75 protein-coding genes, 2 tRNA genes and 1 pseudogene (1 of these 78 cut by a window edge) are annotated in these 85,604 nt (G+C 43.3%); 50 read left to right on the forward strand and 28 right to left on the reverse strand.

All coding sequences use genetic code 11. The features are described 5' to 3' along the window. From RTP55_RS05270 to tpiA, 11 genes are all read right to left on the reverse strand, one after another. Positions 1–135, reverse strand: the 5' end (the start) of a protein-coding gene (locus tag RTP55_RS05270; RefSeq protein WP_007115088.1) for a type 1 glutamine amidotransferase domain-containing protein. It extends 396 nt beyond the left edge of the window; 135 of the gene's 531 nt are visible here — the first part of the coding sequence; it begins with the start codon at positions 133–135; its stop codon lies off the left edge, out of view. 404 nt (positions 136–539) lie between these two features. Continuing rightward, the gene (truB, locus tag RTP55_RS05275; RefSeq protein ID WP_007115086.1) at positions 540–1,490 is read right to left on the reverse strand and encodes a tRNA pseudouridine(55) synthase TruB; all 951 of its coding nucleotides are present in this window, start codon (positions 1,488–1,490) and stop codon (positions 540–542) included. 20 nt (positions 1,491–1,510) lie between these two features. Continuing rightward, positions 1,511–2,527, reverse strand: a complete 1,017-nt coding sequence (locus tag RTP55_RS05280) for an Lnb N-terminal periplasmic domain-containing protein (RefSeq protein WP_312384743.1) — start codon at positions 2,525–2,527, stop codon at positions 1,511–1,513. Between the two features lie 58 nt (positions 2,528–2,585). Then, positions 2,586–2,975, reverse strand: coding sequence for a ribosome-binding factor A (locus RTP55_RS05285; RefSeq protein WP_007115084.1), 390 nt, complete (start codon positions 2,973–2,975; stop codon positions 2,586–2,588). Positions 2,976–3,080: 105 nt separating this feature from the next. Beyond that, positions 3,081–5,810 (reverse strand): translation initiation factor IF-2, encoded by a 2,730-nt coding sequence (gene infB / locus RTP55_RS05290; protein WP_065253805.1) that lies wholly within the window; start codon positions 5,808–5,810, stop codon positions 3,081–3,083. A 13-nt stretch (positions 5,811–5,823) separates the two neighbouring features. Further along, positions 5,824–7,305, reverse strand: coding sequence for a transcription termination factor NusA (gene nusA, locus RTP55_RS05295; protein WP_007115082.1), 1,482 nt, complete (start codon positions 7,303–7,305; stop codon positions 5,824–5,826). Between the two features lie 117 nt (positions 7,306–7,422). Next, positions 7,423–7,932 carry a ribosome maturation factor RimP gene (gene rimP / locus RTP55_RS05300; protein WP_007115081.1) on the reverse strand — a complete coding sequence of 170 codons (510 nt, stop codon included), beginning with the start codon at positions 7,930–7,932 and terminating at the stop codon, positions 7,423–7,425. A gap of 225 nt (positions 7,933–8,157) precedes the next feature. Continuing rightward, positions 8,158–8,234: transfer RNA gene (locus RTP55_RS05305), tRNA-Met, on the reverse strand. 68 nt (positions 8,235–8,302) lie between these two features. After that, positions 8,303–8,387 (reverse strand) — tRNA-Leu (locus tag RTP55_RS05310). 108 nt (positions 8,388–8,495) lie between these two features. Beyond that, positions 8,496–8,801: a preprotein translocase subunit SecG gene (secG, locus tag RTP55_RS05315; protein ID WP_050324874.1), complete on the reverse strand. Its 306-nt coding sequence runs from the start codon at positions 8,799–8,801 to the stop codon at positions 8,496–8,498. A gap of 90 nt (positions 8,802–8,891) precedes the next feature. Further along, positions 8,892–9,716, reverse strand: a complete 825-nt coding sequence (gene tpiA / locus RTP55_RS05320; RefSeq protein ID WP_312384744.1) for a triose-phosphate isomerase — start codon at positions 9,714–9,716, stop codon at positions 8,892–8,894. Positions 9,717–10,134: 418 nt separating this feature from the next. Here tpiA and pilB point away from each other — a divergent pair, with 418 nt between their 5' ends. Genes pilB through coaE form a run of 4 tightly spaced genes read left to right on the forward strand, consistent with a single transcriptional unit; the run spans position 10,135 to position 14,655 of the window. Next, the gene (gene pilB / locus RTP55_RS05325; protein ID WP_312384746.1) at positions 10,135–11,841 is read left to right on the forward strand and encodes a type IV-A pilus assembly ATPase PilB; all 1,707 of its coding nucleotides are present in this window, start codon (positions 10,135–10,137) and stop codon (positions 11,839–11,841) included. Between the two features lie 56 nt (positions 11,842–11,897). Next, the gene (locus tag RTP55_RS05330; protein ID WP_312384747.1) at positions 11,898–13,121 is read left to right on the forward strand and encodes a type II secretion system F family protein; all 1,224 of its coding nucleotides are present in this window, start codon (positions 11,898–11,900) and stop codon (positions 13,119–13,121) included. Positions 13,122–13,147: 26 nt separating this feature from the next. Further along, positions 13,148–14,002, forward strand: a complete 855-nt coding sequence (locus RTP55_RS05335) for a prepilin peptidase (protein WP_312384749.1) — start codon at positions 13,148–13,150, stop codon at positions 14,000–14,002. Positions 14,003–14,010: 8 nt separating this feature from the next. Next, on the forward strand, positions 14,011–14,655 hold the full coding sequence (gene coaE, locus RTP55_RS05340) for a dephospho-CoA kinase (protein ID WP_312384833.1): 645 nt from the start codon (positions 14,011–14,013) through the stop codon (positions 14,653–14,655). Positions 14,656–14,712: 57 nt separating this feature from the next. On the opposite strand, the gene RTP55_RS05345 is transcribed toward coaE, so the two are convergent. Both RTP55_RS05345 and RTP55_RS05350 read right to left on the reverse strand, forming a co-directional pair. Beyond that, on the reverse strand, positions 14,713–16,119 hold the full coding sequence (locus RTP55_RS05345; protein ID WP_312384750.1) for a nicotinate phosphoribosyltransferase: 1,407 nt from the start codon (positions 16,117–16,119) through the stop codon (positions 14,713–14,715). 69 nt (positions 16,120–16,188) lie between these two features. Further along, the gene (locus RTP55_RS05350; RefSeq protein ID WP_312384752.1) at positions 16,189–17,292 is read right to left on the reverse strand and encodes a bifunctional nicotinamide-nucleotide adenylyltransferase/Nudix hydroxylase; all 1,104 of its coding nucleotides are present in this window, start codon (positions 17,290–17,292) and stop codon (positions 16,189–16,191) included. A gap of 298 nt (positions 17,293–17,590) precedes the next feature. Between RTP55_RS05350 and nfuA the strand changes: the two genes are divergently transcribed. Continuing rightward, positions 17,591–18,208 (forward strand): Fe-S biogenesis protein NfuA, encoded by a 618-nt coding sequence (gene nfuA / locus RTP55_RS05355; protein WP_095356557.1) that lies wholly within the window; start codon positions 17,591–17,593, stop codon positions 18,206–18,208. A 133-nt stretch (positions 18,209–18,341) separates the two neighbouring features. On the opposite strand, the gene gltA is transcribed toward nfuA, so the two are convergent. Then, positions 18,342–19,628, reverse strand: coding sequence for a citrate synthase (gene gltA / locus RTP55_RS05360; RefSeq protein WP_050324880.1), 1,287 nt, complete (start codon positions 19,626–19,628; stop codon positions 18,342–18,344). 778 nt (positions 19,629–20,406) lie between these two features. Between gltA and sdhC the strand changes: the two genes are divergently transcribed. The 21 genes from sdhC to RTP55_RS05465 all read left to right on the forward strand — a co-directional run bounded on the left by sdhC (position 20,407) and on the right by RTP55_RS05465 (position 47,692). After that, positions 20,407–20,796, forward strand: a complete 390-nt coding sequence (gene sdhC / locus RTP55_RS05365; protein WP_071586266.1) for a succinate dehydrogenase, cytochrome b556 subunit — start codon at positions 20,407–20,409, stop codon at positions 20,794–20,796. After that, positions 20,796–21,131 (forward strand): succinate dehydrogenase, hydrophobic membrane anchor protein, encoded by a 336-nt coding sequence (gene sdhD, locus RTP55_RS05370; protein ID WP_036594948.1) that lies wholly within the window; start codon positions 20,796–20,798, stop codon positions 21,129–21,131. The genes sdhC and sdhD overlap by 1 nt, the downstream gene beginning before the upstream one ends. A gap of 96 nt (positions 21,132–21,227) precedes the next feature. Then, a complete protein-coding gene (gene sdhA / locus RTP55_RS05375; RefSeq protein WP_179286586.1) occupies positions 21,228–23,090 on the forward strand; it encodes a succinate dehydrogenase flavoprotein subunit in 1,863 nt (620 codons plus the stop codon). A gap of 76 nt (positions 23,091–23,166) precedes the next feature. Then, complete coding sequence (locus tag RTP55_RS05380) at positions 23,167–23,877, forward strand: succinate dehydrogenase iron-sulfur subunit (protein ID WP_007115066.1); 711 nt, start codon at positions 23,167–23,169, stop codon at positions 23,875–23,877. A 427-nt stretch (positions 23,878–24,304) separates the two neighbouring features. Continuing rightward, a complete protein-coding gene (locus RTP55_RS05385) occupies positions 24,305–27,247 on the forward strand; it encodes a 2-oxoglutarate dehydrogenase E1 component (protein WP_312384755.1) in 2,943 nt (980 codons plus the stop codon). A 140-nt stretch (positions 27,248–27,387) separates the two neighbouring features. After that, positions 27,388–28,623, forward strand: a complete 1,236-nt coding sequence (odhB, locus tag RTP55_RS05390) for a 2-oxoglutarate dehydrogenase complex dihydrolipoyllysine-residue succinyltransferase (protein WP_007115064.1) — start codon at positions 27,388–27,390, stop codon at positions 28,621–28,623. Between the two features lie 87 nt (positions 28,624–28,710). Then, the gene (gene lpdA, locus RTP55_RS05395; RefSeq protein ID WP_239743391.1) at positions 28,711–30,159 is read left to right on the forward strand and encodes a dihydrolipoyl dehydrogenase; all 1,449 of its coding nucleotides are present in this window, start codon (positions 28,711–28,713) and stop codon (positions 30,157–30,159) included. Positions 30,160–30,348: 189 nt separating this feature from the next. Continuing rightward, complete coding sequence (gene sucC / locus RTP55_RS05400; RefSeq protein ID WP_007115062.1) at positions 30,349–31,524, forward strand: ADP-forming succinate--CoA ligase subunit beta; 1,176 nt, start codon at positions 30,349–30,351, stop codon at positions 31,522–31,524. Positions 31,525–31,611: 87 nt separating this feature from the next. Beyond that, positions 31,612–32,514 (forward strand): succinate--CoA ligase subunit alpha, encoded by a 903-nt coding sequence (gene sucD / locus RTP55_RS05405; protein WP_007115061.1) that lies wholly within the window; start codon positions 31,612–31,614, stop codon positions 32,512–32,514. 213 nt (positions 32,515–32,727) lie between these two features. Beyond that, the gene (locus RTP55_RS05410) at positions 32,728–33,615 is read left to right on the forward strand and encodes a UTP--glucose-1-phosphate uridylyltransferase (protein ID WP_312384757.1); all 888 of its coding nucleotides are present in this window, start codon (positions 32,728–32,730) and stop codon (positions 33,613–33,615) included. A gap of 17 nt (positions 33,616–33,632) precedes the next feature. Beyond that, positions 33,633–35,279, forward strand: coding sequence for a glucose-6-phosphate isomerase (pgi, locus tag RTP55_RS05415; protein WP_312384758.1), 1,647 nt, complete (start codon positions 33,633–33,635; stop codon positions 35,277–35,279). Between the two features lie 28 nt (positions 35,280–35,307). Further along, positions 35,308–36,570, forward strand: a complete 1,263-nt coding sequence (locus RTP55_RS05420) for a UDP-glucose 6-dehydrogenase (RefSeq protein ID WP_095356562.1) — start codon at positions 35,308–35,310, stop codon at positions 36,568–36,570. Positions 36,571–36,578: 8 nt separating this feature from the next. After that, positions 36,579–37,613: a UDP-glucose 4-epimerase GalE gene (galE, locus tag RTP55_RS05425; RefSeq protein WP_312384759.1), complete on the forward strand. Its 1,035-nt coding sequence runs from the start codon at positions 36,579–36,581 to the stop codon at positions 37,611–37,613. A 256-nt stretch (positions 37,614–37,869) separates the two neighbouring features. After that, a complete protein-coding gene (gene rsmH, locus RTP55_RS05430; protein WP_312384760.1) occupies positions 37,870–38,829 on the forward strand; it encodes a 16S rRNA (cytosine(1402)-N(4))-methyltransferase RsmH in 960 nt (319 codons plus the stop codon). Positions 38,830–39,012: 183 nt separating this feature from the next. Continuing rightward, positions 39,013–39,519: a cell division protein FtsL gene (ftsL, locus tag RTP55_RS05435; RefSeq protein ID WP_312384761.1), complete on the forward strand. Its 507-nt coding sequence runs from the start codon at positions 39,013–39,015 to the stop codon at positions 39,517–39,519. Positions 39,520–39,531: 12 nt separating this feature from the next. After that, positions 39,532–41,601: a peptidoglycan D,D-transpeptidase FtsI family protein gene (locus RTP55_RS05440; protein ID WP_312384763.1), complete on the forward strand. Its 2,070-nt coding sequence runs from the start codon at positions 39,532–39,534 to the stop codon at positions 41,599–41,601. A 19-nt stretch (positions 41,602–41,620) separates the two neighbouring features. Then, positions 41,621–43,183 (forward strand): UDP-N-acetylmuramoyl-L-alanyl-D-glutamate--2,6-diaminopimelate ligase, encoded by a 1,563-nt coding sequence (locus RTP55_RS05445; protein ID WP_312384766.1) that lies wholly within the window; start codon positions 41,621–41,623, stop codon positions 43,181–43,183. 14 nt (positions 43,184–43,197) lie between these two features. After that, on the forward strand, positions 43,198–43,842 hold the full coding sequence (locus RTP55_RS05450; RefSeq protein ID WP_312384767.1) for a histidine phosphatase family protein: 645 nt from the start codon (positions 43,198–43,200) through the stop codon (positions 43,840–43,842). Between the two features lie 65 nt (positions 43,843–43,907). Continuing rightward, positions 43,908–45,389 carry a UDP-N-acetylmuramoyl-tripeptide--D-alanyl-D-alanine ligase gene (locus tag RTP55_RS05455; protein WP_312384769.1) on the forward strand — a complete coding sequence of 494 codons (1,482 nt, stop codon included), beginning with the start codon at positions 43,908–43,910 and terminating at the stop codon, positions 45,387–45,389. A 220-nt stretch (positions 45,390–45,609) separates the two neighbouring features. Next, positions 45,610–46,728, forward strand: a complete 1,119-nt coding sequence (gene mraY / locus RTP55_RS05460) for a phospho-N-acetylmuramoyl-pentapeptide-transferase (RefSeq protein WP_050324892.1) — start codon at positions 45,610–45,612, stop codon at positions 46,726–46,728. 67 nt (positions 46,729–46,795) lie between these two features. After that, positions 46,796–47,692 carry a putative RNA methyltransferase gene (locus tag RTP55_RS05465; RefSeq protein ID WP_312384771.1) on the forward strand — a complete coding sequence of 299 codons (897 nt, stop codon included), beginning with the start codon at positions 46,796–46,798 and terminating at the stop codon, positions 47,690–47,692. 44 nt (positions 47,693–47,736) lie between these two features. Here the strand turns inward: RTP55_RS05465 and xerD are convergent, their stop codons facing one another. From xerD to recN, 6 genes are all read right to left on the reverse strand, one after another. Further along, positions 47,737–48,681 (reverse strand): site-specific tyrosine recombinase XerD, encoded by a 945-nt coding sequence (xerD, locus tag RTP55_RS05470; protein WP_312384773.1) that lies wholly within the window; start codon positions 48,679–48,681, stop codon positions 47,737–47,739. Between the two features lie 36 nt (positions 48,682–48,717). After that, on the reverse strand, positions 48,718–48,990 hold the full coding sequence (gene tusA / locus RTP55_RS05475; protein WP_144918506.1) for a sulfurtransferase TusA: 273 nt from the start codon (positions 48,988–48,990) through the stop codon (positions 48,718–48,720). After that, positions 48,983–49,435 (reverse strand): hypothetical protein, encoded by a 453-nt coding sequence (locus tag RTP55_RS05480; RefSeq protein WP_144918507.1) that lies wholly within the window; start codon positions 49,433–49,435, stop codon positions 48,983–48,985. The genes tusA and RTP55_RS05480 overlap by 8 nt, the downstream gene beginning before the upstream one ends. Further along, complete coding sequence (gene ruvX / locus RTP55_RS05485) at positions 49,432–49,917, reverse strand: Holliday junction resolvase RuvX (protein WP_063619555.1); 486 nt, start codon at positions 49,915–49,917, stop codon at positions 49,432–49,434. The genes RTP55_RS05480 and ruvX overlap by 4 nt, the downstream gene beginning before the upstream one ends. Next, positions 49,910–50,476, reverse strand: coding sequence for a YqgE/AlgH family protein (locus tag RTP55_RS05490; protein ID WP_312384778.1), 567 nt, complete (start codon positions 50,474–50,476; stop codon positions 49,910–49,912). The genes ruvX and RTP55_RS05490 overlap by 8 nt, the downstream gene beginning before the upstream one ends. 88 nt (positions 50,477–50,564) lie before the next feature. After that, positions 50,565–52,271, reverse strand: a complete 1,707-nt coding sequence (gene recN, locus RTP55_RS05495) for a DNA repair protein RecN (RefSeq protein ID WP_312384779.1) — start codon at positions 52,269–52,271, stop codon at positions 50,565–50,567. Between the two features lie 574 nt (positions 52,272–52,845). Here recN and ppnP point away from each other — a divergent pair. The 5 genes from ppnP to RTP55_RS05520 all read left to right on the forward strand — a co-directional run bounded on the left by ppnP (position 52,846) and on the right by RTP55_RS05520 (position 57,130). Next, complete coding sequence (ppnP, locus tag RTP55_RS05500; protein ID WP_007115041.1) at positions 52,846–53,184, forward strand: pyrimidine/purine nucleoside phosphorylase; 339 nt, start codon at positions 52,846–52,848, stop codon at positions 53,182–53,184. Positions 53,185–53,245: 61 nt separating this feature from the next. Then, positions 53,246–54,022: a 23S rRNA (guanosine(2251)-2'-O)-methyltransferase RlmB gene (rlmB, locus tag RTP55_RS05505; RefSeq protein WP_062332305.1), complete on the forward strand. Its 777-nt coding sequence runs from the start codon at positions 53,246–53,248 to the stop codon at positions 54,020–54,022. Positions 54,023–54,097: 75 nt separating this feature from the next. Continuing rightward, on the forward strand, positions 54,098–54,757 hold the full coding sequence (locus RTP55_RS05510; protein WP_312384782.1) for a potassium channel family protein: 660 nt from the start codon (positions 54,098–54,100) through the stop codon (positions 54,755–54,757). 33 nt (positions 54,758–54,790) lie between these two features. Beyond that, on the forward strand, positions 54,791–56,188 hold the full coding sequence (locus tag RTP55_RS05515; protein WP_312384784.1) for a TrkH family potassium uptake protein: 1,398 nt from the start codon (positions 54,791–54,793) through the stop codon (positions 56,186–56,188). 231 nt (positions 56,189–56,419) lie between these two features. Next, positions 56,420–57,130 (forward strand): 3'-5' exonuclease, encoded by a 711-nt coding sequence (locus tag RTP55_RS05520; protein WP_312384785.1) that lies wholly within the window; start codon positions 56,420–56,422, stop codon positions 57,128–57,130. Between the two features lie 50 nt (positions 57,131–57,180). Here the strand turns inward: RTP55_RS05520 and hemJ are convergent, their stop codons facing one another. The 3 genes from hemJ to bioB all read right to left on the reverse strand — a co-directional run bounded on the left by hemJ (position 57,181) and on the right by bioB (position 60,010). Continuing rightward, the gene (gene hemJ, locus RTP55_RS05525) at positions 57,181–57,624 is read right to left on the reverse strand and encodes a protoporphyrinogen oxidase HemJ (RefSeq protein ID WP_007115035.1); all 444 of its coding nucleotides are present in this window, start codon (positions 57,622–57,624) and stop codon (positions 57,181–57,183) included. 91 nt (positions 57,625–57,715) lie between these two features. After that, a complete protein-coding gene (locus RTP55_RS05530) occupies positions 57,716–58,867 on the reverse strand; it encodes an aminotransferase class I/II-fold pyridoxal phosphate-dependent enzyme (protein WP_312384788.1) in 1,152 nt (383 codons plus the stop codon). 72 nt (positions 58,868–58,939) lie between these two features. Further along, positions 58,940–60,010, reverse strand: a complete 1,071-nt coding sequence (gene bioB, locus RTP55_RS05535) for a biotin synthase BioB (protein WP_312384790.1) — start codon at positions 60,008–60,010, stop codon at positions 58,940–58,942. Between the two features lie 251 nt (positions 60,011–60,261). Here bioB and RTP55_RS05540 point away from each other — a divergent pair, with 251 nt between their 5' ends. The 14 genes from RTP55_RS05540 to RTP55_RS05605 all read left to right on the forward strand — a co-directional run bounded on the left by RTP55_RS05540 (position 60,262) and on the right by RTP55_RS05605 (position 72,329). Further along, positions 60,262–61,602, forward strand: a complete 1,341-nt coding sequence (locus RTP55_RS05540; RefSeq protein ID WP_007115032.1) for a tyrosine-type recombinase/integrase — start codon at positions 60,262–60,264, stop codon at positions 61,600–61,602. A gap of 6 nt (positions 61,603–61,608) precedes the next feature. Further along, a complete protein-coding gene (locus tag RTP55_RS05545; RefSeq protein WP_007115031.1) occupies positions 61,609–61,776 on the forward strand; it encodes a hypothetical protein in 168 nt (55 codons plus the stop codon). Positions 61,777–62,077: 301 nt separating this feature from the next. Then, the gene (locus RTP55_RS05550) at positions 62,078–62,341 is read left to right on the forward strand and encodes a helix-turn-helix domain-containing protein (protein WP_007115030.1); all 264 of its coding nucleotides are present in this window, start codon (positions 62,078–62,080) and stop codon (positions 62,339–62,341) included. 10 nt (positions 62,342–62,351) lie between these two features. Next, a complete protein-coding gene (locus RTP55_RS05555; RefSeq protein ID WP_312384793.1) occupies positions 62,352–62,612 on the forward strand; it encodes a helix-turn-helix domain-containing protein in 261 nt (86 codons plus the stop codon). Position 62,613: 1 nt separating this feature from the next. Continuing rightward, positions 62,614–62,826 (forward strand): hypothetical protein, encoded by a 213-nt coding sequence (locus RTP55_RS05560; protein ID WP_007115028.1) that lies wholly within the window; start codon positions 62,614–62,616, stop codon positions 62,824–62,826. After that, positions 62,823–63,050 (forward strand): hypothetical protein, encoded by a 228-nt coding sequence (locus tag RTP55_RS05565; RefSeq protein ID WP_007115027.1) that lies wholly within the window; start codon positions 62,823–62,825, stop codon positions 63,048–63,050. The genes RTP55_RS05560 and RTP55_RS05565 overlap by 4 nt, the downstream gene beginning before the upstream one ends. After that, the gene (locus RTP55_RS05570; protein WP_312384795.1) at positions 63,047–63,553 is read left to right on the forward strand and encodes a hypothetical protein; all 507 of its coding nucleotides are present in this window, start codon (positions 63,047–63,049) and stop codon (positions 63,551–63,553) included. The genes RTP55_RS05565 and RTP55_RS05570 overlap by 4 nt, the downstream gene beginning before the upstream one ends. A gap of 234 nt (positions 63,554–63,787) precedes the next feature. Then, positions 63,788–65,878, forward strand: coding sequence for a DUF3987 domain-containing protein (locus tag RTP55_RS05575; RefSeq protein WP_312384798.1), 2,091 nt, complete (start codon positions 63,788–63,790; stop codon positions 65,876–65,878). A 271-nt stretch (positions 65,879–66,149) separates the two neighbouring features. After that, the gene (locus RTP55_RS05580; RefSeq protein WP_312384800.1) at positions 66,150–66,416 is read left to right on the forward strand and encodes a hypothetical protein; all 267 of its coding nucleotides are present in this window, start codon (positions 66,150–66,152) and stop codon (positions 66,414–66,416) included. A gap of 427 nt (positions 66,417–66,843) precedes the next feature. Next, on the forward strand, positions 66,844–67,083 hold the full coding sequence (locus tag RTP55_RS05585; RefSeq protein WP_007115023.1) for a hypothetical protein: 240 nt from the start codon (positions 66,844–66,846) through the stop codon (positions 67,081–67,083). Next, the gene (locus RTP55_RS05590) at positions 67,080–67,625 is read left to right on the forward strand and encodes a DUF2335 domain-containing protein (protein WP_040403103.1); all 546 of its coding nucleotides are present in this window, start codon (positions 67,080–67,082) and stop codon (positions 67,623–67,625) included. Before RTP55_RS05585 ends, RTP55_RS05590 begins: the two co-directional genes overlap by 4 nt. A gap of 597 nt (positions 67,626–68,222) precedes the next feature. Beyond that, positions 68,223–71,450, forward strand: a complete 3,228-nt coding sequence (locus RTP55_RS05595) for a type ISP restriction/modification enzyme (RefSeq protein ID WP_312384804.1) — start codon at positions 68,223–68,225, stop codon at positions 71,448–71,450. A gap of 22 nt (positions 71,451–71,472) precedes the next feature. Continuing rightward, the gene (locus RTP55_RS05600) at positions 71,473–71,853 is read left to right on the forward strand and encodes a hypothetical protein (RefSeq protein WP_312384805.1); all 381 of its coding nucleotides are present in this window, start codon (positions 71,473–71,475) and stop codon (positions 71,851–71,853) included. A 56-nt stretch (positions 71,854–71,909) separates the two neighbouring features. Continuing rightward, positions 71,910–72,329, forward strand: coding sequence for a hypothetical protein (locus tag RTP55_RS05605; RefSeq protein WP_312384806.1), 420 nt, complete (start codon positions 71,910–71,912; stop codon positions 72,327–72,329). A gap of 268 nt (positions 72,330–72,597) precedes the next feature. Here the strand turns inward: RTP55_RS05605 and RTP55_RS05610 are convergent, their stop codons facing one another. Beyond that, positions 72,598–74,001, reverse strand: coding sequence for a hypothetical protein (locus tag RTP55_RS05610; protein WP_312384808.1), 1,404 nt, complete (start codon positions 73,999–74,001; stop codon positions 72,598–72,600). 338 nt (positions 74,002–74,339) lie between these two features. Next, positions 74,340–74,774, reverse strand: coding sequence for an AciT family ciprofloxacin tolerance protein (gene aciT / locus RTP55_RS05615; protein ID WP_312384810.1), 435 nt, complete (start codon positions 74,772–74,774; stop codon positions 74,340–74,342). Between the two features lie 584 nt (positions 74,775–75,358). Here aciT and glyQ point away from each other — a divergent pair. The 4 genes and pseudogenes from glyQ to RTP55_RS05635 all read left to right on the forward strand — a co-directional run bounded on the left by glyQ (position 75,359) and on the right by RTP55_RS05635 (position 81,562). Then, entirely contained in the window at positions 75,359–76,324 is a 966-nt protein-coding gene (glyQ, locus tag RTP55_RS05620) for a glycine--tRNA ligase subunit alpha (RefSeq protein WP_040403119.1), read from the forward strand. A 228-nt stretch (positions 76,325–76,552) separates the two neighbouring features. Then, a pseudogene (locus RTP55_RS05625) lies at positions 76,553–77,433 on the forward strand (sulfite exporter TauE/SafE family protein). Between the two features lie 122 nt (positions 77,434–77,555). After that, the gene (glyS, locus tag RTP55_RS05630) at positions 77,556–79,658 is read left to right on the forward strand and encodes a glycine--tRNA ligase subunit beta (protein ID WP_312384811.1); all 2,103 of its coding nucleotides are present in this window, start codon (positions 77,556–77,558) and stop codon (positions 79,656–79,658) included. Between the two features lie 617 nt (positions 79,659–80,275). Further along, complete coding sequence (locus RTP55_RS05635) at positions 80,276–81,562, forward strand: O-acetylhomoserine aminocarboxypropyltransferase/cysteine synthase family protein (RefSeq protein ID WP_312115456.1); 1,287 nt, start codon at positions 80,276–80,278, stop codon at positions 81,560–81,562. Positions 81,563–81,675: 113 nt separating this feature from the next. On the opposite strand, the gene tsf is transcribed toward RTP55_RS05635, so the two are convergent. The 3 genes from tsf to msrB all read right to left on the reverse strand — a co-directional run bounded on the left by tsf (position 81,676) and on the right by msrB (position 84,298). Next, complete coding sequence (gene tsf / locus RTP55_RS05640; RefSeq protein ID WP_312384814.1) at positions 81,676–82,554, reverse strand: translation elongation factor Ts; 879 nt, start codon at positions 82,552–82,554, stop codon at positions 81,676–81,678. 228 nt (positions 82,555–82,782) lie between these two features. Further along, a complete protein-coding gene (gene rpsB / locus RTP55_RS05645; RefSeq protein ID WP_050324911.1) occupies positions 82,783–83,556 on the reverse strand; it encodes a 30S ribosomal protein S2 in 774 nt (257 codons plus the stop codon). A 271-nt stretch (positions 83,557–83,827) separates the two neighbouring features. Then, entirely contained in the window at positions 83,828–84,298 is a 471-nt protein-coding gene (msrB, locus tag RTP55_RS05650) for a peptide-methionine (R)-S-oxide reductase MsrB (RefSeq protein ID WP_065253765.1), read from the reverse strand. A gap of 160 nt (positions 84,299–84,458) precedes the next feature. Between msrB and map the strand changes: the two genes are divergently transcribed. Beyond that, entirely contained in the window at positions 84,459–85,244 is a 786-nt protein-coding gene (gene map / locus RTP55_RS05655; RefSeq protein ID WP_062332270.1) for a type I methionyl aminopeptidase, read from the forward strand. Positions 85,245–85,604: the final 360 nt, after the last annotated feature.

Raw genomic sequence — 85,604 nt, forward strand, 5'->3', positions numbered from 1 at the left:
GAGCCCGCGTACTTGTTTTTGTGGTTGTGTGGTAATTAAAGTGGTTTGGTGACCTTTAGCTTTAAGGAGGTCATTGGTTTGGGTATATTCGACTTGTTCAAAGTCGGTATCAAGTAAAATAGCAATCTTAGCCATGGTAAATATCCTATTATTTCATTATTTAAGTTAAAGATAGTTAAAGAAAAAAATTGTTGTTCTTATTGATTCGTCTTTTGTAAGTTGGGCGCTTTATTTTGAGATTATTATTTGATTTTTCTATTTGATTTTTATTTTATTAATAACATTTCAATTAATTGTATAAAGTTATCTCAATAAACCGCTGTTTGCTCTTTATTAGCAAAGCTTGCTAAGAAATAAGCAAGTGAATCAACACCACTAAGAATAAATCACTGGACGGGTGAAAACTGCTAGCAAAGCGTCACGTTTTGTATCAATGCATAAAAAACGTACTCGCTTTGTGACATCGCATCGCTCATTGAGTAAATTATGTGAATACAGCAAAAAATTAGCAAGATGGTAGGTTTACTGACTTATCGTGACTAATTTAAATTGACCAGCTTCATCGGTTGTAAACGACCATTGGGTTCAAGTAGTCCCGTGCCCAAAAATTGCTGATGGTCGTCAAACAAGCGAAACGTTTGATTGGCAGTTAAGATGAGATGCTGATTTAACATGGTCGCCTTGACGTTTAAGCGTTGACCCTGTCGGATGCGCTTTGACTGGCTATCGTCTAATACTAAGCTTGGTAGTGAGTGAACGCAGGCATCCACCGCTAATAGCTTATCAAACCGCGCTGCAACATCGAGCGCTGCAAAATCGGCTAAGGTGATGGCATTAGCAATCTCAAAATCACCCGTCTGTATACGTCTAAGCGCTGTCAGATGTCCTAGCGTACCCAGCGCTTTGGCAATATCTTCAGCCAGCACGCGCACATAAGTGCCTTTGGAGCAAGTGACGGATAATTGCAATTGTTGAGCGGATAGGGGAGTAAGTGACAGCTCATAAATGATGAGAGGACGTGCTGCTCGCTCCACCTCAATACCTTCACGCGCCAGTTCATACAGTTTTTTGCCGTCTTTTTTGAGCGCGGAGTACATGGGCGGAACCTGCATTATCTCACCCAAAAATTGCTCAGTGACGCTTTGTAACATCGCTTGTGTCACATGCGGTACAGGGCTCGTGGCAATTATCTCACCCTCAGCATCCCCGGTATCGGTTTGCTCGCCAAGTTTGATAATGGCGTGGTAAGATTTGATGGCATCGAGTTGATAATGGCTAAATTTGGTCGCTTCTCCCAGACAAATCGGCAGCAACCCTGTTGCCATAGGGTCAAGGGTACCGGTATGACCCGCTTTTTTACTGTCGTGCACATCAGATTTGAGCAAGTATTTGACTTTCGATACCACTTGCTGGGAAGTCATCCCTTGCGGTTTATCAATCAGTAAGACGCCAGAGACGATGGATTTGGCTGTTTTTGGTTGGGTCATCATGTTGTGGATTTATCAATTTATTAAAAGTCGGTTCGAATTAGCTGCGAGTAATCTGCTGCGCTAATAGGGTGGTTGACAGAATAAGGCTTTGACTTTGGGTTAATGTGTGCCCGTTGTTGCCACTGTTGCAAGCTATAGCGGTTATCAATCAATTGCTGGTCATACAGATAACTGGGAATATAGCCTGATAACAAGATACGATAATCAAATGGCAAAGGTTGGATATCGTCAATCAGCTCATAAATTGCCGTGGTACAGTTATTTACCAATGAATTATACCATGCCGGCTGCGTTTTTAAGGACTTGGCTTTCGCTAGATACGCAAGCAGCAACGCTTGAATATGGTGTTTTGGCATATTGATGGGATAAATATAAACATCTTCATGACGGATATTACTACGGGTGTAAATAATATCTTTTTCATCCGCAGCGATAATCACCAATTCAAACTTGCGAAAAAATCCACCCAGCGTACTAAACTGTTCATTGACTTCTTTGCGAATCTCGATAGATAACGCAAGCTGCTTTCCATCACTAAACCCAAAACTCACTAGCGTATGGGCAATGGCATCGCCCATCCAATAAGAGGCGATAAAATCGACAGTTTGCAGTTTTGCCAAGTCGTATTGCCTAGTTTCCCAGCGCGGCTGAAAATGGGTTTTATCTTGCCAATCAAAATTTCTAACATTGCTAATGGTGAGTGTGTTGCCATCACGGTCAAGCCGATAGTCTAACATTTGGGCAACTTCAGGGTTCCAATCCCGCTCATTGCTAGCTGACATCGAAAAAAAGCATGCAATGGCAATCGCCACCACCGCAAAAAAAATCAATAATAAAGAATGATGAGAAAGTAGGGATGAAAACAGGGTCGGTTTGATGATACTGACCAAAACAGCGAGGGTAAAAAATACCCATACGCTAATCAGTGCCAGACTGACATATCTGCCTAAGGGCTGATGCGTCCACACGAACACCCCAAGCCACAGACTTGAGAGAATAATGACGATAAACTTAATGATACCCCAAAGTAACTGCATTCAACATCCCTGTTAATGGCTCAAAGTGACAAATAAGCTTATTATAGCCTGCAACGCATCAGTCGTCTGATGGCTGACCTTCGCTACTTTGTACCGCTTTAGAAATCAGATTCATCATATAGTTAGCGTTAGCGGTCACTTCATCATAGTGAAAGCGTAGACGTGGCGTAGTGCGGGTTTTTAGCAAATGACTGAGCTCAGTACGCAAAAAACCTGATGCTTTGTTCAGCACTTCTAAGCTCTCGGTATGATAATCTTTTGCCATGGCATCATCCATCGACTTTTCCATGATGGTGACATAAATATCAGCATAACCCAAATCTGGGCTGATTTTGACACTAGAAATGGTCACAAACCCCGTCAAGCGGGGGTCGTTAATCTCGTCACGAATCAAAACCGCTAGGTCGCGCTGAATTTGATCGGCAAGACGTTGTAAACGTTGATTCATTGGTAATCCTTTTTATAGTAAAAAAAGGTCTAATTAACCTAGATTAATTAGACCTCTGGGAAGGTTGCTAATAGCAAGCTGGCAATATTAGGTTGTCAGATTAGCTTATAAGGTACGTTTGACTTCATGAATCTCGAAGACTTCAATCTTATCGCCTTCTTTTACTTCATAACCTTTCACCGCTAGACCACACTCCATACCAGCACGCACCTCATTAACATCCTCTTTAAAGCGACGTAATGATTGTAATTGACCGGTGAAAATAACTTGGTCATCACGCAATACCCGAATTGGCTTGTTACGGATAATATTACCTTCCGTCACCATACAACCCGCTGCATAACCAAAGCGACTAGAATGGAAGACTTCACGTACTTCTGCGATACCCAAGATTTGCTCACGGTGTTCTGGCGCAAGTAAACCGCTCATCGCCGCTTTCACATCATCAATCAACCCATAGATAACACTATAGTAGCGAATATCTAAGCCTGCTTCATCCGCTTTGCGTTTGGCAGCGGTATCGGCACGAACGTTGAAGCCTAATAATACCGCTTCGCTTGATTCAGCGAGTACCACATCCGATTCGGTGATTGGACCGACACCCGATGAGATGACTTTGACTTTAACTTCATCCGTAGATAATTCATCAAGCGCGGTTAACAAGGCTTCTAGTGAACCTCGAACATCAGTTTTAAGAATCAAATTAACGGAAGGTAGTTTGGCATCGCTCATTTGGTCAAACAAGTTTTCTAAGCGTGATTTGGCTTGACGTTCAAGCACTTTTTCACGCTCACGCACCGTGCGATATTCTGCAACTTCGCGCGCACGTTTCTCATCTGAAACCACCATAAACTCGCTACCAGCCGCTGGTGTATCAGGCAGACCTAAGATTTCAACAGGAATCGAAGGACCCGCTGAGGTGATTTTTTGACCGTTTTCATCGGTCATAGCACGGACGCGTCCATAATATTCGCCAGCAAGTACCAAGTCACCTTGATTTAAAGTACCTTGTTTAACCAGCAAACTGACCACTGCTCCGCGACCTTTTTCAAGACGTGATTCAATTACCACACCTTGTGCTGCACCGTCAGTAGCGACTTCAAGTTCCATCACTTCTGCTTGTAGGTTAATCACTTCGAGCAATTCATCGATGCCTTGACCTGTTAACGCAGAGACTTTGACCACCGGTGTGTCACCGCCCCATTCTTCAGGAACGACTTCTTTGGTGGTTAGTTCGTTGAGGACGCGGTCTGGATCGGCGCTGTCTTTATCCATCTTGTTGATAGCCACGATAATCGGGGTACCTGCGGCACGCGCATGGTCAATCGCTTCAGCCGTCTGCGGCATCATACCGTCATCGGCTGCAACCACTAACACCACGATATCTGTCGCTTTGGCACCACGAGAACGCATCGCGGTAAATGCGGCGTGACCTGGGGTGTCTAAGAAAGTAATAACGCCTTGGTCAGTCTGCACATGATAAGCACCGATATGCTGAGTAATACCACCTGCCTCGCCCGATGCCACTTTACTTGAACGGATCTTATCGAGCAGGGACGTTTTACCGTGGTCAACGTGACCCATGATGGTAACCACAGGCGGACGCGCTTGGACATTGCTACTTTTCTCGCCCACCGCCTCACGTAGTGAGTCTTCAACTTGCGTCGAACTCACAAGCACGGGGTTATGACCCATTTCTTCAACAAGTAGGGCAGCGGTTTCTTGGTCGATGGATTCGTTTTCACGGACCAACTCGCCCATTTTCATTAACATTTTGACGACTTCGCGTACTTTGATTGCCATTTTTTGGGCAAGTTCAGACACCACGATGGTCTCACCGATTTCAACGTTATGCACGATTTTCTCAACCGGTTTTTCAAATTTGTGTCTATTGGCTTGCGATGATTTTAAGCCGCGACTACGGTTCTTAATCTCTTGCTCACCTTCATCGTCACGGCGACGACGACGGTTTTTGTTGGCAGTGCTTGCGGTGCCGCGTTTAATTTCACGGCGTTCTTGTTCAAATGAGTCTTCAAGCGCTGCGCCCACCAAACCTTCTGCTAATGGTTCATCTTTTTTGACAACCATCGTAGTTTCAGTATCGGTTTCGCTATATTTACTCGCCATTTGGCGCATTTGCTCAAGGGTACGCTGCTGAGCTTCTTCAGCGGCTTTACGGCGATTTTCTGATTCGATTTGACGTAAGCGTTCTTCTTCTGCTTCACGCGCTTTGCGTTCACTATCCGATTCTTTTTTCGGCGCAGGTTTTTTGTCAGCTTTTTTGACTTCAATTGCAGCAGTTTTGTTGCCTTTTTTCACTACCACACTGGTGGTTGTGTGCTCTTTGGCAGCTTGACTACCACCACCTAAGTTAGCGCGCATGGCAGCTAAAGTGGCTTGTTGACGCGCTTCAGCGGCTTGTTTGGCTTTGTCTTTTTCAGCTTGTTCTTGGGCGGCTTTTTCTTTCGCCAAACGCGCTTTTTCTTCAGCTTCTTTGGCCGCTGCTTCACGCAACGCTAGTTCTTCAGCAATTTTATTGGGATTTGGTTTATCAAATACCATTTTTTTGCGTACTTCAACATTGACACTTTTGGCTTTACCAGAAGTGCCTGTCACCCGCGCAGTAGAAGTGGTTTTGCTTTTTAAGCTAATGCGAGGTTTGTCATTTTGACCATGACTTTGTTGTAAAAAGCTGACCAGTTTTTGTTGTTCGCTATCGGTGACGATGTCATTGTCACCGCGCGCAGACAGCCCTGCCTTGACCAGTTGATTATTAATTGCTTCAACGGTCTTTTTGGTCATTGCTGCAAGTTCTTTTACGGTTTTATCTGCCATTCATACACCTTTTTTAATTAAACCATGATTCACGGGCTTTCATAATGAGCTCACCTGCGGTCTTTTCATCAAGACCTTCGATATCTTGGATATCAAAGATGGCTTGTTCGGCAAGGTCGTCGACGGTGATGACGTCACGTTCGGCAAGCTTGTAGGCCCATGCTTGAGTCATGCCTTCAAGGTTTAGAAGCTCTTGGCTTGGCTCTTTAATATTTTGTTGTTTGACCAATTCATCGGCGATCACCGCCTCTTTGGCACGTTCTTGGATTGCGTCGATGGCGTCATCATCTAGCCCATCGATGTCGTAGAAAGTCTCAGCAGGGACATACGCAACTTCTTCAAGTGAGGTAAATCCAATATCCACCAAGGCTTGTGCCAAATCTTCATCGACTTCAAGACGTGTGTAGAATAGGTCGCGATACACTTTGGTTTCTGATTCTTGTTGTGCATTGTACTCGTCTTCGAGCATCATGTTAAGACGATAGCCTGTTAATTCTGATGCAAGGCGCACGTTTTGACCTTGTGAGCCAATCGCACGGGCCAACTGATCGTTAGTGGCAAAGATGATATCTGCAGTTTTGGTATCTTCATCAAGAATAATACGATCAACATCCGCAGGTTCCAAAGCGCTGATAATGTACTGCACCGCATCATCCGACCATACCACGACGTCGATACGCTCGCCCTCAAGCTCTTGTTGTACTGCTTGGATACGGGTGCCACGCATACCAATACAAGCACCGACAGGGTCGATACGATGGTCATTGGTTTTGACTGAAATCTTAGCACGTAAGCCAGGTTGACGCGCAACATCACGAATTTCAATGATTTGCTCAGCAATTTCTGGTACTTCTTTTTGCATCAGTGCCGTTAGCATCTGTGGTGAGGTACGAGACAATACGAGCTGAGCACCACGGTTATCGCGATTGACTTGCTCTAAAATCGCATTGATACGACCTTTGATGCGCAGCTGCTCACGGGGCAACATTTTATCGCGTGGTAGATAGCCTTCGACATTATCGCCCAAATCAATGATATAACCATCGCGCGCCGGTTTTTTGACTTCACCCGTAATCATCTCGCCGATACGATGTTCAAACGCATCTGCCACCAGTGAACGTTCAGCTTCACGGATTTTTTGAATGATGACTTGTTTGGCTTGGGTAGCAGCAATACGACCAAATTCAATGGATTCGATTTGTTCTTCTTTGACGTCGCCGATTTTCCACTCGTTTTCATCCAAATCGCTAATCGCTAGTTGACAGGCAGGCATTTCATGATCTTCATCTGCCACTACTGTCCAATAACGGTAAGTGTCATAGTCACCTGTTTTGCGATTGATATGCACGCGAACGGCAACTTCAGGCTGCTCACTATAAACTTTCTTTTTGGTCGATACCACTAAGGCTTGCTCAATCGCTTCAAAAATATCTTCAGGATTTAAGCCTTTTTCATTACTGACGGTTTCAACGACCGTTAAAATTTCTCGATTCATGTAATCACCTATAATTTAAGTCATTCTAGACTTTATTCTTTAAAATCTTGCTTTTAGCTAGAAAAGAGTTAGCTAGAAGACATAGCGTAAAAAAGGCGTTAACCCCAAATTTAAAAGCTAAAATTGGTAGACCAAATTGGCTTTATCAATATTATCAAGCTCGATGGCTAAAAGTTGGTCATTGACTTGATCATTTTCAGTTTTGACCGTCAACTGGCGCTCGTCAATATTGACCAATTCGCCTGTTACTTTACGGCGCTTATCACTACCTTGTCCAATCGCATGAATCAATCGTAAACTGATTGTTTGCCCCACATAGTCATGCAGCTGCTCAGCAGAAAAAAACGCGCGGTCTAAACCAGGTGAAGACACCTCAAGTAGATACTCGCCTGCAATCGGGTCGTGTAAGTCTAACACACCACCGACTTGGTGGGTGACCGCAGCACAGTCTTCAATGGTGACTTGTTTGCCTTCGGCACGGTCTTCAGGTAGGGCTTCAATATAAATACGAAGAAGAGAGCGTCGACCTTGTGGTACAAACTCAATACCCCACAAGCTCACATCACAGGCAGTTACTGCTGGCTCAATGATTTGGGTCAGTTCAGCAACTTTCGTTGATAGTTTCATGATATCCTTTAGAGTTGATTATTAACATCTTTGTTGATTTTAAAAGCTAATTTTAAAAATTGGCACATTACTAAAACGCAACCGCTAATTTAGCAAAACTTAAGTTTTTTCGAAACCAACAGATACAAAAAAACCCACAAACTAATTGGTGGGCTTTTAAATCAATAAAAGTGTGTCTAAATTGATTTTTCTAGTAATGATACCAAAGCAATGCTACTAGAAAAGTGGTAGCGGGGGCTGGATTTGAACCAACGACCTTCGGGTTATGAGCCCGACGAGCTACCAGACTGCTCCACCCCGCAACAATTTAGAGAGCGTATTATAGAGTGAGATATTAACCTTGTCAATAGTTATTTAAAATTAATTTAGTTGGTGCGAATGGAGGGACTCGAACCCTCACACCTTGCGGCACTACCACCTCAAGGTAGCGTGTCTACCAATTCCACCACAATCGCAAAAAACCAAACTACTTTAACCAAGCTGTTTTTTAAATAACAACACTCTAAAATAGACGCTGTATTCTAGGTCAAAACTACCAATAACGCAACATTTTTTTTAATAACTTATTTGGCAGGTGTAGGGCTTGCAGGCGCAGTATTAGTCGCTAGGCTGGTATCAAGGGTACGACTAGATACCGATTGCTGTTTAGCAAATACTGCCAGTGTCATACTGGTGATAAAGAAAATTGCTGTTAAAACCGCCGTCAAGCGCGTTAAAAAATTGGCAGAGCCAGACGCACCAAATACGGTTGCCGAACCACCTGCACCAAATGAAGCCCCGGCATCGGCACCTTTACCATGTTGGACCAAAATCAGACCAATCATCGAAATCGCGACAATGATATGAACCACTAAAATTGCATTATACATACTTATCTCTACAAAACTTGATAGCACTGATGCCCAACAAGAACGCTGTCAGCGGCAAAAGTAAAAATTTTAAATGGGTGATATTTTACCTTAAATTTGGGCAAATGCTTGAATAATTTGTGTAAAGCCAGTCGCGTCAAGTGACGCCCCGCCTACCAACACCCCATTTACATTTGGGCATTGGGCGATTTCTGCAGCATTATCCGCTTTCACGCTGCCGCCATACAATATCGGTGTGGTCGCTAAAGAGGCATCGATGTCCGTTAAGGTGGTGTTGATAAAGGCATGAATGTTTTGTACTTCTTCTATCGTTGGGATTTTACCTGTACCAATTGCCCAAACGGGTTCATAAGCAATAATTAATCGCGATGCTAAGTTACCCAATTGGGTATTAGCAAATTCGGCGGCTAGTTGTTTAACCACCGTTAGTTGCGCTGATAGCACATCTTGGGTCTGATTTTGCTCATACTGGGCTTGTGTTTCACCGATACAAAAAACAACGGTTAAATCATGTGCAAAGGCATTGCGAATTTTTTGGATTAAACAAGTGTCATCTTCATTAAAATATTGACGGCGTTCTGAATGTCCGACTAAAACATAATTTACTTGAGCGTCCTTGAGCTGAGCACCCGAAACCTCCCCAGTAAACGCGCCTGTATCGGCGTGTTGTGCGCATAAGTTTTGCGCAGCTAGCCCGATGTTGCATGACCCATGTTGGATGGCTTGTTTTGTGGTCGATAAATGTATAAAACTTGGGGCGACAACCACGTTACAGCGTTGCAGTGCATCTGCGGGTAGCTGCTGCTGTAAATCGGTCATGAGGGCTGTGACAGTCAGCTGTGTGCTAGGATTCATTTTCCAATTAGCAATCACCCAAGAATTCTGCCAATTTGCTACATAATCAGATGCTTTCATAATGTCCCTGTCAATTGAGGTAAGTGGTTATCTATGAATTTGCAAAGTATAAATGTCAAGATAACATTAAAATATAAGTAACGCTATTTAACATATCATGATGTAAAACATCACCATTTAAAGATATCAAGATATGAAAATAGGAGTATTTAAAATATCAAGCGTAAAATGGTACGTATTATATAAGCAATTGCCGCGATTTGCCGAATAAATTATTGGGTCACGCAAGTGAGGGGTTTAAAGAAGGTATAAAGTATAAAACAGTTTTATGAAGGTTGATGGAGATAAAATGCGTTAAAAAAATATTTATCGTTGAATTCACGGATTTGTCGAGAATGATTTGTTAATATATAAATGAATAGTTTACACTAACAAACATTAGCCCATTTGAATCAATATTGAGGGAACGAGAAAAACAATGGCAGCATCACTTCCTGGTTTTGGTGGCATTGCGTCACGATTAGTGCATGAAGGACTAATTAGCGAAGCGTCAATGCAAAAAGTATTGGCAGAATCGCAGCAGCAAAAAATAAATTTAATCGCCTATGTGGTTGATAATAAGCTTGCGCAACCAGACGCGGTAGCGTGGGTGATTTCGCGAGAATTTGGCGATCCCCTCATTGATTTGGATGCCATCAATGTCAACTATATTCCAAAAGAAGCGGTTGATGAGAAAATTATTCGCGAATTTAATATTCTGCCGATTTTTCAACGAGGTAGTCGCTTATTTGTTGCCATGAGTGACCCGACGCGGGTAGATGCTTTAGACGCGCTGCGATTTGGTACAAGATTTACTGTAGAAACAGTGGTTGCCGAACACCATAAAATAAAATCACTCATCGAAAAAATCTTTACTACCACCAATTTAGCTGATTTTGATGATATGGAAGCGGTGGAGTTTGATGAAACCCGCGCCGATGACGACAATAGTGCCACCAGTCATTTAGATGTCAATGATGAAGCGCCTGTCGTCAAGTTCGTTAATGGGATGCTCATCAAAGCCATTACCATGGGCGCTTCAGACTTACACTTTGAACCCTATGAAAAATCTTATCGCGTGCGTTTTCGTATTGATGGGGTGTTACAAAAAATGGCAAATCCACCGACGCAGCTAGCGGGTAAAATTGCTGCCCGCCTGAAAGTCATGTCACAAATGGACATCTCTGAACGCCGCGTGCCGCAAGATGGTCGTATCAAATTAAAAATTTCCAAGGATAAGGCGATTGATTTTCGTGTCAACTCATTGCCAACCTTATTTGGTGAAAAAATCGTACTGCGTATTTTAGACCCATCATCAGCAATGCTAGGCATTGATGCACTCGGCTATGAGCCGGACCAAAAGCAGCTATTTATGGATGCGCTGGCAAAACCGCAAGGGATGTTATTGATTACCGGCCCTACTGGTTCGGGTAAAACCGTCTCCTTGTACACGGGTCTTAATATCTTAAACACAGTTGAGACCAATATTTCTACCGCAGAAGATCCCGTTGAAATTAACCTTGAAGGCATTAATCAGGTCAACGTGAACAATAAAGTTGGCTTGACCTTTGCCAGTGCGCTCAAATCATTCTTGCGTCAAGACCCTGATATTGTGATGGTCGGTGAGATTCGTGACTTGGAAACGGCGGAAATTGCAGTCAAAGCTGCCCAAACAGGGCATATGGTGCTGTCAACCTTGCATACCAACTCAGCGCCAGAAACCTTAACGCGTCTGCGGAATATGGGTGTGGCATCTTTTAACATTGCCACCTCAGTCAATTTGGTAATCGCACAGCGCTTAGCACGTCGCCTATGTAAATCCTGCAAAAAACCGACAGATGTACCAAAACATAGCTTGCTTGAAATGGGCTTTACTGAAGAAGATTTGGCAGATCCCAGCAATGTCATTTATGAGCCCGTTGGCTGCTCTGAATGCCGCGATGGCTATAAAGGACGTGTTGGTATTTATGAAGTGATGAAAGTAACACCAGAGATTGCGCGAATTATTATGGAAGACGGCAACGCTATTGAAATTAAAGACGCTGCCTTAAAGCAAGGGTTTAGGGATTTAAGGCGCTCTGGCATTTTAAAGGTCCTACAAGGCACGACCAGCATCCAAGAGATGTATCGTGTTACTAGCGAATAGGGCGTTTTTTATCCGTCTTTATTTAAGATTAGTTCAGATAGTAAGGGGTTAAGGGTATGGCAAAAGTCCAAACAGAAATGTTATTAGACTTTGTCTATGATGGGGTGAATCGCCGTGGCGAGAAAGTTAAAGGCGAAACCACCAGCCGCAATATTGAGCTGGCAAAGGCGCAACTACGTAAGCAGGGCATCCAAGTCAAGACGATTAAGAAAAAACCTAAGCCTATTTTTCAAATGAAAAAAAGCATCAAGGCAATCGATATTGCTATCTTTGTGCGGCAGTTGGCTACGATGATGAAAGCGGGCGTCCCCCTTACTCAGTCGTTTGAGATCGTTGCAGATGCGCTCGATAACCCCTCGATGAAAGAGTTGGTGCTTAGTGTCAAGTCAGAAGTGGAATCAGGAAGCACCTTTGCTGCAGCGCTGCGCAAACATCCCAGATATTTTGATGACCTATTTTGTTCATTGGTAGAGGCAGGTGAGCAGTCGGGCGCGCTTGAAACTATGCTTGAGCGTGTCGCGACGTACAAAGAAAAAAGCGAGCTACTAAAAGCAAAAATTAAAAAAGCCTTGAAATACCCGATTGCGGTTATCGTGGTTGCGATTATCGTTACCATTATTTTGCTGGTCAAAGTGGTACCGGTGTTTGCTGATTTATTCAATTCATTTGGCGCAGAGTTACCCGCGTTTACCCGAATGGTAGTCAGTATGTCGGAGTGGATGCAAAAATGGTGGTGGTTATTGCTATTTAGCATTGCAGGCGCTGTGGTTGGTTTTTCTGAAGCTAAAAAACGTAGTAAGCCCTTTAATGACTTTTTAGACCGAATTACCTTAAAATTACCAATCTTTGGCAATATTGCTTATCAAGCGGTGGTTGCCCGTTTTTCCCGTACCTTGTCTACCACTTTTGCCGCAGGTGTGCCGCTGATTGATGCGTTAGATTCAACCGCTGGGGCAACCAACAATGTGGTATTTTATAATGCCACGCAAAAAATTAAAGGCGATGTTGCGACGGGTCAACAGCTGCAGTTTGCGATGCGTTCTACCAATCTTTTCCCCAGTATGGCTATCCAAATGGTCGGTATTGGTGAGGAGTCAGGTAGTCTAGAGGAGATGCTTGATAAAGTGGCGACTTATTATGAAAATGAAGTAGACAACGCCGTAGATGGGTTAACAAGTCTGATGGAACCGATGATTATGGCTATTTTGGGGGTGCTGGTAGGGGGTCTGGTGATTGCCATGTATCTACCAATTTTCCAAATGGGCTCGGTGGTGGGCTAAATACGATGGGGATTTTTTCAGATTTTATGTTGTTGTTACAACAGTCACAATGGCTGACGTTGATTATCGTAGCTTTATTGGGATTATGCGTGGGCAGTTTTCTCAATGTGGTGATTTATCGCACGCCTTTGATGATGGAGCAGCAGTGGAAGAACGAATGCCAGCTATTGCTCCATCCAGAAACCATTGTTGACCATCATGAATCCATTACCTTAAGCCGTCCTGCTTCTCGTTGCCCGCATTGTGGGCATTCAATACGTTGGTTTGAAAATATGCCTGTTATTAGCTGGCTACTGCTAAAAGGAAAATGTAGTCAGTGTCATCACGCCATTAGTTATCGTTATCCGCTTGTAGAAATCATCACCGCTATTTTGTCTGTACTGGTGGTGATGAAATTTGGTGTTACTTGGCAAGCGCTGGCAGGATTAGCACTCACATGGACATTAGTGGCTTTGACAGGCATTGATTTTGATACCCAATTGTTGCCTGACCGATTTACATTGCCGTTAGCGGGATTAGGATTATTCGTCAATGCCTTTGGCTTGTTTGTCAGTCCCACAGCGGCTATTTTTGGCTATGTGTTTGGGTTTTTATGCTTGTGGATTGTCTATCAACTGTTTTTGCTGATTACGGGCAAGCACGGGATGGGGCATGGCGATTTTAAATTATTAGCGGCTTTGGGGGCTTGGCTAGGGCCTTTGATGCTACCCTTAATTGTGCTTTTATCTGCGTTTGTCGGCTCGGTTGTGGGTGTAATATTGATGAAGCGCTCAGGTGAAAGCAAACCTTTTGCTTTTGGACCCTATATCGCCATTGCTGGCATGATAGCCCTGTTGTATGGGCAATCAATAATGTCGTGGTATCTAGGCAAAATGTCGTGAAGTCATTTATGGGTCAATTATCCGTGAATCAAGGAGGGATTGCGATGTTGGTAGTGGGGCTTACAGGTGGCATCGGTAGCGGCAAATCACAAGTGAGCCGTTGGTTTGCTGAGCATGGAATTGTTATTATTGATGCCGATGTATTGGCACGTGAAGTCGTTGCCAAAGGTTCGCCAACGCTAAAAAAAATTGTCGCCAAATTTGGTGACTGGGTGATTGATGAGGCAGGTGAGCTTAATCGCCGTGCTATGCGAGAGCATGTATTTGGCAGTGCGCAAGCGTTAATGGATTTGGAACAAATCACCCATCCTGCCATTCGCAGCCGTGCCAAAGAATTACTAAGAGCTGCCCAGTCGCCCTATGTAATTTTGGTAGCACCCTTACTGCTAGAAGCCTCCGAAGCAGGATTAGCCAATCTGTGTGAGCGAGTATTGGTGGTCGATAGTCATGAGTCCTTGCAGATTGAGCGCGCCAGTCAGCGTGATGGTCAAACACCTGAACGTATTCAAAATATTATGGCAAATCAACTGTCGCGTCATGATAGGCTCAGACAAGCCGATGACATTGTCGACAACAATGGTAGCTTAGACGATTTGTATTTAAAACTTGAACAGTTGCACCAAAAATATTTGGCAATGGCAGGGGTTAATTAGCTTTAACGATAACAAGCCGTCTGATAAAGACGGCTGTTGAGATTGCGACAAGTTAAATTATGATTTTACCGACGAGCGTTGACGAATCGCAGTCAGTGTATCATCAACTAATAAATCACCGTTCAAAAATACATCTTGCAACAAATTATTTTGCTCAGCAAGCTCATCTTCACGCAGCGTCATATAACTACCCTGATGTTTGACCAAGGCTAAACGCCCGCGTTTGCTGCGTTTACTCACACTGGTAATTGGGTCTTTATACACATCTCGCCAAAAACCGTCCACCCGTGCGCTGCTGGTCTTCATCGCAAAATTCAAAGTATCGCGGTTGACTTGTTGCAGTAGCCCGCCACCCATACCAAAGGTAATATTGTCACTACTAAAGCCTGCTTTAATCACCGCATCAATAATCTTACCCATGCTGGTGGGATTAATACCATCCCCTTGGATGAGTCGCACATAGCTCGGCAGTAATTTATAGCCTTTTGAGTTGGTGGTGGTACCAAATTTTGCTGCAAGGCGCTGCAGGGCTTCACGCACCACTTTAATCGGATCGCCACTATCAGGACGAATGACCAACGTGCCGCCTGTTTGCGCTACTTTTTCTTTTAGCTCACCGCCCCAAATATTATCAATGGCATTCCATAAATCGTAACTATCACTCACCACCGCAAAGGTTTTACCTTCACCGCCAAATTTGGCAATCATATTGCCATAGGCATCCGCCTCATGCTCACGACCCCAAGTGGTCATGGTGCTATGTTCTGCTGCGGGAATGGAAAAAGCCGTCATGTCATTTTGCATACCATACCAACGATTGGCAGCCACAATCGCGCTTAAGGTATCCGTACCGGAAAAATTTACCAAGTGGGCAAGAGCGCCAATCGCAGCCGATTCAAGGCTAGACACCCCACGGGCGCCAAAATCATGCAATTTAAACGGTAGATTATTCAAGTTATCGGCCGATTTTTCCAAGCCTGCTTTGATGATTTGTTTACAATAATAAGAAAGGCTTGCCACAGTGCTAGGATACCAAATAGCGCGCAATAGCGTGGTTTCGATATAGCTCGTCAACCAGTAAAACTCAGGGTCGGTATTCACCACCTGACACAATACTTGACCCGTTGGTACCACCATGCCTTCTGGTATCGCTTGAATGCGCAGCGGTAATAGACCGCCATGTTTGGCGACTAATTGTCGCCAGCCTGCTTCATTAAACGGTACGCCATGAGCCGCAAGTAGCACTTTGGCTTCGTCTATATCAGCGTGAGTAATGGGTTTGGTAAGATACTGTTTTAAAAAAGCTTGTAGACCAAAAAATAGCACATTTTCAAAGTTACTATTGCCGCCACGCGCTTCAATATAGCTAGATACATACTCGGTGTTTGGCGGATATTGCAGCCAATGCGACGTCTTATAGCTATCGGTATTTAAAATAAAATTGTCAAAATTTTGACTAAACATCACAGAACTCCTCTGGTGATTGCTTGCGCAGGTTAAAACCAAACCGTCTATCAGTTTGGCGGGAAAAAATCAGAGACCGACCATTTTGCAAATAATGGCATAATGGTCTTCAAACAGTTTATCGGCTCTTAATTCAGCCAAGGGTAGCCAAAACGCTTTTTTGGCATCATCGCCACCTTTCACCGACGGTAAGCCTTTGGGGTCATTTTTGAGCATAAAGTAAAACGCTTGGGTGATGGTACGACCACGAGCCGAGCGATACGGGTCATCAAAGGTATGTTGACTATGGCGCGAACCGCGCAGAACCGCTTCAGGCACTTTTAACCGTGTCTCCTCACGTAGCTCACGAATACAGGCGTCAAATAGCGTCTCTTTAGGGTCAATAAAGCCACCAGGCAATGCCCATAGCCCTTGACCTGGCATACCACGACGCTCCACCAATAAAATGTGTCCTGATTGAATGACCACGGCATCAACCGTCATAAAGGTGGGTGGATAGGGGCTTGATTCCCATTGTTTTTTGTATTTATCGATGAAGCCAGCCTCATCGTGTAGGCGTTTAAATGCTTCGGTCTTTTTAAATGCCTTCATGACATCGGTTGTCGATTGCGGTACCGCGTCGGTTAGCGGATCGGCACCCAGCAAAAAGCCTTCGCGAATTGGCGTGGCAGACAACTCATGAAAATTGGGCACAGCCACTGACTGCCAATTTGGAAAAAGTGACAAGTAATATGATGAGCTGTCTTTTGAATGTCCAATTAGACCAATATTGGCGTTTAAATCGCCGGTAACCGACTTCACGCACTGCTGCACGTATTGAAGCCATTTTGTGTCATTGTATAAGGCATCATCCAAACCGACACAATGGATGCGTTTGGTATCTTTTTTGTCAAAGGCGCCCAAAATCATTTGGCTACGTGCTTCGACACTAAAGCTATTGCGGATACTACTTGGCAAATTGGCAGAGCCAATGAGCATAATCACATTTTCAGCAAGCTTTAATGCTTCATCGACAACCGATTTATGACCTAAATGAAACGGCTGAAAACGCCCGATAAATACCAAATAATCATATTGATAACCTTTTTTATTTTTGGGTGTGCTAAAACGCCCTTTATCCTCGTTAAAGTCGTTTTTAGTAACCGTGATAGTGTCAGTCGTGTTATTTGGCATGACGCAAACTCCTTGCGAATGATAACGCCCTCGGTCTATCCAATAGCGTTTTGGTGATAAAGTTCGGTGATAAAGCATGTTTTTTTAACTATCTTGCCTAAACTTTCAACCAATGCCAAGTTATTTTTGGTTAAAGATTTTTGGTTAAAGATAATGGCTAGATTCAATTTTTAGCTTGACTAAAAAATATTGTGACGACCCTTGATAAGCCAAACAACGACCCCCAATAAAATCCGAGTAAATTACTCAAGTTTATGCTAAAATATGGGTAAAAATTGATGACAAGTTAGGGTGACATATGAGCGATACAGAAAAAAGCACAAATATCAAAATTACCGATTCAGCGCAAGGGTATCTGACTGAGTTGTTGGCAAAACAAAATACTGACGGCATCGGCGTACGTATTTTTGTTGAACATCCAGGCACGCCGCGAGCAGAATGCTGTATGTCATACAGCCAGCCAGATGAACACAATCCTGATGATTTAAAATTGGATTATGAGACATTCACTGCTTATATAGACACCCCATCTATTCCTTATCTTGAAGATGCGGTGATTGATTACAATAAAGACCGTTTTGGCGGTCAATTGACATTTCGTGCGCCCAACTCAAAAGTGCCAAAACTGGGTGAAAATGCGAGCCTAGAGGAGCGTATCAATTACGTGTTGTCTTCGGAAATCAATCCAAATCTAGCGGCGCATGGGGGTAACGTGCAATTGGTGGATTTGGTACATGAAGAAGGGGTTGGTATCACCGCAGTGCTTAAATTTGGCGGCGGCTGTCAGGGCTGCTCTGCAGTTGATATGACGCTAAAACAAGGGGTTGAAGTCTCGCTAAAACAGCAAATACCAGAATTAACCCAAGTGATTGATGAGACCGACCATACGTATACTGCCAATGCGTTTTATAAGTAAGGTGAAGTGATTAGCAAGTTATAGTTAAATGAAAAGGGCGTTGCAAAACGTCCTTTTTTATTGATTAACATCTAATAATAAAAAACCCAGTGTAACACTGGGTTTTGGTTCGAAGCATTTTTGAAGCATTGGCTTAGTCGCGGTCTTCAACAGCCACAAAATCACGCTGGGTATAGCCAGTATATAACTGACGTGGACGACCGATTTTGTAAGGTGCAGAGTGCATTTCTAACCAGTGGCTGATCCAACCAGAAGTACGTGCTAAAGCAAAGATTACGGTAAACATAGAGGTTGGAATACCGATGGCTTTTAGGATGATACCTGAGTAGAAGTCAACATTTGGATATAGGTTACGCTCTTTAAAGTACGGGTCATTCAAGGCGATTTGTTCAAGCTTCATTGCAAGTTCAAGTTGTGGATCTTTGATGCCAAGCTCGCCTAATACTTCGTCACAAGTTTCTTTCATCACTTTGGCGCGTGGGTCAAAGTTTTTATAAACACGGTGACCAAAGCCCATTAATTTCACTTCTTTACGTTTGACTTTTTCCATGAATTCGTCAACGTTGTCTACGCTGCCGATTTCATCAAGCATTTTAAGTACAGCTTCGTTGGCGCCACCGTGTGCAGGTCCCCAAAGAGCCGCAATACCTGCCGCAATACAAGCGTATGGGTTAGCGCCCGTAGAGCCTGCTAGACGTACAGTTGAGGTCGAGGCATTTTGTTCGTGGTCAGCATGTAAGGTAAAGATTTTATCCATCGCTTTTGCCAGGATTGGATTGACTTGATAGTTGACATCCGCTGGGGTTGCAAACATCATGTGTAAGAAGTTTTCAGCGTAGTTTAAATCATTACGCGGATACATAAATGGTTGACCATTGCTATATTTGTAGCACATGGCGGCGATGGTAGGGACTTTTGCAATCAAGCGAATCGCGGTGATTTCACGATGGTCTTGTTTGCTGACATCAAGATTGTTGTGGTAGAACGCAGATAATGCACCCATCACACCAACCATAATCGCCATCGGATGAGCGTCACGGCGGAAACCTTCAAAGAAACGACGTAATTGGTCATTCACCATTGAATGTTTACGAACTTTTTCGTAGAAGTCAGCTTTTTGCTCAGCATTGGGTAGTTCACCATGAATGAGTGCATACGCAACTTCTAAGTATTCTGCTTTATCAGCTAATTGGTCAATTGGGTAACCACGGTGTAATAAGATACCTTTGTCACCATCAATGAAGGTGATTTTTGATTCAGTGGAAGCGGTTGACATGAAACCTGGATCGTATGTCCAAAAACCAGCTTGGGGTACGGCCTTAATATCGAGTACAGGATCGCCTAATGTTCCTTCAATGATAGGAAGCTCATAGTCCTGGCCATTGACGTGCAAGGTTGCAATATTGTCTTTCTCTGACATAAAATCCTCTCAGACGTGTAAAAAAAAGAAGACCTATACTTGCTCAAATGCATTGGCGCAATGACAAGGATAGGTGACTGCCCCGCCACACAGAGACGTGCAGGGCGACTTTAATAGCGAAAAAATAGCGAAAACCCAAAACTAAAACATATCTATATTAACAGCATTTTTGCCAAAAATGAAAGTAAATTTACGCCTTACGCGTACAAACAGTTAGTTATAATTAACAGGAGTTAGCTAAAACTATGCTCTCTGCTACTGACATTCTATCAACCCTTGATACGGTTAACTATCTAGAAGAGTGGGTGGCAAAACGCTGAATCTTATCAAATTATTTCTGAATTTTAATAGTGCGCTACAGTGGTTTGATAAAAGATGGTTTTTTTTCTGTTTTTGTTTGTATTTGTAATCAAAGACTCTTATAATTATAAAAATTTTACTGGTGGCTAGCTTTGTATTATTAATATTTGCTAAACATAATTTACTTTTTAGCTTTGTGATTTAACAAAATTAAAAAGTAAATTGTGGGTGGCTTTTTGTCGATTATTAGTTTGTAATTTATTAGTTTTTAATTGTGAGATACGATTAGGTTTGCGGCTAATAACTATTTATTATGTGAATAATCCAAAGTACGCTAGCTATTCCTTATCTTCGATTTACCTGTTTTTTTGACAGGCTATGTGATTCATCAAACCCTGCAAGTGATTTGAAGTTCGTGCTTGATATTTTGGATATTGGCATAGCGATAACACAGGTAAGTTATAACTGCGAATAAAGGATGCCCGCTGTGAAAAGCAACCGACCGATTGACCTTCCTTTAAGCCAAGTAATTAATGTTAATTCAAAAAACCCAATTGCTTTGGCTTCAATTACCCACCGTGTTTCTGGTGTGGTGCTATTTCTCCTAATTCCTGTGATGTTATGGATTTTTCAAACGTCGCTTGCCAGTGCTGAAGGCTTTGCAGATATTTTCACCAACCCATTGGTGAAGTTTTTGGCTTGGATCTTTGTGGCTGCATTAGGCTACCATTTTGTGATGGGTTTCAAACATTTATTTGCCGACATGGGCATGAATGAAGAATTAAACAGTGGTCGCACTGCGACATTCATTGGCTTTGTACTTGCAGCGCTTTGGGTTGTGGGTTCATTTGTATGGGTGATGTTCTAATGAAAAGTGCAACAGGTTTAACAGGCTCAGGCTCTCGCGATTGGGTGGTACAACGTATTAGTGCGGTTGTATTGGCAGTTTATTCATTGGTGATGTTGGGCTGGTTCTTAACCCACCAACCAACGTTTGAATTATGGCAAGGCTTTATGCTAAGCCTACCGATGCGCTTATTTACGCTATTGATGATACTAGCATTAGTGGGTCATGCGTGGGTAGGGATGTGGACTGTATTAACAGACTACGTTAAGTCAAATGGTTTACGTTTTGTGCTGCAATCTGCCATGATTCTTGCAGTCTTGGTTTATTTATTTTGGGGCGTGATGATTTTCTTCTAAACATCCTGTTAGATAAATTTTGTTAACGTATTTATCGATTTCTACCTCAGGGCTTTTAAGCATTTATGGGGATAAAATCGAACCATCATTTAGGAAATTAAAGCAATGGCAACAAAACAAGACAACACCATTAGCAATATTCAAACCTTAACCTTCGATGCGGTTATCGTTGGCGGCGGTGGCTCTGGTATGCGTGCGTCGTTACAATTGGCGCGTGGCGGTATGAATGTTGCGGTATTAACCAAAGTGTTCCCAACGCGTTCTCACACGGTTGCTGCGCAAGGTGGTATTGGCGCAAGTTTGGGTAACATGAGTGATGATAACTGGCACTTTCACTTTTATGACACCATCAAAGGTTCTGACTGGTTAGGTGACCAAGACGCCATCGAATACATGTGCCGTGAAGCACCAAAAGTAGTCTATGAACTTGAGCATATGGGTATGCCATTTGACCGTAACGCGGATGGTACGATTTATCAGCGTCCCTTTGGTGGTCATACTGCCAACTATGGTGAAAAAGCGGTACAACGTGCGTGTGCGGCAGCTGACCGTACAGGTCATGCATTATTGCATACCTTATATCAAAAAAATCTTGAGCAAGGTACAGAGTTTTTTATCGAGTGGATTGCGCTAGATTTGGTCAAAGATAGCAAAGGCGACATTAACGGCGTTATCGCGCTGGAGCAAGAAACAGGTCGTGTTGCGGTATTTCAAGCAAAAACAACTGTCCTAGCAACGGGGGGTGCAGGTCGTATTTTCGCTGCATCTACTAATGCCTTTATTAACACCGGTGACGGTCTAGGTATGGCAGTGCGTGCCGGTATTCCACTACAAGATATGGAATTTTGGCAATTTCACCCAACAGGCGTCGCAGGTGCGGGCGTATTATTGACCGAAGGTTGTCGTGGTGAAGGTGCGTTACTTCGTAATAAAGATGGCGAAGCCTTTATGGAGCGTTATGCACCAACCCTAAAAGATTTGGCACCGCGTGACTTTGTATCACGTTCAATGGACCAAGAGATCAAAGAAGGTCGTGGTTGTGGTCCACAGGGTGATTACGTAGTACTTGATATGACGCACTTAGGTGTGGATACCATCATGAAGCGTTTACCATCGGTTTATGAAATTGGTAAAAACTTCGCGAACGTTGATATTACCAAAGAGCCAATCCCAGTTGTACCGACTATCCATTACCAAATGGGCGGCATCCCGACCAATATTCATGGTCAGGTTGTCATGCCAGATCTTGAGGCAGGTACGGATGCGGAAGGTTTATACGCCCAGCAAAAAATCGTGAAAGGCTTATATGCAATCGGCGAATGTTCATGTGTATCCGTTCACGGCGCCAACCGTCTAGGTACAAACTCACTACTCGACTTGGTAGTATTTGGTCGTGCAGCGGGTCAGCATATCATTGATGAGTTCCACGCCGCTGACCGTCATGACTATGAGCCACTATCACCGCGTGTTCTTGACAAAACCTTGGCGCGTTTGAATGTGTTACAGCAATCTACGCAAGGTCTCAATGCGCAAGATGTGGCTGACGAAATCCGTCGTACCATGCAGCAACATGCAGGTGTATTCCGTACCCAAGCGTCAATGAATGAAGGCGTACAAAAAATCTTGGCACTTGAAAGTAAGGTCAATAGTCTTCACCTAGCTGATAAATCGCAAGTGTTTAATACCGCACGTATTGAAGCGCTTGAAGTGGCGAACCTCTATGAAGTTGCCAAAGCGACAATGATTTCAGCTTCCCTGCGTCAAGAATGTCGTGGCGCGCACACTGTTGTTGACTACGAACGTGCGGCAGATGATGCGTATGCCCCACTTGGTCGTAATGACCACGAATGGATGAAACATACCCTTTGGTTCTCTGAAGGTAACCGTGTTATCTACAAACCGGTTCGCAAAAGCCCACTGACTGTAGACTATGTTGAGCCAAAAGTGCGTACATTCTAAGTAATATTTTTTGGTCTTTGCAAACTGTTGTAAAGACCCTATAAACCAATACCATAAACGTGTGGAGTTTAGCATTATGAGCAGAGGTACTCGCACCATCGAGATTTTCCGCTACGATCCAGATAAAGACGCAGCACCCCGTATGCAGACATACCAAATTGAGCTTTTAGACTCTGACCGTATGTTATTAGACGTACTTGTCCGTTTGAAAAAAATGGACGAAACCATCAGTTTCCGCCGTTCGTGCCGTGAAGGTATTTGTGGCTCTGACGGTATGAACATCAATGGTAAAAACGGTCTATCATGTCTTATCAACATGAACACGCTGCCACAAAAAATTACTTTACGTCCGCTACCTGGTTTACCTGTCGTGCGCGACTTAGTGGTAGATATGAACCAATTCTATGAGCAATATGAAAAAGTTCATCCGTACTTGATTAATGACCAGCCAGCGCCACCGACTGAACGTCTACAATCACCTGAAGACCGCGAAAAGTTAAACGGTCTATATGAATGTATTCTATGTGCCTGTTGTTCAACCAGCTGTCCATCATTCTGGTGGAACCCAGACAAGTTCTTAGGTCCATCTGCCTTATTGAATGGCTACCGCTTTGTGGCAGATAGCCGTGATACTAGCACACAGGAGCGTTTAGCACGTTTAGACGACCCATTTAGCTTGTTCCGTTGCCGTGGCATCATGAACTGTGTGTCGGTTTGTCCAAAAGGTTTGAATCCTACCAAAGCGATTGGTCACTTACGTAACATGCTGTTAGACCAAGCAGGTTAGTACCACAGTTTGGTGACAAAAAAGCTCTGTATCGACAGGGCTTTTTTTATTGGGATGTGATAAATTAATAGTAATTGGCTATCTATTAATGAAAGTAATAAATGATATCCAAATATCATAATATTTTTTATATCTTTTCAGCCTAATGAATGAGATAAATTATCATGAATTTTGTATAATATACGATAGGTATCTATAGGGAATATTCATTTAGGTTTTCTAAGGAAGGAGAAAACTAACTTTCACATTACTCTTCTTTTACTGCCATTTGATAGCCATTTATCCACACGCCAAGCCGCGTGAATCGCTATATTTAGTAAATGAATGGTAACTATTACCTTAACAAAATTTTTTGTTAATTATAAAAATGCTAGGCTATTCCCTAAAATTTTTATTTCCACCTTTAAATACTACAGTAGAAAGAATCATGGCTAACCAAAACCAAACTTCTGTCTCATCTGCTCAGTTTACCGAATTGTCAGCAGATAACGCAGTCTATCTTGAATCACTCTATGAACAGTATCTTCAAGATCCACAAAGCGTTGATGAAAAATACATTCCTTACTTTGCGCAGTTTGCCAAAGATGATGATAAGAACGCCCTTCACCATACTATTCAAGACCAATTTTTGCTATTAGCTCGCAATACCACTGCCCACAAAGTTACCGGTCAATCAGGTGCAGGTGCCGTCAGCCCTTCTGAAATTCGCGAATTTGCGGACAACCAAATGGGCGTGCAAAAACTGATTACCAGTTATCGCCGTCGTGGTCATCGTATTGCTAATTTAGATCCTTTAGGACTCATGCCACGTCCAGAAGTTGAAGAATTGACTTTGGCGTATTATGGTCTTTCTGAAGCGGATTTAGACACTGTATACCCTGTCAGTGACCTAAATATCGGTAAAGACAAAGCCACACTGCGTGAAATTATCCAAGTGTTAGAGCGAGTTTATTGTAGCAGCATTGGTGCAGAATATTTCCATGTGACCACTGCCAAAGAAAAACGCTGGATTGAAAAATACCTAGAGCAAAATCTTGGCTATGTCAAATTTGACAATGAAAAACGTAAATCTATCCTTGAGCGTTTGACAGCAGCGGAAGGATTAGAAAAATACTTAGCGCGTAAATATACTGGTGTGAAACGTTTTGGTCTTGAGGGTGGCGAGAGCTTTATCCCGATGGTCAATGAGATAATTCAGCGTGCGGGTGAAAACGGTACCAAAGAAATGGTTATCGGTATGGCACACCGTGGGCGTTTAAATTTATTAGTGAATATCTTAGGTAAAAACCCTAAAGATTTGTTTGATGAGTTTGATGGTAAAAAACAACCGACCGTGGGTTCAGGTGACGTAAAATACCACAATGGTTATTCATCTAACGTAATGACACCGGGCGGCGAAGCACACTTAGCCTTGGCATTTAACCCCTCGCATCTTGAGATTGTATCGCCTGTATTGATTGGTTCAGTGCGTGCCCGCCAAGTACGCCGTCAAGATAAGACGGGTGATGCCGTTTTGCCAATCGTGGTACACGGTGACGCCGCGTTCGCCGGTCAAGGTGTCAACCAAGAAACTTTCCAAATGTCACAAACCCGTGCCTACTCAACAGGTGGTACGCTGCATATTATTATCAATAACCAAGTGGGTTTTACCACCAGCCGCTTAGAAGATGCGCGTTCAACTGAATACTGTACCGACATCGCCAAGATGGTACACGCACCGATTTTTCATGTAAACGGTGACGATCCAGAAGCCGTGGTATTTATGGCACAGCTTGCCCACGACTATCGCCAAACTTTCCATAAAGATATCGTGATTGATATGTACTGTTACCGTCGTAACGGTCACAATGAAGCGGATGAGCCTTCCGCCACTCAGCCACTTATGTATTCGGTCATCAAAAAACTGCCAAGTACTCGTGAGCTATTTGCCAATAAATTGGTTGCTGAAGGCGTTATTAGCAAAGCTGAAAGTGTGGCATTTGAAGATGACTACCGTGAGTCACTCGATAAAGGCGAATATGTTGCTAGCGCACTCGTGCGTGAGCCAAATAAAACGCTGTATGTAGATTGGACACCCTATATTGGTCATAAGCTTGAAGACAATTGGGATACGAGCGTTGATATCAATCAATTAAAAGCTTATGGTGAAAAAATGGCGCAAATGCCGGAAGGCTATGAGCTACAACGCCAAGTGCAAAAAGTGGTTGAACAGCGCAAAGCCATGCAAACCGGTCAAGAGCCATTGAACTGGGGTGCAGCAGAAACCTTGGCTTATGCGTCACTGGTCGAAGAAGGCTATCCTGTCCGTATTACGGGTGAAGACGTGGGTCGTGGTACTTTCTCACATCGCCATTCAGAAATTTTCAACATGAAAGACGGCAGTATGTATGTCCCACTTGCCAACATGAGCCCTAACCAAGCACGCTTTGACACCTTTAACTCATTGTTGTCAGAAGAAGCAGTGTTGGCGTTTGAATATGGTTACGCAACGACGGTACCTAATGCGCTAGTGATCTGGGAGGCGCAGTTTGGTGACTTTGTCAATGGGGCACAAGTGGTCATTGACCAATTTATTTCTTCAGGTGAAACCAAATGGCAACGTCTATGTGGTCTGACCATGCTGTTACCACACGGCTATGAAGGTCAAGGTCCTGAGCACTCATCAGCGCGCCTAGAGCGTTTTTTGCAGCTATGTGCCGAAGACAACATGCAAGTGATGACCCCAACTACACCTGCACAGATTTTCCATGCCCTGCGTCGACAAGTGGTTCGCCCAGCGCGTAAACCGCTGATTGTGATGTCACCAAAATCACTGCTACGTCATAAATTGGCAGTGTCAACGCTTGAAGAGCTTGCGCAAGGTCAGTTCCAAACCGTGATTCCAGAGATTGACCAACTTGATAATAACCAAGTGACGCGTTTAGTGTTGTGTGGCGGTAAAGTATATTATGACTTGCTTGAAAAACGTCGTGAATTGGGTCTCAACCATGTGGCGATTGTACGTATCGAGCAGCTTTATCCATTACCTGAAGCGCGTATTTTGGAAGAAGTGGCAAAATATCCAAACCTTGAAGGCATTGTCTGGACACAAGAAGAGCCACGTAACCAAGGTGCTTGGTACTATCTAGCACCGCACTTATTCCGTTTGATTGCACCGCCAAAACCCGCGACTCGTCCGACTAAAGCCTACTTGCTTGAGCCAGTAGCTCGCCCTTCATCAGCAGCACCTGCCGCAGGTTCGATGCAAATGCACGTTGCCCAACAACAAAAAGTTATCAACGAAGCATTGGGTTTGCCAAAGAATGAAGATTCAACCGAAGATAAGCTAGAAGCTAAAGCGGAAATCGCAGAAAAACAAGCGACTGACTAAGCGTTTTAAAGGATTAGTACTTAATAGATGCGTACTAATCCTTCTTGGTTTTTGGTATAGGCAATTGCGCCGAGTGCTAAGACAACAATGAATTTAACCCATTAAAAATGAAAGAATGTGAAATTAACTAGGAGTTTTCCATGAGTGAGATTAAAGTCCCCGTTTTCCCAGAATCCGTTGCTGACGGTACAATTGTTGCTTGGAATTTTAATGAAGGCGATCAAGTAAGCCGTGACGCTGTATTGTGTGAAATCGAAACCGATAAAGTTGTGATGGAAGTGGTGGCACAAGCTGACGGCGTGCTTAGCAAAATTCTCAAACAAGTTGATGACACAGTGCTTTCTGCTGAAGTCATCGGTGAGCTGACTGAAGGCGCAACCGCGGCTGCACCAGCAAGCCAACCTGCTGAAACCCAAGCACCGGCTGCCCAAGCTGAAGCCGCGCCTGCAGCTGCACAACAAGCGCCTACCGCTCAAGCGACTGCTGAAGCAGATTATAAAGACCAAAGTCCAGCGGTTCGTAAAGCAGCGAATACCACAGGCGTCAATCCTGCAGATGTTGAAGGTTCAGGTCGTGGCGGTCGTGTGACTAAAGAAGACATGGCAAACCCAACCTTGAAAGCCAACAATGCAATTAAAGCAGACAACGGTCAAGTGGTTGCCAATGCCGTCGGTCAACGGGCAGACAAACGTGTGCCAATGACACGTTTACGCGCCCGTGTTGCTGAGCGTCTGTTAGCCGCTACCCAAGAAACTGCGATGTTGACCACGTTTAACGAAGTGAACATGAAACCTATCATGGACTTACGTAGTGAGTTCAAAGAGCGTTTTGAAAAACGTCACGGTGTAAAACTAGGTTTTATGTCATTGTTTGTAAAAGCTGCTACTGAAGCGTTAAAACGTTTTCCAGCGGTAAATGCCTCTATTGATGGCAGCGATATCGTTTATCATGGTTATTATGATGTGGGTGTTGCGGTATCTAGCGACCGTGGTCTTGTGGTGCCGGTATTACGTGACACTGATCAAATGGGTATGGCAGATATCGAACGTGCGATTGGTAACTATGCATCAAAAGCGCGTGAAGGTAAATTAGGCATTGAAGACATGACGGGTGGTACATTCACCATTACCAATGGTGGGGTATTTGGTTCATTGATGTCAACCCCAATCATCAATCCACCACAAACAGCGATTTTGGGTATGCATGCGACAAAAGAACGCCCAATGGCTGTTAATGGTGAAGTAGTAATTCTACCTATGATGTACTTGGCATTGTCGTATGACCATCGTTTAATTGATGGTAAAGAAGCCGTACAATTCTTGGTCACTATCAAAGAATTGGTTGAAAACCCAGCGATGCTACTTCTCGATTTATAATGAAAAAAGCCTGTATTGGCAAAGGTTGATACAGGCTTTTTTGTTTAACAACTTTAACAATAACAACTCAAATTTTTGGTGAAGATTATGAAAGAAAGCTATGATTTGGTAATTATCGGTGGTGGCCCTGGTGGCTACGAAGCCGCAATCCGTGCAGGCCAATTGGGTATGAGCGTGGCTTGTATCGAAAAACGTATTAATAAAGGCGAGCCAGCGTTAGGCGGTACTTGTTTGAACGTCGGTTGTATTCCTTCAAAAGCATTGCTAGACAGTTCACATCGTTATGAAGCAACCAAACATGATTTAGCCGACCACGGTATCACCACAGGTGAAGTGGCGATTGACATCAGCAAAATGTTAAGTCGTAAAGACGCTATCGTTAAACAATTAACCGGTGGTGTGGCTGCATTGTTAAAAGGTAATGGTGCTGACTGGCTGCAAGGTACAGGTAAATTACTTGATGGTAAAGGTGCGGATAAACAAGTTGAATTTACCCCATTAGATGGTTCTGCGCCTACCACTATTACCGCTAAAAATGTGATTTTAGCGTCTGGTTCTGTGCCCATTGATATCCCTGTTGCCCCGATTGATAACGAATATATCGTTGATTCAACCGGTGCGTTAGACTTTACCGAAGTGCCTGCGCGTCTAGGCGTCATTGGTGGGGGTGTAATCGGTCTTGAACTGGGTTCGGTATGGCGTCGTTTGGGTAGTGAAGTGGTGGTATTTGAAGCCATGCCAGAATTCTTGGCAGCGGCAGACAAAGCCGTGAGCAAAGAAGCGGCAAAACTACTAAAAGCCCAAGGTATGGACATCCGTATTGATACCAAAGTCACTCAGGCTCAAGTAGAAAACGGTCAGGTACTTGTATCGTTTGACGCAAAAGGTCAAGCAGGACAAGAAACCTTCGATAAACTCATCGTTTGTGTGGGTCGCCGTGCTTATAAAGAAAACCTACTTGGCGAAAATTCAGGGGTAGAGCTTACTGAACGTGGTTTGGTAGCGGTGAATGACTTCTGTCAAACCAACCTTGATGGCGTCTATGCAATCGGTGACTTGGTGCGTGGTCCAATGCTGGCACATAAAGCGATGGAAGAAGGCATGATGGCAGTGGAACGTATTCATGGTGAAAAAGTTCAAGTCAATTATGACACCATTATTAGCGTGATTTACACACACCCAGAAATTGCATGGGTGGGCTTAACTGAAGAACAAGCCAAAGAGAAAGGTCATGAAGTCAAAACCGGTCAATTCAGCCTAGCGGCCAATGGCCGTGCGTTAGCCGCTGGTGAAGGCCAAGGCTTCATCAAAGTGGTTGCCGATGCCAAAACTGACCGTTTACTGGGTATGCATGTTGTCTCAGCGGGTGCAGGCGATATCGTTCATCAAGGCATGATCGCGATGGAATTCGTATCAAGTATTGAAGATTTGCAGTTGATGACGTTTGCTCATCCAACCATTTCTGAAGCGGTACACGAGGCGGTGCTATCAGCGGATGGTCGTGCGATTCATGCGATTCAACGTAAGCGCAAATAAGCTAGTTCACAAGGAATTTGGCTCATAAGTAACTTAGTTCATAAGTAACTTGGCTAATTAGCTTATGCATCAATAGTTTGAATAAGGTAAGTGAGCTAACCTCATTATCAACTAGGTTAGCTCACTGTTGACCAAAATATTCAAAAATAATTTTAAAACAATGTAAACCAAAACCGAGAGGACAAATTCATGAATTTACATGAGTATCAAGCCAAAGAATTATTAAAAAGCTATGGATTGCCAGTACAAGAAGGTATCATCGCTAAAAATGGCGACGAAGCCGCAGCAGCGTTTGATAAAATGGCAGGCAACGCCGGTGCCGTGGTTGTTAAAGCCCAAGTACATGCCGGTGGCCGTGGTAAAGCGGGCGGCGTAAAAATCGCTAAAACGCGTGAAGAAGCCAAACAAATTGCTGAAGAATTAATTGGTAAAAACTTGGTAACTTACCAAACTGACGCCAATGGTCAACCTGTTAACAGCGTACTTATCGCCGAAGACATGTACCCAATCGCAACTGAATTGTACTTAGGTGCAGTCGTAGACCGTTCAGCCCGTCGTGTGGTATTTATGGCGTCAACTGAAGGCGGTGTTGAAATTGAAAAAGTTGCCGAAGAAACCCCAGAAAAAATCTTGAAAGTAGAAGTTGACCCACTGGTGGGCTTACAACCTAGCCAAGCTCGTGAAGTGGCTTTCAAACTGGGTTTAAAAGACAAACAAATCAACGAATTTGCTAAATTGATGACAGGGGCTTATAAAGCCTTTACGGAAAATGACTTTGCGTTGTTTGAAATCAATCCATTAGCCGTTCGTAAATCTGGTGAATTAGCCTGTGTTGACGCCAAAATCGGTATCGACTCAAATGCCCTTTATCGCCTACCAAAAGTCGCTGAACAACGTGACAAATCACAAGAAAATGAGCGTGAATTAAAAGCCTCAGAATTTGACCTAAACTATGTTGCGCTTGAAGGTAATATCGGCTGTATGGTAAATGGCGCCGGTCTTGCGATGGCAACTATGGACATCATTAAACTATACGGTGGTCAACCCGCTAACTTCCTAGACGTAGGCGGTGGTGCGACCAAAGAACGTGTGGTTGAAGCGTTCAAATTAATTCTTGAAGACAAATCAGTCCAAGGCGTACTCATCAATATTTTCGGTGGTATCGTACGTTGTGACATGATTGCTGAAGCGATTATCGAAGCGGTGAAAGAAGTCAACGTCACCGTACCTGTGGTTGTGCGTCTTGAAGGTAACAACGCTGAAAAAGGTGCGCAAATCTTACGTGATTCAGGTCTTAAATTAATTCCTGCTGAAGGTCTTTCTGAAGCCGGTCAAAAAATTGTTGATGCGGTTAATAATGCCTAATGAAGAAAGTACAGGTATGAGCGAGTAGGGCTATGTGCCCTACTGGTTAATCGTTTAAATCAAACAGAAAAAGTAAAAGGAAAAACAATGAGCGTATTAGTTGGAAAAGACACTAAAGTATTAGTGCAAGGTTTCACAGGTAAAAACGGTACTCTACACTCAGAGCAATCAATTGCTTATGGTACCAACATCGTTGGTGGTGTTACCCCAGGTAAAGGCGGTACAACCCACCTTGATCGTCCAGTATTCGATACCATGGATGAAGCAGTAACAGCAACAGGTGCTAATGCTTCTGTTATCTTTGTACCCGCACCATTTGTATTAGACTCAATCGTTGAAGCGATTAACTCTGGCGTAAAATTGATTGTGGTCATCACCGAAGGCGTACCTACCTTAGATATGCTAAAAGCCAAACGTTACTTAGAAAACGTCAACGCTGACCTACAAGCCAAGGGCGAAGAAATCATCCGTATGGTGGGTCCAAACTGTCCAGGCGTGATCAGCCCAGGTAAATGCAAAATCGGTATCATGCCAGGTCACATTCACCAAGAAGGTAAAGTCGGTATCATCTCACGTTCTGGTACATTGACTTATGAAGCGGTTGCCCAAACCACTAAACTTGGCTTTGGTCAATCAACCTGTATCGGTATCGGTGGTGACCCAATCCCAGGTATGAACCAAATCGACGCATTAAAATTGCTTCAAGATGACCCACAAACCGAAGCGATTGTATTAATCGGTGAAATCGGTGGTACGGCTGAAGAAGAAGCGGCTGCATATGTCAAAGACCACGTGACTAAACCCGTCATTGGTTATATCGCAGGTGTCACAGCACCAAAAGGTAAACGTATGGGACATGCCGGTGCGATTATCTCAGGTGGTAAAGGTACAGCGGAAGAAAAATTCAAAGCCTTTGAAGAGGCTGGTATTGCTTATACCCGTGACCCTTCAAAAATCGGTGAAAAAGTAAAAGAAGTCACTGGTTGGTAATCATCCGCTATTTTGACTAATCAAAAGCAGATAATCATTGGGTTATCTGCTTTTTTATTATCCGCTGGTGTTAGCAAACGCTGGTGTTAGCAAAATACCCTCAATCAGTTTTAATAATGCGTTTAAAATATTCGGGCAGATAAAATATTTGCCATAAAAATATGTTAAGCTTGATATAAACTATTTGAACAACTTGTTTTATTAAGAGTCACTATGTCGAAAAAAATCACTCACGCTGTTATCCCTGTGGCAGGGTTTGGCACGCGTATGCTACCACTATCAAAAGCAGTGCCAAAAGAGTTACTACCGCTTGGCAATAAGCCAGCCATTCAATATGTCGTTGAAGAAGCCATTGCTGCAGGTTTAACCAATATTGTTTTGGTCAATCATGCGCAAAAAACTGCCATTGAAAACTATTTTGACATCAATAGCGAGCTTGATACCCAATTACGCGGTAAAGGCAAAGTGGCGCTAGCCGATAGTTTAAACTGGCTACCTGCAGGCGTCACGGTTACCAGTGTGCGCCAAGGCAAACCGTTAGGATTAGGGCATGCGGTCTTGCAAGCCCGTGCCATTGTAGGTGATGAACCGTTTGCTGTGCTGTTACCGGATGTAATTTTAAACCCCTATAACATTGACTATACTCAGCAGAATTTAGCCTACATGCTACAGCAGTTTTCTAAGCAGCAGCATTCACAGATATTGGTTGATCCAGTGAAAGAAAGTGATATTTCTAAATATGGCATTGCCAAGTTAGCCAGCACACAAATGGTAGCAAAGTCTGAACAAAACCAGTCGTTTGCTGTGACGGGGTTTGTGGAAAAACCCAAAGCTGAAGATGCGCCTTCTAACTTGGCCGTCGTTGGGCGCTATGTATTTAATAATGCTATTTTTGATTATCTAGCGAATACGCAGCCAAGTGTGGGTGGGGAAATTCAGCTGACCGATGCCATTGATGCGCTTATTAGCACGCAAGGGGTAGATGTGGTTAGCATGGTGGGTAACAGCTTTGATGCAGGTGACATGAATAGCTACTTACAAGCTGTGGGTTATTTTGCCACTCAATTGGGCATTGAAGCGTTTCAACATACAGCAAATTAATATAAGGTCATAGACGAATGTCAATCGATACAAGTGCGAATCGTACATGGCAAACACTGTCTACCCAGGCAGATAGTATGGCCACGCTTAATCAATTGTTTAGCCAACAGTCCAATCGCGGCTTACAGTACCGCGTTGCTGCTTGCAACATGATCATGGATTTTAGTAAACAAAAAATTGATGAGGCTGTGCTCAGTAATTTAATCACACTGGCAAATGAGCGTGAGTTAGCGCAAGAAATCCATCGGCTGATGACAGGCGAAATCGTGAATGATACTGAGCATCGCCCTGCATTGCATACCGCACTAAGACAGCCGCAAGGTGAGCAAGTTTGGGTCGAAGGTGTCAATGTCATTGAGCAGGTGCATACCAGCTTACAAAAAGCGGAAAAGTTGGTTGAGCGGATTCGTAATGGGGTCTGGCGTGGTTATTCTGGTCAGGCAATCACCGATGTCGTAAATATCGGGGTCGGCGGCTCAGATCTAGGGCCTGTGATGGCAACAACGGCACTAAAAGAATGGACAGATACCCCTATCAGTGTGCATTTTGTCTCCAATATGGATGGCACCCAGCTTGATAGTTTGCTTAAGGTATTAAATCCGCAAACCACGCTGTTTATTATCTCGTCGAAATCATTCTCCACCATTGATACGCTGTCCAATGCCAAGACGGCGATGTCATGGTTGTTAGCCAGTCATGATAACAAAGCCACTATTTTGCGTCGTCATTTTATTGGGATTTCTACCAAAGCCGATAAGATGTCAGAATGGGGTATTCATGTCGATAACCAACTAATGCTCTGGGATTGGGTTGGGGGTCGATTCTCCATGTGGTCAGTGATTGGACTGGCGATTGCCATAAAAATTGGCATGCACAATTTCTATGAGCTGCTAGCAGGAGCCTATGAGATGGATCGGCATTTTGCCACCGCCGATTTTTCTCAAAATATGCCTGTGTTGTTAGGGCTACTCGGTGTTTGGAACAGTACGTTTTTGCACATTAATGCCCATACGGTTTTACCTTATGATGGTCGGTTATCTTTTTTCCCCAACTACTTAACCCAGCTTGAGATGGAGAGTAACGGTAAATCTGTCAATCGCCAAGGTGAGGCAGTGACTTACAGTACTTGTCCGATTTTGTGGGGTGATATTGGCTCCAATGCTCAGCATGCGTTTTATCAGTTGTTGCATCAAGGCACACAGGTAGTCAGTTGTGATTTTATTGCGCCCATCAAACGCTACGCCGATGCCCAAACAATCAATAAAAACTTGCTTGAGCAGCACGGACTTTCGCTTGCCAACTGCTTAGCGCAAAGCCAAGTGCTGGCGTTTGGCAATGCCGCCATCAAAGACAGCAATAATGGTATGGATAAATTCAAACATTATCGCGGCAATCAGCCGTCAACGACCATTTTACTCAAACAGCTGACCCCAAGAACGTTAGGGTCATTGATTGCGCTGTATGAACACAAAGTATTTGTTATGTCAGTCATTTGGCAGATTAACCCATTTGACCAATGGGGAGTCGAAGTGGGTAAAGTGATGGCTAATGCCGTCTTTGATGCCTTGGTATCAACGCAAGAATTATCGCCGCAACAAGCGCAGCCATTTGATAGCTCAACCAATCAGTTGCTAAATACCATTAAAACAACCTTTGCAAGCTGATGAAGGATAAGGATAAAAGAAGAAAACAATGACAAAAACTGTATATGTAATTGGCAGTACCAATGAATCAATCAATGCCTGTATTTTGCTTGCCACCCTTCAATACCAAGTCAGGCTATTGACCGATGATGATAGCCTTCAGCAGGTCATGAATGATTACCAGTTTGATCGGCAGATGGTGCTACTGTGGCAGTTGTACCAATCTCAAGGCAACATCGTTACCCAGCCTTTGCCAACCCATGATTTTTCAGCCTATGTCAGCGCAGATGATATTTGGTTGTTTGTCGATGGTGTATCAGCGCAGGCGCTTGCGCAATTTGGCTCATTTCACTTTAACCCCACCACCCAGATTATCATCAGCGGTGTCAAAGCCATTGGTGAGATTGAACAATTCGCGCGCAAATTGACGACTACTTGGGTGTATTATCTTCCCTTTATTTTTATGAAAGACGGGGCGAATTTTAGTTCTTTTTTCCAAGCCGATTTGGCACTGATTGGTGAAAAATCGCAAGGCAGTAGCGCGTACAACAACATTTTGCTGTTTTTTATTGAAAAAAGTGACAAGCACTTTATTACTGATATCAAAACGGCAGAATTTGCGCGCAGTAGTATCATGGGAATGCTGGCAACACGCTTGTCTTTCATGAATGAAATGGCGCGTCTTGCCGCCAGTGAACAGGTCAATATCAAACAAGTTGAGCAAATCCTTGGGCTTGATAAACGCATTGGTAAAGATTATCTCAAAGCAGGTTGGGGCTTTGGTGGCAAGTCATTGCCCCTAGAATTGGATTTTTTGATTGATGGGTTTAAGCACAATCAAGTAGAGACATCATTGCTAGAGGCGGTAAAATCCATTAATGAAGACCAAAAAGAGCTGATTTTCCGTGAATTTTGGCAATATTTTGATGGCTTTATCGAAAATAAAACGGTGATGATTTGGGGCTCAGGCTATCGTAATGGTACAGGACGCACCACCCATTCAGCGTTTCACCCACTGATCAAATTGTTATGGTCATATAATATCAAGACGATTGTGTATGCCAACAATACCAAAGAAGAATTGTTAGAGTTATACGGTAATCATCCGCTGTTTTCATTAACCGACGATGCCTATGCGCCGCTTACGCAAGTGCAAGCGTTGTTTATTGTCAATTGGTCGCTACCAATCAAGCCGGATATCAATCGTTTAAATAACATTGCATTACCCATTTTTGATGCAAAAAATACGTTAACCGAACCACAAATTCAGCAGCTCGTTGGTTTTTATACCGGTATAGGCTGTAAAAAATAGGCAAAACAATGACCAATCAAAGCAAAAAAATCTTAGTGACTGGCGGTGCAGGCTATATCGGCTCACATACATTAATTGAGCTAATTGCCGCAGGATTCACCCCTGTGGTATATGATAATTTATCCAATAGTAGTCCCACATCGCTGGCGCGCGTCCAGCAAATTGTGGGGCAGTCTATTGAATTTATCGAAGGCGATATTTTGGACACACAGCTGCTTGCCAAAACCTTTGCCGCGCATGACTTCACTGCGGTGATTCATTTTGCAGGGTTAAAGGCGGTCGGTGAATCGGTTGCCAAGCCACTTTGGTATTATCAAAACAATGTCGCAGGCACGCTCAATCTACTCGATGCGATGACCAACGCCCAAGTAAAAAACTTGATTTTCTCGTCATCAGCAACCGTGTATGGCGACCCAGAAGCCTTGCCGATTGTCGAATCCTCACCGCGTTCTGCGACCAATCCGTATGGGCAAAGCAAGCTGATGATTGAACATATGCTTGAAGATTTGGCAAAATCAGATAACCACTGGCAATTAATTTCACTGCGCTATTTTAATCCCATTGGTGCCTACCATACCGGAACCATAGGTGAAAATCCAAATGGCATTCCAAACAATTTGATGCCCTATGTTAGCCAAGTGGCAGTGGGTAAGCTGCCGCAGTTAAGCGTGTTTGGCAATGATTATGATACTGTGGATGGGACAGGCGTGCGAGATTACATCCATGTGGTTGATTTGGCAAAAGGGCATGTCGCCGCTTTACAGTATTTGCAACAGCAAACCCAGCTTGGATTTGAGCCGATTAACTTAGGTACAGGTAAAGGGACATCTGTCTTAGAATTGGTCAATGCCTTTATCAAAACTACCGGTCAACCCGTGCCTTATAGCGTAGCACCAAGACGACCTGGCGACATTGCCAGTTGTTATGCCAGTAGTGATAAAGCCAAGAAGCTGTTGGGCTGGCAAGCTGAGTTTGATATCGAGCGTATGTGTACCGACACTTGGCGTTGGCAAAGCCAAAACCCTAATGGCTATGACGATTAAGCGCCCCTTTAATATTATTGAATATTAACGAATATTAACGAATATTAACGACGGTTTTATAACCGTCTTTTTTATCGGTAGGTTTTATCAAAGATGAGCATTTTTATCATAAAAACCTAGTCAAGGTTATGATTTTACTTGACCCTAGGCTTGCTTCAGCGATAATAGAGGATTAGATAAATTATGATTTTTATTTATTTTACCCTAGCGATTGTTTAGCGAATTTCTTTTTTCTTATTGCCCCATTGAGCCTGTTATGACTGTTAGCGCACCTGAATTTATCCATGAAACCGTTTTGTTAAAGGAAACGGTGGCAAGTGTGCTCAATGTAACTTTAGCGGAGCTAGAAACAGGAGCCATTAAAAAAACGGGCACCTTTGTCGATGCGACATTTGGGCGCGGTGGGCACAGCCGATTGCTGTTAACTTATTTGGATGAAGACAGTCGTCTGCTCGTATTTGATAAAGACCCCCAAGCCATACAAACGGCGCAAGCATTGGCAGCCAGCGATGCGCGCGTGATAGTGATTCATGATAGTTTTGCCAAGCTACAGGACAATCTGCAGCGATTAGGCATTGAACAGGTCGATGGGATTATGGCAGATTTGGGCGTGTCCTCACCGCAGCTTGATGACGGTAGCCGCGGCTTTAGCTTTATGCGCGATGGCGCGGTTGATATGCGCATGGATACCACCCGTGGCGAATCGGTCGCCCAATGGTTAAAACGCGTGGATGAAACCGTGCTTGCCGATGTGCTGTATAACTATGGCGAAGAACGACACAGCCGCCGTATTGCAAGGGCAATCAAACAAATGGAACATTACGATTCTACCCTAGCGCTGGCAGAAACCATCAAACAGGCGCATCCCAATTGGCAAAAAGGCAAGCACCCTGCCACCCAAAGTTTTCAAGCCATGCGTATTTTTATCAATAATGAACTCGGTGATATCGATAACTTCTTGGATCAATCGCTCATGGCGCTTAAGGTAGGGGGACGCTTGGCGGTGATTAGTTTTCATTCGCTAGAAGACCGCATCATCAAGCAGTTTTTGCAAAAACACAGTAAAGGTCAATACCCTGAAGATGCCAATTTGCCGATGCCACCCAAACGCCCCAAACTGCTATCTAAACCTGAGCGTGTCGCCCCGTTGGATACGGAAATAAAAACCAACCCGCGCGCCAGAAGTGCTTGGCTTCGGTCAGCAACCCGACTGTAGAAATAGCCGTTTTTGTAACATGATATTTATAACAAACAATAAAAAGCGATTGCATTAACCAAACTTAGATGGGTTGCGTTATAATGACTTGTTTTATCTTGATACCCTGCTCTTTGATATAAAAAGCTCTTTGATATAAAAATGCCAAAATCTCAGCCCCTGCCTCCCATGACGAGTAACCCCATGTCAAATGGCCGCGATAACCAAAATTCGCCGAAAAAAACGCGTCTTTTCTCCGCCAAAAATAACGACGCAATGGTAAAAAATAACACGACGATGAAAAAAAGCAGTGAAGGCTTGGGTGCCAGTATTAGCGAGATGCTCGATACTGAATATCGTGGCGTTAGTATCTATACGGTTGCGATGATGCTATTAGTGATTGCGATTTTGTGGACAGGGGTGAGCGTCGTCGAGCAAATCCAAACTTATCACCAACAATATGGCGAGCTGCAAAAACTCAAAAAACAATTTCGCCATCTGCAAATGGAACACCAACGTATGCTGATTGAGCAGCAAACTTTTAGCGCTACCCCGCAAGTGACCAATCGCGCGGTGACCGAGCTCAATATGTTTTACCCTAACTTGTCCGATCGTATGATTATTCACGACAACAAAGTCACGGTATTTACTAGTGACGCCAGCAGCAACGAGTCAAACACTCCAGCTATCAATCTAGAAACGCAGCATTGATGAGGCAACCGCGTGAATACTCGCAATAAAAAATCGATAACCACCAAAGTTGCCAATGCCATGTCAGGGCGACCCACCAAAGTGCCTGTGCTCAAAGTCACTGCCCCTAAAATCAATGCGTCGAAGCGTCGTAGTGGTGCCTCACGCCAAGGCAGTATTGAAGAAGATGCCATTCGCTTTAAGTCCATTTGGATAGCGATGGGGCTGGTGTTTGTGGCGATTTTTGGACGCTTGGCATACATCCAAGTCATTAATAAATCTTACTATCAAGACAAAGGTAATTCGCTCATTACCACCATCAAAAAAGAGCCTTCTTACCGGGGTATGATCACCGATCGCAATAACATGCCGCTTGCGATTTCAGCCCCGTTAACCTCGGCGTATTTTAGTCCGCATGATTATGCGGTGGAATACTATGAGCTCAAAGCGCGCCAACAAGAATTGCAAAAGTCTAAACCGAGTAAATCAGTCAGTCGCGAGCTTGAGCGCGTTGCAAAACGCTTGCAGAACATGGATTTAGCCAAACTTTCGGCATTGACAGGCATTAGCGTCAGCGAATTTAAAAATGCGGTGCGTATCAATGACAACATCAATCTTGCAGATAAAGAGGCAATCAAAGCCGTATTGCCCACGGGCGCAGGGTCGCATTATTTTCCATTGATGAAAAATGTGCAACCTGAAGCGGCACAGCCGCTCATTGATGCCAATTTTGCTGGGGTCAGTACCGACACGTTTTATCAGCGCTACTATCCACAGCCACAGCCCAATGCCCAATTATTAGGCTTTATGGCGCGTACCAACATGACAGATGGCACGCATTACCAAGGGCAAGCTGGGGTAGAGCGCGTATTTAATGACATGCTATCGGGCAAAGATGGCGAAGTCATGGTCATGCGTGATGCCAAAAACAACAGCATTAAAGAAATCGAACAAGTCAAACCTGAAGTCGCTGGCAAGGACTTACAACTAACCGTTGACTCACGGCTACAATATATCTTGTACCAAGAGCTTGAAAAAGTCGGAAGAGTACAGCAGGCGCGCTGGGCAGCGGGCATGATTGTCGATGTCAACTCGGGCGAAGTGATGGCGATGTCCAACTGGCCGTCGTTTAACGCCAATGACTTAAATAGTTTATCCAATGAAAACCAGCGTAACCATGCCTTGATGGATGTATTTGAACCAGGTTCGGTGATGAAACCCATCACCGTTGCCACGGGCTTAAAGTCAGGACAATACAATGCCAACTCACTGGTTAATACCAGTCCAGGGAGCATGGTGGTGCAAGGGCATACTATTCGTGACCATGGCAATTTAGGTACCATTAGTCTGCGTACCCTACTGCAAAAATCGAGTAATATTGGCTCAGCAAAAATTGCCCTTTCTTTGCCTGCCACCACGATGAGTGATACGCAAAAAGCCTTTGGCTTTGGCGCAAAAACCAACCTAAAATTACCCGGTGAATCTGCTGGACTAGTGCCAACGCCTGAGCAAAATGAAATCGCACGCCGCGCAACTGTATCGTACGGTTACGGTCTACAAGTCACGCTGGCGCAGCTTGCGCAAGCTTACAGTGTGCTAGGGGCAGGGGGCGTGATGCATCCGTTGACGCTGCTCAAAAGTACCCGTGATAACGCACTCAATAGCAGTAGTACCAATAATGTCTCTGTCCCTTTTGCCAAACCTGCCGCCAAGCAAGTCATCAAAAACAGCGATGCACTTACCATTGTCGATATGATGACGTCAGTCACTGAGCCGGGTGGTACGGCAACTTTAGCCGCCATCGATGGCTATCGGGTGGCGGGTAAAACAGGTACGGCAAGACGCACCAATCCTAAAGGCGGTTATTACAACGACCAATACCGCACCGCGTTTGTCGGTATTGCCCCTGCTTCCAACCCACGTTTTGTGGTGGCTATCATGGTTGAAGACCCGCGTATTAACAAATTTGGTGGTTTGGTTGCAGCACCCGTGTTCCGCAGTGTGATGAAAGAAGCCTTGCGTTTGTATAATGTGCCGTTTGACAAACCGCTATCGGGTAAAGAAACCACTGCCGCCAGCATCGAAAGCGTCAATGACTTATAACAACCCTATGGAAAAAGCTATGATTACGTTGCAACCGATGATGTCTGCGCTATCACTACCAGAAAGCGTGCGACAACTGTTAAACCCTGTCATGAATCAACCATTTGGGCAGTTTGTGGTCGATAGCCGTCAAGTGGGTCAGGGCGATGTATTTGTATTGCTAAAGAGTCAAAACGCGACCGACAGCCTTGATTTGGAAAAAGTTACAGGTTATCTTGCCCAAGTCACAGACAAAGCGGCGTTTGTGTTGTCAGAAATTGATGTATCTGCGCTCCAGTCGCAGTTTATGTTGCCGATTATTTATTTGCCTACCATTCGTGATTTTTTAGGTTCTCTGATTCAAACCAGTTTGCAACAGCAACATCGCACCAAGTTGCCTGCGGTCATCGCGGTGACAGGCACCAATGGCAAGACCACCGTAAGCCAACTGGTCGCCCAACTCATCAGTCAATCGGGCATCAAAACTGCGGTGATGGGCACGGCAGGTAATGGGGTTTTGCCAAATTTAACCCCAAGTACCCACACCACCTTAGAAGTCTTTAATCTGCAACATGCGATTGATGATTTTGCCAAGCAAGGCGTACAAGCCTTAGCCATTGAAGCCAGCTCTCACGGGTTACACCAACAGCGGCTGCAAGGCGTACCCATCAACGTGGCGATATTTACCAATTTAAGTCGTGATCATCTCGACTATCATACTGACATGGACGATTATGCGCAGGCGAAAGCGCGACTGTTTGATAAAGCACATTTTCCCACCCTCACTCACGCGATTATTAATTTAGAGGATGAATTTAGTGAATTGATGATTGAGGCGGCTAACGCATCCCATTTAACCGTGTGGACGTATAGCTTGACCAATGACCAAGCCGATTTTTTTGCCAAAACCATCCTGCCTAGTTTGCAAGGGGGTGATTTGACCATTGCTCTTTCAAAAGCTGTCACGCCACAAGGTGAATTAACGGTGAACAGTCCACTGTTAGGGCGATTTAATGTGGCCAATTTGCTCGCGAGTATCGCAGGCGCCTTCGCGTTATCACAAAGTGCCGCGATGGGATTGAGTGTGGCGCAAATCCAAGCGGCAGTGCCAACGCTTCGCGGCGCCACAGGTCGTATGGATCGGGTGCCATCGACCAGTAGCTGTTTTATCGTGGATTATGCGCATACGCCAGATGCGCTAGAGCAGGTGTTGACCAGTTTAAAATCGCACTGTACAGGTGAGCTATGGGCAGTATTTGGCTGTGGTGGTGACCGTGATAAGGGTAAACGTCCACTGATGGCGCAAGCAGGACTTCGCCTAGCTGACAAAGTGATTTTGACTGCCGATAACCCACGCAGTGAAGACCCCAACGCGATTTTGAACGATATGCAAGCGGGCATGACTTGTGAGCAGCACTACCAAGCCATTATCGAACCAGACCGTCAAAAGGCGATTGAATATGCGGTGCAACATGCCAAGCCTAACGATATCGTGGTAATTGCAGGCAAAGGGCATGAAACCTATCAAGAAATCAAAGGGGTACGCCACGATTTTGATGATAAAGTGGTGGTAAAAAATGCTATTGACAAATTTGGCAAATAACTTAGCCTAACATCATGAAAAAAATCTACCTAATCCGTCATGCCCAAAGCGAGTCCAATGCAGGGCAAGCAGTGCGCCCCAATCATGCCATCAATCTTACTGACGTTGGCAAGACGCAAGCGCAAGCATTGGCGGATTGGCTCACTGACCATATCAGCGAGCCAGTCACCGAGATTTTTGTATCCCAGTATCTTCGCACCCAGCAAACGGCTCAGCCTTATCTACAAAGCACTAAACGCTCAGCCATTGTCATCGAAGAATTGCACGAATTTAACTTTTTGGATTTTGACACCATCAAGGATTTGTCATTTGATGACATCCGTGTGATTGCCGATGATTTTTGGCAACAGCATTCTGCGCACCGAGCCAGTGAAGTGACGGACAGTTTTGAGTATTTCGTAGCGCGGGTACAAAAGGTGCGTGCTTATTTTGATGGCTTGCCCGATGGCACCTATCTAGTATTTACCCACGGCATGTGGATTGGCATGCTTATCTGGCAACTGCTACTTGGCGATAGCCCGCGTCTATATAATATGAAAAAATTCCGTGAGTTTGAACTGGCAATGCGCCCCAAAAATTGCGAAGTGTTGTTGCTCGCTCCTGCAGGAATCAAGAAAGTATGGGTGCGCAATGATGGGCAAGATGACGAGATTCGCTAGTAATAAACTATAAAGAGACCCGAATAAAGATACCCCAATAAAGAGACCCTAATAAAGAGACGACAATGACTGCATATATTTGGCAATCTGCCAACTTAACCGAAGCGGTGAAAGACCTAAACCCAATCTTTCACAGTGATTTTACCCAGACATCCACAAGAATTATCACCGACACCCGCAAAATCGAACAAGGCGATATCTTTTTAGCCATCCAAGGCGATAACTTTGACGGACATGATTATGTACAAACTGCCAAAGACAAAGGCGCGGTCTTAGCGATTGTCAGCCGTGCAGTCGACAGTGACTTGCCGCAACTCGTAGTGACTGACACAAAATTGGCACTCGGCAAATTAGGTGCTTACCGCCGTGGCCAACATCCCAATCTAAAAGTCGTCGCGATTACAGGCTCGAGCGGCAAAACCACCGCCAAAGAAATGCTTGGCAGTATTTTAAACCGTATTGCGCCGACACTTATCACCCGCGGCAATCTCAACAATGATTTGGGCGTGCCGATGATGCTACTAGAGCTGACCGATGACCATCGCTATGCCGTGATGGAGCTTGGCGCCAACCATGTCGGAGAGATTGCTTATACCACACAGCTTGTCAAACCCGATGTCGCTTGTGTGCTCAATATCGGCACGGCACATTTGGGGGAATTTGGCGGGCGTGATAATATCGCCAAGACCAAATCTGAGATTTATCAAGGATTAAGTGACGCAGGTACAGCGATTGTGCCATTTGGTGACGATTATTTTGATACGCTACTCAATAATGCCCAACAATTTACCCAAAATATTCTCACCTTTGGTGAGCGTGACGTGTCCTTGGCAGATGCTGGTGTGGATATGCAACAAGCCAAAGAAATTGGCTTAACAGATGAAGATACGGTGCTACTGATGGGCGATGTGTTTGCCGATGATGTGGAAGTCGGTAATACCAGCACCTTTAGCCTAAATTTCAATTTTGAAATTGATGAAATCGAAAGCCAAAACGTCACTTTAAACTTTGCAGGTGAACACAACATCAGCAATGCCTTAGCCGCCGCGGCCTGTGCGCAAGCTTTGGGGCTGTCGATTGATGATATCGCCAAAGGACTCGATGCCGCCAAACCTGCCAAAGGTCGGCTCAATTTTATTGAGTTTGGTAAACATACTTTAATTGATGATACTTATAATGCCAATCCCAGTGCCGTCCTTGCTGCCACGCAAGTGTTGGTGAGTCAAGGTGCACCAACCCTGTTGGTATTAGGCGATATTGGTGAGTTGGGTGACGCCGCGCAAGAGGAGCATCGCAAGCTCGGTGAGGCTATCGCCGCCTCTGGCGTGACTGCACTGTATACGGTGGGGGAGTTGACGCCTGTTACCGTCGCGCAAGCGCAAGCATCCGGCATGCAAGCACAGGCATACCCAGATAAAGCCACCCTACTTGCAGCGATCAAAGATAAGCTGACGAGTAGTGATGACGCTTGGCATATCTTGTTTAAAGGCTCGCGCTATATGATGATGGAGCAAGTAATGGACGAGTTAATTCGTCAGCCATCCTAGCTAAAAACAGAACTTTCATCAGCCATTTAATAAAAATTGGCTGATTTTTTGTGAATTTTTACTTAAAATAGTCAACTTTTCATGATGGGTTTTTGCTGATAAGACCAAGTGATACGGTTTTCACAGATAGTTTTCATAGCGAGTTTTCATTTATTTCATCATGATCATAATAGGGGCATTGCATCCCTGTTTTACCCAGAACCCTCTAAGGAGTCCACTCGTGCTATTGTGGTTATTTGAATGGCTAAGCCAATTTTATTCCCCATTTTCGGCTGTGTCATCGCTGACCTTACGTGTTTTATTAGCGGTGCTGACTGCGCTGGGTATCAGTATGGTGTTTGGTGGACGCGTTATTGAACGGCTGCGTGCGCTCAAATATGGACAAGCCATTCGTAACGATGGCCCACAGAGCCACCTTGCCAAAACAGGCACACCCACCATGGGCGGGATTTTGATTTTGGGCAGTATTTTGGTGACCACGCTATTGTGGGCGAATCTAACCAACCCCTACGTATGGATTTTGATGGTGGTCTTGGTGATTTTTGGCGCGGTGGGCTGGGCAGATGACTGGCTGAAAATCAAATATAAAGACCCAAAAGGCTTGATTGCGCGCAAAAAATATTTTTGGTTGTCGGTTGGCGCTTTATTTGTTGGTGTATCCTTATACTGGATTGCCAGTCAGCAGCCGCATGTGGCGACAGCTCACGCCATGCAAGATTTACTGATTCCGTTATTTAAAAACGTGTCGATTCCTTTCTCCGCTGTACCATTGGGTTTGGCGTTTATTATCTTTACTTATTTTGTGATTAATGGCACCTCAAATGCGGTCAACTTAACCGATGGTTTGGATGGTCTTGCCATTTTTCCTGTGGTGTTGGTCGCCGCAGGCTTAGGGGTGTTTGCTTATGTGTCAGGGGATTTTCGCTTTGCTGAATATCTCCACGTGCCTTATATTGCTTATAATAGCGATGTGACAGTTGTGTGTGGTGCCATGGTTGGGGCAGGCTTAGGGTTTTTATGGTTTAATGCCCATCCCGCCCAAGTGTTTATGGGCGATGTTGGTGCATTAGCCTTGGGCGCGATGCTTGGCACCATTGCTGTGATGACGCGCCAAGAGATTGTGCTGTTCATCATGGGTGGTTTATTTGTGGCAGAAGCCGTATCGGTCATGCTACAAGTAGGCTCTTACAAACTTCGTAAAAAACGCATCTTTCGCATGGCGCCGCTGCATCACCATTTTGAAGAAGGTGGCTGGAAAGAAACCCAAGTGGTTACCCGTTTTTGGATTATTACCATTGTCTTGGTGATCTTAGGGCTGATGACGTTGAAACTTCGCTAATTTTGCTACGTTCGCTAACGGCGCTTTGCATCAATTGGGTTTTTAACAGCTTTTTTGAGATATTTTTATGGTGGCATTGCCTTCAACATTTTCTGCAAATTTTCGCTGCCCGATTTGCCAAAGTCCGCTAAAGGTGGGTGAAAAAGTTTGGCAATGCACGGGTGAAAATCCGCAGCAGCGGCAACATGATTTTGATGTCGCCAAACAAGGGTATGTGAATCTACTGCCGGTGCAAAATAAGCATAGCAAAAACCCTGGCGATAGTGATGAGTCGATTATGGCGCGTCGTCGTTTTCTACAAGCGGGGTTTTATCAGTCGCTGCAAGATGGGCTGTATGACTTTTGCAAAGGGCTATTATCCTCCCAACCATCGGTAAATTGGCTAGACATTGGCTGTGGCGAGGGGTATTACACTGAGCGATTTTTACAGCTTAACCCAAGTAAATTAGTCGCGCTTGATATCAGCAAACCTGCCGTACTCGCCACTGCCAAACGACTTAAACCAATTAGCACGGCCACACAAAAATATTGCTTAGTGGCATCTGCTTCGCAAGTACCATTGGCCAATCAGGCGGTGAGTATATTGACCAGTATTTTTAGCCCGATTTTGGCGGATGAATTTCATCGGTTGGTCAGCGATCAGGGCTTTTTAGTGATTGCCAAGCCTGCCGTCAATCACTTGATTGAGATGCGTGACGGGTTATTTGAACAAATCGTGGCGCACGACTCAGACAAATTTATCGATGAATTAGCACCGTATTTTGCGTTGGTTAAGCAAACGCGGGTGGAAACCACGATTTCACTTACCGCTGCGCAGTTACAAGATTTATTGACTATGACGCCCTATGCGTTTCGGGCGCAGCCAGCCAGACGTGAAGCATTAATCGACCGCTGCGAGCAGGCAGGGTCAATGCGCTTTACTACGGATTTTATGATTTATGGGTTTCAAAAAATTTGTCTGTAAAAAAGCGCCCGTCAGTGGGCTATTTTTTTACCTTACAAACAGCCCTAAGCGCGCGGATGATGCTGCTGATGCAGCTGTTGCAGTCTTGCCGTAGCTACATGGGTATAGATTTGGGTAGTTGATAAATCACTGTGACCCAATAACATCTGTACACTGCGCAAGTCAGCGCCGTGATTGAGCAAATGAGTAGCAAAGGCATGACGTAAGGTATGCGGAGAAATTTCGCTGTCGATGCCGGCTTGCTTGGCGTAGCGTTTAATGACATACCAAAAGTTTTGGCGGGTCATATAGCCGCCTTGTTGGGTCAAAAATACCGCTTGGCAGCGACTTTCTCGGCCATTTTTCATGATACATAATTGCGGTCGCGCCAGGGTCAAATAATCGGTCAATACATCAATCGCCACTTCGCCAAGGGGTACCAGCCGAGTCTTATCGCCTTTACCGGTAACCTGTAACCAGCCAGCATTGAGATTGACTTCACTGAGCGACAAATGAATAAGCTCAGAGACACGCAGCCCGCAGGCATAGAGCACTTCAAACATGGCTTGGTCACGCATGCCCAAAGGGGTCGATGTATCTGGGCTGGCAAGTAGGGCATCGACATCACTTTCGGATAAATCTTTGGGCAGCGCGCGCCCAAGTTTTGGGGTCTTGATATGCTCACACGGGTTGTCATCACGCTGATTGGCGTTGATTTGCCATAAAAAAAACTGTTTGAGCGATGATAAGGCACGCGCTTGGCTGCGCGCTGTTTTGCCTTGTTTATAGAGCGCCGCTAGGCAAGCCAACACGTCACTGGCGTCCCAACGGGTGATGGCTTTGCTACAGGTGGTTTCACACAGCATCAAGTCACGAATATAAGCATTGCGCGTATTGGTGGCAAGTCCCCGCGTAAGCAATTCTTGGCGAAACTGCTGAATATAACTGGGCTCATCATGAAGGTGTAAGGCTTTGACTTGGCGAGGTTGGCGCGCGGGGACTTGGGACATAAATGACTTGAAATCTCGGGATAAGGGGGTGTTTTTTTAACCAGCTTTTTTCTTAATCCAGTAATGATACACATTGGCATACGGATCAGGATTTTGATGTTGTTGCGGGTTGATGATGTCTTGCCGTTCGATAAGTTCATGCCCCAGATGGCGACAAAAATTGGGGATATCGCGCGTGGTCGCAGGGTCAGTGGCGATGACGTGAATCACCTCTCCCGACTGCGCTTTACGAACAGTTTTATGCAGCAGCATAATCGGCTCTGGACAAATCAGCCCTTGGGTATCGAGTTGGTAATTGGCATCAGGCATGTTGAGTCTCTGTTTGTTGACTTTCTTGGATAAAATTAAAAAAACGGGTTAAATTGGCTTTAAACATAAACGCCACCCCAATCCAGGCGGCTAGGGCGACATAGCTACTGATAACAAACAAGCCAAATCCCATACCGATACACAGCGCAAGCATGCTCGGCTGGCTTAAACGGTAACGGTATAAAATAAACGCCACATAGCAGGATAGCGGTATGGTCAGTCCAACAAGTCCGTAAGGCACCCAATGAAACAAAGTATAAATCGTTTGACTGTCCTTAAACTGTGACAAGCTCTTTAGGGTACCAAATAATAAAAATAGCGCAATTGCCAAATAAACCAGATAAATTGACCATTTGTTGAGTCGCTGTGCGTGTTCAATCAAACCAAGAATAGGGGCAGAAAAGCCTTTGGTCGTTGGCGTAGCAGGCACATTTAATTGAGTCATGATAACAGCGCTCCTTCGCCACTTCTAAGCCAACTGCCAAGCATAATTGCCGAGGCGATACTATCAATCGGCTCTTTGTCACTTTTGATTAACCCATATTCCCAAGCCAAATTTTTGGCTTCACGGCTAGTTAAGCGCTCATCCGCCAAAATAATCGGGCGTGGTCGATGCGCTTCCTCGAGCTGGTGCTTGAGCCTACGAGCAAATTTTTTGGCACGATTGCCAAGCTCAGATGCAGTGCCATCCATATTTAGCGGCAAACCGATGATGATGGTACTCACTTGCCATGACTCGATAATTTTTAGCAATTCATCCCAATTGGGTTTGCCATTATCCATTTTAAACTGCATCAACGGGCTTGCGGTTTGGGTTAAGGTATTGCCCAAGGCGATACCCATTTTTGCGATGCCAAAATCAAGCCCCATCACCGTTTCGATAGTATGGGTGTGATGGGTATCTTGCGCCATAGTCAGGTTAAGCATGGCCGATATCCGTACTCAGTTTGTTAAAATCAACGCCCAACTGCTGAGCGGCGACTTGCCAGCGAGTCTGATGGTCGATATCAAACAATAGCCCCATTGATGCCGGCAAAACAAACCAATCGCCTTGGTTGATTTCTTCTTCTAGCTGCCTTTTTCCCCAGCTGGCATGACCCAGACAAAGCTCAAAATGCTCAACGCCTTGACCATTGGCGATACTTTGTAAAATATCCTTGCTAGTGGTGATACAGACGTTTTCGGTGATGGCAAACGAAGATACCCAATCAGGCTGTCCCGTATGCAGCACAAACCCAACTTCCGGGTTCATGGGACCGCCATCTAAGGGCAATTTTCGGTGCAAGTCGGTAATTGTTACATCAATATTTAATTCTTCAAACAATTTGGCGACGTTGCTGGTGTCGATGGGTTTGTTAACTACCAGCCCTAACGTGCCTTGTTGGTCTTGACGGCAAATATACACCAAAGATTGATAGAAAATCCCGCCGTCAATATTGGGCGAGGCTATCAAAAAATGGTTGGTAAGATTTTGGTTTTTTGACATTCAGTGGCATACCTAATTAAAAGCGACATACATTAAAAACGATAAGCATTAAAAACGATAAACATTAAAAGCGACAGGCAATATTAAATTAACTGACACGGCGACTTGCTAGCAAGCTACGCGCGTGTTTGAGCGTGTCTTCGGTGATATTGACCCCGCCCGACATGCGCGCTAATTCCTGCACTTGCTCATCGCCCGACAGAATTTTTAAGTGAGACTGGGCTTTCTCTTGCTGGGTTTTGTACACCAAAATATGCTGATGGGCTTGTGCCGCGACTTGCGATTGGTGAGTGATCGCAATGATTTGTTGTTCTTCACCCAGTTCACGCAGTAATTCGCCCACCACTTGCGCCGTGCCACCACTGATACCCACATCCACTTCATCAAATACCAATAACTGACGGGTGGTCGTTGCCATATCGGTGGTCGTATTACGGCAAACCCCTTGCGCATCAATGACTTGCATGATAAGCGCTAGCCGTGATAATTCACCGCCTGAGGCGATTTTGTGAATCGGTTGCATCGGCATGCCGACATTGGCACTAAATAGCAGTTCAATTTGCGATAACCCGATACTTTGCGGTTTATCAAGGGGGGTAAATTCAAATGCTGCCTGCACATTGGGCAATGCCAATGCTTTTAACCGTGCGACTAGGGCTTCAGCTAATGTCTTGGCATTGGCTTGGCGACTGTCATCCAACGCTTGGGCTTTTTGCAAGTAGGCTTGATAAGCTTCTTCAATTTGCTCTGCCATCGCTTCAGGCGACATCACCGATTGCAAATCATCTAATTGCTGCTGCCAGGCTTGGCTGTCTTCAACAAGGCTTTCAGGGGTGGTGTGATATTTCCGCGCCAGTCGGTGGAACGTCGATAACTGCTCATCAAGTAACGCTAACCGCTTGGGGTCAAGGCTTTGCCCTTCGGCATAATTGCTCAAGGTGCTAGCGACTTCAGCGATTTGGGTATGTGCTGAGTACAACTGTTCAACGCAATCCGCATAGGTTTGGCTAAGCCCGGTCTGCGCTTCACACAGTTTAATCGCCCGATTAAGCAAGCCTATCACATCGGGCTCATCGCTGTCATTATCGAGTAGTTGCACCGACAAGGCGGCTTGCTGCATGAGGTTTTCAAGGTTAGATAATTCATCGTATTCAGCTTCAAGTTCACTATATAAGACAGTGGCAATTGGCTCAATATCGGCTAATTGATTGCTCAATAGCTGAATTTGCTGCTGGCGCAATTGCTCATCTTTAGCGTGCTGCGCGGCTTGTGATTTAAGGCGTTCGTACTGCAAAAAAGCCTGTTTCACGTCGTTTGCTTGGCTGTTTAATCCCGTAGCGCTATCCAGCCATTCCATCACAAATTGCGGACGCAGCAAACTTTGCTGGGCATGTTGGCTGTGAATATTGACCAGTAACCCACCTAAAGTTTTAAGCTCATTCATACTAATGGGCATGCCATTGAGCCAAGCTTTACTACGAAGCGTACCGTTTTGGTTAGCAAGTTGCCGGCGAATCAGCAGCGTATCATCTTCAAATGGGTAATTTTGCTCACTAAGCCATGCCATGACTTCGGGTAATTGACCGATATTAAATTCTGCAAAAGCGTCTGCCGTGGTCTGTCCATGCCGAATCAAACCTGCGTCACTACGGCCACCCACGCACAAGGTCAAGGCGTCAAGCAATAGTGATTTACCAGCACCTGTCTCGCCAGTGATAATGTTAAATCCAGCATTCATCTCAACCTCAGCATTGGTGACGAGGGCTAAATTTTGTAAGGTTAACTGTGTCAGCATATCAATCCTATCATTGACGTTAAGAGTGGCACATTGGCGGTCAAATTTGCAAAAACTTTATTGTAACCTTGTCATGAAAAGCTCACAATAATCCTAGACAAGTCTTCAAAAATCAGTAAAAATTCCATCTAGCTGTTTCACACTAAACAATAGCATAATTGGGACAATTACAAAATAAGCAACGCAAAAATCCAACTTTCAGTCAGCTGGGTATCTTTGATGGGTATCTGTGTCTAGCAATCTTCGCCTAGTCAAGTTGAGGGCGGTTTCATCGATTGTCATAAAACATAGATTGTCATAAAAGTTGACTAAATTTGATGATATTCTATTGGTCTAAACAACGTCTGCACAAGGATAACGGAACATAATTTTTTATCAACCGTTAACAATCTATCGGCAATACCATTGGCTGATTGCGACAAGTCACGGACTGCGTTTGATTATAAAACCCATTTGTCGATTAAAAAAAGCGGGTTGCCGCAAAACGACTTGCCCATCTTTATAATTCTTTATAATTTTTTATAACAAGGCAGCGTTATCAAGTCAACTGACTGTGTATTTTAAGGAGAATCTCATGACGTCACCTAATCGTTTCGACCATGTATCGGTAGAAAAAATAGCGAATGTTTACTATGAAGGTCGTACTTTTAGTCGGACCGTTTGGTTTGAAGATGGACGCAAAAAAATGCTAGGAATCGTGCTACCTTGTGATGCCGATGTGCCCGCCTATGAATTTAAAACCGACTCATCTGAACGTATCGAAATTTTGGCAGGCGAGTGTGAAGTCAAACTGGCAGGCGAGGAAGAATTTACTTATTACCGTGCCGGTCAAGCGTTCTTGGTCGAAGGGCATAGCAGTTATGAGCTACGTAATGAAGCAGTCGTGCAGTACATTTGCCACCTAGAAGGCTAGCGAATAATATACAAAGCTAGCGGCAAGGCAAATATAAAATCGAAAAAAAGGGTCATCAATCATGGCAAAACCGAGTTATTTTTATGGCATTCATGCCGTGCAATCCATCTTGCAACACCGCGGTATCGATGGGTTGACACTCTTTATTCAAGACGGTAAAAAACAAGATGATGCCACGGTAGCCAACATCACTGAGCTTGCCCAAACCTACGGGATTGCGATACAAATCAGCGCCAAAGACAAACTCACCAAGCTTGCAGAAAGTCCGCAGCATCAAGGCGTGGTATTGCAAGCCCGCCCTGCTGAACTCCAAGATGAGGCAGATCTCAAATACTTAGTTGACAAACATCAAGCCGAGCGAAAACCGCTATTACTACTGGTACTTGATCAAATCACCGACCCGAACAACCTTGGCGCGTGTTTGCGTACCGCCGTGGCAATGGGTGTCTCAGCCGTCATTATTCCCAAAAATCATAGCTCAAGCATTACCCCAGCCGTGGCAAAAGTCGCCGTCGGTGCGGTGGAATTAATTCCTTTTATCCAAGTCACTAATCTTGCGCGTACGCTCACTGACATCAAAAAACAAGGGGTGTTTGTGTTTGGTACGGCACTTGATGATACGGCAAAGCCCGTGCAAGACTGTGATTTGACAGGTGATGTGGCGATTGTGATGGGCTCAGAAGGTGACGGTATTCGCCGTTTGACCGCAGATACCTGCGACCAGCTGGTTTATATCCCGATGCCCGGCAATGAACATGGGCAAATCCAAAGTTTAAATGTCAGTGTCGCCACTGGCATGGTGCTGTACGAAGCCAGTCGCCAGCGCGCTAAAAAATAATGAGAAAATATGTTATCTGTATTGATGATTTAAAAAAAATTGCTCAGGAAGTGGGCTAAGAAAGGAAAAATCAAAATGCAATTTGCCATTATCGGACTGGGTGTTTTTGGTATTACCTGCGCTAAAGAGCTTGAAAAATTGGGCAACCAAGTCCTAGCGATTGATATTGATGAAAAACTGGTCGATGACATCAGTGAACATGTCACCCGTGCCGTGATTGCTGATGCCACCGACAAAGACACCATAGAAGAGCTTGACCTTGCAAGTTTCGACGGCGTGCTCGTGAGCATTGGTGATAACCTTGAAGCCAGCTTGCTATGTACACTCAACCTACTAAGCCTAAACGTACAAAACCTATGGGTGAAAGCCAAAACCGACTCCCATCACCAAATCCTAAAAAGCTTAGGCGTGAATAATATTATTCACCCCGAACAAGACATGGGGATTCGTATTGCCCAAAAAATGAACTATCCGATGGTCAAACAATACATGGCATTGGGTGACGAGCAGTTTTTGGTTCGTCTAGACCCGCCTGAGCAGTGGCGAGGGCACCCGTGGTCGGATGTACAGCACAACCATCCTGATATTACTTTTATCATGCTAAAACGCAACCAGCAAATCTTTAACCAATTACCCGATGGCTTTTTCTTTCAAGGTGGGGATAAATTGGTGGTGGGTGGTGATACCCAAGCGCTGCGTCGCCTTGCCAAAGTCATTCGCCAAACGGCTATTTAGCCCACCACTCACGTAAAAAAGGTAATTGTAGATATGCCGTTTCGTGAAGTCAAAAAAGGCGACAAAGCAAAGATTGTTGATAAATCAAAACCCAGTGCTCACGACCTAGAGCCGCCTACCAAACAGGGACTGCAGTTGTCCTCGCCTGCGATTTTGTCCTTGGGGTTTTTAGCGTTAATTGTGATGGGGACGGTTTTGCTGTCATTGCCAATCGCAACAATTCAACCGATTAGTCTGTTAGCAGCAGCCTTTACCGCGACGTCTGCGGTGACGGTCACGGGACTAAATGTCGTAGATACCGCTAACTATACCACGTTTGGACAACTGGTGATTGCCGCGCTGATTCAATTTGGCGGGCTAGGTTTTATGACCTTTGCGATTTTGGTATTGACCAGTTTGCAAGGTAAAATGGGATTATCCGGCTCAATCACGGCGCAGGAAGCGTTGGGTACCCATAGCAACCAAATTGGTAGTACAGCCAAAGCGGTAATCAAAATTGCCTTTATCACCGAGAGCTTGGGTTTTTTAGGATTAACGCTATTTTTAGCACCGCTAAAAGGGCTAAAAGATGCGATGTATGAAGCATTTTTTCTGTGTATCTCAGCGTTTAACAATGCAGGTTTTGCGCTAAATGGCAACAATATGACTGCCTATGTGCACCAGCCGATGATTAGTTTTATCATAAGCTTGCTTATTATCACGGGCGGCATCGGGTTTTTGGTGATTTTAGATATCATCAAACACAAGCGCTGGCAAAAATTTACCCTGCACACCAAAGTCATGGTTTTGGGCACACTAGCGCTCAATATCATTGGTTGTATGGGGTATTGGTTACTTGAGCGTCATAACGCCAAAACGATTGGCGGATTGAGCGAAGCTGGGCAGTGGTTTGCATCTTGGTTTATGGCGGTGACGTCACGTACCGCAGGTTTTAATAATATTGATTATAGCCAAGTGACAGATGCCAGTACGTTATTGACCTTTATATTGATGTTTATTGGCGCAGGCTCAATGTCCACAGGTGGCGGTATCAAAATCGGCACGTTTGTGGTTATCCTAGCATCGACTAGGGCATATTTGCGTCAGCACCCGCAAGTGACGATTTTTCATCGTGCTATCTCTGATCACTTGGTAAAAAAATCGTTTGCGGTGATGAGCACCTCGATTTTGATGATTGCTTTAGCGGCGTTTATTTTAACCATATGTGAGCCAGAAGGGCACTTGGTTGATATTTTATTTGAAGTGATATCAGCATCGTCAACGGTCGGGTTATCGCGAAATTTCACCCCGACCTTGAGTGAGCCTGGGCAATGTGTGATTATGTTTATGATGTATATGGGGCGTCTTGGACCGTTAACCTTGGCGTATTTTATCGCAACCCCTAAGCCGACCCGTATTCGTTACCCTGAGACCCATACCCTTGTTGGTTGAGTTGGCGCCCTTATTGGCTAAGTTGGCTAATTTAACAGGGTTAGTGAAGCAGCAAAGACCAAGCAGAACCTTTAGACAGCGATTGATGTAGATAGCGATTGGTGCACCCAAGATACTAAAAATAAGATACCGAAAACCCAAGATACTGAAAACCTAACGAAGCTATCGCCAAATCGTGTATGATGATTGTCTACAACGGGTGAATTGAGCGATTTAGTAAGTTTTAAGGTTATGAGTAGTTATATTTTAGATACAGAAGCGCATGGATTGGTTGAGCCACATGCAACCGAAATTGCCTACATTGGCGTGGTGTTTAGTCCAGCAGGCGAGCTGATATTACAGACCCACAACGCCTTTGAGCAGCGCTTTAACCCACACAAAAAAATTACTTTGGGCAGCCAAGCCATCACAGGGATTTTTGACGACGATGTGGCAGACAAGCCGCCGCATACTGATTTTCAGTTACCAGAAGACTGCGAGTATCTTATTGGGCACAATATCGACTTTGATGCTGACGTGCTGACCAATGCTGACTGTGATTTATCAAACATTAAGCGTATTTGCACTTTGGCACTGGCGCGGCATTTTTTCCCGCAGCTAGATAGCCATAGTTTGGGTGCGCTACTGTGTTTTTTTGAGCCGCAGGTTGCCAAAAAAAATATCAAATTCGCGCATGGTGCCAAATACGATATTTGGTTTACTTTTTTGGTATTAAAAGCTATCTGCTCTCAGCATCGCATCACCGATATGGCACAGCTGTATCAAGCCAGTGAACATGCCCGAAAACCCACGGTAATACGCTTTGGCAAACATAAAGGGGTTGCTATTAAAGACTTGCCGCCTGATTATGTCGATTGGCTGCTCAAACAAGCTGACCTTGACCCGTATTTACACCTTGCGCTCACCGAAAATAGCGCAGGCAATCATGGCAACCTTCTATGATTGAACCCTTGCGCTATGATTTAACCCTAACCCATGAAGTGCCAAAATGATTACGCGCCAAATTGCGGTTTAACAATCACCAAAATCACCACGGCGACTAAAATAAACACAGGCACCTCATTAAACCACCGCCAAAAAACATGGGTTTTATAGTTAGGGTTGTCAATCAGTTTTAAGCGAAATCGACCACAAGCTACATGATATACCGTCAACGCAATGACGCAGGCTAGCTTAATATGTAGCCAAACTTGGGTTTTATAACTGTCCCAATTGGGTAGCAGCATACACAAACCAAAAATCCAAGTGGCAATCATCGCAGGTGTCATGATGCCGCGATACAGTTTACGCTCCATCAATGCAAATCGCTCTTGACTGATTTTATCGGCACTCATGGCATGATACACAAACAAGCGTGGTAGATAAAAAATCGCGGCAAACCAACACACCAATGAAATCACATGCCAGGCTTTAAACCATAAAAAATATTCTGTCATTGCTTACCCCGATGATGATGCAACTAAATAAGCTTAACCTAAATCAGCTTACTCTAAATAACCTTGTCCTAAAAAAGTCTGCAAATAGCCGTTATTTTAAAGTCTGCATGACAGCAAGTAAATCCGAGATTTGTTGTTCACTATGACGAGCACTCACGCAAAAGCGTAGCCGTGCTGTGCCTACCGGCACCGTAGGTGGACGGATTGCCGAGACCCAAAAACCGCGAGATTTTAACGCGTTGGCAAGCTGCAGGGTTCTATCATTATTGCCAATGACCACAGGAATAATGGCGGTGGTCGGTATTTGATTATCAATACCTACTTGCCAATTTTGCTGCAATAGCCCTTGACTGAGCTGCTTGATGTTAGCAAGTAATTGGTCACTGCGCAACGTATCAGTTTGTGAGATGGCAATGCTAGTTTTTGTCACGCTGGCAAGCACAGGGGGCATCGCCGTGGTATAAATAAATGAACGGGCAAAATTGACCACATAGTCAATCAACTCACTCGAACCTGCGACAAATGCGCCACTAGTACCTATCGCTTTACCAAAGGTACCGATATAGATATCCGCTTGCGGTTGGGCTTTTTTATAAGCCTGATAGGGCAGACCAAAACCGTGGGCATCATCTACCATCAAGGCGCATTCATAGCGAACCGCTAACGCATGCAGCGCATCCAAATCGGCAATGGTACCATCCATACTAAAAATATGATCGGTGACAATCAGTTTTTGCTTAGCGCTACTTTGCGACAGCAGCTGTTCTAATTGGCTATAATTGCGATGCCCAAAACGCATGACTTTGGCACGGCTAAGGATTGCCCCATCGACAATGGAGGCATGGTTGAGCTTATCGCTAAAAATCACGCTGTCTTTACCACACAACGCTTGAATCACACCGACATTTGCCATATACCCTGTGCTAAAAGCTAATGCCCGTTCATAACCTGTCACTTGGGCAAGGATGGTATCCAATTGTTCATGCCAAAGCGTATGCCCCGTAATCAGGTGCGATGCGCCACTACCCACTTGCTGGATGGTTTTTGCAGCTTGGCTAAACGCTTGTATGAGCTGCGGGTCGGTGGCAAGTCCCAAATAATCGTTGCTGGCAAAGTTGACGTAGGTTTTGCCATCTACGTCAATGGTGGGCGTCACGCCTTGACTAATGGGCGTCAGTTGACGATACAGGTCTTTTTGGCGCTGTTCATCAAGGGCTGATTGAAGGGCAAAATTGGCTAACATACTGTTGGACTCTGTTAAAGCATCGTTAAAGCATCTAAGAAAAAACCGCCACTTCGGCGGTTTGTTGGGCTATTAAACGACAGCCAAACTCCCGATGCGACCATTCATCGCATTGGTCACCGGGATTTGTCTAGGCTCGGCTTGTTCAACCGTCAACCCTAAATCGGCAATCAACTGATCATCATGGTTGGTGGTAGCATTATCGGTGGTCAATAAACGATTCCCATAAAAGAAAGAATTGGCACCTGCCATAAACAACATGGCTTGCTCGGCATCGGTTAAGCCTTCACGACCTGCGGCAATACGCACATAGCTAGTTGGGCAAGCAAGGCGCGTGACAGCAATGGTGCGAATCCACTCAAGCACAGGCAAGCGCGTGCCTTGCAGCTGATCGGCAATCGGTGTGCCTTCGATGGGTACCAGCATATTGATTGGTACCGATTCAGGGGGTTTTGGCAGATTAGCCAGTTCTGTGAGTAGATTGATGCGGTCATCACGACTTTCACCCATACCGATGATACCACCTGAGCAAATATTAATGCCTGCTTGACGCACATGGTCAAGGGTAGTTAGGCGGTCATCATAACTACGGGTGGAGACGATATGGTCATAGTATTCGCGTGAGGTATCAAGGTTATGGTTGTAGTAATCCAGTCCCGCCTCAGCAAGTACTTGCGCTTGGTTACCCGATAACATCCCAAGCGTCATACAAGTTTCTAACCCTAATGCTTTGACTTCTTTAATCAGCTCAACCACATAGGGCATATCTTTATCGTTTGGGTGCTTCCACGCCGCACCCATACAAAAACGGCTAGAGCCTGCTGCTTTGGCTTTTTTGGCCTCGATAATCGCTTTTTCTATTTCGATTTTCTTTTCAGGTTGTAAGTCGGTGCTATGGTGTCCTGACTGTGAGCAATAGCCGCAATCTTCAGGACAGTTGCCTGTTTTTATTGATAGCAGGGTACTGATTTGTACCGCATTGGGTGGAAAGTGTTCGCGAAGTTTATTTTGCGCGAGCAACAGTAAATCCATCAAAGGTAATTCAAACCAAGCTTGGATTTGCTCGCGAGTTGGGCGGCTTTGGGTGGTCAGTGTGGTGCCAATCGGTTGCTCTGATTGTTGAATTGCTAATAAGTCTGCCATGACAGCTATAATCCTAATTAAAACAAAGCTAAAAATGATAAAAGGTGTCTCATCATACCAAAAAAAAACAACCACCTAAAGCGAAATTTGTACGATAACAACCGAATACAAACCCTAACAAACGACAACACCACCCATTGCTATTACTAGCATTGCCCATTATTATTAGAAATAATCGAAAACAATCGAAAACATTATTAAGCAGTATAAACGGCTACCAAAGTGGCTACCAAAATTTAGCAGGTTTTTTAATGGCTAATCCATCAATCAGTAATGTAACCCAAATTGATAAATTCATTAAAGCGGGCGTATCTAAAGATACCAGTTACCCTATTGCAGGCTTTAAGGGTTTAGAGTTACGCATACGCCCAAATGGTAAAGCCGAATTTAGACACCGCTACACCCACCCATACACAGGTAAACGCCCTTACATGACATTGGGCAGTTACCCCGCCTTTAGCCTAGCCCAAGCAAAACAGGCTTACAATGATAACATGGCATTACTTGCCCAAACTATTGACCCATTGACCCATAAAGAGCAGGAAAACGCAAAACAAGCCTATGCCCTAGATAATACGTTTGAGGCAGTGGCTAAAGATTGGCTAAATGAACAAACCAACAACCCCGATTATGTACGAGCCAAGCAAACGATTGTGAATTGGGAATATCAGCTAAAGCCATTAATTGCCACTTTTGGCAAGATGCCTATTGGTAGCATAACCACGCCCCAAGTTTTACGATTGCTTAGAGAAATCCAAAAGACCCATATCCAAAAGGGTAACCGAGTAAAAGCCATTGCAGGGCGTATCTTTGCCCATGCGGTTATCAATGGCTTGATTGAGCATAACCCAGTATTGCAACTCGCAGGGGCAAGGGCATTAAAGCCCACACGAAGCGATCACCGCCCAGCACTTATCACGCCCGCAGAATTTGCAGAACTGTTAAAAGAGATTGACAACATAACCAACGCTAAACTATTTCAAAAAGAGATATTGCAATTACTGGCTTTAACTTTTGTCCGTATTGGTGACGTTTGCGCTATGAAGTGGGCGGATATTCATTTAGAGGCAAAAATGTGGGTTTTTGAGCCACAAAAAGGGAAAAATCGTCATGATATGGTGGACTGCCTAGTAGTACCACTAGCACCCCAAACCATAGCTATTTTAGAGCGTATGCACGAAATAACAGGCGGTATGGAATACGTTTTTTACACAGGCAAGCGCAAAAAAGGGCAACACGCAGACCCCCAGCAAATTAACCGAATATTAAATGACCCAAGCATGAACAAGGCGGGCATGGGTAAAAATTATTGTGGCAAGGGTTATTTAAACGTACATAGCCCGCATGGGTTTAGAGCCAGTGCGAAAACTTTGCTTATGGAAAGGCTAGGTTATAACCACTTAATAACCGAAATTCAAAGCGGTAGAAGTATGCCAGACGTTTACGGCAATACCTATAACCGCATGGAGGCTATAAATGAGCGCATTAAGATGATGAACGATTGGGCGAACTACTTAGACCAGCTTAAGTCGGGCAAGATGGATAATATTCTATTTGTGGACTTCAAAAACGCCAAAGCCATAAACGAGTAATTAGCCATGAATAACAGCCAAGCCAATAGCAAAACCTTGCCAGCATTGGACACCAAGCCCACCCCAAACGCGCATATTTTGGTGATGACCCATGAGCAGATAGACCAGCTAGGCGATATTTTAGACAATCCTTTTTTACCACTGAATGACCTACAAAAGGCGTTATTTATGTGAGGTTATCGCTTGAGTGGAGTTTAAGACCAGTTTTGCAAGGCTAGAAATACATGAAATAAGGTTTAGAAAAAGGTAAGCTATCAAAGCTTGCCTTTTTTACATAAAATTACAAAATAATTCGTATCGTTGAATATCGTTGAATATTGATGAGTATCGTTGAATATTGATGAGTATCGTTGAATATCGTTGAATATTGATAAGAATCAAACACTTATATTTTTTACTAAGTGTTATTTATCTGGTTAAAAACTTAATATTGCCTTAACAACTTTCGATAACAAACCGATTAGGAGTTAATGCAATGACCAACAAAACCCTGCAACAAGTGAACACCACGCCAACCGAAAAGGTGGCAAGTGAACCACTACCCACCTTTACCGACCTTGCCAACAACCCTAAAGGCATAACCAGCCGCAGCACCGTAGCAAAGCTATTGGAAATCCACGTTTTGACGCTCACACGTTGGATTAAGGCGGGCAAGTTTGTAAAGCCTATCACTATAGGTAACGCCCATTATTTTAGAAATAGTGAGTTAATCGACTATTTAGACAATAAGACAGCATAAGGGGCAAACCATGACAAACAACACCCCAAGCCCAAACGATACTAAAACGCACAAACGCTTATTACTTGCTGATTTAATGGCGGGCAACCGTAGGACACCTTTAGAAGTATTAGACTTATTCGGTTGCATGAGTGCCTCGCAACGCTATGGCGATTTAAGGCGAGATGATGGCATACCCATTCAAAGCCAATTTATCAAACTACCAAATGGCAAGCGAGTAAAAGAGTATTGGTTAGAGCCTGGTTATATTCAATCAGTAATAGGGGCATGACATGAAATACCAGTTGAATCCATTATCCGAAAGTTTAGATGACTTACTGCACCAAGCCGAATTTATGGCGAATTGGGCAATGAATAGCCGCCTTAGCCCTGAACAGATAGAAAATGAGTTTGATATCTTGACTGCTGAAATATGGGATATACAAGAACAGGTCAAGGCATTGAATGAGTCATCACAGGATAACCAAAAGGCGGGCGAGATATGAGCCTATATCCTGATATCGAGCCCATAAACCCGAATGATGATTATTTTGTAGTAATGAATGATGAGCCGATACAACCAGCGAATACCGATATATTCATGGATTACTGGACCGCCGAAACCGTTGTAGAGTTTTTACAAGCCGTGAACCCTAATCAAGTATTCAGTATTAAAAGGGCAGTATTTATAGAGCCACCACAACAGGCAATTTTAAGGGTTTCAACATGAGACGATATAAACATACCACCCAACACCCAAACAAGCTACCACGTTCTATCAATGGGCAGAATATTGGCAAAATTATGGCAAAGTTGGGCGAGATTATCCAAACAATCAATATCGCTATTTTGTTATTGACGATTTTGGTAGTGATTACCCAGTGTCAGCCAGTGGAAGCAAGCAACAAAATAGAAAATAAACCACGATTTCACGCAACAAAACAGGCAATTTTGGGTAATTATCAAAAAGCTTGTATCCCTTACCAGTCAAGGGATAGAGCGTGCAACAAACATCAACTCATGCAACAGAATTTGTGCAAAATGCACCAAAAAATGCACCAAAGAAGAAATAAACCACGATTTCACGCACCAAAACGGGCAGTTTTGGGTAATTATCAAAAAGCTTGTATCCCTTGCCAGTCAAGGGATAGAGCGTGCAACAAACATCAATTCACGCACCAAAATTTGTGCAAAATGCACCAAAAAACTTTAGAAAGCAATCATCAAAAATGAAAGCAAAAAATACTATTTTTAAAAATGGTTTAAACATGAAAAAGGGCATTATCCTTTTACAGATAACGCCCCAAGTCACACCACATGACCTTATGGAAATAATAGCATGAGTAAAATTTTAATACTATTAAATAAGGTGCGTTATGCGCTTTGTTTACCTACGTTTTGTAGAGGTTCAAGCCACGACACAGAACGCAACCAGCGCAAAATTAAAGCCATTGGCAAGGGGTTAAGATGAGTAATCTTACTACAAATGAAAAAGCCCACACCGCAGGCAACGGCATGGACTTCTTAAAACTACTAGCAAGTTATCCGACAGCAACAACGGATAATCTAGAAAACAGCAAACACAAACAAACGCTGAATAATTTATCTGTTTTGCTTAGTGATGACAAGCTAAAATTTATAAATAGCAATATTGATGTAGATGGACAGCCAAAGCAAACCGTCAACAGCATAGCACTGGCTCTATGCAACCAGTATTACCAACCCTCAAACCTTGCCATATTTCCATTGGACAATACAGAGCCGTTTTTATTGCATGACTTTAAAAATGATGGGTTTATTTTTGGTAATGGTGAGCAAGTTTTAATCATCAATGATTTAGATATTGCCATGATTATAGCAATCTACACCAAAACACGGGGCGAGGACTACACCGTTATAGCCCCGCTTGATAAAGGGCAGTTTTATAACCTAGTCAAAGCCCACGCCAAACAAAGCCAAGTAATGATTATTACTGATTATGAGCAAGGCTTAGAATATGAACGCACTTTCAAGGGCGATAACGTCAAACTTGCTAAGGTAGTGGACATATTAGAGGACTTAATCGTTACCTATTCAATCAATGATATTTTGGCTTTAAGTGATACCAAAGTTATAGAATTAAACGGCATTGAATGGAGCGAACCCGAACCACTGGAGGACACCAACACGCCCGCCACCCGTTACCCTATTGAAGCATGGCAAGGGGTTTTAAGGCAGGCAATGGAGGCAGTCGCCTATCATGCACAAGTACCCTTAGCAATGGCGGGGCAATGTATTTTAGGGGCATTATCCACCATTGGGCAACGCTACATTAATGCACCCATTGGACACACCCATAAGCCAGTCAGCCTATTTCTAATCACGGAGGGCGGAAGTGGTAGCGGTAAAACTTTTGCCAGTGAGTTATCACACTACAGCATAAACAAATGGGACGAGCGCATTTATAAAACCTATATCGAGCTTTTAAACGAATGGAAAAGCGAAGTAGACAGCCTTAAGGGTAAAGAGCGCAAAGAATACTTGCAAAGCAATGCCAAGCCCAGCAATGATAGTATGCTTATTCAAGAGGGAACGATTGAGGCAATCTTAGACCAATTTATTTTAGATGATAAGGCTAACCTATCATGGACAACAGATGACGCAGGGCAATTTTTTAATGGGCATACCATGAAAGGCGATACCGCAGGCAATGCCATAGCCAGCCTTGCTAAATTGTGGGACGGTTCACCCGTTAGCCGTGTACGCTCACAACGAGGCGCAAACCCGCAGTTTAAAACAAATGCCTATAACGTAAGGTTAACGCTAGACCTACAAGGACAGCGCATTATCTTAGAGCCAGCCTTAACCGACCCTATGCTAGTACAACAAGGATTTCTTGCCCGTGCGTTATTGGCTTGCCCCGATAGCCTACAAGGGCAACGGGTATGGAATACGCCTGAAAGATTGGACAATAACCCGCATGATGACCCACGATTGCAAGCGTATTGGACAAGGTGCGATATTTTATTAGACCCTTTACCCACTGAAATAACCAAAGACCCTACAGGAAAAGAAATAAGGCTAAATATGCCTTTTGAGAACCGCCAAGCAAGGCAAGCCCTAGCGGACTTTCAGCAACGAGTAGAGAACCGCCAAGCCAAAGGCAACGCATACGAATTTTTAAAGGCGTTTGCCTCACGCATGGCGCAAAATGCCAGCCGTATAGCCTCATTAATGGCTTTCTTTGACTGCCAAAAATCGGTATCAGTGGACTACCTAGAACGGGCGTTTATGTTGGTGGAATACTCAACAGCCGAAAGATTGCGTTACCTTGATATTAAAACCAGCGAGAAAAGCGACACCCAAAAGCTAATTGATTGGTTAGTGGACAGAGCCAGCAAAGATAGGCTATTTAAACTTAACCGCACCTATGTAGCCAATTCCTGCCCTATGCCTATGCAACGCAGTAACAAACTACTGCAACAAGAATTGGATAAATTAGAGCAGGCGGGATATATACGCCAAGAGCAAGAGGGCAAAAAAAGGGTGATTTTAATTAACCCTTGTTTATTCAAATAACTATAAAAATGCCACAACGCTACTTAATTACTTAAAAACCTAGCAAGACCAGTCATAGCAAGGGTTTATCTTAAGTAAAGTAGTTAAGTAGCCATTACTTAAGTTACTTAAACTAGCTTATAAAATCACCAACTTAAGTAATTTAAGTAGGCGTTACTTAAGGTAATTACTTAAGTTAAAGCCAGTCATAGCAAGGGTTACAGCCAGTTTAAGTAATTAAGTAGCATTTTCTTATTTTTATATGAATTTAGCTAAGATAGGATTGTCAAATATGACCCATGACACAAAGATATATTTAACTATTGCTGATAAGAAAATATTTATCAGTCAAAGAAAACTTGAGATAGCCCAGCGAAATAAAAACCCAGTGCGAATAAATATTCATAACGGGAAAATTGTAAAAAGAAGTGGTAAAAATAAATGGCAGGTTCTGCTACTAGCAGGAGGCAACCGCTACAAGTGGTTTAAATCAGATTGGGGCGATATTGAGTATCTAGACACTAGCCAGTATTTACCATTGCCACCAGCCACCAATTAGGCGGGCATGATAAAGGGTTACATTTAAAATGCGACCCTTTAAGCTGGCATGATGGGGTATCGTAGATTTTACGACACCCCTTTTTTATTGGGTGCAAACTATTTCACGCCCACCTATTGCCCCATATCGCCACGTTACGCCATTGGATAAAACATACTACCAACACCACAGATGAGCGCATAGCGCAAATGGTGAGCATATAGCGGACTTTTGCGAGTCCATAAAAAGCATTCAAGTATTTTTTCTTACTTTTTTAAACATTTAATACCTATAACATATATAAATAAATGCTTTCGATTGATTAGGAAATGTTAGCAAAAACCTACTAAAACATATCACAATGATATATTTTTAACTATTAGGTATGATAATATAAATGCCCTATATTAGTAAAAACCGAACTAATAGATGAGATAGAGGCTAAAAAATGAGCAAATTTACTGTATTTAGAGAAGGTATGATGTCTATTCTTTGCCTATTACCATCAACTGGACATACTTCACCAAACTTTGTAAAACCTGCTCGAATTGATATTAAAGAAGTACAGCAAGTAAATAGTCACGAGGCTTGGGTAGAAGTTGGCTTAATTACTAAAAAAGTGGCAAGAAAACAAGTTGATAAATTACCTTCTCATAAGCAAACAAAATTGAAGGCTTTATTAGCGTGACCCAAGATAATCAACATGAAGCTGATAATCCTGTAGTAATCGCACAAGAGGATTCAATAAAGGCTGATTATATACCTACTAATAATCAGCCTTCTACTGGTATTATGGTAACAAGTACTAGTATGGAAACGCCATTTTTACCTCCACAGTTTCTTAATGAATATGAAAAAACAGTCCCTGGTTCAGCTAAAGAAATATTTGATATGATTGTTAAACAGCAAGAATTTAACATGAATATTAAAAATCAAGAAATGGATTTAAATCGACAAAATTTAGAAAGAATAAAAGTTATTGATAATGCAAATATCAAAGAACAGGAGGCATCTGCACTTGTTCGAGAAAAGGAAATACAGATAAAATCTCGTGGTCAAATTTTTGCTTTAATAATGGGATTAGTATTACTTGCAGTAGCTTGTTACTTTGCATGGCTTGGACATTTGAAGCTAGCAGGTTTAACCATTGGTATTATCGTGGCTGTAATGACAATATTATTTCTACAACAAAGACATAATCAAAATTCAGTTGATAGTAAGGCAGAATAAAAAATTACATTTATTTAAAAGCCTCATTTTTTAGATGGGGCTTTTATTTAGAATTTAATTATTGTTAGCCTGTAAAGAAATGAACACCAAGCCAGCAATAACAAGCCATTGGCAAAAAGTGAACAGCGAATTGAACACCTAACCGCCTATGGTCCACTTCAAAAATCGAACACCCAGCAACAGACCAAACCGCATTACATGGGGCATTGGTGAGAACCGAACACCCAAGCCGAACGATAGGCGGGCATGATTGATTTTATTTATCGTCGTATGTGCATAGTTAGCAAGCTGGTTAGCAAAGTTTCCAAGTAAGTTTCCAAAGAAAACACCTATTTTTATGGATACTAAATTTTGGTTACCAAGATTAGTTACCAAAGATAATGCCCTTTTATGCGTAACCTTGAGTGTAACCACGTGATTAACTGATATTGGTTAACAAGAAAGTTAACAAAGAAACAGCCTTTTTAAATTGTTTCGCATGTGGCAGGTTCGCAACCAAATATATACTTTATAAAATATCATTATCATTGATCTAGCCTATCCGACTAAATCTAGATACAATCAAAAGCATTTGATTACAAAAATTTAGGAAAGACCATGATAGCCCGATATGTGGAAGCCATTAACAAACTTTTCGCCACAGGCGTGACCACCGAACACAGTTTTCGTGGTGATTTACAGAATTTGCTCAATGGGCTATTGCCTGAATTTGCTGTTATTAATGAACCCAAACGCCGTTCTTGCGGCGCACCCGATTATATTATTGAGAAAAAAGAAATTCCCGTATTTTTTATTGAAGCTAAAGATATTGGCGATAATGACCTTAAAGGTACTAAAAAAACAGGCAACAAAGAACAGTTTGACCGCTACAAGGCATCGCTCAACAATATCATTTTTACTGATTATCTCAATTTTCTATTTTATAAAGATGGTGAACTCAAAGCCGAACTTGCCATTGCCCGCCAAAACGGTAATAAAATCGAACCTATCCCTGAGAATTTCGCCCAGTTTACCAACCTTATCAAAGATTTTAGCCAAAGTATTACCACGACGATTAAAATTCCGAAACGCCTTGCCGAAATGATGGCAAGTAAAGCCCGTATGCTTGCTGATGTGATTGATAAGGCTTTGACCAGTGATGAAGAAAATAATCAAAACACCAGCCTATTAGACCAAATGGAAGCGTTTAAAGAAGTATTGATTCACGATATTACCCCACGCCAGTTTGCCGATATTTACGCCCAAACCATCGCCTATGGTATGTTTGCCGCTCGTCTAAATGATAAAACACTAGAAGATTTTACCAGACAAGAAGCCGCCACACTTATCCCAAAATCTAACCCATTTTTACGCACCCTGTTCCAGTACATTTCAGGTTATGACTTAGACGAGCGTATCGAGTGGATTGTTAATGATTTAGCCGATATATTTCGAGCCACCGATGTCGCAGAACTACTTAAAAACTTTGGTAAAGCCACCCAAACGCTAGACCCCTTTATCCATTTTTATGAAGATTTTCTAGCCGAATATGACCCAGCGTTACGCAAGCAGCGAGGTGTTTGGTACACACCCGAGCCTGTGGTCAAATTTATTGTGCGAGCCGTGGATGACATTCTCAAAACCGATTTTAATTTGCCGATGGGGATTGCCAGCACTGATAAAACCACTATTAAAGTGGAGATGACAGGGACAGCCATTACAAAGGGCAAAAATAAAGGCAAGGCGATTATTGAAGAAAAAGAAGTCCACAAAGTCCAAATCCTTGACCCAGCGACAGGCACAGGCACGTTCCTTGCCGAAGTGGTGCGGTATATCTATGAAAATCGCTTTGCCAAAATGCCGGGTATGTGGTCAGGCTATGTGGATAATGACCTTATTCCACGGCTTAATGGCTTTGAGCTGCTCATGGCAAGTTATGCGATGGCTCACTTAAAACTTGAGTTGTTGCTAAAAGATACAGGCTACGTGGCGGGTAAAAACCAACGGTTTAAGGTATATTTGACCAATAGCTTAGAAGAACATCACCCTGATACGGGCAGTTTGTTTGCAGGGTTTTTGGCTCAAGAGGCGAATGAAGCAAATCATATTAAGCGTGATAGCCCTGTCATGGTGGTGATTGGTAATCCGCCTTATAGTGGTATTTCTTCGAATAATAACGATTGGATAGCTAATTTGATTGAGGATTACAAGTATGTAGAAGGCGAACATTTTAATGAGCGTAAGCATTGGCTGAATGATGATTACGTCAAATTTATACGTTATGGTCAGCATTTTATCGAGAAAAACGGCGAAGGAATTTTAGCCTTTATTAATCCTCATGGATTCCTTGATAATACAACATTTAGAGGTATGCGTTGGCATTTATTAAATACTTTCGACAAAATTTATACGATTGATTTGCATGGTAACTCAAATAAAAAAGAAATTTCTCCAGACGGGAGTAGAGATGAAAATGTGTTCGATATCATGCAGGGTGTATCTATCAACCTGTTTGTTAAAACAGGCTCAAAGAAAAAGGGTAAACTGGCGAAAGTTTTTCATTATGATTTGTTTGGCTTGCGTGATGATAAATATAAGTTTTTGAATGAAAAAATTATAAGTAATATAGAATTTGATGAAGTTAAATTTTCACAACCCAATTATTTTTTCATACCTAAGAGTGAAGATGGACGTGACCTTTATGAAAATGGAATATCAGTATGTGAGTTAATGGCTAATAATTCTAGCGGGATTGTCACTATGGGCGATAGTTTTATAATCTCATTCGATAGTAAAACTTTAAAAAATAGGATTAAGAATTTTTTACAAGAGGATATATCACAAATAAATTTAACAAAACAGTATAAGTTAGGCAAAAATTACGCAGAGTGGGTTATTAGTAATAAAACATCATTAGCCACAGATAAATTCAAACCTATTCAAATAGCATATCGCCCATTTGATAAAAGATATACTATCTTTAATAATAAGTTATTATGGCGTTGGCGATTTGAAACAATGCACCATCTGCTAAATGAAAAAAATCTTAGTTTAGTTTTAGCTAGACAATGTGTTTCTGACTGGAGATACATTTTTATCAGTAATTGTATTGGAGAATTCAATTTAACAGGAACAGCTGGAAGATTAGGAAGTGGCTATTATTTTCCCTTATATCTATACCCCGAAATTACGAGTCAAGAAAATTTTGAATTTGAGAAAATCAAAAAACTAAGAAAACCCAATCTAGATAGCGACATCGTCCAAAAAATCGCCAACGGCTTAGGCTTAACCTTCATCAAAGACCACGAGGATGAACAAGCAGGCAAGGAAGACACATTCCACCCACTCGACATACTCGACTACATCTACGCCGTACTCCACTCACCCACCTACCGAGAAACCTACAAGGAATTTCTCAAAATTGACTTCCCACGGGTGCCATACCCAACCGACAAAGATACTTTCTTTAAACTGGTTAAACTCGGTGGCGAACTGCGACAAATCCATTTACTCGAACACCCAAGCGTACTTGCCCAAAACGTCAGCTATCACGGTAATGGCAATAATATTGTTACCCGCAAAATGACAAAAACCAGTATCGGCTATGAGCCTGATCCAACCAAAGCAGGCAAGGGCAAAGTATGGATCAACGACACACAATACTTTGATGACGTACCATCGACCGCGTGGGAGTTCTACATCGGTGGTTACCAACCCGCCCAAAAATGGCTCAAAGACCGCCAAGATATGACTTTAAACTATGAAGATATCGCCTATTATCAGCAAATTATCGAAGCCTTGAGCAATACAGATAGATTGATGAAAGAGATTGATAAATTTTTTTAATTTAATTTAATTTGGAGAATATATGGCCATTTTTATTGGCATTGTAATTTTATTTATTATGTACAGCCTTTTTAAAGCCAAATCTCAAATCAGAAGTGCCGAGTTTGGAAAGGAAGCTAGATACATTGCAGTAAACGAGTTAGACGTACCAGAACAGTATTTCATGCATATTGTCACGTACAATATTGATACCGTTAAAAATATAGCTCTAGCATTGAAAGAAAAGCCTAATTTTAGTTCAATGAGTTGGCCAAGGTTAATGGCCTATGGAGTTGGTTCCCTTTACTATAAAGATTGTAAAGATGCTTTCTATGAACATAATCACTTTACCAAAACAATGCTTAACAATTTAGGTATTGATGATGATGAAATAAGGAGTATTGCTCAAAATATAGACATCTAAATCTATAAGTATTTTTGATGGACTGTAATTTTTTTATTTAATACTGGATGAATAAAATGTTGATTCTTATAATTCTTGCAATAATTTCTTTTTTCTTTCCACCTATGTGGTTCGTTTTTGCAATATATTTATTATGGTTTTTCCTTACTGCAAAAAAACGTAGAGATAATTTATTAGATTACGAAATTCAAAAAATGCTAGCTAGCGGAAGAGGTGAAGTAGTATTAAAGCACATCTACTGGGAAGCTGCTGCTTCTTATGCTGTGGCTCATGGAGCTAAAATGGATATGTACACAAAGCATCCTTCCGATGAAACTAGTTACACGATTAATTTTCCGTACAAGGGTCAATTATATTCTATTATGCTCTCAAGGGAGATGGATGGTAGTACTTATATAATGGATTTTTCGGAAAACATGCGACAAGTTAATGATCATGTTGCAAACCTGTTTAATAACATACACGATCAAAACTAATCTAATTATTTTTAAGGTGGAAATTAAAGGCTTGAAATATTATTAAAAACTTTTAAGCCTATTTTTTCCAAAAATTTAAAATCATTAATATTGATCTTAGTTACAAAAAATAATTTTAATGAAAAATAGCGAAGATTTTGAATAAATGGCTACCAAAACGGCTACCAAAACTAAATAAAAAAAATAAAAATTAATTAATATCAGTGATTTAAGTTAATAAAAAACAACCACCTAAAGTGATTGTTTTTTATCATTTAATGACAATGGCTTACTTGTCTTGAGAGCTATCACCACGGGTAATGGAAATATTGGTGATAGGTGATTTATCATCAGTGACTGCGCTAGTTTTGACATTGTCGGCAATGACCTCATCAGACGCATGCTTTGCCTCAATTTCAGCAGATTTACGCAGCGCAGGCGTTAAGTTGTCATTATCGGCTGATTTGGCAAACACGTTGTCAGGACGGATACTATCATCATCTGCCGTACTATCTTGAGCGTTAGTAGTATCTTTAGCCGCTTCATACTTCTCTTCGATGGCTTTATTATCGGATGCATCAGAATCACTCGTCGTTTCATCGGTCAGCTTTTGCTTAGCTTGTTCGACTTTATCTTTTGCCTCGCTGACTTTTTCTTTGGCTTCATCGTTTAGCGCATCTAGTTTGTCATCGGCTTGGGTTTTTAATTCCTCAACCTTTGATTTAGCATCATCTAGTTTTTCACCGGCCAAGCTCTTAACATCGGCTAATTTTTCAGCTGCTTGGTCTTTGACGTCTTCAAGCTTGGTTTTAGCATCCGCAAGTTTATCATCTTTGGCTGCTTTTGCTTCATCAAGCTTTTCAGTGGCAGTTTCTTTAGCGTCATCAATTTTATCAGCCGCTTGCGCTTTAACCTCATCCAACTTTTCTTTGGTTTCGCCAAGTTTTTCGTTAGCGGTGTCTTTAATATCCGCTAATTTTCCGCTCGCATCTTCTTTGAGTGCATCGATTTTTTCTTTGGCTTCGGTTTTTAGCTCATCAAATTTTTCCACCGCATCATCTTTAATTTCAGCCGCTTTCGCCTTAAGGGTGTCTAATTTGCTCGTAGCTTCAGAATCACTGTCAGCATTGACATCTTTGGTGTTGGCTTCATTAAAGTATTTGCTGCTACCAGATGCTTTACCCGCGCTCGCGCCCCCAATCATTGCTAGGGCTTTGCTGCAAAGTTCTTTAGCAAAAGGTGTGGCTTTTTCAATCAAGGGTTTTGCTTGTTCAACCACAGGTTTAAGTGGCTCAGGTACTTTTGGCACAATAAATTTTGCGATTTGGTTAAACCACATCAGCAGTGAATAATCACCGGACATTTTTAAGTCACCATTTTGGATGCCCGTCATAAATGCCGTCGCCTCACCTTTAGTGAGCAATTTCACACCCGTCATTGAGTCTTTAAAGGTAATCGTCAATGTTGGCTCTTTGGCTGGACCTGCATGTTGGCTAAAAGTACCGTTATTAATCTCATAATAGCGTGACGTTTGTTCCGCGTCGCTGCCGAGTTGAATGGTAAAATTACGGTTTTCTAATAAGCCTTTAAATTTGTCATCGCCCATTTTGGCAAGTTGGGTTAGACGCAAGCCAACGGCAAACAATAATACGTCAAGGGGATCTGATTTGATTTGGGTTAATTGAGATAACATACGTGTCCTCCAAAATTATAGATTTTATAGATATTGCAATACGCAAGGTCTTTTAATAAATGATAATAATTAAGTCATTCACTTCAAAGAGATTATAATTCGCTACTACAAAGGATTTAATAGCTTTGTTATAAAATATATTATAAGGGCATCGATGCCAAGTTACAGTAATGTTTAACATACCAGTATCATTTTTTGTAATCAAAGCGTTTGATTTGTGTATTTGAGCGACGTTAGACAGCGAGCCTTTTACCTTTTATCAAGCTAAAGCGCATAAAAAACCCATCAACATGATGGGTTAAATAACTTGCTATAGCGATAAGGTGGCGAGGTTGTTATTAGTTTTTTGAGTCAAACACAGAGGCATGACGAACAAAGTTTTGATGAAAATCGGTATCTTTTTCTAACACCACAGGACGATGACCGGCGCTCATTTGGACACTGCTTTTTAACCTGGTTTGGTAAGTAGTAGCTTGACTCGCCGCTTTATTAAACTTGGGTTTTCCATTTAACGCTATCACAATCGGAATCATTGATAGACCAATTGCCGCCACATACGCATCCGTGCCAGTCAACGATGACAGCGTGACCACTGCCCAGTGCAAGCCTTCCACCGAAATCCAGTACACCATGCCCAACATAAAATAGCCCAATACAAAACGGTAAGGGGTAAACGCAATCGCTAGCATACCGACAGTCACTAGAACGATTAAAAACAACCAGTTAGAAGTTAACGACGTAGCAGCTAATAATAGACTTGCCGAAATAAGCATGGTTGACCTCATGAAAAGTTATTGAAAACAACTACTTAACATAAATTAAGTAAAAGCTTGTGTAGGTTATTATGGCGATAAAAGATGAAAATTAAAAGTCAAAACCCAACTAAAACGACATTGGATGACGTATCAAATTTGGCTGATTTATCTTAAAAAAAAGCGATTAAAAAGGCTAAAACCGGCTAAAAAAAGCTAACAATCAATCGTCGAAATCACTTGTTCAAGGGTAACAGGAATTTTCGTAAATCTAGTAAAAAAGTGCTAAAATGCGGTAACTGATTTGTCGCGAAATGTATATTGTTTTAATGCTTTGTAGTTTTGCCAACCCCTTAATTTTCTCAATAACCATGACTATATATCTAGCTAAAAAACTGGATAAGTTTGCTATTTTGGGCGTTTTAAGTAAAAATATCGTTCGGCAATTGTACCGCCTATTTTAAGGGCTATTTGCGACGCAAAAAAATTTAAATTTTTAATGTGACTAATTAAAAAAACTGACGCTTTATCAAAATCACGTGGACAACTATTTTGATAAACACAGTTTGCCTAATCACCGACTATATAGTGGTAATTCTCGTATGATGACGTTTCAACAATTGATTTTAACTTTGCAAAATTATTGGGCAGAAAAAGGCTGTGTGGTGTTACAGCCTTACGATATGGAAATGGGTGCAGGCACGTTTCATACCGCCACTTTCTTACGAGCATTAGGTCCAGAGCGTTGGCATGCCGCCTATGTGCAGCCATCACGCCGTCCCACGGATGGTCGCTATGGCGACAACCCAAACCGGTTACAACATTATTATCAGTTCCAAGTGGTACTCAAACCCAATCCACCTGATATTCAAGAATTGTACTTGGGGTCACTCAAAGCAATTGGCATTGATACCTTAACGCATGATGTACGCTTTGTAGAAGACAACTGGGAGTCACCAACGCTTGGCGCATGGGGACTTGGTTGGGAAGTTTGGCTAAATGGTATGGAAGTTACCCAGTTTACTTACTTCCAGCAAGTCGGTGGTATTGAGTGTTTCCCAGTGACAGGAGAAATCACGTACGGTCTTGAGCGCCTTGCCATGTATATCCAAGGCGTGGACAGTGTGTATGACTTGGTATGGACGGATGGCGAATTTGGTCGTGTCACTTATGGTGATGTATTCCACCAAAATGAAGTGGAACAATCGACCTACAACTTTGAACATGCCGATGTGGCAAAAATGTTTGAGTTGTTTGATTTTTATGAAAGCCAAGCTGACAAATTGGTCGGTCTTAATCTGCCGCTGCCTGCGTATGAAATGGTGCTTAAAGCGTCACATACCTTTAACTTGTTGGATGCACGTGGGGCAATTTCAGTCACTGAGCGTCAGCGCTTTATTCTGCGTGTGCGTACCTTGGCGCGTAAGGTCGCACAAAGCTATGTAGAAACGCGCGCCAAATTGGGCTTCCCATTGGCGGATGATGCACATAAAGCGGATGCGTTAGAAAAATATCTACCAAAAGAAAATATTTCAAAACAACAGATGAAAGAAGCGGATAAATCACAATAGTTTCACCACATCGACGAAAAAATTTTTTTGAACAGCAAAATTGAAAAAGGCAATAGATAGGTTCTATTGCCTTTTTTCTTGCCTTATTTTATTGATTATTTTGTTATCAACGCTAATAAAAAATATCAAATTATCAGAATATTCTAATCTCGCATATTTATATCAACAATCGCCACAGGGCAACGACGCGCTATTCTACTACAATAGCCGCAGCAAGTAAGCCATGTAATAAGGGGCGGTGAGTGGAACTTTATTTTAGCGGGTATTTTTGTCGGATTTTGCGTGGGTGTGACCGGTGTGGGCGGTGGGTCACTGATGACGCCGATTTTGATTTTACTGCTAAAAGTAGAGCCGCATATTGCTGTCGGCACCGATTTGCTATACGCCGCTATTTCCAAGTTTTTTGGTGGGGTGGTACATTTTAAAAAATCGAATGTCGTTTGGCCAATCGTGCTATGGCTAGCCATTGGTAGTATTCCAGCCTCCATTGTCACCAATTATCTCGTCGCTACTTATTTGGGTAATATCAACGCCATCAAACTAATCATGACCTTGATATTGGGCGTGATGTTGACCATTACCGGGATTTCGCTGATTTTTCGCAACCGTATTGAGGCGTTTTTTGACAAATACCGCACAACTGACCAAACTGACAGTCTCACCTCCCAAATCCCCAAATATAAATTGGTGCTGATGGGCATATTGCTCGGGGTAGTAGTGACCTTATCGTCGGTTGGGGCAGGGGCATTTGGCGTCATGGCGCTGGTGCTGATTTTCCCCAATTGCCGCTCATTCGTATCATCGGCTCGGATGTGGTACATGCGGTGCTGTTAACCCTGGTCGCAGGTCTCGGACATTTGCTGTCAGGCAGTGTGGATTTTCACATGCTGACCTTTTTGCTCATTGGCGCGATTCCTGCCATTATTGTAGGCACATTATTGAGCAGTAAACTACCTGAGAAAAAATTGCGCCCGATTTTAGGGGTGACGCTGTTGTTGTTAGGGATTAACTTTGTGGTCAATCCTGCCAAGGCCAAACCAAAAGCGGCGGTCAATAATACGCCAGTCGCTACAACCGCTGTAACGACTTCGGCAAGCACCAGCCGATAAGTTTAATTTTGGTTTTGCGCTGACAGTTTTCTTGATTTGCCCCGCTGATGGGGCATTTTTATGGCTTAAATTTCTGCTATAATCGCCTATATTTACCCTATTTGAATCAACAAGGCTTTAGCATGTCTACTATTTTATTTGAACTTGGCACCGAAGAATTGCCCCCAAAAAATCTAAAAAAATTGCGCGATGCTCTCACTGACCATGTCACCCAATCGCTAAAAGATGCCAATATTCGCTTTGATACCATTAAAAGCTTTGCCGCCCCGCGTCGCCTTGCCTTGCAGATTCAAGGAATTAGTGAAAAACAGCCCGATAAAATCGAACAAAAACGCGGTCCTGCAGTCAAAGCTGCCTATGACAAGGACGGTAATCCAACCAAGGCGGCTCAAGGGTTTGCCCAAGGCTTGGGTATTGACGTCAAGGATTTAATTACCATCAAGGGTGATAAAGGCGATTATATCGGCTATGAAATGAATGTCATCGGTCAGCCTGTGGCTGAGTTACTGCCGAGTATTTTTCAAAAAGCCTTAGATGAGTTGCCGATTGCCAAACGCATGCGCAGTGGCGCAGAGCGTTCTGAGTTTGTTCGCCCTGTCAAATGGTTGGTGCTACTCAAAGACGACCAAGTGCTGCCAGCAACGATTCAAGGATTAACGTCGGGTGAGACAGGATCGCAGGGCGTTGAACTGGGTCGTTATAGTCTTGGACATCGTTTCCATCATCCTGATAAGGTTAGAATTGACACGGCGGACAGCTATGAGCAAAACCTTGCCGAGGCGCATGTCATCGCTGATTTTGACAAACGCCAGCAGCTTATCAAAGAACAAGTGCAACAGCTTGCTGATGAAGTAGGGGCGACTGCTATCGTACCGCAAGATTTGCTTGATGAAGTCACTGCGCTGGTCGATTATCCAGTAGCGCTACGCGCAAGCTTTGAGCCACGATTTTTACAAGTGCCGCAAGAGGCCTTGATTAGTACCATGCAGGCGGATCAAAAATATTTTTGTTTGACTGACAGCCAAGGTAAATTACAGCCTTATTTTATCTTTATCAGTAACATCGACAGTAAAGATAAAGCGCAAGTGATTGCCGGTAACGAAAAAGTGGTACGTCCACGCCTTGCTGATGCCGAGTTTTTCTTTTTACAAGACCAAAAACAGCCATTGTTTGCCTTGACTGAAAATCTCAAAACCCGCGTATTCCAAGATAAGTTAGGGACAATTTGGGAAAAATCTGAGCGTATTGCCAAGCTAGCTGCCTTTATTGCTACCCAAATTGGCGAAGACGTTGAGCAAACGGCACGGGCAGGCTTGCTGTCAAAAGCAGACCTTGCCAGTACCTTGGTGGGTGAGTTTCCAGAACTGCAAGGCGTAGCAGGGACTTACTATGCGCGTTTAAACCAAGAGCCAGAAGCAGTGGCGGCGGCAATCGAAGAGCAATATCTGCCAAAATTTAGCGGTGATAAATTACCAGCGACCAACATTGGAACGGCGCTGGCATTAGCAGACCGTTTGGATACGCTGGTCGGTATTTTTGGCATTGACCAAGCGCCAACCGGTTCAAAAGACCCGTTTAGCCTACGCCGCGCGGCGATTGGGGTACTGCGTATTTTGATTGAGAAACAACTGCCACTAAATCTAGTAGTATTGCTTGAGCAAGCTTTATTGGGTTATGTAGGCAAAATTGATGACTTACCAAAAACTTTTAAACAAGTGATGGAGTTTATTAATTCACGCTACCGTGCCATGTATGAAGACCAAGGCGTGAGCGTGGATACAATTATGGCGGTACAGGCGCTACAACCGCAAGTGCCAATGGATTTTGACCATCGTATCAAAGCCGTCCAAGCTTTCCGTGATTTGCCACCCGCCAAACAACTTGCCGAGGCCAATAAACGTGTTGCCAATATTTTAGCCAAGGCTGAGGGTGAGATTGCAAGCCAAATACAAACGGCTTATTTACAAGAACCTGCCGAAAAAGCATTGTACCAAGCGGTGCAAACTGCAGCGCAAAGTATTGAGCCGCATCAACACACTGACAACGCCAACTACACCCAGATTTTACAATCTCTAGCGACACTGCAGCAGCCATTGGATGACTTCTTTGAGCAGGTGATGGTGAATAGTGAAGATGCTAATCTTAAAGCCAATCGGTTGGCGTTGCTAAAAAAAGTGCGTGGGTTATTTTTAACGGTTGCAGATATCAGTGAGTTACAGCTATAAGCTAATTTAGATACGAGTCAACGCTTTAATCATAGGGCTTCGATACTATCGCTTTAATACCCCTGCTTTAATATCATTGGTTAAACCCATACTGACAACGGTCATTATGGGTTTTTTTACAAGCTAAAGATATTTTTACGCTTGTTTTTGCTAAATTGGCAGGCTAGTTTACGCGTATTTGATACTATTTTAAGGGTATTTTCGTCTGAATTGCTCTCTAGGGTCTATTCTGGTGTGACCAGCTTCAACACTTTTGTTAGATTAGGTATTTAACGGTGAGGTTTTATCTATTATTTATTTTTTCTCATTTATCTTCGTCTAGAGTAATTACGTGAAAGCCCGTAATAATGATGGCTTGTTTCATTCCATGGTGGTTACCAAAAGGTAGCGGCTTCTTTTACAAAGCTTAGTGTTGCTGTGTTTGTCTGTGCTAGCGTTTGTGGCTATCAATGGATATATGGCGCACTTTTAGACGCCAATTCACCACGAATCGATATTCCAAAAAACAGCATTAATGTTCCAATAATGCTCTATTGTGAATTTGCAAAACTGATTAATAACTCGTTACAATGCAAAAGAGATTTTTTTGCTAATTAAACTAAATTAAAGGAATATGTATGAGCCCACCGCATCGCCCAGAAACGCTCGCCATTCATGCAGGGTACGAACCAGAACCGACCACCAAAGCTGTCGCTGTCCCTATCTACCACACCAGTTCGTATGCCTTTGACAACACCCAACACGGTGCTGACCTTTTTGATCTTAAAGTTGCCGGCAATATCTACACCCGTATCATGAACCCAACCAATGCGGTGCTTGAAGCGCGTATGGCAGCGTTAGAAGGCGGCATCGGTGCATTGACGGTGGCATCCGGGATGGCGGCGATTACTTATACCATCCAAACCCTATGTGAGGCAGGCGATAACATCGTCTCAGTATCAACTTTGTATGGCGGTACTTACAACTTATTTGCCCATGCGTTGCCACGTCAAGGTATCGAAGTGCGTTTCTTTGATTATACCAAACCTGAGACTTTGGTTGATTTGATTGATGAGCGTACCAAACTGATATTTGGTGAAAGTATTGGCAATCCATTGGGTAATGTGCTAGATATCGCAAAAATTAGCGAATTTGCTCATAGCAAAGGTGTACCTGTGGTGATTGATAACACCGTCGCCACGCCAACATTGTGCCGTCCATTTGAGCATGGTGCTGATATTGTGATTCATTCATTGACCAAATATGTGAGTGGTTCGGGCACGTCGGTGGGTGGTGTGATTATCGATAGTGGCAAATTTGATTGGGGCGCTCACAAAGAACGTTTCGCGATTTTAAATACCCCAGATGCCAGCTATCATGGTGTCAATTTTGTCGAAGCCATGGGTGCTGCGGCGTTTATTGCCCGCGCACGCGTTGCGCCCTTACGTAATACCGGTGCGGCACTAAGCCCAATGAATGCTTGGCAAATTATGCTTGGGCTAGAGACGTTAGCCTTGCGTATGGAGCGACATTGCCAAAATGCCCAAGCCGTGGCAGAATTTTTAAACCATCATCCACAAGTGGCTTGGGTCAAGTACGCAGGATTAACCGACCATCCAGAGCATAAGCTTGCGCAAACATACTTTGGTGGTAAGCCATCAGCGATTCTAACCTTTGGGTTAAAAGGCGGCCGTGAAGCAGGGGCGAAATTCATTGATGCGCTACAATTAATTACCCGTCTAGTCAATATCGGTGATGCCAAGTCACTTGCTTGCCATCCCGCCACTACCACGCACCGCCAGTTAAATGCTGAAGAGTTGCAAAAAGCAGGTGTCAGCGAAGACATGATTCGTTTATCCATTGGTATTGAGCATATTGAGGACATCAAAGCTGACCTTGAGCAAGCGTTAGCCGCAGCCAATTAATCGCTTCATCTACAAATAATCGCTTCACATAAAAAATAAAAAAATTAGACAAAAAAATACCCCAAATTTATGGGGTATTTTTAATAAGTCTACAACCTAGCGGTTGTCGCTTATTATTTAGCTGCTGCTGCTTGAGCTGCTGCCACTTCTTCAGCGAAGTTTTCTTGTTTTTTCTCGATGCCTTCACCCACTTCTAAGCGTTTGAATGCTTTAACCGTCATACCTTCAGATTTTAATATATCGCCAACTTTTTTCTCGTTGTCGATAACGTAAGGTTGGTTCAGCAAAGTTACTTCGTTCAAGTACTTTTGTAGACCACCCGTAATCATTTTTTCAATCACGGCCTCTGGTTTGCCAGATTCTTTTGCTTTCGCTTCGATGATGTCTTTTTCACGCGCTAGAATATCAGCAGGTACATTGGCTTCATCAACGGCGATTGGGTTGAATGCTGCAACTTGCATCGCTACGTGTTTTGCGGTGTCAGCGTTACCGCCTTCAACAGAAACCACTACACCAATACGGATACCGTGACGGTAAGAGGCTAGGTTGTCACCTTCAATCACTTCTGCACGGCGTACTTGGATGTTTTCACCGATTTTTTGTACGAGCTCAACACGGGCTTCTTCAACCGTTTGACCATCGCCATACGGCAATGCAGAGATAGCCGCTACATCAGTGGTATCGTTAGCAAGCGCCAGTTCAGCTACTTTGTTTGCAAATGCGGTGAAGTTAGCATCTTTTGCCACGAAGTCAGTTTGACAGTTTACTTCAAGTAGTAAGGCTTTGTTACCTTCTTGAGCGATAATGATAGCACCATCAGCAGCAATGTTACCTGCTTTTTTAGCAGCTTTTGCTTGACCTGATTTACGCAGGTTATCGATTGCGGTTTCGATGTCGCCGTCTGCTTCTTGCAGGGCTTTTTTACATTCCATCATACCAAGACCTGTACGGTCACGTAATTCTTTTACCAGTTTTGCACTAATTTCTGCCATGAGATACCTCAATTGATTATCATTATAGATGAGAATTGGGTTGTTTATTGTCTAAACATTTGAAGATTAAAGGACAAAAATGGGTGATTTTTGCCCTTTAATATTACGCTACAAATTCGAATTTTTAGAAGCTAATTTTGTGTTTACTCATCAAAGTTAGTTTATAAAATTTTGATGACAGTATCATAACAACCCAAGCAATGCGCTGCTATGATACTACGGTAACCCTTATTCTGCCGCAGCTTCTGCGGGTGCTTCAGTTACTGCTTCTTCTTGATTTGCTGCTTTGCCGCCTTGAGTTTTAGCGTATTCTTTACCAGCGATAATTGCATCTGCAACCGCTGATACGTATAGCGTTACCGCACGAATCGCATCGTCATTGGCAGGAATGACATAATCTACGTCATCTGGGTTTGAGTTTGTATCAACGATACCAATAACAGGGATACCTAAGTTTTTTGCTTCTTTGATTGCAATCGCTTCATGGTCAACGTCAACCACAAAAATTGCATCAGGTAAACCGTTCATGTTTTTGATACCGCCTAACGCACGCTCAAGTTTTTCCATTTCACGAGTACGCTCTAACGCTTCACGTTTGGTTAACTTAGCAAACGTACCGTCTTCAGCTTGTTTTTCGTATTCTTTCAAACGCGTAATTGACTGACGGATGGTTTTCCAGTTGGTTAACATACCACCTAACCAGCGATGGTCAACATACGGCATACCAGCGCGAGCGGCTTGTTCGCTAATAACATTGCTTGCTGCACGTTTAGTACCAACAAATAGTACTTTGTTGCCACGCGCTGCTTCACGGTTAACGAAGTTTAGCGCTTCGTTCATCGCTTTAACTGTATGCTCAAGGTTGATGATGTGGATTTTGTTACGTGCACCAAAAATAAATTTGCCCATTTTTGGATTCCAAAAACGAGTTTGGTGACCAAAGTGTGCACCGGCTTCTAAAAGATCACGCATTGAAACTTGGGTAGGATTAGCTGACGCCATGAGATTTCCTTAAGTAAAGTTGGGTTATGCCTCCACATTACCGATTAAGCCGATTTGCAAACACGCATCAAAATCTACAGGATTTTAATTAATCAAATTTGCAAACACCCAGCTTAACTCTTATCAAGCTTGTTAGCTTGAAAATAGCAATGTGTGTGTCATGTTAGTAAATAAAAAAAGCAATTTGCCATTTTAAGATAAAATGACAAACTGCTATTTTAACACATTTTTATATGGTTAAGCTATATGTTTTAGCAAATGCAGATGGTAATTATTCAACCAATCCGATTAAGTCACCATACCCTTCTTGTTCCATCTCGTTCACAGGGATGAAACGTAGCGACGCGCCATTGATGCAATAGCGCATGCCGCCAAGCTCAGGAAGACCATCATTAAACACATGGCCTAAATGCGAATCAGCAACACGGCTACGCACTTCAGTACGTCGCATACCGTGACTGTCATCAAACAATTCATTGATTACTGCTGTATCAATCGGTTTGCTAAAGGCGGGCCAACCACAACCTGAGTCATACTTATCTGATGAGCTAAAAAGCGGCTCACCGCTGACAATATCCACATAGATACCACGTTCAAATTGGTGATCATATTCATGACTAAAAGGGCGTTCAGTGCCGTTTTGCTGTGTCACATAATATTGCTCATCATTCAAATTTGCCTTGATTTCAGCTTCAGAAGGTCTTACATACTTCTGTGTATCGATATTAATTGAATTAGCCATAGACGTTCCTAACCCTTGTTGTCATTGTAGAACATCACAATAGTTACAACCCATCCAAAATTCAAGTAACAACTGTTTAAACAAATAGTAGTTTTGTGAACAAGGCGAAAAGGGCTATAATACGTCTTCTTAAATTTTTGCAAAATCAGATAATTATTGTATGAAAACATTATTAAATAACCCTGAAGCCGTTGAAAAAATGCGCGTCGCTGGTAAATTAGCCGCCGACGTTTTAGTGATGTTAGATGAATATGTCAAAGAAGGTGTAACGACCGGGGCATTAGACAAGCTTGCCCATGACTATATTGTCGATGTCCAAAAAGCCATTCCTGCCAATGTCGGCTATCATGGCTACCAGCATACGCTTTGTACTTCAATCAACCATGTAGTTTGTCATGGTATTCCCGATGATAGCCGTATCCTAAAAGATGGCGATATCGTCAATATTGATGTCACAGTGATAAAAGATGGCTATCATGGCGATACTTCAAAAATGTGGATTATTGGTGAAGGCTCTATCATGGCGCAGCGTATCTGCAAAATTGCCCAAGACGCACTATATGCAGGGATGAAAGCCGTTCGCAATGGCGCCTATGTAGGCGATATTGGCGCAGCGATTCAAGCGGTGGCTGAACCCGAGCGTTTTAGCGTAGTAAGAGAATATTGCGGACATGGAATTAGTGACGTATACCATGATGAACCACAAATTCTGCACTATGGTAAAAAAAATACCGGTTTACAACTGACGACAGGCATGACATTTACCATTGAACCAATGATTAACCAAGGTGTATGGCAAACCAAAACCTTACCCGATAAATGGACGGTAATTACTAAAGACCGTAAATTGTCCGCCCAATGGGAACACACACTGATGGTCACTGAAAACGGCTGTGAAGTGTTTACCAAGCGTCCAGAAGAAGATTTGAGTTTTTTAAACAGTTAAAATATGAATAAAATCATTAATATAAAAGAAAGTTAGTAATTAATTTAAAATTATTTATATTTTCCTGTTGACACCCATTTAGATTCACGTATAATACGCCACCACTGAGCGACGAAGAGTTTACAAACAAGTAAAACAAATTACGAAGCTTAGCAAGAATTAAATAAAGCTTGACAGAGTAAAACAAAACGTATTACAATATCAAGCTCACCATATGATAGACGATATCTTTGGTACACTAAATAACAACAAACACAAGAACAACTTGTGTGGATTTTCACTTAGGTCGATAAAATTAAGACTTTATTAATTGTATTGTCAGAGTGAAGATACTCGTAAGTTTATTTGAGCAAAGACAGT

Source organism: Moraxella sp. CTOTU47579 (assembly GCF_032004885.1).
GTDB classification, from domain to species: Bacteria; Pseudomonadota; Gammaproteobacteria; order Pseudomonadales; family Moraxellaceae; genus Faucicola; species Faucicola tetraodonis.

Coding starts and splice junctions, on each gene's coding strand:
- gltA (WP_050324880.1), bottom strand. CDS start 19,628: ATGTCAGAGAAAGACAATATTGCAACCTTGCACGTCAATGGCCAGGAC.
- tusA (WP_144918506.1), bottom strand. CDS start 48,990: ATGCCTGATGCCAATTACCAACTCGATACCCAAGGGCTGATTTGTCCA.
- RTP55_RS05580 (WP_312384800.1), top strand. CDS start 66,150: ATGACCCATGACACAAAGATATATTTAACTATTGCTGATAAGAAAATA.
- RTP55_RS05635 (WP_312115456.1), top strand. CDS start 80,276: ATGAGCCCACCGCATCGCCCAGAAACGCTCGCCATTCATGCAGGGTAC.
- secG (WP_050324874.1), bottom strand. CDS start 8,801: ATGTATAATGCAATTTTAGTGGTTCATATCATTGTCGCGATTTCGATG.
- ruvX (WP_063619555.1), bottom strand. CDS start 49,917: ATGCTTAACCTGACTATGGCGCAAGATACCCATCACACCCATACTATC.
- lpdA (WP_239743391.1), top strand. CDS start 28,711: ATGAAAGAAAGCTATGATTTGGTAATTATCGGTGGTGGCCCTGGTGGC.
- RTP55_RS05330 (WP_312384747.1), top strand. CDS start 11,898: ATGGCAAAAGTCCAAACAGAAATGTTATTAGACTTTGTCTATGATGGG.
- xerD (WP_312384773.1), bottom strand. CDS start 48,681: ATGTCCCAAGTCCCCGCGCGCCAACCTCGCCAAGTCAAAGCCTTACAC.
- ftsL (WP_312384761.1), top strand. CDS start 39,013: ATGTCAAATGGCCGCGATAACCAAAATTCGCCGAAAAAAACGCGTCTT.
- RTP55_RS05455 (WP_312384769.1), top strand. CDS start 43,908: ATGACTGCATATATTTGGCAATCTGCCAACTTAACCGAAGCGGTGAAA.
- rpsB (WP_050324911.1), bottom strand. CDS start 83,556: ATGGCGTCAGCTAATCCTACCCAAGTTTCAATGCGTGATCTTTTAGAA.
- RTP55_RS05595 (WP_312384804.1), top strand. CDS start 68,223: ATGATAGCCCGATATGTGGAAGCCATTAACAAACTTTTCGCCACAGGC.
- RTP55_RS05280 (WP_312384743.1), bottom strand. CDS start 2,527: ATGCAGTTACTTTGGGGTATCATTAAGTTTATCGTCATTATTCTCTCA.
- RTP55_RS05465 (WP_312384771.1), top strand. CDS start 46,796: ATGGTGGCATTGCCTTCAACATTTTCTGCAAATTTTCGCTGCCCGATT.
- RTP55_RS05510 (WP_312384782.1), top strand. CDS start 54,098: ATGCAATTTGCCATTATCGGACTGGGTGTTTTTGGTATTACCTGCGCT.
- infB (WP_065253805.1), bottom strand. CDS start 5,810: ATGGCAGATAAAACCGTAAAAGAACTTGCAGCAATGACCAAAAAGACC.
- glyS (WP_312384811.1), top strand. CDS start 77,556: ATGTCTACTATTTTATTTGAACTTGGCACCGAAGAATTGCCCCCAAAA.
- map (WP_062332270.1), top strand. CDS start 84,459: ATGAAAACATTATTAAATAACCCTGAAGCCGTTGAAAAAATGCGCGTC.
- recN (WP_312384779.1), bottom strand. CDS start 52,271: ATGCTGACACAGTTAACCTTACAAAATTTAGCCCTCGTCACCAATGCT.
- RTP55_RS05480 (WP_144918507.1), bottom strand. CDS start 49,435: ATGACTCAATTAAATGTGCCTGCTACGCCAACGACCAAAGGCTTTTCT.
- odhB (WP_007115064.1), top strand. CDS start 27,388: ATGAGTGAGATTAAAGTCCCCGTTTTCCCAGAATCCGTTGCTGACGGT.
- RTP55_RS05565 (WP_007115027.1), top strand. CDS start 62,823: ATGAGCCTATATCCTGATATCGAGCCCATAAACCCGAATGATGATTAT.
- RTP55_RS05350 (WP_312384752.1), bottom strand. CDS start 17,292: ATGCCAAATAACACGACTGACACTATCACGGTTACTAAAAACGACTTT.
- RTP55_RS05490 (WP_312384778.1), bottom strand. CDS start 50,476: ATGTCAAAAAACCAAAATCTTACCAACCATTTTTTGATAGCCTCGCCC.
- RTP55_RS05515 (WP_312384784.1), top strand. CDS start 54,791: ATGCCGTTTCGTGAAGTCAAAAAAGGCGACAAAGCAAAGATTGTTGAT.
- msrB (WP_065253765.1), bottom strand. CDS start 84,298: ATGGCTAATTCAATTAATATCGATACACAGAAGTATGTAAGACCTTCT.
- RTP55_RS05570 (WP_312384795.1), top strand. CDS start 63,047: ATGAGACGATATAAACATACCACCCAACACCCAAACAAGCTACCACGT.
- glyQ (WP_040403119.1), top strand. CDS start 75,359: ATGACGTTTCAACAATTGATTTTAACTTTGCAAAATTATTGGGCAGAA.
- RTP55_RS05285 (WP_007115084.1), bottom strand. CDS start 2,975: ATGAATCAACGTTTACAACGTCTTGCCGATCAAATTCAGCGCGACCTA.
- tsf (WP_312384814.1), bottom strand. CDS start 82,554: ATGGCAGAAATTAGTGCAAAACTGGTAAAAGAATTACGTGACCGTACA.
- RTP55_RS05520 (WP_312384785.1), top strand. CDS start 56,420: ATGAGTAGTTATATTTTAGATACAGAAGCGCATGGATTGGTTGAGCCA.
- RTP55_RS05575 (WP_312384798.1), top strand. CDS start 63,788: ATGAGTAATCTTACTACAAATGAAAAAGCCCACACCGCAGGCAACGGC.
- pilB (WP_312384746.1), top strand. CDS start 10,135: ATGGCAGCATCACTTCCTGGTTTTGGTGGCATTGCGTCACGATTAGTG.
- RTP55_RS05545 (WP_007115031.1), top strand. CDS start 61,609: ATGAATAACAGCCAAGCCAATAGCAAAACCTTGCCAGCATTGGACACC.
- RTP55_RS05550 (WP_007115030.1), top strand. CDS start 62,078: ATGACCAACAAAACCCTGCAACAAGTGAACACCACGCCAACCGAAAAG.
- RTP55_RS05540 (WP_007115032.1), top strand. CDS start 60,262: ATGGCTAATCCATCAATCAGTAATGTAACCCAAATTGATAAATTCATT.
- hemJ (WP_007115035.1), bottom strand. CDS start 57,624: ATGACAGAATATTTTTTATGGTTTAAAGCCTGGCATGTGATTTCATTG.
- rlmB (WP_062332305.1), top strand. CDS start 53,246: ATGGCAAAACCGAGTTATTTTTATGGCATTCATGCCGTGCAATCCATC.
- RTP55_RS05600 (WP_312384805.1), top strand. CDS start 71,473: ATGGCCATTTTTATTGGCATTGTAATTTTATTTATTATGTACAGCCTT.
- RTP55_RS05585 (WP_007115023.1), top strand. CDS start 66,844: ATGAGCAAATTTACTGTATTTAGAGAAGGTATGATGTCTATTCTTTGC.
- RTP55_RS05335 (WP_312384749.1), top strand. CDS start 13,148: ATGTTGTTGTTACAACAGTCACAATGGCTGACGTTGATTATCGTAGCT.
- RTP55_RS05410 (WP_312384757.1), top strand. CDS start 32,728: ATGTCGAAAAAAATCACTCACGCTGTTATCCCTGTGGCAGGGTTTGGC.
- pgi (WP_312384758.1), top strand. CDS start 33,633: ATGTCAATCGATACAAGTGCGAATCGTACATGGCAAACACTGTCTACC.
- truB (WP_007115086.1), bottom strand. CDS start 1,490: ATGATGACCCAACCAAAAACAGCCAAATCCATCGTCTCTGGCGTCTTA.
- RTP55_RS05380 (WP_007115066.1), top strand. CDS start 23,167: ATGAGCAGAGGTACTCGCACCATCGAGATTTTCCGCTACGATCCAGAT.
- rsmH (WP_312384760.1), top strand. CDS start 37,870: ATGACTGTTAGCGCACCTGAATTTATCCATGAAACCGTTTTGTTAAAG.
- rimP (WP_007115081.1), bottom strand. CDS start 7,932: ATGAAACTATCAACGAAAGTTGCTGAACTGACCCAAATCATTGAGCCA.
- RTP55_RS05530 (WP_312384788.1), bottom strand. CDS start 58,867: ATGTTAGCCAATTTTGCCCTTCAATCAGCCCTTGATGAACAGCGCCAA.
- RTP55_RS05555 (WP_312384793.1), top strand. CDS start 62,352: ATGACAAACAACACCCCAAGCCCAAACGATACTAAAACGCACAAACGC.
- sdhD (WP_036594948.1), top strand. CDS start 20,796: ATGAAAAGTGCAACAGGTTTAACAGGCTCAGGCTCTCGCGATTGGGTG.
- RTP55_RS05385 (WP_312384755.1), top strand. CDS start 24,305: ATGGCTAACCAAAACCAAACTTCTGTCTCATCTGCTCAGTTTACCGAA.
- RTP55_RS05445 (WP_312384766.1), top strand. CDS start 41,621: ATGATTACGTTGCAACCGATGATGTCTGCGCTATCACTACCAGAAAGC.
- ppnP (WP_007115041.1), top strand. CDS start 52,846: ATGACGTCACCTAATCGTTTCGACCATGTATCGGTAGAAAAAATAGCG.
- coaE (WP_312384833.1), top strand. CDS start 14,011: ATGGGTCAATTATCCGTGAATCAAGGAGGGATTGCGATGTTGGTAGTG.
- sdhC (WP_071586266.1), top strand. CDS start 20,407: ATGCCCGCTGTGAAAAGCAACCGACCGATTGACCTTCCTTTAAGCCAA.
- nusA (WP_007115082.1), bottom strand. CDS start 7,305: ATGAATCGAGAAATTTTAACGGTCGTTGAAACCGTCAGTAATGAAAAA.
- aciT (WP_312384810.1), bottom strand. CDS start 74,774: ATGCTTATTTCGGCAAGTCTATTATTAGCTGCTACGTCGTTAACTTCT.
- RTP55_RS05610 (WP_312384808.1), bottom strand. CDS start 74,001: ATGTTATCTCAATTAACCCAAATCAAATCAGATCCCCTTGACGTATTA.
- galE (WP_312384759.1), top strand. CDS start 36,579: ATGACCAATCAAAGCAAAAAAATCTTAGTGACTGGCGGTGCAGGCTAT.
- nfuA (WP_095356557.1), top strand. CDS start 17,591: ATGAGCGATACAGAAAAAAGCACAAATATCAAAATTACCGATTCAGCG.
- RTP55_RS05450 (WP_312384767.1), top strand. CDS start 43,198: ATGAAAAAAATCTACCTAATCCGTCATGCCCAAAGCGAGTCCAATGCA.
- sucD (WP_007115061.1), top strand. CDS start 31,612: ATGAGCGTATTAGTTGGAAAAGACACTAAAGTATTAGTGCAAGGTTTC.
- RTP55_RS05345 (WP_312384750.1), bottom strand. CDS start 16,119: ATGTTTAGTCAAAATTTTGACAATTTTATTTTAAATACCGATAGCTAT.
- bioB (WP_312384790.1), bottom strand. CDS start 60,010: ATGGCAGACTTATTAGCAATTCAACAATCAGAGCAACCGATTGGCACC.
- RTP55_RS05420 (WP_095356562.1), top strand. CDS start 35,308: ATGACAAAAACTGTATATGTAATTGGCAGTACCAATGAATCAATCAAT.
- RTP55_RS05560 (WP_007115028.1), top strand. CDS start 62,614: ATGAAATACCAGTTGAATCCATTATCCGAAAGTTTAGATGACTTACTG.
- tpiA (WP_312384744.1), bottom strand. CDS start 9,716: ATGAAAGCATCTGATTATGTAGCAAATTGGCAGAATTCTTGGGTGATT.
- RTP55_RS05605 (WP_312384806.1), top strand. CDS start 71,910: ATGTTGATTCTTATAATTCTTGCAATAATTTCTTTTTTCTTTCCACCT.
- sucC (WP_007115062.1), top strand. CDS start 30,349: ATGAATTTACATGAGTATCAAGCCAAAGAATTATTAAAAAGCTATGGA.